106 protein-coding genes and 2 pseudogenes (1 of these 108 only partly in view) are annotated in these 113996 nt (G+C 69.2%); 59 read left to right on the top strand and 49 right to left on the bottom strand.

From position 1 onward, the window contains the following. Nucleotides 1-312, top strand: the 3' portion of a protein-coding gene (locus EV648_RS29845) for an NTP transferase domain-containing protein (protein WP_132298452.1). The gene continues 246 nt to the left of window position 1, outside the view; the window shows 312 of its 558 coding nt (coding positions 247-558); its start codon lies off the left edge, out of view; its stop codon occupies nt 310-312. A gap of 114 nt (nt 313-426) precedes the next feature. Here the strand turns inward: EV648_RS29845 and EV648_RS29840 are convergent, their stop codons facing one another. The 4 genes from EV648_RS29840 to EV648_RS29825 form a co-directional block, all read right to left on the bottom strand. After that, the gene (locus EV648_RS29840; protein WP_132298451.1) at nt 427-2070 is read right to left on the bottom strand and encodes a DNA repair helicase XPB; all 1644 of its coding nucleotides are present in this window, start codon (nt 2068-2070) and stop codon (nt 427-429) included. A 159-nt stretch (nt 2071-2229) separates the two neighbouring features. Then, nucleotides 2230-4518 (bottom strand): helicase C-terminal domain-containing protein, encoded by a 2289-nt coding sequence (locus EV648_RS29835; protein WP_132298450.1) that lies wholly within the window; start codon nt 4516-4518, stop codon nt 2230-2232. A gap of 109 nt (nt 4519-4627) precedes the next feature. Further along, nucleotides 4628-5173 (bottom strand): AAA family ATPase, encoded by a 546-nt coding sequence (locus EV648_RS29830; RefSeq protein WP_132298449.1) that lies wholly within the window; start codon nt 5171-5173, stop codon nt 4628-4630. A 16-nt stretch (nt 5174-5189) separates the two neighbouring features. After that, a complete protein-coding gene (locus EV648_RS29825) occupies nt 5190-5990 on the bottom strand; it encodes a GNAT family N-acetyltransferase (protein WP_132298448.1) in 801 nt (266 codons plus the stop codon). A 114-nt stretch (nt 5991-6104) separates the two neighbouring features. On the opposite strand from EV648_RS29825, the gene EV648_RS29820 reads away from it, so the two are divergent. Continuing rightward, complete coding sequence (locus EV648_RS29820) at nt 6105-6887, top strand: alpha/beta fold hydrolase (protein ID WP_132298447.1); 783 nt, start codon at nt 6105-6107, stop codon at nt 6885-6887. 55 nt (nt 6888-6942) lie between these two features. On the opposite strand, the gene EV648_RS29815 is transcribed toward EV648_RS29820, so the two are convergent. From EV648_RS29815 to EV648_RS29795, 5 genes are all read right to left on the bottom strand, one after another. Beyond that, on the bottom strand, nt 6943-7323 hold the full coding sequence (locus EV648_RS29815; RefSeq protein WP_132298446.1) for a DUF427 domain-containing protein: 381 nt from the start codon (nt 7321-7323) through the stop codon (nt 6943-6945). Nucleotides 7324-7436: 113 nt separating this feature from the next. Then, nucleotides 7437-8228: a metallophosphoesterase gene (locus EV648_RS29810; protein WP_132298445.1), complete on the bottom strand. Its 792-nt coding sequence runs from the start codon at nt 8226-8228 to the stop codon at nt 7437-7439. 7 nt (nt 8229-8235) lie between these two features. After that, the gene (locus EV648_RS29805) at nt 8236-9471 is read right to left on the bottom strand and encodes an Nramp family divalent metal transporter (protein WP_132298444.1); all 1236 of its coding nucleotides are present in this window, start codon (nt 9469-9471) and stop codon (nt 8236-8238) included. 58 nt (nt 9472-9529) lie between these two features. After that, a complete protein-coding gene (locus EV648_RS29800) occupies nt 9530-10291 on the bottom strand; it encodes a hypothetical protein (protein WP_132298443.1) in 762 nt (253 codons plus the stop codon). Between the two features lie 172 nt (nt 10292-10463). Continuing rightward, complete coding sequence (locus EV648_RS29795; RefSeq protein ID WP_132298442.1) at nt 10464-11087, bottom strand: SIMPL domain-containing protein; 624 nt, start codon at nt 11085-11087, stop codon at nt 10464-10466. A gap of 160 nt (nt 11088-11247) precedes the next feature. On the opposite strand from EV648_RS29795, the gene EV648_RS29790 reads away from it, so the two are divergent. After that, nucleotides 11248-12189, top strand: coding sequence for a DUF6454 family protein (locus EV648_RS29790; RefSeq protein WP_132298441.1), 942 nt, complete (start codon nt 11248-11250; stop codon nt 12187-12189). On the opposite strand, the gene EV648_RS29785 is transcribed toward EV648_RS29790, so the two are convergent. After that, nucleotides 12182-13621 carry a restriction endonuclease gene (locus EV648_RS29785; protein ID WP_132298440.1) on the bottom strand — a complete coding sequence of 480 codons (1440 nt, stop codon included), beginning with the start codon at nt 13619-13621 and terminating at the stop codon, nt 12182-12184. The two genes, EV648_RS29790 and EV648_RS29785, sit on opposite strands and share 8 nt — an antisense overlap. 217 nt (nt 13622-13838) lie before the next feature. On the opposite strand from EV648_RS29785, the gene EV648_RS29780 reads away from it, so the two are divergent. Continuing rightward, nucleotides 13839-15461 (top strand): AMP-binding protein, encoded by a 1623-nt coding sequence (locus EV648_RS29780; protein ID WP_132298439.1) that lies wholly within the window; start codon nt 13839-13841, stop codon nt 15459-15461. On the opposite strand, the gene EV648_RS42770 is transcribed toward EV648_RS29780, so the two are convergent. The 3 genes from EV648_RS42770 to EV648_RS29760 all read right to left on the bottom strand — a co-directional run bounded on the left by EV648_RS42770 (nt 15454) and on the right by EV648_RS29760 (nt 17756). Continuing rightward, a complete protein-coding gene (locus EV648_RS42770; RefSeq protein WP_158294105.1) occupies nt 15454-15792 on the bottom strand; it encodes an MmcQ/YjbR family DNA-binding protein in 339 nt (112 codons plus the stop codon). The genes EV648_RS29780 and EV648_RS42770 overlap by 8 nt on opposite strands. 396 nt (nt 15793-16188) lie before the next feature. Further along, complete coding sequence (locus EV648_RS29765) at nt 16189-17148, bottom strand: R2-like ligand-binding oxidase (RefSeq protein ID WP_132298437.1); 960 nt, start codon at nt 17146-17148, stop codon at nt 16189-16191. Nucleotides 17149-17177: 29 nt separating this feature from the next. Continuing rightward, nucleotides 17178-17756 carry a TetR/AcrR family transcriptional regulator gene (locus tag EV648_RS29760; RefSeq protein WP_132298436.1) on the bottom strand — a complete coding sequence of 193 codons (579 nt, stop codon included), beginning with the start codon at nt 17754-17756 and terminating at the stop codon, nt 17178-17180. 121 nt (nt 17757-17877) lie between these two features. Between EV648_RS29760 and larE the strand changes: the two genes are divergently transcribed. Then, on the top strand, nt 17878-19347 hold the full coding sequence (larE, locus tag EV648_RS29755) for an ATP-dependent sacrificial sulfur transferase LarE (RefSeq protein ID WP_132298435.1): 1470 nt from the start codon (nt 17878-17880) through the stop codon (nt 19345-19347). A gap of 226 nt (nt 19348-19573) precedes the next feature. Beyond that, entirely contained in the window at nt 19574-19957 is a 384-nt protein-coding gene (locus tag EV648_RS29750) for a cold-shock protein (protein WP_132190825.1), read from the top strand. 79 nt (nt 19958-20036) lie between these two features. Here the strand turns inward: EV648_RS29750 and EV648_RS29745 are convergent, their stop codons facing one another. Continuing rightward, on the bottom strand, nt 20037-20777 hold the full coding sequence (locus tag EV648_RS29745) for a TetR/AcrR family transcriptional regulator (protein WP_132298434.1): 741 nt from the start codon (nt 20775-20777) through the stop codon (nt 20037-20039). A 123-nt stretch (nt 20778-20900) separates the two neighbouring features. Between EV648_RS29745 and EV648_RS29740 the strand changes: the two genes are divergently transcribed. Further along, nucleotides 20901-22511 (top strand): MFS transporter, encoded by a 1611-nt coding sequence (locus tag EV648_RS29740; RefSeq protein WP_132298433.1) that lies wholly within the window; start codon nt 20901-20903, stop codon nt 22509-22511. A gap of 34 nt (nt 22512-22545) precedes the next feature. On the opposite strand, the gene EV648_RS29735 is transcribed toward EV648_RS29740, so the two are convergent. Then, nucleotides 22546-24507, bottom strand: coding sequence for an MFS transporter (locus tag EV648_RS29735; RefSeq protein WP_132298432.1), 1962 nt, complete (start codon nt 24505-24507; stop codon nt 22546-22548). A gap of 97 nt (nt 24508-24604) precedes the next feature. Here EV648_RS29735 and EV648_RS29730 point away from each other — a divergent pair. Then, nucleotides 24605-25379: pseudogene (locus tag EV648_RS29730) on the top strand (DUF3027 domain-containing protein); the annotation flags it as partial. A gap of 190 nt (nt 25380-25569) precedes the next feature. On the opposite strand, the gene EV648_RS29725 reads toward EV648_RS29730, so the two are convergent. Next, the gene (locus EV648_RS29725) at nt 25570-25887 is read right to left on the bottom strand and encodes a DUF2530 domain-containing protein (protein WP_132298430.1); all 318 of its coding nucleotides are present in this window, start codon (nt 25885-25887) and stop codon (nt 25570-25572) included. A 112-nt stretch (nt 25888-25999) separates the two neighbouring features. Here EV648_RS29725 and EV648_RS29720 point away from each other — a divergent pair, with 112 nt between their 5' ends. Next, nucleotides 26000-27472, top strand: a complete 1473-nt coding sequence (locus EV648_RS29720) for an NCS2 family permease (RefSeq protein WP_132298429.1) — start codon at nt 26000-26002, stop codon at nt 27470-27472. A 224-nt stretch (nt 27473-27696) separates the two neighbouring features. Next, nucleotides 27697-29760: a prolyl oligopeptidase family serine peptidase gene (locus EV648_RS29715; protein ID WP_132298428.1), complete on the top strand. Its 2064-nt coding sequence runs from the start codon at nt 27697-27699 to the stop codon at nt 29758-29760. A 24-nt stretch (nt 29761-29784) separates the two neighbouring features. On the opposite strand, the gene EV648_RS29710 is transcribed toward EV648_RS29715, so the two are convergent. The 3 genes and pseudogenes from EV648_RS29710 to EV648_RS42765 all read right to left on the bottom strand — a co-directional run bounded on the left by EV648_RS29710 (nt 29785) and on the right by EV648_RS42765 (nt 32240). Next, nucleotides 29785-30882: a hypothetical protein gene (locus EV648_RS29710; protein ID WP_132298427.1), complete on the bottom strand. Its 1098-nt coding sequence runs from the start codon at nt 30880-30882 to the stop codon at nt 29785-29787. A 178-nt stretch (nt 30883-31060) separates the two neighbouring features. Further along, nucleotides 31061-31120, bottom strand: a pseudogene (locus EV648_RS45340) (hypothetical protein); the annotation flags it as partial. A 670-nt stretch (nt 31121-31790) separates the two neighbouring features. Further along, on the bottom strand, nt 31791-32240 hold the full coding sequence (locus EV648_RS42765; RefSeq protein ID WP_158294104.1) for a MarR family winged helix-turn-helix transcriptional regulator: 450 nt from the start codon (nt 32238-32240) through the stop codon (nt 31791-31793). A gap of 67 nt (nt 32241-32307) precedes the next feature. On the opposite strand from EV648_RS42765, the gene EV648_RS42760 reads away from it, so the two are divergent. Then, nucleotides 32308-32745: a MarR family winged helix-turn-helix transcriptional regulator gene (locus EV648_RS42760; protein WP_158294103.1), complete on the top strand. Its 438-nt coding sequence runs from the start codon at nt 32308-32310 to the stop codon at nt 32743-32745. 52 nt (nt 32746-32797) lie between these two features. Here EV648_RS42760 and EV648_RS29690 read toward each other — a convergent pair whose 3' ends face one another. After that, nucleotides 32798-33400, bottom strand: a complete 603-nt coding sequence (locus tag EV648_RS29690; protein WP_199234892.1) for a GIY-YIG nuclease family protein — start codon at nt 33398-33400, stop codon at nt 32798-32800. A 267-nt stretch (nt 33401-33667) separates the two neighbouring features. Between EV648_RS29690 and EV648_RS29685 the strand changes: the two genes are divergently transcribed. The 4 genes from EV648_RS29685 (at nt 33668) to EV648_RS29670 (ending at nt 37938) form a co-directional block, all read left to right on the top strand. Beyond that, nucleotides 33668-34270, top strand: a complete 603-nt coding sequence (locus EV648_RS29685; RefSeq protein ID WP_132298424.1) for a glyoxalase superfamily protein — start codon at nt 33668-33670, stop codon at nt 34268-34270. Nucleotides 34271-34431: 161 nt separating this feature from the next. Further along, complete coding sequence (locus EV648_RS29680) at nt 34432-34881, top strand: MarR family winged helix-turn-helix transcriptional regulator (RefSeq protein WP_132190838.1); 450 nt, start codon at nt 34432-34434, stop codon at nt 34879-34881. Then, a complete protein-coding gene (locus tag EV648_RS29675; protein ID WP_132298423.1) occupies nt 34878-36179 on the top strand; it encodes an MFS transporter in 1302 nt (433 codons plus the stop codon). Before EV648_RS29680 ends, EV648_RS29675 begins: the two co-directional genes overlap by 4 nt. A gap of 361 nt (nt 36180-36540) precedes the next feature. After that, complete coding sequence (locus EV648_RS29670) at nt 36541-37938, top strand: mycothione reductase (protein ID WP_132298422.1); 1398 nt, start codon at nt 36541-36543, stop codon at nt 37936-37938. Nucleotides 37939-37968: 30 nt separating this feature from the next. Here EV648_RS29670 and EV648_RS29665 read toward each other — a convergent pair whose 3' ends face one another. Together EV648_RS29665 and EV648_RS29660 are read right to left on the bottom strand one after the other, a co-directional pair. Beyond that, nucleotides 37969-39453, bottom strand: a complete 1485-nt coding sequence (locus EV648_RS29665) for an LLM class flavin-dependent oxidoreductase (protein WP_241995704.1) — start codon at nt 39451-39453, stop codon at nt 37969-37971. A gap of 3 nt (nt 39454-39456) precedes the next feature. Further along, entirely contained in the window at nt 39457-39690 is a 234-nt protein-coding gene (locus EV648_RS29660) for a hypothetical protein (protein WP_132298421.1), read from the bottom strand. Between the two features lie 388 nt (nt 39691-40078). Between EV648_RS29660 and thpR the strand changes: the two genes are divergently transcribed. From thpR to efeB, 4 genes are read left to right on the top strand one after another with little or no spacing between them, the layout of a single operon-like run. Further along, nucleotides 40079-40642: an RNA 2',3'-cyclic phosphodiesterase gene (thpR, locus tag EV648_RS29655; RefSeq protein WP_132298420.1), complete on the top strand. Its 564-nt coding sequence runs from the start codon at nt 40079-40081 to the stop codon at nt 40640-40642. A 42-nt stretch (nt 40643-40684) separates the two neighbouring features. Further along, complete coding sequence (efeU, locus tag EV648_RS29650; protein WP_132298419.1) at nt 40685-41536, top strand: iron uptake transporter permease EfeU; 852 nt, start codon at nt 40685-40687, stop codon at nt 41534-41536. Nucleotides 41537-41569: 33 nt separating this feature from the next. After that, entirely contained in the window at nt 41570-42712 is a 1143-nt protein-coding gene (efeO, locus tag EV648_RS29645) for an iron uptake system protein EfeO (protein ID WP_132298418.1), read from the top strand. Further along, complete coding sequence (gene efeB, locus EV648_RS29640) at nt 42709-43974, top strand: iron uptake transporter deferrochelatase/peroxidase subunit (protein WP_132298417.1); 1266 nt, start codon at nt 42709-42711, stop codon at nt 43972-43974. The genes efeO and efeB overlap by 4 nt, the downstream gene beginning before the upstream one ends. 12 nt (nt 43975-43986) lie before the next feature. Here the strand turns inward: efeB and trpC are convergent, their stop codons facing one another. The 5 genes from trpC to EV648_RS29615 all read right to left on the bottom strand — a co-directional run bounded on the left by trpC (nt 43987) and on the right by EV648_RS29615 (nt 49455). Beyond that, nucleotides 43987-44763 carry an indole-3-glycerol phosphate synthase TrpC gene (gene trpC, locus EV648_RS29635; RefSeq protein ID WP_132298416.1) on the bottom strand — a complete coding sequence of 259 codons (777 nt, stop codon included), beginning with the start codon at nt 44761-44763 and terminating at the stop codon, nt 43987-43989. Between the two features lie 142 nt (nt 44764-44905). Then, nucleotides 44906-45745, bottom strand: a complete 840-nt coding sequence (locus EV648_RS29630) for a carbohydrate ABC transporter permease (RefSeq protein ID WP_132298415.1) — start codon at nt 45743-45745, stop codon at nt 44906-44908. Continuing rightward, nucleotides 45738-46724: a carbohydrate ABC transporter permease gene (locus EV648_RS29625; RefSeq protein WP_132298414.1), complete on the bottom strand. Its 987-nt coding sequence runs from the start codon at nt 46722-46724 to the stop codon at nt 45738-45740. Before EV648_RS29625 ends, EV648_RS29630 begins: the two co-directional genes overlap by 8 nt. An 83-nt stretch (nt 46725-46807) precedes the next feature. After that, nucleotides 46808-48127, bottom strand: a complete 1320-nt coding sequence (locus tag EV648_RS29620; protein ID WP_132298413.1) for an ABC transporter substrate-binding protein — start codon at nt 48125-48127, stop codon at nt 46808-46810. A 233-nt stretch (nt 48128-48360) separates the two neighbouring features. Then, nucleotides 48361-49455: a LacI family DNA-binding transcriptional regulator gene (locus tag EV648_RS29615; RefSeq protein ID WP_132298412.1), complete on the bottom strand. Its 1095-nt coding sequence runs from the start codon at nt 49453-49455 to the stop codon at nt 48361-48363. A 97-nt stretch (nt 49456-49552) separates the two neighbouring features. Here EV648_RS29615 and EV648_RS29610 point away from each other — a divergent pair, with 97 nt between their 5' ends. Together EV648_RS29610 and EV648_RS29605 are read left to right on the top strand one after the other, a co-directional pair. Then, on the top strand, nt 49553-51358 hold the full coding sequence (locus EV648_RS29610; RefSeq protein ID WP_132298411.1) for an acyltransferase: 1806 nt from the start codon (nt 49553-49555) through the stop codon (nt 51356-51358). A gap of 189 nt (nt 51359-51547) precedes the next feature. Continuing rightward, the gene (locus EV648_RS29605) at nt 51548-52663 is read left to right on the top strand and encodes a hypothetical protein (RefSeq protein WP_241995703.1); all 1116 of its coding nucleotides are present in this window, start codon (nt 51548-51550) and stop codon (nt 52661-52663) included. Here EV648_RS29605 and EV648_RS29600 read toward each other — a convergent pair. Continuing rightward, nucleotides 52584-53942 (bottom strand): MFS transporter, encoded by a 1359-nt coding sequence (locus tag EV648_RS29600; protein WP_132298410.1) that lies wholly within the window; start codon nt 53940-53942, stop codon nt 52584-52586. The two genes, EV648_RS29605 and EV648_RS29600, sit on opposite strands and share 80 nt — an antisense overlap. Further along, nucleotides 53939-54562, bottom strand: a complete 624-nt coding sequence (locus EV648_RS29595; protein ID WP_158294102.1) for a helix-turn-helix transcriptional regulator — start codon at nt 54560-54562, stop codon at nt 53939-53941. Before EV648_RS29595 ends, EV648_RS29600 begins: the two co-directional genes overlap by 4 nt. Nucleotides 54563-54767: 205 nt before the next feature. Between EV648_RS29595 and EV648_RS29590 the strand changes: the two genes are divergently transcribed. The 3 genes from EV648_RS29590 to EV648_RS29580 all read left to right on the top strand — a co-directional run bounded on the left by EV648_RS29590 (nt 54768) and on the right by EV648_RS29580 (nt 57603). After that, on the top strand, nt 54768-55133 hold the full coding sequence (locus EV648_RS29590) for a hypothetical protein (RefSeq protein WP_132298408.1): 366 nt from the start codon (nt 54768-54770) through the stop codon (nt 55131-55133). A 107-nt stretch (nt 55134-55240) separates the two neighbouring features. Next, entirely contained in the window at nt 55241-56491 is a 1251-nt protein-coding gene (locus EV648_RS29585; RefSeq protein ID WP_132298407.1) for an SAM-dependent methyltransferase, read from the top strand. A 2-nt stretch (nt 56492-56493) separates the two neighbouring features. After that, nucleotides 56494-57603, top strand: a complete 1110-nt coding sequence (locus EV648_RS29580; RefSeq protein WP_241995702.1) for an esterase-like activity of phytase family protein — start codon at nt 56494-56496, stop codon at nt 57601-57603. Between the two features lie 73 nt (nt 57604-57676). On the opposite strand, the gene serC is transcribed toward EV648_RS29580, so the two are convergent. Then, the gene (gene serC / locus EV648_RS29575; protein WP_370452754.1) at nt 57677-58804 is read right to left on the bottom strand and encodes a phosphoserine transaminase; all 1128 of its coding nucleotides are present in this window, start codon (nt 58802-58804) and stop codon (nt 57677-57679) included. 102 nt (nt 58805-58906) lie between these two features. Then, nucleotides 58907-59740 carry a phytanoyl-CoA dioxygenase family protein gene (locus EV648_RS29570; RefSeq protein ID WP_132298405.1) on the bottom strand — a complete coding sequence of 278 codons (834 nt, stop codon included), beginning with the start codon at nt 59738-59740 and terminating at the stop codon, nt 58907-58909. A 122-nt stretch (nt 59741-59862) separates the two neighbouring features. On the opposite strand from EV648_RS29570, the gene EV648_RS29565 reads away from it, so the two are divergent. Further along, complete coding sequence (locus tag EV648_RS29565) at nt 59863-60642, top strand: AraC family transcriptional regulator (protein ID WP_132298404.1); 780 nt, start codon at nt 59863-59865, stop codon at nt 60640-60642. Nucleotides 60643-60648: 6 nt separating this feature from the next. Here EV648_RS29565 and EV648_RS29560 read toward each other — a convergent pair whose 3' ends face one another. Next, nucleotides 60649-61323: a DUF2293 domain-containing protein gene (locus tag EV648_RS29560; RefSeq protein ID WP_132298403.1), complete on the bottom strand. Its 675-nt coding sequence runs from the start codon at nt 61321-61323 to the stop codon at nt 60649-60651. A gap of 67 nt (nt 61324-61390) precedes the next feature. After that, nucleotides 61391-62503: a citrate synthase 2 gene (locus EV648_RS29555; protein WP_132298402.1), complete on the bottom strand. Its 1113-nt coding sequence runs from the start codon at nt 62501-62503 to the stop codon at nt 61391-61393. 224 nt (nt 62504-62727) lie between these two features. Between EV648_RS29555 and EV648_RS29550 the strand changes: the two genes are divergently transcribed. Together EV648_RS29550 and pdxH are read left to right on the top strand one after the other, a co-directional pair. Then, complete coding sequence (locus tag EV648_RS29550; protein ID WP_132298401.1) at nt 62728-64698, top strand: hypothetical protein; 1971 nt, start codon at nt 62728-62730, stop codon at nt 64696-64698. A 44-nt stretch (nt 64699-64742) separates the two neighbouring features. Next, nucleotides 64743-65366, top strand: a complete 624-nt coding sequence (gene pdxH, locus EV648_RS29545) for a pyridoxamine 5'-phosphate oxidase (protein WP_132298600.1) — start codon at nt 64743-64745, stop codon at nt 65364-65366. Here the strand turns inward: pdxH and EV648_RS29540 are convergent. After that, nucleotides 65363-67537: an MMPL family transporter gene (locus EV648_RS29540; RefSeq protein WP_132298400.1), complete on the bottom strand. Its 2175-nt coding sequence runs from the start codon at nt 67535-67537 to the stop codon at nt 65363-65365. The two genes, pdxH and EV648_RS29540, sit on opposite strands and share 4 nt — an antisense overlap. Before the next feature lie 148 nt (nt 67538-67685). Here EV648_RS29540 and EV648_RS29535 point away from each other — a divergent pair, with 148 nt between their 5' ends. The 5 genes from EV648_RS29535 (at nt 67686) to EV648_RS29515 (ending at nt 71456) form a co-directional block, all read left to right on the top strand. Next, nucleotides 67686-68411: a TetR/AcrR family transcriptional regulator gene (locus EV648_RS29535; RefSeq protein WP_241995701.1), complete on the top strand. Its 726-nt coding sequence runs from the start codon at nt 67686-67688 to the stop codon at nt 68409-68411. Nucleotides 68412-68723: 312 nt separating this feature from the next. Next, entirely contained in the window at nt 68724-69017 is a 294-nt protein-coding gene (locus EV648_RS29530; protein WP_132298398.1) for a hypothetical protein, read from the top strand. A 66-nt stretch (nt 69018-69083) separates the two neighbouring features. Continuing rightward, on the top strand, nt 69084-69710 hold the full coding sequence (locus EV648_RS29525) for a CGNR zinc finger domain-containing protein (protein WP_132298397.1): 627 nt from the start codon (nt 69084-69086) through the stop codon (nt 69708-69710). A gap of 119 nt (nt 69711-69829) precedes the next feature. After that, nucleotides 69830-70444: an RNA polymerase sigma factor gene (locus tag EV648_RS29520; RefSeq protein WP_199234891.1), complete on the top strand. Its 615-nt coding sequence runs from the start codon at nt 69830-69832 to the stop codon at nt 70442-70444. After that, nucleotides 70437-71456 carry a CU044_5270 family protein gene (locus EV648_RS29515; RefSeq protein ID WP_132298396.1) on the top strand — a complete coding sequence of 340 codons (1020 nt, stop codon included), beginning with the start codon at nt 70437-70439 and terminating at the stop codon, nt 71454-71456. Before EV648_RS29520 ends, EV648_RS29515 begins: the two co-directional genes overlap by 8 nt. A gap of 1 nt (nt 71457) precedes the next feature. Here EV648_RS29515 and EV648_RS29510 read toward each other — a convergent pair whose 3' ends face one another. Further along, complete coding sequence (locus EV648_RS29510; protein WP_132298395.1) at nt 71458-72699, bottom strand: MFS transporter; 1242 nt, start codon at nt 72697-72699, stop codon at nt 71458-71460. Beyond that, entirely contained in the window at nt 72696-73982 is a 1287-nt protein-coding gene (locus EV648_RS29505) for an ATP-grasp domain-containing protein (protein ID WP_132298394.1), read from the bottom strand. The genes EV648_RS29510 and EV648_RS29505 overlap by 4 nt, the downstream gene beginning before the upstream one ends. A 461-nt stretch (nt 73983-74443) precedes the next feature. Here EV648_RS29505 and EV648_RS29500 point away from each other — a divergent pair, with 461 nt between their 5' ends. Then, nucleotides 74444-75250 (top strand): hypothetical protein, encoded by an 807-nt coding sequence (locus EV648_RS29500; protein ID WP_241995700.1) that lies wholly within the window; start codon nt 74444-74446, stop codon nt 75248-75250. Nucleotides 75251-75295: 45 nt separating this feature from the next. Here EV648_RS29500 and EV648_RS29495 read toward each other — a convergent pair whose 3' ends face one another. After that, entirely contained in the window at nt 75296-76066 is a 771-nt protein-coding gene (locus EV648_RS29495) for a hypothetical protein (RefSeq protein WP_132298392.1), read from the bottom strand. A 225-nt stretch (nt 76067-76291) separates the two neighbouring features. On the opposite strand from EV648_RS29495, the gene EV648_RS29490 reads away from it, so the two are divergent. From EV648_RS29490 to EV648_RS29470, 5 genes are all read left to right on the top strand, one after another. After that, a complete protein-coding gene (locus EV648_RS29490) occupies nt 76292-76918 on the top strand; it encodes a TetR family transcriptional regulator (RefSeq protein ID WP_132298391.1) in 627 nt (208 codons plus the stop codon). A gap of 109 nt (nt 76919-77027) precedes the next feature. Then, nucleotides 77028-77981 carry an ROK family protein gene (locus EV648_RS29485; protein ID WP_241995699.1) on the top strand — a complete coding sequence of 318 codons (954 nt, stop codon included), beginning with the start codon at nt 77028-77030 and terminating at the stop codon, nt 77979-77981. After that, nucleotides 77978-79108: an N-acetylglucosamine-6-phosphate deacetylase gene (gene nagA, locus EV648_RS29480; RefSeq protein ID WP_132298390.1), complete on the top strand. Its 1131-nt coding sequence runs from the start codon at nt 77978-77980 to the stop codon at nt 79106-79108. The genes EV648_RS29485 and nagA overlap by 4 nt, the downstream gene beginning before the upstream one ends. After that, nucleotides 79096-80016 carry a 1-phosphofructokinase family hexose kinase gene (locus EV648_RS29475; protein ID WP_132298389.1) on the top strand — a complete coding sequence of 307 codons (921 nt, stop codon included), beginning with the start codon at nt 79096-79098 and terminating at the stop codon, nt 80014-80016. Before nagA ends, EV648_RS29475 begins: the two co-directional genes overlap by 13 nt. Before the next feature lie 19 nt (nt 80017-80035). Continuing rightward, the gene (locus tag EV648_RS29470) at nt 80036-80872 is read left to right on the top strand and encodes a class II fructose-bisphosphate aldolase (RefSeq protein WP_132298388.1); all 837 of its coding nucleotides are present in this window, start codon (nt 80036-80038) and stop codon (nt 80870-80872) included. Between the two features lie 7 nt (nt 80873-80879). Here the strand turns inward: EV648_RS29470 and EV648_RS29465 are convergent, their stop codons facing one another. From EV648_RS29465 to EV648_RS29450, 4 genes are all read right to left on the bottom strand, one after another. Then, on the bottom strand, nt 80880-81932 hold the full coding sequence (locus EV648_RS29465) for an ABC transporter permease subunit (protein ID WP_132298387.1): 1053 nt from the start codon (nt 81930-81932) through the stop codon (nt 80880-80882). Beyond that, the gene (locus EV648_RS29460; RefSeq protein WP_132298386.1) at nt 81929-82819 is read right to left on the bottom strand and encodes an ABC transporter ATP-binding protein; all 891 of its coding nucleotides are present in this window, start codon (nt 82817-82819) and stop codon (nt 81929-81931) included. The genes EV648_RS29465 and EV648_RS29460 overlap by 4 nt, the downstream gene beginning before the upstream one ends. Further along, nucleotides 82816-83208 carry a GntR family transcriptional regulator gene (locus tag EV648_RS29455; protein ID WP_199234890.1) on the bottom strand — a complete coding sequence of 131 codons (393 nt, stop codon included), beginning with the start codon at nt 83206-83208 and terminating at the stop codon, nt 82816-82818. The genes EV648_RS29460 and EV648_RS29455 overlap by 4 nt, the downstream gene beginning before the upstream one ends. A gap of 136 nt (nt 83209-83344) precedes the next feature. Beyond that, the gene (locus EV648_RS29450) at nt 83345-84658 is read right to left on the bottom strand and encodes a deoxyribodipyrimidine photo-lyase (protein ID WP_132298384.1); all 1314 of its coding nucleotides are present in this window, start codon (nt 84656-84658) and stop codon (nt 83345-83347) included. Between the two features lie 103 nt (nt 84659-84761). Here EV648_RS29450 and EV648_RS29445 point away from each other — a divergent pair, with 103 nt between their 5' ends. From EV648_RS29445 to EV648_RS29420, 6 genes are all read left to right on the top strand, one after another. After that, the gene (locus tag EV648_RS29445) at nt 84762-85466 is read left to right on the top strand and encodes a metal-dependent transcriptional regulator (RefSeq protein WP_241995698.1); all 705 of its coding nucleotides are present in this window, start codon (nt 84762-84764) and stop codon (nt 85464-85466) included. 105 nt (nt 85467-85571) lie between these two features. Next, nucleotides 85572-86345, top strand: coding sequence for a class I SAM-dependent methyltransferase (locus EV648_RS29440; RefSeq protein WP_132298383.1), 774 nt, complete (start codon nt 85572-85574; stop codon nt 86343-86345). Nucleotides 86346-86366: 21 nt separating this feature from the next. Continuing rightward, the gene (pabB, locus tag EV648_RS29435; protein ID WP_132298382.1) at nt 86367-87737 is read left to right on the top strand and encodes an aminodeoxychorismate synthase component I; all 1371 of its coding nucleotides are present in this window, start codon (nt 86367-86369) and stop codon (nt 87735-87737) included. Further along, nucleotides 87734-88429 carry an aminotransferase class IV gene (locus EV648_RS29430; protein WP_132298381.1) on the top strand — a complete coding sequence of 232 codons (696 nt, stop codon included), beginning with the start codon at nt 87734-87736 and terminating at the stop codon, nt 88427-88429. The genes pabB and EV648_RS29430 overlap by 4 nt, the downstream gene beginning before the upstream one ends. 82 nt (nt 88430-88511) lie before the next feature. Next, nucleotides 88512-89426, top strand: a complete 915-nt coding sequence (locus EV648_RS29425) for an SPFH domain-containing protein (protein ID WP_132298380.1) — start codon at nt 88512-88514, stop codon at nt 89424-89426. 9 nt (nt 89427-89435) lie between these two features. After that, on the top strand, nt 89436-89648 hold the full coding sequence (locus EV648_RS29420; RefSeq protein ID WP_132298379.1) for a hypothetical protein: 213 nt from the start codon (nt 89436-89438) through the stop codon (nt 89646-89648). A gap of 36 nt (nt 89649-89684) precedes the next feature. Here the strand turns inward: EV648_RS29420 and EV648_RS29415 are convergent, their stop codons facing one another. Beyond that, nucleotides 89685-90083, bottom strand: coding sequence for a VOC family protein (locus tag EV648_RS29415; RefSeq protein WP_132298378.1), 399 nt, complete (start codon nt 90081-90083; stop codon nt 89685-89687). Nucleotides 90084-90293: 210 nt separating this feature from the next. Here EV648_RS29415 and EV648_RS29410 point away from each other — a divergent pair, with 210 nt between their 5' ends. The 5 genes from EV648_RS29410 (at nt 90294) to EV648_RS29390 (ending at nt 94084) form a co-directional block, all read left to right on the top strand. After that, complete coding sequence (locus tag EV648_RS29410) at nt 90294-90707, top strand: GntR family transcriptional regulator (protein ID WP_132298377.1); 414 nt, start codon at nt 90294-90296, stop codon at nt 90705-90707. Then, complete coding sequence (locus EV648_RS29405) at nt 90704-91615, top strand: ATP-binding cassette domain-containing protein (RefSeq protein ID WP_132298376.1); 912 nt, start codon at nt 90704-90706, stop codon at nt 91613-91615. Before EV648_RS29410 ends, EV648_RS29405 begins: the two co-directional genes overlap by 4 nt. Further along, nucleotides 91612-92367: a hypothetical protein gene (locus EV648_RS29400; protein ID WP_132298375.1), complete on the top strand. Its 756-nt coding sequence runs from the start codon at nt 91612-91614 to the stop codon at nt 92365-92367. The genes EV648_RS29405 and EV648_RS29400 overlap by 4 nt, the downstream gene beginning before the upstream one ends. Nucleotides 92368-92438: 71 nt before the next feature. After that, complete coding sequence (locus EV648_RS29395; RefSeq protein WP_132298374.1) at nt 92439-93365, top strand: ABC transporter ATP-binding protein; 927 nt, start codon at nt 92439-92441, stop codon at nt 93363-93365. After that, nucleotides 93362-94084: an ABC transporter permease gene (locus tag EV648_RS29390; RefSeq protein ID WP_132298373.1), complete on the top strand. Its 723-nt coding sequence runs from the start codon at nt 93362-93364 to the stop codon at nt 94082-94084. Before EV648_RS29395 ends, EV648_RS29390 begins: the two co-directional genes overlap by 4 nt. Before the next feature lie 499 nt (nt 94085-94583). On the opposite strand, the gene EV648_RS29385 is transcribed toward EV648_RS29390, so the two are convergent. From EV648_RS29385 to EV648_RS29370, 4 genes are all read right to left on the bottom strand, one after another. After that, entirely contained in the window at nt 94584-97256 is a 2673-nt protein-coding gene (locus EV648_RS29385; RefSeq protein WP_241995697.1) for a glycogen debranching protein, read from the bottom strand. A 43-nt stretch (nt 97257-97299) separates the two neighbouring features. After that, the gene (locus EV648_RS29380; RefSeq protein ID WP_132298372.1) at nt 97300-98334 is read right to left on the bottom strand and encodes a LacI family DNA-binding transcriptional regulator; all 1035 of its coding nucleotides are present in this window, start codon (nt 98332-98334) and stop codon (nt 97300-97302) included. Between the two features lie 107 nt (nt 98335-98441). Next, on the bottom strand, nt 98442-99224 hold the full coding sequence (locus EV648_RS29375) for an LLM class flavin-dependent oxidoreductase (protein WP_241995696.1): 783 nt from the start codon (nt 99222-99224) through the stop codon (nt 98442-98444). Nucleotides 99225-99353: 129 nt separating this feature from the next. Next, on the bottom strand, nt 99354-100094 hold the full coding sequence (locus EV648_RS29370; protein WP_132298370.1) for an SDR family oxidoreductase: 741 nt from the start codon (nt 100092-100094) through the stop codon (nt 99354-99356). A gap of 173 nt (nt 100095-100267) precedes the next feature. Between EV648_RS29370 and EV648_RS29365 the strand changes: the two genes are divergently transcribed. The 4 genes from EV648_RS29365 to EV648_RS29350 are packed head-to-tail and all read left to right on the top strand — an operon-like array spanning nt 100268 to nt 103505. Then, nucleotides 100268-101779, top strand: coding sequence for an AlkA N-terminal domain-containing protein (locus EV648_RS29365; RefSeq protein ID WP_370452752.1), 1512 nt, complete (start codon nt 100268-100270; stop codon nt 101777-101779). A gap of 1 nt (nt 101780) precedes the next feature. Continuing rightward, the gene (locus EV648_RS29360; RefSeq protein WP_132298369.1) at nt 101781-102332 is read left to right on the top strand and encodes a GNAT family N-acetyltransferase; all 552 of its coding nucleotides are present in this window, start codon (nt 101781-101783) and stop codon (nt 102330-102332) included. Beyond that, complete coding sequence (locus tag EV648_RS29355; protein ID WP_132298368.1) at nt 102329-102814, top strand: methylated-DNA--[protein]-cysteine S-methyltransferase; 486 nt, start codon at nt 102329-102331, stop codon at nt 102812-102814. Before EV648_RS29360 ends, EV648_RS29355 begins: the two co-directional genes overlap by 4 nt. A gap of 25 nt (nt 102815-102839) precedes the next feature. Next, the gene (locus EV648_RS29350; RefSeq protein ID WP_241995694.1) at nt 102840-103505 is read left to right on the top strand and encodes a YdeI family protein; all 666 of its coding nucleotides are present in this window, start codon (nt 102840-102842) and stop codon (nt 103503-103505) included. On the opposite strand, the gene EV648_RS29345 is transcribed toward EV648_RS29350, so the two are convergent. Together EV648_RS29345 and EV648_RS29340 are read right to left on the bottom strand one after the other, a co-directional pair. Continuing rightward, nucleotides 103489-104679, bottom strand: coding sequence for a cation:proton antiporter (locus EV648_RS29345; protein ID WP_132298367.1), 1191 nt, complete (start codon nt 104677-104679; stop codon nt 103489-103491). The genes EV648_RS29350 and EV648_RS29345 overlap by 17 nt on opposite strands. 1 nt (nt 104680) lies before the next feature. Next, a complete protein-coding gene (locus tag EV648_RS29340) occupies nt 104681-105166 on the bottom strand; it encodes a cation:proton antiporter regulatory subunit (protein WP_132298366.1) in 486 nt (161 codons plus the stop codon). Between the two features lie 123 nt (nt 105167-105289). Between EV648_RS29340 and EV648_RS29335 the strand changes: the two genes are divergently transcribed. The 5 genes from EV648_RS29335 to EV648_RS29315 all read left to right on the top strand — a co-directional run bounded on the left by EV648_RS29335 (nt 105290) and on the right by EV648_RS29315 (nt 111854). Then, nucleotides 105290-105868, top strand: coding sequence for a PadR family transcriptional regulator (locus EV648_RS29335; protein WP_132298365.1), 579 nt, complete (start codon nt 105290-105292; stop codon nt 105866-105868). Next, a complete protein-coding gene (locus EV648_RS29330; RefSeq protein WP_132298364.1) occupies nt 105865-107886 on the top strand; it encodes an NADPH-dependent 2,4-dienoyl-CoA reductase in 2022 nt (673 codons plus the stop codon). The genes EV648_RS29335 and EV648_RS29330 overlap by 4 nt, the downstream gene beginning before the upstream one ends. A gap of 68 nt (nt 107887-107954) precedes the next feature. Continuing rightward, on the top strand, nt 107955-108776 hold the full coding sequence (locus EV648_RS29325) for an ABC transporter ATP-binding protein (RefSeq protein ID WP_132298363.1): 822 nt from the start codon (nt 107955-107957) through the stop codon (nt 108774-108776). A gap of 7 nt (nt 108777-108783) precedes the next feature. Further along, complete coding sequence (locus EV648_RS29320; RefSeq protein WP_132298362.1) at nt 108784-109758, top strand: ABC transporter substrate-binding protein; 975 nt, start codon at nt 108784-108786, stop codon at nt 109756-109758. After that, the gene (locus EV648_RS29315; protein WP_132298361.1) at nt 109755-111854 is read left to right on the top strand and encodes an iron ABC transporter permease; all 2100 of its coding nucleotides are present in this window, start codon (nt 109755-109757) and stop codon (nt 111852-111854) included. The genes EV648_RS29320 and EV648_RS29315 overlap by 4 nt, the downstream gene beginning before the upstream one ends. Before the next feature lie 42 nt (nt 111855-111896). On the opposite strand, the gene EV648_RS29310 is transcribed toward EV648_RS29315, so the two are convergent. Further along, nucleotides 111897-112484, bottom strand: coding sequence for an HhH-GPD-type base excision DNA repair protein (locus EV648_RS29310; protein ID WP_132298360.1), 588 nt, complete (start codon nt 112482-112484; stop codon nt 111897-111899). 201 nt (nt 112485-112685) lie between these two features. Here EV648_RS29310 and EV648_RS29305 point away from each other — a divergent pair, with 201 nt between their 5' ends. Next, nucleotides 112686-113996, top strand: coding sequence for a threonine/serine exporter ThrE family protein (locus tag EV648_RS29305; RefSeq protein WP_132298359.1), 1311 nt, complete (start codon nt 112686-112688; stop codon nt 113994-113996).

Genomic DNA, 113996 nt, shown 5'->3' with positions numbered 1-113996 from the left:
CTGTGTGCGGGGCTGGACTGGGCCGCGACGACGGAGGCGGACGCCGCGCTCGTGCACCTGGTGGACATGCCGGACGTCGGACCGGACGTCGTACGGCGGGTCGTCGTGGCAGGCGGTCCCGGCGACGCGGCACTGGCACGAGCGGGATACCGGGGCAGGGCCGGGCACCCGGTGCTGATGGGGCGGGTGCACTGGGAGCAGGCGAAGGCGGCCGCCACGGGGGATCGCGGCGCCGGCTCCTACCTGAAGCGAGCCGGCTGCCCGCTGATCCCCTGCGAAGATCTTGCCTCAGGCAACGATCAGGACACCTGAGCGAACCTGCCACCGTCCGGCCCTGACGACGAGCCGGACCGCCAGCCCTGAGACCCCCCAAATCTCCCGGACTTTGCCTGCAGCCGATCCCTCAGGTGTGGGGAGGCCGGGTGGTCAGCTGGTGAAGAGGTTTTCGGCGTCGACGATGGTGTAGGCGTAGCCCTGTTCGGCGAGGAAGCGCTGGCGGTGGGCGGCGAACTCGGCGTCGACGGTGTCGCGGGCGACGATCGAGTAGAACCGGGCGGTGCGGCCGTCACCCTTGGGGCGCAGTACGCGGCCCAGACGCTGGGCCTCCTCCTGGCGGGAGCCGAAGGTGCCGGACACCTGGACGGCGACGGACGCCTCGGGCAGGTCGATGGAGAAGTTCGCGACCTTGCTGACGACGAGCATGTTGATCTCGCCGGTGCGGAACGCCTGGAACAGCCGCTGCCGCTCCTTGACCGTCGTCTCGCCCTTGATCACCGGGCACCCGAGCCGCTCACCGAGTTCGTCGAGCTGGTCGATGTACTGCCCGATCACCAGCATCGGCTCGCCCTTGTGGTGGTCGGCGATCTGCCGTACCAGCCTCGACTTGGCCGGGGTCGACGCGGCCAGCCGGTACCGGTCCTCGGGCTCGGCCGTCGCGTAGACGAACCGCTCGGTCTGCTCCAGGTCGACCCGGACCTCGATGCAGTCCGCCGGCGCGATCCAGCCCTGCGCCTCGATGTCCTTCCACGGCGCGTCGTACCGCTTCGGCCCGATCAGCGAGAACACGTCGCCCTCGCGCCCGTCCTCGCGGACCAGCGTCGCGGTCAGCCCGATCCGCCGCCGGGTCTGCAGATCCGCCGTCATCCGGAAGATCGGCGCCGGCAGCAGGTGCACCTCGTCGTACACGATCAGGCCCCAGTCGCGCGCGTCCAGCAGTTCGAGGTGCGTGTAGACGCCCTTCCGCCGCGTCGTCATCACCTGGTACGTCGCGATCGTGACCGGGCGGATCTCCTTGCGCGCGCCGGAGTATTCGCCGATCTCGTCCTCGGTCAGCGTGGTCCGCTTGAGCAGTTCGTCCTTCCACTGCCGCGCGGACACCGTGTTCGTCACCAGGATCAGCGTGGTCGCCGACGCCTGCGCCATCGCGGCCGCCCCGACGATCGTCTTGCCCGCGCCACACGGCAGCACCACGACACCGGAGCCGCCGTGCCAGAACGCGTCCGTGGCCTGCTGCTGGTACGGCCGGAGGTCCCAGCCGTCCTTGACCAGGTCGATCTGGTGCGCCTCGCCGTCGACGTACCCCGCGAGGTCCTCGGCCGGCCAGCCGATCTTCAGCAGCGTCTGCTTCAGGTGGCCACGCTCGGACGGGTGCACCAGCACGGTGTCGTCGTCGATCCGCGCCCCGATCATCGGCTTCACCTTGGCCGACCGGAGCACCTCCTCGAGCACCGGCCGGTCGGTCGTGACGAGCACCAGACCGTGCTGCGGGTGTTTCTCGAGCCTGAGTCGCCCGTAGCGGTCCAGCGTCTCCGCGATGTCGACCAGCAGCGAGTGCGGCACCGGGTACCGGCTGTAGCGGAGCAGTACGTCGATGACCTGCTCGGCGTCATGCCCAGCTGCCCGGGCGTTCCACAGCCCCAGCGGCGTCAGCCGGTACGTGTGCACGTGCTCCGGCGCCCGCTCCAACTCCGCGAACGGCGCGATGGCCTTCCGGCAGTCGGTGGCGTCCGGGTGAGCGGTCTCCAGCAGCAACGTCTTGTCGGACTGAACAATCAACGGACCGTCGGTCACCGCGAGATCTCCCGTCAGCAGCTACAGGCGAAGATCTCCGCCCGACCCTCCATTGTGCCCGCTCCCGCCAAACCACCGGTCTCCCGCCAGCTGTTGGCGCGCGGGGGCCGGCTGGTCGTCCCGACGGGACGTGCGCCGGAGGACCTCAGCGGGTTGGGATTACTTGTCGACTGGGCGGGCGGCGGCGATTCGGTGGAGGGCGTAGGTGCGGGGTTGGTCGGCGGCTTCGTCGTAGGCGGTCAGCCAGCCGTCGGCTACGCGGACGGGTTCGACGATGCGTTCGGCGGAGTTGCCGTTGTGGTCGACGTAGGAGATCCAGGTGCGGGTGTGTCCCTCGGCGGCTTCGCTGAGGATGCTGATGGTTTCGGCTGGGGCGGTAGTGTCGCCGGAGGTGTGTTCGGCCGGGCGTTCGGCGGCTACGCGATCGCCGGCGCGGACGCGTTCGATCACGGCCTGCACCTGGTCTTCGGTCAGCTCTACCGTGTTGTCGGCGAAGTCCCGGCTGGTACGGCGACGCGGTGGTTCGCCGCGGCGGTTGCCCGCGGTCGTCACGTGGACGACCCCGTCGAAGGTCTCCCCGAGCGGCGCCAGCCCGGCCTCGCGCAGCCGGCTCAGGACCTGGTCGGGCGGTGACGGCGACACCACCACGGTCGGCGCGAGTCGCCGGAAGCGGATGCCCGGCAGGTTCGTGCTCAGCAACCCGGTCAGCACGTTCTCGTCGTCACACCGCAGGTACGTCGACGCCGCCCCGATCCGCAGTACTCCGTGCCGGCGCGCGACGTCGTCGATCAGGTAGGTCAACGGCTGCGGGACCGGAGTACGCGAGTGCTCGGCCAGCCACTTGTGCAGCTGGTCGCTGGTCCGCCCGAGGTCGAAGGCACGGCGCACCGAACCCTCGCTGAAGCGGAACACCCCACCTCCACCGTGCGACTCCACGTCAGCCATCGCAGCCAGCTCATCCTGTACTGCGCGGACGAGCGGCCCGGGTGCCACCGCGGTCAGGTCGGCCTGCAGCAGCACCTCCGACACGGGCTCGGGGACCAGCGGCTGGATCGCGGCGGCTAGGTCGTCCGTGCTCGGCTCGTCCTTCAGGAGCACGTGCGCGTGGGACGCCAGAGCCCCGAGCCCGGTGAGGCCGAGCAGGGCGGCCTCAGTGATGGTCCACTCGACCAGATCGTCCCGGAACTGGCCGCCGCGGCGCGGGCGGTGCCACGCGACCCAGGTGACGACGGACTCGCTCGCGGGCGCGGTGCCCGGGTCTGCCTCGGACAGGGCGCGCAGGGTGAGCTGCCGGATCTCCGGAGCGAGCAGTCGCTCCAGATCCGGAGCCAGCGCGTTCACCAGTCGTTCGCGGGCAGCGGCAGTCGCGCCACCGCTGTCACGTCGACCGATCAGCCCGATCGCCCGCAGCCCGGTGAACCACGCGTTGACCAGTGCGGCCCACCGATGAGCGGTGTCCAGCTCCAGCCAGTCGTCATACGAACCAGTGGGCAGCCACAGCTCGGTCGTCCCTACCTCGACAGCCGCAACCAGCCCAGCGGAGTACGCGATCTCCAGTACGGCGGCGGCCGCCGGCTCGTCGGCGCCGATCTTCGTGGCGAGGCTGCGGAGCTCCCGTACGCCGATGCCACCAGTACGCAGTACCGGCGGTGGATCCGTCCCCAGCTGCTCCAGTGCGCGGTCAACCTGGCGCACGAGGTCCAGCGCGGCGCCGGCGGCGGCACGGTCGGCAATGGACGCCGACACCTGCTTGCCATCGAGCGGAGGCGGTGTCGGCCGAGTGGACGCCAGTACCCGCCCACCGCGAAGGTGCAGCCCGATCTGCCGCGGCAGGACGACAGTGCTCGGATCCTTCGGTACTACGAGCCCGCGCGCGAGCAGTTTCTCCACCGGCGTACGAGCGGAGGCGATCGTCACCGGACGCTCGGCCTTCTCGACAGAGCCGGTCGGCGGTCCCCAGGTGAGCTTGGCGAGAACCTCGCGAGCCTCCGGCCCGACGTCCTCGATCAGCTGGTCCAGGTCACCGAAGTGCCGGGTGGTGATCGGGCCGAGCCCGGCCGGTGTCGGCCCGAGCAGTTCGTGCACGGCCCGGATCGGGCGGAGGTCGTCCTCGTTGCCCCAGACCAGGGCAAGCGCCAGCAACTCGGCGATCCGAGGCTTGACCACCTCGACGGGCTGGTCGACACCTTTGGCCAGTGCGGCGAGGTCTACGGGTTCGGGTAGTGCGGACAGGGCTTCCAGCAGGTCGACGCCGAATTCGTCGAGCCTGTTGATGGCCCGGGCCGCGGAAGCGTTGGTGGTCGCACGGGCCGCCAGTTGGCCGGTGTCGGCCGGGATCGGTGTTGCCAGGTCTGGCCGGTGCCGGAGCAACTGGCCGAGGGCAGCGTCGTCCCAGCTGCGCAGTGCCTCGGCGAGGGTGCGTGGGCGGGTCCGCTCGGAATTGCTCATCCCTCCAACGGTACGGCCCCCGCCCCAGTGCACACGACCGGCCGCCGAACTCTTGTCCCTGCAATGCGCTTTCCGGAGCGGCGGCCCGGGCCGTGGGACAGAGGAGCAGCTAGTCGGTGAGCTCCCGGGTGTCGCCCGGCTTCCAGCCCAGGTCGGCCAGGATCCGCTCGACCGTCTGCTCCAGCGTGCTGTACCGGTCGATGACTTCCTCGCCGATGCCGGACAGCACGTCGAGTTCCTGGTACCACGACCGCATTTCCTCGCTGCCGACGACGTTGGCCAGTTCGCGGGTGGAGTGCCGGGCCAGCGTCTCCTCGAAGGGGATGTCGAAGTAGTAGTGCCGGGTCAGCCCCCGGTGGTCGACGGTCAGGGTACGCAGCATCTCGCCGTAGCGGCCCGCGTCCAGGATCCCCTCCACGATCACGTCGTACCCGTGGTCGAGGGCGTAGCGGGCGCTCGCATCGATCAGACCGATGTTCGGCGAGCCCGGCCGATCCCTTTCCCACAAGAGGATCCGGCGGATCTGGTCCTGCTCGACCCAGGCCGTACGACGGCCGAGGCGTTCCCGCAGCAGCCGGGCGGTACTGCTCTTGCCAGAACCCGAGTTCCCCCGCAGGACGATGAGCTTCGACTCCGGAGTTCCACTGGCAGCCACCCGCAGGAGAATAGGCCTATTCGGGGGCAGGTTCGGCGGCGCCGACCGAGCCGATCCGGTGGAAGCCGACCCGCTCGTAGACGGCGGCAACGGCGTCGCTGTCGGCGGACAGCAGAACCAGGTCGATCCCGCTCGCGAAGGCATGCTCGGCCAGACAACTCGTCACCGCGGCAGCCAGTCCCTGCCTTCGCATCGCCGGCAACGTGGCCACTCCGACGATCTCGGTGGCGTCGCCGACCGGCTGGTGGCTCCCGCTCGCGAGCATCCCCCGGTGGTCGGAGGCGCCGGCGGTGATGGAGACCCCCGCCTGAGCCCGTTCGAGCAACGCGGCCGCGGTCTCGTCGGGGATCTCGGCGAGATTGGCATCACGGGCCTCCGTGCCCCCGTCGCCGATCGCGGTACCGGGAGTGCCGAAGCCCACCGAGGCGACGGCGCGGGCCTCCCGCAGTACGGACTCGACGGCGGGCAGGATCGCGCACTCGACAGCGGCGGTGACCAGCTTGAAGTCCGCCCGGTCGAGCACCAGCAAGGGGTGCTCGCGCACCTCGAGCCCGGCGCCCGCGGCGGCCGGACCGAGGGAGGGGCAGGTGTCGACGACCCACTCGAGGCTGAACGGCAGCCCGAGTTCGTCGTTGCGGGCCCGCACCTTCTCGATGTCGCCGGGCTGGATCGTGGCGCCCGAGCCGGGGATCGGGCGGGCGTAGTACGGCCAGATCGTGGTCGAGCGGAAGAGGGTGAACGGTCCCACCTGCTGCCCGGTCGCCCCCGACAACGGGGCCGCGTGCAGGTAGTCGTCGACTCTGGAAAGGATGCTCATCACTGGCAGTGAAGCAGCCGCCGTCGCACCCGACAACCGAATATGTCGAGATCCGGCGAGCGGCGCCGACGTCGTCTGTGCAGGGGCGCGCGCCTCTGCGGGAGGAGGACGGACATGCTGACAGTGAGGTCTGCGGACGGGACACCGATCGCGTACGAGCGGTCGGGCAGCGGTGAGCCGGTGATCCTGGTCGGGGGAGCGCTCTGCGTCCGCGCGTCGACGGCGCCGCTGGGCGAGGCACTGGCACCCAACTTCACGGTCGTCTCGTACGACCGCCGCGGCCGGGGCGACAGCGGGGACAGAGACTCGTACGCCGTCGCTCGCGAGGTCGAGGATCTCGGCGCGCTGATCACGGCACTAGGCGGTACTGCGGCCGTGTACGGGCACTCGTCGGGCGCGGCGCTGGTGGTCGCGGCTGCGGCGAGTGGGCTGCCGATCACCAAGGTGGTCCTGCACGAGCCGCCGTACGGGGAGGACGACGAGGAGTCGAGGCGGGAGTCGGACGAGGCCGGCGCGACGGTGATCCGGCTGCTGGCGGAGAACCGGCGGGTAGAGGCGGTCGAGGCGTTCCTGACGATGGCCGGGATGCCGGCCGAGGACGCCTCGGGAATGGCGGGTGCGCCCGGGATGGCCGAGGTCGCCCACACGCTTGCCTACGACTTCGCGGTGATGGACAACGGGGCACCTGGCGGGGTGGTGCCGCTCGAGCTGCTCGGCAAGGTGACGCAGCCCGGTCTGGCCATCTGCGGATCCGTCAGCCCGCCCTTCATGACCGAGGCGGCCCGGAAGGTCGCGAAGGCGCTGCCTGGCGGTCGGCTGGTCGAGCTGGAAGGCCATCACCACGTGGTGCCGCCGGAGGTTCTCGCACCTGTGCTGGTGGAGTTCCTTGAGGCCTGAAACACGCGAAGCGGGCTGCACATCCCCCGCGCAGATGTGCAGCCCGATCAGGAGTTCAGTCGGCGAGGATCTCGATCGAGTCCACCCGGTCCGGGTAGAACGCGACGTGGTCCCGGATGTCGGCGACCGCGTCGTACGGGCTCTCGTAGGTCCAGACCGCGTTCACGGTCTTCTCGCCGCCCGGGATGACGCTGTAGTAGGACGCCTCGCCCTTGTACGGGCAGTAGCTTTCGTGGGCCGTGCGCTCGAGGGCCGTCATGTCGACGTCCTTGCGCGGGATGTACTGCACGGCCGGATAGCTGGCCTCCTGCAGCGACAGCGCGTCCCGGCTGTCCGCGATGACCTGGCCCGCGACCTTCACGACCACCCGGTCCGGGTTCTTCTCCACCGTGATCGGGTGGTCCGGACCCGGAATCTTGACCGGCTTGTCAGACATATCTCAGCTCCCAAGACGTGCGAGATCGACTCTTCACATCTCAACAACCGCGTCCGCCGGCAGCGCATTCCGGCCCGGCGGAAATCAGACCGGCGGAACTCAGCTCCCCGGTATCAGATCGGCAGCAGCTTCACGACGAGACAGGGGCCGCCGTCGAACGTGCCGCCGTCGATGCCCAGCGCCAGCCCGTCGGAGTACAGCAGCGGACCGGTCAGGTACGCCGGGTCGATGCCGAGCTGGTCCGCCACGATGCTGTGGCCGTGCACGATCCGCCGGCCGCCGAGGCGTTCCAGCAGCTCGGCCGCGATCACCGGGCCGGCCTCGCCGCGGAATGCGTACCGCGACGTCATCCGGCGCCACATCTCCCACCAGACGACGATGCTGTCGCTGTGCAGGTCGGACCGGGCGGCCTGGTTGATCTCCTCGATCGAGTCACCCCACTCGAGGTACTCCTCGGTGTCGGAGTGCATCAGCAGGTGGTCCGCGTCGAGCCCGAGCATCGGCCGGTCGATCAGCCAGGCGACGTCCTCTTCGGTGAGCAGTTCCTGGTCGCGGTCCTGGCCGCCGTTCAGCGCCCAGCTGCGTTCGAAGCTGCGGGAGGTGATCCCCTCGTGCGGCACGAAGGTGTCGCCGAACTTGCGCATCCCGAGCGCCAGGATCTCGTGGTTGCCCAGCAGCACGTGGACCTCGCCGGTGCCGTCGGCCGCCTGTTCGGCCAGCCGGCGCACCATCCGCAGTACTCCGATGCCGTCCGGGCCGCGGTCGAAGAAGTCGCCGAGGAACCATAGCCGGGCGTCCTCGCCGGACCAGTTGCCCTCGGCGTCGATCAGACCGGCCTCCTGCAGTGCCGCGGTCAGCTTCTCCGGATGACCGTGGACGTCACTGACCGCGTACGTCGCGGTCACGCGGGGGTCACCCGCGCAGCGTCAGTACGATCAGTACGACGTTGAGGGCCGTGACGGCGGTCGCTACCAGGCATGCGGTGAGAGTAGTCGGCCACTGGTTGACAAGGGCGCCCATGACACGCTTGGACGCCGTCAGCCGCACCAACGGCCACAAGACGCAGGGGATGCCGAAGCTCAGCACCACCTGCGAGACGACCAGCGCCCGGCTCGGGTCGATCCCGATCGCGAGGATCACCAGCGCGGGCAGCAGCGTGATCAGCCGGCGCACGGCGAGCGGGATGTGCCGCTTCCAGAAGCCTTCGAGGATCACCGAACCGGCGTACGTGCCGACCGAGGACGAGGCGAAGCCGGACGCCAGCAACGCGAGCGCGAACAGTAGAGCTGCCAGACCGCCGAGGCGGTCCCCGATCGCGGTGTGGGCGGCGTCGAGGGAGTCGGCGCCGGTGCCCTTGAGGGCGGCCGCGGCCAGCACGACCATCGAGAGGTTGACCGCGCCGGCCAGCGCCATCGCGACCGCCACGTCCATCCGGGTGGCGCGCAGTATCCGCTGCTTTCCTGAGGTGGAGCGGATGGACTTCCAGTGCCGGTCGGTGACCAGGGCACCGTGCAACCAGATGGCGTGCGGCATCACGGTCGCGCCGAGCATGCCGGCGGCAAGCACCAGCGACTCGGTGCCGTCCAGGCGCGGGACGAGACCGCTGACGATCCCGGAGCCGGACGGGTGCGACTGGACGGTGGAGACGACGAACCCGACCAGGACGACCGCGAGCAACCCGATGATGGCCGCCTCGAACGGGCGTTGACCGCGCTTCGACTGGTAGATCAGCAGGGCGAACGAGACCGCCCCGGTGATCACCCCGCCGAGCAGCAGCGGGATCCCGAACAGCAGGTTGAGGGCGATCGCGCCGCCGACCACCTCGGCCAGGTCGGTCGCGACGGCGACCAACTCGGCCTGCGCCCACAGCCCGGTCGAGGTGGAGCGACTGAAGTGGTCGCGGCACAGCTGCGGCAGCGTCCTACCGGTGGCGATGCTCGCCTTGGCGGCCAGGTATTGCACCAGCACTGCCATCAGGTTCGCGCCGACGACGACCCAGCAGAGCAGATAGCCGTACGTCGCCCCGGCCGCGATGTTGGTGGCGAAGTTGCCGGGGTCGACGTACGCGACGGCCGCCACGAAGGCAGGGCCGAGCAGCAGCAGACCCGAACGGTTCAGCTGACGACGCAACGGTGCCGGCGCATACATGGGAAGAGTGTGTACCAGGTGACGGACAGTTCAGCCTTCTGTCTGAAAATGAGACGACTCAGGTACCCGTCTTGGTGGTGCCCAGAACCTTGGTGGCCTTCGCGGCGGCGTCGATGGTCGGCTCCTCGATGTCGGCCGAGCTGTCGAAGGCCATGCTGAGTACCACGTCACCGAGACCGGCGAACACGAAGGTGATCTCGAAGCCCTCCAGCGGACCGCTCGTCGCGGCGAACCGCGCCGCCACCGGGCTGGTGCCCGCCTTGGGCGGAGCGACCTCGGTGACCGAGACCGGGGACGTCCCCGCGCCGGGGATGGTGATGGAGGCCTTGCGGCAGGACTCGATCGCCTTCCGGGTGGTGGCGAGCAGAGTCGCCGTGGCCGCCGGGGTGCCCATCGCGTCCAGCGACTCCTGGACGTACGGCCCTTCCTGGCCGCCGGAGAAGACCCGCATGGCCTCGGCCTTCGAGCCCGGCGCGGTCTTGGCGTTGAAGAGTCGGACCACGCTCGCGCACTTCGGGTCCTTGGACGTCAGCTTGGTGCCGTCGTCCTCCTCGTTCGGTTCGATCTGGAAGCCGGGCGGCAGATCGGCGAGGGCCAGCAGCGCCTTGGTCAGCTCGGCCGCGGTGCGCGGCTTGGCAACCGGAGCAGACGGGGTGCTCGCCGGCGTCGAAGGAGCCGGTGTCGAGCTGGGCGGCGGGGTCGACGAGGTGCTGGTGCTCGGAGCCGGCGAACCGGCGTCGTCCGAGTCGCCCGAGCAGGCGACGAGCACCAGCGCGAGCCCTGCGGCAAGAGCAGTAGAGAAGAGAGAACGCTTGTTCACCACGGGATGACCTCCTGGTCGGACAAAGGGGGTCGGTCGCCTACCAGACGGCCCCCGCTCACCCCGGCCATAGCGTAGAGGTGGGAAGGGGCAGCACCACCAGAGGCCCGCACGGACGGTGACCGAGGTCTCAGCCCTGGCTCTTGTCGCGCATACCTTCCAGCGTTGGGGTTCAGGCCCAGGACCAGCGGATTTCGAGGGAGATCTCGATGGTCTGCTCGCCGGGGGTCACTGATAGTTCGGGGGCGAAGCCGTCGCCGGCTTTGGCGGACTGGAGCATCATCTCGCGGATCGGCGCGTGGCCGTAGGTCTCGGAGACGGCGGCGATGGAGCCGATCGACTGGCCCGCCAGCGTGGCGAGCTGGTCCGCCTTCCTCCGGGCCTGCGCGAACGCGAGCTCGCGCGCCCGGTCCATCAGCGCCCGCTTGTCCTCCACGTCGAACTGCAGGTGGTCCAGCCCAAGGTTGTTGCCCGCGGCATCCACCGCCGCGTTCAGCAGCCGGCCGAACCCGGTCAGGTCCTTGGTCGTCACGATCATCGAGTGCGACGCGCGATAGCCCGCGACGGACATCGAGTCGGCGTACTGCGGATACACGTTCACCGAGCTGGTGTAGATGTCGGCCGCCGCGACACCTTGGGCGCGGAGCGCGGCGTTCACGGCGTCGGTCCGCTCGGCCACCTGCGCGACCGCGGCGGCCACGTCGGCGGCATCGTGCCCGACGCTGAGGTTGAGGCGGAGGACATCGGCCGGCGCGGTGGCCTGACCGGTCCCGGTGACGGTGATCCCAGAGTCCATGCCCGCCAGTCTGACAGCCGGCCACCTCTCACGCCGTACTTCGCCGCCCAGCGCGCCCCGAACCCTTCACCCAGTCACCGTTTCCTGGTCAGCTTGCGGAGGGCCTGGCGTCGTCTGGCCGGCGCAGGCTGATTGATCACCAGACCCAGGGAGAGTTTCGATGCGTAGCAAGACGTTGCTGGCGACCGTGATGGCGGGAGCGCTGCTGACCGGTCTGACCGTGGCCGGCGCCGACGCCACCGGCCGCGACGACCGAGTGGCCCAGGCTTTCGGAGCCACCACCCGCAGTACCGCGTGGTCGCAGGTGGCGCGGATCCCGTTGCGGTTCCCGACCTACCACCCGCAGGGGTTCGCGTTGGTGGGGGACCTGATCTTCCTGTCCAGCGTGGAGGTGCTCGAGGCGCCGGTGCCCTACCCGAAGCCGGTCGACGGGTACGACCGCAGTCCGGGCAGGGGAATCGGCCACCTCTTCGTGATGGACCGGCAGGGCAACCTGAAGAAGGACATCCTCGTCGGCGAGGGGACGGCGTACCACCCGGGTGGCATCGACTACGACGGGGAGAACGTGTGGGTCCCGGCCGCGGAGTACCGGCCGAACTCGCGGGCCATCGTCTACAAGGTGAACCCGAAGACCTACCAGGTCACCGAGCAGTTCCGGGTGAACGACCACGTCGGCGGGGTGGTCCGCGACCGGCGTACCGGGCTGGTGCACGGCGTCAGCTGGGGGTCGCGCACGCTGTTCGAGTGGACGGCTTCCGGCAAGCAGCTGGCGGCTGAGGCCAACCAGAGCCACCTGCTCGACTACCAGGACTGCGACTACGTCAGCCGGAGCAAGCAGCTGTGCGGTGGAGTCACCGGCCTGCCGACGGCGACCGGGGGCAGTTACGAGCTCGGCGGCCTGGCGCTGCTCGACCTGAAGGACCACAACCGGATCCTGCACGAGATCCCGTTCCCTGCCTTCTCCACAGCCGGGCACTCGGTCACCCGCAACCCGGTGGCGATGGAGGTCGACGGCAAGAAGCTGCGGCTCTTCACCGCTCCGGACGACGGCGAGGGAGCCACCGGCACCGAGCTGCTGATCTACGAGTCGCCGATCAGCTAGCGCGGGGCACTATCCGGGCAGGGATGGCGTGCTGGTGGCAGAGGGCCAGCAGGCCGGTGCCGTCGATCAGCTGCAACGGTTTGCCGTTGGCGAACTGGTAGCTGGACGGGCCAAAGCCGCTGGTGGTGACCAGGATGCCCTTGGTCGCCCCGGCGTCGAGCACGGTACCGAAGAGGTCCCGCACCGCGGAGGGTGGCACGGTGCGGGTGTAGAGCTTCGCCTGGACGACGAACTTGCCGCCCGTGATGGGCCTCGGGTCATAGGCCACGCAATCGATTCCACCGTCGTTGCCACGACGGAACACGCGGGTCTCGAGGCCCATCCGCGTCAGCAGGTTGTGCACCAGGTGCTCGAACTCGTCCGGGGTGAGCTCCAGCAGGTTGGGACGGAGGTCGATCTCGCTGAGTACGTCGACCGGCTCGATGGTGCGGGGATCCGCCAGGTCGAAGTCCAGCAGAGGTTCGACCGGCTGCAGCTCCTCCGGGTGCCGGGAGACCTCCGCGGCGAAGTAGTGCCGGACGCACGCGACCGGGTCGAGCTGGTCGAGCACCAGCGACTGGTACTGCTCGCGGGTCGCCCGCAGCGTGATGAGGCACGGCCGCACCGCGCGCCCGGTCGCCAGGTCCACCGACTCCACCATGCCGTTGAAGACCACCGTCTCGACCACGCCGTACCGGTCGTTGCCGAAGACCAGGTGCAAGGCCCGCAGCGCGAGCTGGGCCACGAGTTGCTGGTAGAGCAGCCGGATCTCCTTGTCCGGCCGCGGTACCGGGACCACCGAGTCCCTTTCCTTGTCATACCGGTACGCCGCTTCGGCCGGTACGACGCTCAGGTCCGGCAGGTCCCACTCCAGCGCCAGCAGGGTGGACTCCGGGACATACCCGGCCCTTCGACGGCGCGGGAAGTCGAGCGGCTCGGCGGCCCGATCGAGCGCCTTTTGGAAGTACCGGCTCACTGCTCGCCGGTCGCGGGACTCCACGGCGCGCTGGTACTCGTCGATCCGCGCGTGCTGCTCAGCGGCGGCGTCGTCGAGCCGGCGTTGCCGCTCCGCCTGGTCCCGGATGCCCCGGGCGACCCGGGTGCGGCGGGTCTCCTCGGTGGCCCGGTGCCGTTCGATCGCCTCGGCGAACCTGTCCTCGGCTTCCGTCAGCCGCCGGGCATACCGCCGTTCTCCGCCGAACCAGCGCACGACCGGCCTTGGACGAGGTGGCGCGAAGGCCGCCCACACCGGCCCCGGTCGCGGTACCAGATCCGCCTCCGGCACAGCCGGCGGCGCCCGGCGAGGTACGCGCTTCAACGCCTGCAGATCGGTGCTGCGCAGCTGGGTGGCGAGAGCGGCGGCCAGCATGCAGTGCCCGGACACGCTCGTCAACCGCAGCGGATCGCTGCGCCGCCTCCGCGGTGCGGCCAGGCGGACACTCGCTGCGGGCATGCCGTTCGGTCGACCAACCCATGCCTCACACCCCTCCCTACAAGCGTAACCACTCCACCACGCTCCGCGACCGCGCCACACCAGAGTTAGTCATGACATTGCTTGCCGTCCACACCAAGTTTCCCCGAACTCGAAGACTTGTTCGGATCCGATCATCCGGCCGGCGACGCGCGGAGCCCTCTTGTCGGGGTCGGCGGCGGGGGGTCACGATGGCGGGATGAGGCTGCCTTCTTATGCGTCCGGGGTTTCCGAGGTGCCGTTGTTGGGGGAGACGATCGGGGAGAACCTCAGACGGACGGTCGCGCAGTACGGGGACCGGGAGGCGCTGGTCGAGGTCGTGAGCGGGCGGCGGTGGACGTACGCCGAGTTCGGGGACGCGGTGGACACCTTCGCGCGCGGGTTGATGGCGCGCGGGATCGCCAAGGGGGACCGGGTCGGGATCTGGGCGCCGAACTGCGCCGAGTGGACGATCAGTCAGTACGCGGCCGCCGCGATCGGCGCGATCCTGGTGAACATCAACCCGGCCTACCGAACCCACGAGCTGGCCTACGCGCTGAACCAGTCGGGCGTGAAGGTGCTGATCTCCGCCACCGAGTTCAAGACGAGCGACTACCGCAAGATGGTCGACGAGGTCCGGCCGGACTGTGCCGCGCTCGAGGACGTCGTCTACATCGGTACGCCGGACTGGGACGCGGTGGTCGCCGCGGCGTCAGCCGTCAGCCAGGAGCAACTGGACGAGCGAGCGGGGCAGCTGAGCTTCGACGACGCGATCAACATCCAGTACACGTCCGGGACCACCGGGTTCCCGAAGGGCGCGACGCTCTCGCACCACAACATCCTGAACAACGGCTACTTCGTCACCGAGACGATCGGGTTCGGCCCGGACGACCGGCTCTGCATCCCGGTGCCCTTCTACCACTGCTTCGGCATGGTGATGGGGAACCTCGGCTGTACAACGCACGGCTCGTGCATGGTGATCCCGGCGCCGGCGTTCGACCCCGCGGCCACCTTGAAGGCGGTCCAGGACGAGCGCTGCACCGGGCTGTACGGAGTACCGACGATGTTCATCGCGGAGCTCGGCCTGCCCGACTTCGCGTCGTACGACCTGACGTCGCTCAGGACCGGCGTGATGGCCGGGTCGCCGTGTCCGATCGAGGTGATGAAGCGGTGCGTGGCGGACATGCACATGGCCGAGGTGGCGATCTGCTACGGCATGACCGAGACCTCGCCGGTGTCCACGCAGACCCGCCGCGACGACGACCTGGACCGCCGTACGTCGACCGTCGGCCGGGTGATGCCGCACGTCGAGGTGAAGCTGGTCGACCCGGCCACCGGGCTGGTCGTGCCGCGCGGTGAGACCGGCGAGCTGTGCACCCGCGGGTACTCGGTGATGCTCGGCTACTGGGACGAGCCGGAGAAGACCGCCGAGGCGATCGACCAGGCCCGCTGGATGCACACCGGGGACCTGGCGGTGATGCGCGAGGACGGCTATGTGAACATCGTCGGCCGGATCAAGGACATGGTGATCCGCGGCGGCGAGAACGTGTACCCGCGCGAGATCGAGGAGTTCCTCTACACCCATCCGGACATCGCCGACGTCCAGGTGATCGGCGTACCGGACGACAAGTACGGCGAGGAACTCTGCGCCTGGATCAAGCTCAAGGACGGCGCCGAACCCCTCGACGCCGCCGGCCTCAAGACCTTTGCCGCCGGCAAGCTCGCTCACTACAAGATCCCCCGCTACGTCCTCCTCGTCGACGACTTCCCGATGACGGTCACCGGCAAGATCCGCAAGGTGGAGATGCGCGAGAAGTCCCTGGACCTCCTCGGCCTCAGCTGACTTCGGGATGCGCCTTGACCAGGCGCTTGGGGGCTCGGGCGCGCCAGGAGTCGGTGATGATCTCGCGGACCTCGTCGGTGTCCAGTTGGTCGAGCCAGGCGAAAACGGCCGCGGGGAAGGCCTTCCAGAGCGAATAGGCCTCGGGGTTGCTCGCCGCCAGACCCGCTCGGTCTACGGCCCAGAACTGCAGGAGTTCCCGGCCTTCGTCCCAACGGAGCCGGGCGAACTGCCTACCGGCGACGTCGTACGCCGGCGAGCCCTCGTGCGCCTCACCGGGAGCAGCCTCCGGAAGGCTCAGCGCGATCCTGCCAACGTCATCCCAACTGGCCATCCGCAGAGTCCCTTCGCCGTCCCGGTCACTGTAGTGAGCGACCAGGAGGCGCTGCTTGATCGTTTTCGTGGCTAACCCGGCACCTTGTGCACCAGCTGAGCAGATCCCGGCGGCCCGGGCGCTCACCCGGTGCACAAGGTGGGACCTCGGACACCAAACCGGGACCTCGGACACGAAACAGCCTGTCCCCCAGTCCCCACAAGGTGTCCCAGGTCCCCACAACCGCGCCCACCACCGTCCAGCCATTCGCCCACGTCTGCGTCTCGGCCGCGGTAGCCGCCGAACTTCCGCAGACTGGGGGATCAAGGCAACGGTCATCCCGAACGGCGTCGACTCGTCCCGCTTCGCCGCCGCTCAGGCAGACCTCGAGCTCTACGACTTCTGGTGCTGACTGCGTTATCGGACCGCGGCCAGAGCCGCGGAGTCCTCGTCGCCGAAGACGTCCTCGAGTTTTTCGGGGGAGTAGTCGAGGTCGATGCCGGCCACGTCGGCGCCGACGGCGGATTCGATCGCACCGAGGCGGCGGGTGGCGCGGTCGCCGGCGTACGTCATCAGGGCGGTTGGGTCGATCTCCGGCGGGATCTCGGGCATGGTGTCCAGGGCCCACTGGATCTGGGTGAGGGCGTGCGGGAGCAGTTGCTCCATCGTGTCGGTGACGACCTTCCAGTTGGACTCGTCGGCGGCGATGTGGCGGCGGCAGGTGAAGGTGCCCCAGGCCATGTGGCGGCGTTCGTCGTCGCCGATCCGGCGGATGAGTTCCTGCATGCCGGGCAGTACGCCGCGGCCGGTGCAGAGCAGGTTCCACGCGTGGTAGCCGGTGAGGGCCAGGGTGCCTTCCACCACGTGGTTGTAGGTCACGGAGGCTCGTACTTGGTTCGCCGGGGACGGGTCGTCGGCGAGGGACTTCAGTGCGACGGGAAGAGCCTCGTAGAAGATCGCCCGGTAGCCGGGGTTGTTCTCGATGTACTGATGCAGATCCGCGGTGACGCCGATCGCGTCCAGCCACATCCGGAAGACCGCGGTGTGCTTGGCCTCCTCGAAGCAGAACTGGGTCAGGTACAGCTCGTCCCCGAACCGTCCCTCGCCGGCCATCGCCTGCAGGAAGGGCTGGATGTCCTCGGTGACCGCCTCCTCGCCGGCGATGAACTGCGCGCACAGCATCAACGCGGCCTCGCGCTCGTTGTCGGTGAAGGCCTGCCAGTCGCGGGCGTCCTGGCTGAAGTCGATGTCGCGCGGGTTCCAGAACTTGCGGTTGCCCTTGTCGAACAGCCGCAGCGGCAGCGCGTCCCAGTTGAGACCGCCGGCCCGCAGCGAGCTGAAACCCTGCCGGTGAAGAGGATTGGTCGTCGTCGTCATGCCTACCTCCGAGAACTCAGACTGTTTCTTCAGCTGTTGCTGAGAAAGGGACCCAGCACCCGTGCGACCTGCTCCGCGACGACGGCCGGAGCCGCGCCGGGGTTGACGATGTGACTCAGTACGACGCGCAGCGCGATGTCCACGCAGGTGGTCGCGTCGTCGGCCGGGACGTCCGGCCAGTGTTCGCGCACGTGCGCGTCGAGCCGTTGGTGGCTCAGCTCCAGCACCTGCTGCCCCCGTGTGGTCAGCAGCTGACTGGCCTGGTCGGATCCCGGCTGGCCGAGTGCGGCCTTGATCAGCGGGTTGTCGGACGCAAGATTCAGGGCCCGCTCGATGGCGGCCCGGAGACCCTCGATGGGGTCGGCGTGCTCGGCCAGCGCGGCGTTCACGTCGACCAGGAAGCGCTCGGTCTCGCGCGCGGCGACCGCCTGCAGCACACCCCACTTGTCGCCGAACTCGTTGTAGACGGTCTGCCGGGACACCCCGGTCCGCCGCCCGACCTCGGCCATCCGGAGCCCGTCGTACCCGCCGGCCACGATCGCGTCGTAGGCGGCATCGAGCAGTTCCTCCCGCAACCTGCGCTTGGTCCGATCGGCAAACGAGTCCATGCGGCTAAGGCTTTACATTTCTTTCCCAGATGTCAAGTGCACAGACAGAAGGATCGAAGATGTCAATCGCTGGCTGAGCGCGCTGGAAGTTGCCGGAGCAGGAAGAAGTAGGGTTGGGGACGTGTCAACCGCCGAGATCCAGCCGCCTTCCATGACCACCGACGTGCCGGAGCTTGTTGTCGGATTCGACCTCGATATGACGCTGATCGACTCGCGGCCGGGCATCGGGGCCGTCTGGGATCTGCTCGCGGCCGAGACCGGCGTACCGATCGACACCGACCTGGTGGTGAGCCGGCTCGGGCCGCCGCTGACCTGGGAGATGGCGAACTGGTTCCCCGAGGATCAGGTCGACGCGATGGTCGCGCGGTACCGCGAGCACTACCCGTCGCACGCGATCACCGGCAGTCTGCCGCTGCCTGGAGTGGCCGAGTCACTGGCCGCGATCCGGGCGCTGCGCGGACGCACGGTGGTGGTGTCGGCGAAGTACGCGCCGAGCGTGAAGCTGCACCTGGACCACCTCGGGCTGGACGTGGACGAGCCGATCGGCGATCTGCACGGCGCCGAGAAGGGCATCGCGCTGCGGGAGCACAAGGCGACCATCTATGTCGGCGACCACACTGCTGACATCGACGGCGCCCGCGCTGCCGGTGCCGTCGCGGTGAGCGTTGCCACCGGGCCGTTCACCGCGGACGAGCTGCGCGCCTACGGTGCGGACGTCGTACTGAACGACCTGACCGAGTTCCCCGCCTGGCTGGACGAGTATGTGCTCGAGCAGCGGCTGGAGGCGTTGATGGAGCGGCTGTCGGGCTACCAGAGCATGGTGGTCGCGTTCAGCGGTGGCGCGGACTCCGCATTCCTGCTGGCAGCGGCCGCGCGGGCGATCGGCCCGGCCAACGTGGTCGCGGCGACCGCCGTCAGCCCGAGCCTGCCGGTGGCCGAGCTGGAGCCCGCCGCACGGTTCGCCGACAGCGTCGGCGTTCGGCACGTCACCCCGCACACGCACGAGATGGATCGCGAGGGGTACCAGGCCAACGCGGGCGACCGGTGCTACTTCTGCAAGGCCGAACTGGTGGAGACGCTGCAGCCGATCGCCGACGAGTTCGGCATCGACGCGATCGCCACCGGGACGAACGCGGACGACGCGATCGCCGGGTTCCGGCCGGGCATCCGGGCCGCCTTCGAGCGTGGTGCGATCACCCCGCTCCGGGACGCTCGGCTGACCAAGGCGCAGATCCGCGAGGCCTCCCGCAGCTGGGGGCTGGAGACGTCCGACAAGCCGGCCGCCGCCTGCCTGTCCAGCCGGATCGCGTACGGCATCCGGATCACGCCGAACCTGCTGGTCCGGGTCGACCGCGCCGAGCAAGCTGTCCGTGACCACCTCACTCCGTACGGCGTACAGAACGTCCGGGTGCGGGACCTCGGCGAGTCGGCGAGCATCGAGATCGACGCCGGCCTACTCGGCACGGTCGACACCTCGGCACTGGTCGAGTTGGTCCGGGCCGAGGGGTTCGCCACGGCCGCCGTCGACCCCCGCGGCTTCCGCTCCGGCTCGATGAACGAGCGCCTCCCCGATCCCGAGCGCTACCGCTGAGCAGAGCCACTCGTCCAGGCGTCCGCTGGTGTGCCCGACGTACCGTGGAGAGTGAGCCGGGGCTCGCCGAGGGATACGAGAATCAGGGGTGCGGAATCGTTGCCTCATCAGGTAGTTTCCGACAGGCGCAGCCACCCCGGGTTCACGTACGCTGGGTAGCCGGCCCCGGGCAGCCTGTCCGGTACCCCTCCGTCCTGTTCCGACGATTGACACCGAAGAGGTTCCCGTGCCTGTAGGCAAGGTCAAGTGGTATGACTCCGAGAAGGGGTTCGGCTTCCTCAGCAAGGAGGAGGGCGGGGACGTCTATGTCCGGGCGGAGGCCCTGCCGGCCGGAGTGACCAACCTCAAGCCGGGCCAGAAGGTCGAGTTCGGGGTCGTCGAGGGCCGCAAGGGTGAGCAGGCGCTGCAGGTCCGGCTGATCGACCCGCCGCCCTCGGTGGCGAAGGCGATGCGGCCGAAGCCCGAGGAGATGGCGCTCGTCATCGAGGACCTGATCAAGCTGCTCGACAACATCGGCGAGGGCTACCGCCGCGGCCGCCACCCCGACAGCAAGGCCGCCCGTGGGGTGGCCACCGTGCTCCGAGGCGTCGCGGACAAGCTCGACATCTGACCCGACCCTGTACTTCGCTGCGCCCTGCCGCACGTTCCTGAGGACGTGCGGCAGGGCGCAGCCGCAGTACGGGCTGTGGTCAGGCGGTGCGGCGGGTGATCAGGGCCTGGATGCCGTCCAGAACCGTGTTCAGGCCGAAGGAGAAGTCGTCGGCGTCGTAGTCGACGTCGAAGTCCGAGGTCGGCCGGGCCGCCAGGTTGCCCGCGATGGCAGGGAAGCGCTCTGGGTCGGCCAGCAGCCTGAGCCGCCGGGCGTAGGTCAGGTTGGCCTCGCCGGCGTCCTCGGCCTTGGTTGCCATGTCCATGGTCAGCGCTCCGACCCCGCGGACGTAGATGTTCACCAGCAGCATCGCGGACAGGCTGTCCTGCGGGGTCAGGGGTGTGTCCTCGAACGCGCGCAGCCCGTTCTCCATCCACTCCAGCTGCAACGGTGACAGCGGCGGCTCGAACACGGGCACCTTGAGCGCCCAGGGGTGCCGCCGGATGGCGTCTCGGAACGTCATCGCCCAGGTGGTGATCCGCGCCCGCCAGTCCGCCCCGGGGTCCACCGGAGCCGGAGGCCCGAAGGCCTCCTCCAGCATCACGACGTACAGGTCGTCCTTGGAGTCGACGTACCGGTAGAGGGACATCGTGGTGCGGCCCAGCTCGGCCGCCACCTTGCTCATCGAGACCGCCCCGAGGCCGCCGGCGTCCGCGAGCCTGATCGCGGCGCGGGCGAGATCGCTGATGTGGAACGTCGGCTTCGGCCCCGGCCGCGCCGGTCCCTCGAGTCCCCACAACTGCTGCAGCACCCGCGGCAGGTCTTCCGCCGTCTCGCTCATCCCGTACTCCTCCCGATCCCGTGAACTCCCGGAATCTTATCTGTTTACATCATAGACAGATGCTTGCTATGGTCTGCGTATGGCGCACACAGTGTGCGACGTACACAGATCTATGGAGGGGTCATGAGCACTGCGGAGCTCGCCGGTCCGAAGGCCGGCCGGAAGGAATGGATCGCACTCGGCGTGCTCGCGCTGCCGCTGCTGCTGGTCTCGATGGACGTGTCGGTCTTGTACTTCGCGGTCCCGTTCATCAGCGCCGACCTCGGGGTGTCGGCGACCGAGCAGCTGTGGATCTTCGACATCTACGGCTTCGTGCTCGCGGGCCTGCTGATCACGATGGGCTCGCTGGGGGACCGGATCGGCCGGCGCCGGCTGCTGGTCTTCGGCGCGATCGCGTTCGGCCTCGCCTCGGTCGCGGCGGCGTACTCGCAGACTCCCGAGCAGTTGATCGCCGCTCGCGCGGTGCTCGGCATCGGTGGCGCGACCCTGATGCCGTCGACGCTGGCGCTGATCCGGAACATGTTCCACGACCCGGTCCAGCGCGGTAAGGCGATCGCGTTCTGGAGCGCGGTGATGATGGGCGGCATCTCGCTCGGCCCGGTGCTCAGCGGCGTCCTGCTGGAGCACTTCTGGTGGGGCTCGGTGTTCCTGATCAACACCCCGGCGATGCTCCTGCTGCTGGTCCTCGCGCCGGTGCTGCTGCCCGAGTTCAAGGCGACAGTGCGGGGACGCTTCGACCTGCTCAGTTCGTTCCTGTCTCTCGGTGCCGTGCTGCCGGCGATCTGGGGGATCAAGGAACTGGCCGCGCACGGTGTCGCCATGCTGCCGATCGTCAGCATCGTCGTCGGTCTCCTTGTCGGCCTGGCCTTCATCCAGCGGCAGCGCACCGCGGAGCACCCGATGATCGAGCTGCCGATGTTCCGCAACCGCGCCTTCAGCGGCGCCCTGGCCGCGAACACCATCGGCATGGTCGCGCTGGTCGGCAACGCGGTCTTCATGACGCAGTACCTGCAACTGGTCCTCGGGATGAGCCCGCTGAAGGCGGCCCTGTGGTCCTTGGTTCCGTCGGTCGTCGTGGGTGGCGCGGCACCGCTCGGTACTGCGCTGGCCCGGAAGGTCGACCGGGCGTACGTCCTGGGCGGCGGGTTCGTGGTCGCGGCGGCCGGGTTCGGCGTACTGACTCAGATGCAGGTCGAGTCGCGCCTCGTAGTACTGCTGGGTGGTGCGGGTCTGCTCGCCGCCGGGCTGGTGATGGTGATGGCGCTGGTGACCGAGGCCGTGGTCGGCTCGGTCGCACCGGAGCGGGCCGGCTCGGCGTCCGCGCTGATGGAGACCTGCAGCGAGTTCGGCGGAGCGCTGGGCATCGCGGTCCTGGGAAGCATCGGTACTGCGGCCTACCGGAGCGACCTGGACACGCACCTGCCGTCGGGCCTCCCCGCCGGCGCGGCCGCAGCCGCCCGCGAAGGTCTGGCCGGAGCCACCGCCACTGCCGCCCAACTCCCGGCCAACCTGGCCGACGCGCTGCTCACCACAGCCCGCCACTCCTTCAACCACAGCATGAACGTGGCCGCCCTGGTCGGCACCGTCCTCCTGGCCACCACCGCCGTCGCCGTGACCCTCGTCCTCCGCGGCACCTCGCACCCGACACCGGCCGTCGGCGAACCCACGGACCACGAGAGCGACGAGAGTGACGTCGCCGAGGGCAACAGGCTGGCCGCGGTGGAGGTGAACTGAGTCAGCCCTCAGTCAGCGCTGACTCAGGGCAGGGTCAGCGTGGGGGCCGGCGGGTCGAGCCGGCATCGGGGTCCGACCGGCGTCGCCGGAAGGGCCCCGACCTACGCTCGGAGGGCTCGTCGCTGGACGGCTGCTTGTTCTCGACTGTTTTGTCGGCGGCCCAGGGAGCCTCATCCTCGAGGGTCTCGTCTTCGTCCGGCTGACCGCTCCACCAGCGGCCGACCGCCTGTTCCTGCACTCCGCCGGTATCCCGGGGCTGCTGGTTGACGGTCGGGTCGGGGCGAGGCTTGGAGTCGTCGTCGTTCGGATTGAAGCGGAGCTCGACGGTGGGCTCGGTGTAGCGGGTGCGGGAGTCCGTTCGCGGGCGGTTGGCGCGGCGATCGGCGATCGACTCCGGGTCGCTGGTCAGGATCGTGCGAGTGGTGCCGGTCCGCGGCTCCGGCGGACCGCCCTTGCCCGTGGGCTTGCGGCCACCAGGACCACCTGAACCACCCGAGCCCGAGCCCTCAGGACCGCCCGAACCGCCAGGAGCACCGGAGCCCGGTCCGCCCGAACCGCCAGGGCCGCGCGAGGTGGGGGAGCCGGGACGGGGGCGGGGTGCGGGGATGGTGGGCTTGTAGCGGACGACCAGGACGACCACCAGGACGAGGATCGCGGCGAGGAAGCCGAAGCCGACGCGGGGCATCAGGGGGAGGAGGATGCCGCAGCCGCCGCCGAGCACCCAGGCCAGCTGCAGGACGGTCTCGGAGCGCGCGAACACCGACGTCCGGACCGACTCGGGCACGTCGCGCTGGATCATCGCGTCCAGCGACAGCTTGCCGAGGGAACTGCACAGCCCGGCGACCAGACCGAGCGTGATCAGCATCGGGAAGCCGTAGAACACCGCGACCCCGAGGGCCACCACCACGTCCGCGAGCAGCACGACCAGGACGACGGTCTCAGGTTTTCTTGCCCTGAGCAACGACCCGGCGATGGTCCCCAGGCTGTTGCCGATACCGGCGGCGGCGATCACCGCACCCGCGGCGACCACGCCGTCGATCCCGCTGATCGGCCGGTCCCGCAGCAGGAAGGCCAGATACATGGTGAGGAAGCCCGAGACGAACCGCAGTCCCAGGTTGCACCGGATCCCACGCGCCACCGCCGCGGTGATCGCCCGTCGCCGGGCTTCGCGTCCCGCAGTACCGGTCATCTCTTCGCCGGCAGGGGAGTCGACGCGGCTCGGCAGCCGGATCGCGAGGATCAGGCCGACCGTGTAGACGACCGCGGCCCAGCGCAGCGACCACTGCGGCCCGATCGCGGCGAAGGCAGCCGCGAGTCCGGCGCCGACGGTCGCGCCGGCCAGACCGGCCAGCGAGATCCGTGAGTTTGCCGTGACCAGGGTGACGTCCTTGGGCAGCAACCGCGGTACTGCGGAAGCGCGGGTGACCCCATAAGCCTTGGAGGCGACCAGACAGCCGAGCGCGGCCGGATACAACCAGGCAGAGCTCTCGTGGATCGACGCGGCAAGGCTCCAGACCAGGAAGCCGCGCAAGCCCAGCGTGGCCCCGATCGCCCAGCGACGCCCGTGCCGGAACCGGTCCAGGATCGGCCCGATCAGCGGCGCCATCAACGCGAACGGCGCCATCGTCAGGACCAGGAACAACGCGACCCGGTCACGAGCCTGCGAGCTCGGCACCGCGAAGAACACCGTCCCCGCGAGTGACACGGCGAAGGCGGTGTCGCCGGCCGCGTTCACCGCGCCCAGCTCGATCAACCGGGACAGACCTGATTCGCCCGCTCCCTGCGCGCCGGTGAGGCCGCGGATGCGACGCCCGGTCGCCTTGCCGAAGCGGCCGGTGACGTTCGCGGTCTTGCGCGACGCGGAGGCGAAGCCGGTGGCGCCGGTCTTGGACGCCTGGCCGACCTTCTTGCTCGCGCTGCCCAGCCGTTTGCTCGCCCTGCCCAGCCGCTCACCCGCCGTACTGCGCGGCTGCTCTGCGGGGTCCGGGCTTTCCATGTCACCATCCTGCCTTGCGGTGGGGACAGACCGCAGTGCGGACCGCGCGCGTTTCTCGTCACGGTGCCGTTCGGTTCGGAGCCGCGCCCGTGCGAGAATGACCGATTGTGACTCCCGTCAAGACTCCGGAACCGGTTCGCGCCAAGCCTGACGCCATCAGCGTCGCGGCGGTCGAGGCTGCCCGCGAGGCGGCGATCGAGGAAGCCGGCGCCGCCCAGGTCGGGGAACACCTCGGTCATCTGGTCGAGGGCGAGCGGCTCGTCACGCACTACTTCGCCTCGACCCACCCCGGTTACCGGGGCTGGCGCTGGGCCGTCACGGTGACCCGCGCCTCCCGCGCGAGGACCGTCACCGTCAACGAGGTCGTCATGCTGCCGGGCGACGAGGCGATCGTGGCGCCCGAGTGGGTGCCGTGGTCGGAGCGCGTCCAGCCGGGCGACCTGCGCCCGGGCGACCTGTTCCCCACGCTGCCGGACGACCCGCGGCTGGAGGCCGGATTCACCGACACCGGTGCGCCCGAGGATGTGCTCGAGGTCGTCGAGGAGCTCGGACTGGGTCGCGAGCGGGTGCTGTCACAGATCGGCCGGCAGGAAGCGGCCGACCTCTGGTACTCCGGTGAGTTCGGCCCGACGTCGCCGATCGCCCAGGCCGTTCCGTACAAGTGCTACACCTGCGGGTACTCGGTCCGCCTCGCGGACAGCCTCGGTCAGGCGTTCGCCGTCTGCACCAACGAGATGTCGCCCGGGTTCGGACGGAGCGTGTCGTTCGACTACGGCTGCGGAGCCCACTCGGACGTGGTGATCGACGCGCCGGACCACCCGTCGACCGAGCACGCCTTCGACACCACCGGGTACGACGAGCTCGCGATGGAGTCCACGCAGGCGGCCGACGACGAGGTACAGGAAGCCGACGCGGTCCAGGCGGAGGTCGAGGCGGCCGCCGAGCCCCCGTCGGACGACGAGGTGGAAGAAGTCGCCGCGGCCGTCGAGGAGTTGGCCTCCGGTGACAGCGACGCCGGGGACGCGGAGCAGGACGACGCGGAGCAGCGGACCGAGGGCTGAGTCAGTCCTCGGTGGGCGGGCGATGGCCCGCCTGAATGGCGGCCCAGCGGCGGCGGCAGTAGGCGAGGCCGATCCAGCCCAGCCCGAAGCCGGCCACGGTGACCCACAACCACCACTCGGTGCCGTTCTTCTTCAGGTCGTCGCGGAAGATCAGCAGGACCACGAACGCGATCGCCCAGGCGACGATGCCGGTGATCACCGACGGGATGCCGGACAGGTCGAGCGGCTTGACCTCGGCGTGCACCAGTTCGCCCCGGGCCAGCTGACTGGTCGGGTCGGTGCGCTTCTTCGAGGCCGGCGTCTCGTTCTGGTCTGCCACGCCTCCAGCTTAGTCCCCGCCGACGCCCAGCCGGGGGTCCGGTCAGAAGGCCGGCGACACTGGTTCGCGGAATCTCTCGCCACCCGGCGCCACGAACTGGCACCATTCCGACATGAGCTCGCCCCAAGCTGACACCGCCCGCTCCCGATCCAGCCTCGTCGACTCCTTCTTCAAGATCAGCGATCGTGGCTCGACCGTCGGCCGTGAGGTCCGCGGCGGCCTGGTCACCTTCTTCACGATGGCCTACATCGTGGTGCTGAACCCGCTGATCATCGGCACCGTCAAGGACGGCGCCGGCCAGTACATCGGCGGCGGCCTCGATCCCTCGGTGTCGATCGCCAAGGTCGCGGTCGGTACGGCGCTGGTCGCCGGGGTGGTCACCATCCTGATGGGGCTGGTGGCGAACTTCCCGCTGGCGCTGGCCGCCGGGCTCGGCCTGAACGCCTTCATCGCCTTCAGCGTCGCGGCCAAGATGACCTGGGCCGACGCGATGGGCCTGGTGGTGATCGAGGGCATCATCATCCTGATCCTGGTGCTGACCGGGTTCCGCAAGGCCGTCTTCGAGGCGGTGCCACGACAACTCAAGATCGCGATCAGCGTCGGCATCGGCCTGTTCATCGCGTTCATCGGGGTGGTCGACGCCGGCTTCGTCCGCCGGCCCGCGGCGCCGAGCGGACCGCCGGTGGAACTGGGGGTCGGCGGCAACCTGCGCGGCTGGCCGGTGCTCATCTTCGTGGTCGGCCTGGTCGTGATCATCACGCTCTACGCCCGCAAGGTGAAGGGCGCCATCCTGATCGGGATCCTGGCGGCCACCGTGCTGGCGATCGTGGTGGAGGCGATCTTCAAGATCGGCGCCCGGACCGCCGACAACCCGGCCGGCTGGGGCCTGAGCGTGCCGAAGGTGCCGGACGACTGGTTCTCCAAGCCGGACCTCGACCTGATCGGTGAGTTCAACCTGTTCGGCTCGTTCGAAGAGGTCGGCGTGATCGCTGCGGTGCTGCTGATCTTCACCCTGATGCTGGCCGACTTCTTCGACACGATGGGCACGATGACCGCGATCGGCGCGGAGGCCGGCCTGCTCGACAAGGACGGCACCCCGCCGAACACGCAGCGCATCCTGATCGTGGACAGCGTCGCGGCCGCCGCCGGTGGAGCCGCCTCGGTCTCCAGCAACACGTCGTACATCGAGTCCGCGTCCGGTGTCGGTGAAGGGGCGCGGACCGGGCTGGCGAGCGTCGTCACCGGGATCTGCTTCCTGCTCTCGATGGTGGTCGCGCCGTTGGTCACCCTGGTCCCGTACGAGGCGGCCACGCCGGCGCTGGTGCTGGTCGGGTTCCTGATGATGATGCAGGTCAAGGGCATCGACTTCGACGATTTCGAGATCGCGTTCCCGGCCTTCCTGACCATCATCCTGATGCCGTTCACCTATTCGATCTCGGCTGGGATCGGCGCCGGGTTCGTCTCCTACGTGCTGCTCAAGGTGGTCCTCGGCAAGGCCCGCGTGGTGCACCCGCTGATGTGGATCGTCTCCGCTCTCTTCGTCATCTACTTCGCGATCGGCCCGCTCGGCGACTGGCTCACCTGACGCTGTGTGACCGGCGGGGTGTTGGTTGGGTACCAAATCATCTCCGCTTGCCGTCCGGCTACCCACAGATCAGCGCCGGAGTTGGGATTGCTAGAATCACGGTCGTCCGGGCTCTCCGGCAGCCACGACCGATCCACTCTCTTGTCCGTCCAGAAGTGTCCGATCGCTGTCGTACTCTCACTTCCCTGATCACCGGTCCGGATAGGGAGCCCAGAGTCTCGGTTATGGATACGAACGAATTCCCTGCCCAGTCCGCACGGACCCGCCGCTTCACCCTCGGCCTGCCGCGCGATTTCACCTTGTCACCCGATGGAAACCGGGTGCTCTTCCTGCGCAGCCGCGGCGGCGAGGACCGCGGTAGTTGCCTCTGGCTCCAAGAAGCGGGTGAGGAGCGCCTGCTTGTCGCCCCCGAGCATCTCGGCGCCGACGGCCCGATCCCGGAGGCGGAGCGGATCCGCCAGGAACGCGCTCGCGAGAGCTCCGCCGGTGTGGTCGCCTACTCGGCCGATGCGGCGCTGAGCAAGGTTGCCTTCGCCGTCAACGGCCGCCTCTGGACCCTCGACCTTGCGCAGCCGGAGTCGCTCCGGCAGGTGGAGACCGCCGGGCCGGTGGTCGATCCGCGGCTGGACCCGACCGGCAGCCGCGTCGCCTATGTCACCGACGGGGCGGTGCACGTCCTGCGGCTTGCCGATGGCAACGAACTGCGACTGGCCGGGGACGAGGATCCCGAGGTCAACTGGGGTCTGGCCGAGCACGTCGCGTCGGAATCGATGGGTCGCTACCGCGGTCACTGGTGGTCGCCCGACGGCACCCGGCTGCTGGCCACAAGGGTCGACCTCACCCCGGTCCAGCGCTGGTGGATCGCGGACCCGGCGAACCCCGACCGGCCGCCGCGCCAGATCGCTTACCCGGCCGCGGGCACCCCGAACGCCCTGGTCACCCTGCACGCCTTCGACCTGGCCGGCGGATCCGTCGAGCTGACGTGGGACCACACGGCGTACGAGTATCTGGTCTCTGCGGCATGGGACGCTCACGGGCCGTTGCTCAGCGTGCAGTCGCGCGATCAGCGGACGCTGCGGGTCCTCGCGGCCGATCCGGACAACGGCGAGACCCGGCTGCTGCACGAGCAACTCGATCCCGCCTGGGTGGAGATCATCCCCGGGACACCGGCCCGCACCACCTCGGGCAGACTCGTCCACACCGCCGACGAGCCGGAGACCCGCCGACTCGTGATCGACGGCGAACCGGTGACGCCGGAAGGCCTGCAGATCCGTGCTGTGCTGGAGGTTTCCGGCGAGTCCGTCCTCTTCGAGGCGACGGACGAGCCGACCGAGCGCCACCTCTGGCTGTACGACGAGTCCGGGCTGCGCCAGTTGAGTGACGGTCCGGGTGCTCACACCGGCACCCGGGTCGACGGTGCGCTGGTGCTCTGGTCGAACACCGAGTCCGGCCGAGCGTTCGTCGTCCGCCGCGAAGGCCGTCCGGACGAGCTGATCACCTCGCACGCCGCGCAACCCTTGGTGACTCCGCGGATCACCTGGTTGAAGGCCGGGCCGCAGGAGTTCCGCACGGCCTTGCTCCTGCCGTCCTGGCACCGACCGGGCAACCCGCTGCCGGTGCTGATGGCGCCGTACGGCGGACCGGCGATGCAGATCGCGATGAAGGTGACCGGCGGCTGGTTCTGCACGGCGCAGTGGTACGCCGAGGCCGGGTTCGCCGTGGTCATCGCGGATGGCCGCGGTACGCCGGGGCGTGGACCCGCGTGGGAGAAGACGGTCCACCGGGACACCTTGACGGCTCCCCTCGAGGACCAGGTGGTGGCGTTGCACGCGGCCGCGGAGTACTGCCCTGACCTCGACCTGACCCGCGTCGGGATCACCGGCTGGAGCTACGGCGGCACCCTCGCCGCGACCGCGGTACTGCGGCGGCCGGACGTCTTTCACGCGGGGATCTGTGGCGCCGGGCCGAGCGATCAGCGGTTGTACGACACGCATTGGCGCGAGCGGTTCCTCGGCCATCCGGACGAGCACCCGGAGGACTACGACAGGTCGTCGCCGATCAATGACGCGGCGAAGCTCGAGCGGCCGTTGCTGCTGGTGCACGGCCTGGCCGACGACAACGTGGTGGCCGCCCACACCCTGAGGATGTCTGCGGCGCTGCTCGCGGCGGGACGTCCGCACCAGGTGCTCCCGCTGTCGGGTGCCACCCACAGACCTACCGAGCCTGCCGCGGTAGCAGGTCTGATGCGGTTCGAACTGCAGTTCCTGAAGGACTCGCTGAAGGTCTGACCTGCTGAGGCCCGCGCCCCTTGCTCAGGGGCGCGGGCTGTCCGCAGGCAGCAGGCGGGCGCGCAGGTCGAGGTACTCCTTGCGGGCGGTGAAGAGGTCCCGGAGTTCGGCGGTGACGTTGTCGAGGAACTCGGTCCGGTACGTCGCGTCCGTCATCAGCGAGATCGAGTAGTACAGGCCGGTGAAGTTCGCGATGCCGACGGCGACCTTGACCAGGGCGGCGCTGATCAGCAGCGGATGCCCGAGCAGATCGAACTCGTACGACCAGGCGCCCGGGCTGACACCCCACTGGTCGTAGATGTGCCGGCTGATCGCGAGCACGCCGAACCCGACGAAGAACAGGCCGACGCCCGTGCTGACCACGAGCACCTGCATCCACTGCCGGACCACCAGGCTGATGCTGAGGTTCAGTCGCTGGATCCGGCGCAGCGGGGGACCCGAGCCGGCGTCCTGCTCGATCCTGTCCAGCTCCTTCGGCAGCCGCAGCATCAGGAAGAGGTCGCTGAGCAGGGCGAAGGCGAGCGCGAAGAAGACGATGAAGGCGACCGGCATGCCGGCAAACACCTGCCACATCTCGGTGTTCACGAACAGCACCAGGGAGAACACCAGCAGCAGTGGCAGCGCGCGGACCAGGCTGGCCACCGAGCTCGCCAGTTCGGCGCCGAGCCGGTGCAGGCCCCAGAACGTCGTACCGATCAGGCCGTAGCCGACCACGGCGTAGATCAGGCCGACGAGCAGAAGGTTGCCGAGGGCCACTCCGAGGAACTGCCGCACCTGGCCCTCGGAGGCGAGCGGGAGCAGCGCCGGGAGCAGCACGAAGACGGCGAGCTCGGCGATGCCGAAGCGGGTCGGGAAGGACCAGAACGGCCGGCCGCGGAGCCGGTTGAGCACGCCGAAGCCGCCGATCAGGAACGCCAGACCGGCCAGGGCGGCGAGCAGGTTCTGCCAGAGCGGCCACTCGAGCGAGGTGGCGCCGAGCATCTCCAGGATGAAGACGAGCGCCAGCAGCGGGGTCGCCCGGCTGAAGATGTCGTGCGCCGGTGAGAAGTCCTCGATGAACAACGGCAGCCCCGCGCGCCGGAAGCGCTGCTCGTACCGGGCCAGCTCCGGTGGTGTCCCCATGCCAGCGAACCCTAGTCGCCGTCCAAGGGCATCGCCTGAGATCCAGGAGGATTCCGCGGCACCTGTCGACGCACGGCTGAGGAATCGACTGCGCGGTGGACAGCAGGTCGATGCGCCCGGCTCCGGACGACCGGAACGCGGCCTCCACCAGCAGCCGGGCGATCCCGCTCCGGCGGTGCTCGGCCGCGACCGCGAGGAAGGTCAGGTACCCATGGTGCCCGTCGGTGAGCAGGTGCACCGCACCCACGACCTTCCCGCGCCGTACCGCGATCGGGCCCAGCGCACCCGGCGCGGTGAACAGCCGCCGGACCGGTCGGTGTCCGAGAACGTCGGCCAGCCCTCCGCCCGCGCGAGCGCCGCCACCCCGTCGGCATGGTCCGGCTGGAACGGCACTACGTCGGTCTGGTCCATCCGGTCATCGTGCCGGAACCAGCGAGGTGCTGCCTCCAGATTTTTCCAGCGAAGGAACGTGAACAGCTCCCCGCGACCAGCGGGTGCCGGTGAACCGGCAGACACACCCCACGAGTATCCGGCCTGCACCGGCGCCAGGACGGGTCGTCCGGCCGGGAGCTATTGCAGACGAGTAGGGACATCTGTGCGGGCGACTTCGGACATCGACATCCCGGCCAGGCCTCGTCACCCCGCACGCAGGCTGCCGAAAAGCGTGTTGCAGAGTCGGAGTGTCCAACAACGCCGCACCGACCGTTTGCAGAACAGCCGCCGGCCCGTGTCGTCAACGACGACGCTGCGCCGGCGTCGGCCGTCGCCCTGACGTCCACCAACGAGTCGACCTCGACACTCGCCGCCTCGTCACCGATCAGAACAGCTGACCCCAAAGCGTCATCAGCCACCACATCTGCAACCCCATCGACTGCACGCGGCCGGGCCGGCCGTGTGCGCGAGCTTTCTCACGCCGGCGCATCCTCGAACGCGGCCGCGTCGATCGTCGCCTGGTCGGTCTCGGCGATTTGCTGCAGAAGGGCGCGGGCTGTCTCGACCCGGGTCGCGTCGAAGAGGCTGAATACCCGACCGGTCACCGTGCCGATCCGGTCAGCGATGGACGCGTAGCGCTCGGCTCCTGCGGGCGTGAGGCTCAGCTGCTCGTCGCCATCCTCGATGAGTCCGTCGGCGGCGAGGCGCGCGAGCAGCGCATCCACGCTCGGGTCGTCGTACCCGCTGGTGAAGAGCAGTTCCTTGACGGTCGTCGTCGGAGTACCGCCGCGCAGGCCGAGGGCGTTGAGCGTGAACCACGCGCCGGGCTCGAGGTCCTCCTCGGTGAGGATCCGGATCAGAGGACCGCGCAGGTTGCGCTCAGCGAGGGCCATCGCAGTACCGAACGGGAGTCTCGGTGCGTTCACCGTCCTTCTCCTTTCTACAATGGACAGTTACCTGTCCACCGTAATCGAAAGACAGGAGACTGTCTATATGCCTGAGCGTCCCCAACCACTCATCGGGTTGCTGCTGCGCCTGGCGAACCAGCGCTGGTCCACCGAGATGGACGCCGAGCTCGACAAGCTCGGCGTCCGCGACCTCACCGCGGCACATGCGCGAGTGATCCCGTTCGTGCCGCCCGAGGGCGTCACCGTCCAGGCGCTCGCCGCAAAGGCCAACGTGCGCAAGCAGACCATGGCCCACAGCGTCGATCAGCTAGTCGCTGCCGGCCTGGTCGAGCGCCGTCCAGATCCCAACGACCGGCGCGCGTCGCGCGTCGTACTCACCGAGGCCGGGCTCGCGATCCGACCGATATCGCGCAAGGCCGGAGGCACTGTCGAGCGCGCCTGGGCCGACCAGCTCGGCGAGGACCGACTGGAGGCGCTCCGGGCGGCACTGATCGAATTGGTCGGGTACGAATCAGGGATCTAGACGCGATCGAACAGTCGGTCGAGTCCCATCCGCGCTCGACGTGCCGGCGGTGCTAGCTAATGGGTAGTTCGCGTGCCCGTGCGCGTTGATTGGCGCGGGCAGCAGTGAGCTCGGCGCCGCTGTGTTTGTTCTGGTCGAGATTCAGCGGGAGTACCAGGTTGTGAATAAGTCGGCTTTCCAGTAGCCAGGGCGTTGCGGTGGCGGCGCGGCACTCATGCGCATGATGAGCCATCCAGTCGGACACCACCGCTTCATCGTGGCCGAAGGCCATCCGTTGCCCGCTGCCAACTCTGCGCAGCTGAATGCCCAGTTCTTCGCTGAGCAACGAGCCCAGCGTCAACCTCAAGGTCGACCCATACGCGTTGCCCCGGAAGTGGTACCGGATGCGCGACCGCAGGGGGCGGCTACCCGCGCGACCGTCTTTGGGCGGTGCCTTCGGCGAGATCCCGACGTACAGCAAGGCGCCAGCGGCGGTGATGTGGCAGCCCTGTGTCGGGACATGCGGCGGAGGCTGGTCGAAGTACCAGGCATAGACGCCAGAGATCGCGGGCACCGGGCACGGCCGCGTCAGCACGTCGTCGCAGGACAGCACCGCGGCCGGTGGACAACGATGGATCACCCAGAAGTGGCAGCACAGCCGGGCCTCGGCCGCCATACCCCGGTAACCCGTCACACCAGTCGTACGGCGTACGTCGATCCGGGTCGCCCGCGAGCAGCAGCCACCGGGACCAGTGCCTCCGGTCGTCGTTGACAGGGTCTGCCGGGGTTTCTAGCCTGATCGCACGGCTGATGCGGCCGGCCGCCTGCGCCCGGTGATCACGGGTTCGGTGAACGCATCGCTTCTCCTTCTGATCCGGTTCTCCGTGTGGCGGACGCATCAGCAACGCAGGCACTGGTCGGTGATGTCCGCCTGGAGGATCAGATGCGTACCTTCCGCGACGCCAAGACGATGGCGAAGACGCTGCGGGCCGAGTTGCTCGGGCGCAAGGAGACCGAGATCTCGCACAGCGAGGCGCTGGAGATCGTGTCCCGGCAGTTCGGGCACGACAACTGGAACGTGATGGCTGCCAAGACGGAGCAGTTGTCCGGAATCGACGGCGACGGTGGCAGCGGCGCCGGCGTCATCACCATCCCGGTGCTCCGGATCTTCGACGTCGAGCAGGCCAAGACCTTCTACGTCGACTTCCTCGGCTGCCGGCTCGACTTCGGCGGCCCGTCGGATGGCCAGGACGGCCCGTTCTACGGCCAGGTGACCCGCTCCGGCAGCACCTTCCACCTGACCGAGACTGGGTACGTCGCGTCGCCCGGCGCCACCATCGGGATCTGGACGGCCGGGCTGGACCGGTTGCACGACGAGCTGAACGAGAAGCGCACCAGGATGGACGTGTGGGGACCGGGCGTCTGGGTGCCCTGGCCCGAGGACGCCCCGTGGGCCCGGGTGATGACGATCAGCGACCCGTTCGGCAACAGCTTCCGCTTCATGGAACCCCACGACCTGAAGACCCAGCCGACCCCGCGCTGGTAACAACCGGTCCGTACCACCGCGCGCAGCCTCGCACCCCGGTCCACCCGGGGCGCGAGGCGGTTCGGGCGTGCCCGGGGGTGGGTGGAGTCACCGGTTGACTGCGTGCGGAATACGGCGGCAACTCATTTTCGTTAGCAAAGGTAATGAGTTAGGCTAAACACATGCCCGAAGTCGTAGCCCAGCAGGTGAAGAGTGACGTCGGGCTGGCCAGCGCCCTGAGATCGTCCACGCTGCGGCTGTCCCGGCAGATCCGCCGGCAGCGAGTGGACAGCCACGACCTCACCGCGAACCAGCTCGGCGTGCTCGGTGCACTCGGCAAGCACGACGCGATGACGATCGGCGAGCTGGCCACGCACGAGCAGGTCAAGCCGCCGTCGATGACGCGGATCGTGTCGAACATGGAGGAGGCGGGCCTGGTCGCCCGCCGCCCGCACGAGACCGACAAGCGCCAGATCGTGGTCGAGCTGACCGATGCCGCGCACCACCTGCTGCGCGCCAACCGGCGCCGCCGCGACGAGTGGCTGCAGACCAAGCTGAAGAAACTGACCCCCGAGGAGCGCGACATCCTGCGCAAGGCAGCACCTGTTCTCGAACGCCTGGCGGCCCCATGAGTCCGACCTTCCGCGCGTTCAAAGTCCGCAACTTCCGTCTCTACGCCACCGGCGCGATCATCTCGAACACCGGCACCTGGATGCAGCGGGTCGCCCAGGACTGGCTGGTCCTGGAGCTGACCCACTCCGGGACGGCGCTCGGCATCGTCACCGGCCTGCAGTTCCTGCCCGCCCTGCTGATCTCGCCGTACGCCGGCCTGATCGCCGACCGGTTCCCCAAGCGCCGGGTGCTGACCGTCACCCAGATGGCGATGGCAACCGTCGCCCTGGTCCTCGGCACCCTGGCCGTCACCGGACTGGTGCAGACGTGGCACGTCTACGCACTGGCCTTCGTGTTCGGCATCGGCACCGCCTTCGACGCGCCGACCCGGCAGTCGTTCGTGGTCGAGATGGTCGGCAAGGACGACCTGTCGAACGCGGTCGGCCTGAACTCGGCGTCCTTCAACGCGGCCCGGCTGATCGGCCCGGGGCTGGCCGGTTTGCTGATCGCCTGGATCGGGACCGGGCCGGTGATCATGATCAACGGCTTCAGCTACGCCGCGGTGATCCTGTCGCTGTACCTGATGCGCCCCGACGAGCTGCACACTCCGAAGATGGCCGGGCGCGAGAAGGGCATGATCCGCGACGGGATGCGCTACCTGTGGCGCCGGCCGGACCTGATGATGGTGCTCGTCGCGGTCTTCTTCGCCGGCACCTTCGGGCTGAACTTCCAGATGACGTCCGCGCTGATGGCGACCAGCGCGTTCCACAAGGGCGCGGGGGAGTACGGCATCCTCGGCTCGATCCTGGCGATCGGCTCGCTGGCGGGGGCGCTGCTCGCCGCCCGGCGGGTCCGGACCCGGGGCCGGCTGGTGATCGGGGCGGCGCTCGCCTTCGGCGCGATGGACATCGTCAGCGGTCTGATGCCGTCGTACCTGTCCTTCACAGCGGTGCTCCCGCTGGTCGGGTTCACCGCGCTGACCATGCTGACCGCGGCCAACGCGACCATGCAGCTCGGCATCGAGCCGACCATGCGTGGCCGGGTGATGGCGCTGTACATGACGGTTCTGATGGGCGGTACGCCGATCGGGTCGCCGTTCATCGGGTGGGTCGGCCAGGAGTTCGGCGCCCGGTGGTCGCTGATCGTCGGCGGCGGTCTCACCATGCTCGGCGTGACCGGTTCGGTGCTCTACTTCTCCCGTCGCCAGGGCCTCGCCATCCGCCCCCGCCTGCTGCCACGCCCCCGCCTGGAGATCCTTCCCCAGACCGAGCTCCTCGCCGACAAGGCAGCAGTGGACGTCGCCCCCCGGGTCGCCTGACCCCGCGTCCCCGCCACGGCGTGGCGACAAGGCCCAGGGGGCACGCCTGGTGCACAGGATGCGGCTCCGGGGCCACCGGCAGGCTGTCGCTGCCGGGTTGTTCGGCCACTGGCGCCTAACAAGCCGCCAGCCAGCGAACGACCCGCCAGCGGACCCCGATACGAGCCACGAGCGGCCGAACGACCCGCCAGTCGGCTAACAACCGGCCAGTGGTCGAACAACCCGCCGGTGCCAGCCCCTAAATCGGCACAACCACCACCTGCCAGGGCGAAATCCAGCCCCGGAAGGCACTTGTGTACCGACCGACAGTCCGTCAGGTGGGCCCGAGCCGCCTGATTGGCTTCGGCGGTCACAATGGGGTGTGACCCACTTTGACCTGGTAGTGGTCGGGACCGGCTCCGGCAACACGATCGTGACCAAGGAGTTCGCCGGCTGGAAGGTGGCGATCGTCGAGCGCGGCACCTTCGGCGGGACCTGCCTGAACGTCGGCTGCATCCCGACCAAGATGTTCGTGCACACCGCCGACCTGGCCGCCGTACCGTCCGGGAGTTCCCGGTTCGGGGTGGACGAGCAGCTGACCGGGGTGCACTGGCCGGAGATCCGCGACCGCATCTTCAACCGGATCGACCCGATCTCCGCGAGCGGAGCGGAGTACCGGCTGCACCACGCGAACAACGTGAACGTCACCCTCTACCACGGCACCGGGCGGTTCACCGCCGACGGCGAGCTGACCGTGACGTCGGCGGAGGGCGGGCAGACCGAGGTGCTGACCGCGAACAAGTTCGTGCTCGCCGCCGGGAGCCGGCCGATCGTGCCGTTCATCCCAGGGCTCGAGGAGGTCGGGTTCCACACCTCAGAGACCATCATGCGGATGGAGCAGCTGCCCCGCCGGCTCGGGATCATCGGCAGCGGGTTCGTCGCGGCCGAGCTGACGCACGTCTTCTCCTCGCTCGGCGTCGAGGTGACGGTGATCGGGCGCTCCGACCTGATGCTGCGGCACGAGGACCGGGAGCTCGCGGTCCGCTACACGGAGAACGCCCAGGAGCGGTACAACGTCCGGCTCGATCACGACACCGTCCGGGTGAAGGGGCGCGACGACGGGATCGCGCTGGAGATGCTCAGCCCGCAGGGGCCCGACGAGCTCGTGGTCGACGAGTTGCTGGTCGCGGTCGGGCGGACGCCGAACTCGGACGTGCTGAACCTCGGAGTCACCGGCGTCGAGCTGGAGGAGGACGGCCGGGTCATCGTTGACGAGTTCCAGGAGACGGCGGCCGACGGGATCTACGCGCTCGGCGACCTCTGTTCGCCGTACCAGCTCAAGCATGTCGCCAACCACGAGGCACGGGTGGTCAAGCACAACCTGCTGCACCCGGGGGACCGGATCGAGTCCGACCACCGGTACGTCCCGCACGCCGTCTTCGGCTCGCCGCAGGTGGCGTCCGTCGGGCTGACCGAGGAGGAGGCGATCGAGCAGGGCGTCCGGTACGTCGTCGGCCGCGAGGCGTACGCCGACATCGCCTACGGCTGGGCGATGGAGGACACCAGCGGCTTCGCCAAGATCCTCGCGGATCCCGACACCGGCCTGCTGCTCGGCTGCCACGTGATCGGCCCGCACGCGGCGACCGTGATCCAGCCCGTCATCCAGGCGATGAGCTTCGGCCTCGACGCGCACACGATGGCCCGCGGTCAGTACTGGATCCACCCGGCGATGCCCGAGCTGATCGAGAACGCCCTGCTGAACCTGAAGCTCAAGGGCTAGCGAGAATCCAGGGCCGGCGAAGGTCGACGGCTAGCGGAACGCGCTGATGACCTCGGCCATCGTGTCGATCGGGGTGAGGTCGTCGTCGAGGTCGGGGAGGCTCAGCATCACCTCGGCCGTGCCGGCTTCGGCCAGTTCGCGGAACCGCCCGATCTGGTCCGCGATCGTGCCGGCGTTGACGGTCGCGGCGTACCGGGCCGGGTCCTGGTTACGCGGTCGCAGCCGGTCGACCAGTTCGTTGACCTGCTGGTGGTCCTTACCGACGAGCGTGGTCGACAGGTGGGTGAGCCTCGGTGGTTGCTTGCCAGCTTCCGTGTGCGCCTTCAGGTACTCCGCTTTCTGCCGCACCTTGACCGCATCCCCGAAGACGTTCGCGGCGTCGGCGTACCGGGCCGCCAGCCGGAGGGTGCGGTCGCCGCTGCCGCCGAGCAGGATCGGCAGCGGGTCTTGCAGCGGGCGTGGGTAACAGGCCGTCTCCGGTACGTCGAGAACCTTGCCGCGCCAAGGTTTGTTGCCCGGGCCCCAGAGCACCGGGAGCAGTTGGAGCGCGTCTTCGAGCAGGGCGTAGCGATCGCTGACTGACGGGAAGTCCCAGCCGTACGCGTCGTGCTCGGCTTTGAACCAGGCGAGCCCGAGCCCGCAGACCGCACGGCCGCCGCTCAGTACGTCGAGGGTGGCCGCGATCTTCCCGAGGTGGGCGACGTTGCGGTAGGTGATCCCGGTGACGAGGGTGCCGAGCTTCACGCGCTCGGTGCAGGCCGCGAGATAGGCGAGCGTGGTCCAGCTCTCCAGGAAGTCCTCCCAGGCCCGCCCGACCTGCGGGATCTGCCGGAAGTGATCCATCACGTAGATCCCGTCGAACCCCGCCGCCTCGGCCCTGGTGGCGACCTGCCGGATCCACTCGCCCGTGGTCTTGCGTCCCGCTTTGTGGGTGTAACTGCTCAACTGCAGCCCGAACTGAAGTCTTGCCGGCGCTGCCTGCTGCCGCTGCACCGCCTGCTCTGCTTGGACGAACGCCTCCGGTACTACGCGAACCGCCCGCGGCGCGAGGATCTCGTCGTACCCATCCTCGGGCAGTTCGTTCTTCACCCGGGCCCAGGTCTTCAGCTGCGCGGTGAGCACGTCAGCCGGGATCCGCTTGGTCCGCTCGCGATTCCTGCGCCGGCACTCGGCAGCTGGAGTGTCGAAAGCCACCGCCACGCACGGAATCCCGTGCTCCCTTGCCAACGACAACCAATTGAGCCGCCGCTCCCGATCGAGTCCCAATGTGTCGATCACGGTGGTCAACCGCCGCCCGATCCGTTGCCCCACCACCTCTTCCAGCAAGGCGAACGCATCAGCACTGGCGGCCAGATCGTCCTCCCCGGCCCCCACCAACGCCCGCAGCCGATCACTCGACACCACCAACTCCGGCGCGAACGCCTCGCCCGCCCACGTCGACTTCCCCGCCGCTCCCGGCCCCACCAACACCACCACACACGGCGAAGGCAGATTCCGCCCACCAACATCACCCATACCTCAGTCTCCCCCGATCTCCAGCACATACCAGTCCCGCGGATCCTCGAACTGCAGCCACAGGCGGTTGTCCCGGCACACCCGGTGGCGCGCCCAGCCGGGAGGAGGCGAACCGTCGGGCATCACCAGCGGAACGGTCTCGACCGACTCGACCGCTCCGTCGGCGAGCTGCGCGAACGTCACGGAGTACCGGCCGCGCGGATCGTCGTACGAGCCGAAGGAAGGCCACAGTTCCACCAGCGACGGCGAGCCCGCACGCGCCCTTCACCGGCGTACTGCGGATAGTGCGGATGCCGTCGCGATCGATCTCCACCAGCGGGAAATCGGTGTAGGGGTAGGCCCAGGAGCGTCGGAGCCCGACGTTGAGCGCGATGCCTGAACCTGGGCGCCGCCACGTCGACCTCGGTCACCAGGCCCTTATCGACAAGAACCACCTTGGTCGGCCCTGCGTTGACCAAAGCAACCACCCGACCCCAGGCATCCACCGTCGAGGCAACAACCGCACCGGCCGGATACCGCAGCCGATCGCCGCAAGCCTCCAACCGCGCGACCCGACCCATCCGCCGATCATCACTTGCCCCGTCGCCGGCGTAAAGCAGGTTGCCGGGGGAATTAGGGTTGGTGGATGCGATTGTTTGTGGCGGTGGTGCCGCCGGTGGAGGTTGTGGAGCATCTGAGTGAGTTCGTGGAGCCGCGGCGGGCTCATCGCGATGACGACATCCGGTGGGCGGCGGACGAGAACTGGCACATCACGCTGGCGTTCCTGGGGGACGTTCCGGAGTACAAGACGGACGAGCTGGCCGAGCGGCTGGGGGTGGCGGCCAAGCGGCAGAAGCCGTTCGACCTGCAGTTGGCCGGGGCCGGAGCGTTCCCGTCGGTGGCGGACGCGCGGGTGGTGTGGACCGGGGTGCGGGACGAGAGCGAGGCGCTGCCGCATCTGGCGATGACGACGCGATCGGCTGCGAACAAGGCTGGGGTCACCGTGGACGGGCGGAAGTTCACCCCGCACCTCACGCTGGCCCGGACGCGGCAGCCGATCGACGTGGTGAAGTGGGTCCGGGTGCTGGACGAGTACCGCGGCCCGGCGTGGACTGCACAAAGTATCGAGTTGATCTCATCGCGTCTCGGCGAAGGCCCGAGCCATGGTGCGGCCTACGACACAGTGGGCGAATGGGAGTTCTTAGGTTAACCTTCGGAAGGTTAGCCGTACCTAACGTCCAGGAGTTCCGCCATGCTCGCCAACTACCTGATCGGTCTCCGAGAAGGCCTTGAGGCATCGCTGGTGGTCAGCATCCTCGCCACCTTCCTGGTCAAGTCGGGTCATCGTGACCGCCTCAAACTGGTCTGGATCGGTGTCGGCGCGGCCGTCGCGGTCGCGGTGTCCGGCTGGGCCCTGCTGCAGTTCATCACCTCGCTCACGGCCAAATCGTTCACCACTCAGGAGACGATCGGCGGGGTGATGTCGATCGTCGCGGTCGGCTTCGTCACCTGGATGATCTTCTGGATGCGCAAGGCCTCCCGCAGCATCGCGCGGGAGTTGCGCGACCGGATGGGCCAGGCGCTCGAGATCGGCACCCGCGCCGTGGTCCTGCTGGCCTTCCTCGCGGTCTTCCGCGAAGGCATCGAGACAGCGTTCATCGTGTATGCCTCGGCGGCGACGGCGACCACCGCGACCCCGTTCATCGGCGTGCTGCTCGGCCTGGCCACCTCGGTGGTGCTCGGCGTGCTGATCTACCGCGGCGCGGTCAGGATCAACCTCGCGGTCTTCTTCAAGTGGACCGGCGCGATCCTGATCCTGGTCGCCGCCGGCATCTTCGCCTACGGCTTCCACGATCTGCAGGAGGCGAACATCCTGCCCGGCCTGGACAACCTGGCCTTCGACATCTCGCACGTGATCCCGCCGGACAGCTGGTACGGCGTCCTGCTGAAGGGGATCTTCAACTTCAACCCGGCCCCGACCGTCATCGAGGCGGTCGCCTGGCTGGCGTACCTCGTGCCGGTGCTGGTGCTCTACTTCCGGCCGCTCAAGCCCACCACGCCGCCGTCCGCGGTAGCCGCCGAAGCCCGAACCGAAGCGGCCTGAACCACCCCCTCACCCGTCCAGGAGACACCTCGCATGATCACCATCACGGCCCGCCGGGCCACTGCCGCCGGCGCAGTACTGCTGCTGGCAGGTCTGACCGGTTGTGCCGACGAGGCGCCGGCCGCGGCACCCGGTGACACCACCGGCCCGGTCTCGGTCAAGGCGACCGACTCCGAGTGCTCGCTGAGCCGCACCGACGTCAAGTCCGGCACCAGCACCTTCTCCGTCGCCAACGGCGGCAGCAAGGTCACCGAGTTCTACGTGTACGCCGAGGGCGACCGGGTGATGGGCGAGGTCGAGAACATCGGGCCCGGCCTGAAGCGCGACCTGATCGTGGAACTGCCGACCGGCAAGTACCAGGCGGTCTGCAAGCCGGGCATGGTCGGCGACGGCATCCGCGGCGACCTGACCGTGACCGGTGACGCCGCCGCGCAGGTGGACGAGGACACCGCGCTGAAGAACGCCGCCGAGAGCTACCAGCGCTACGTGAACTCCCAGGCGGTCGCGCTGGAGCAGAAGACCACGGAGTTCGTCACCGCGGTCAAGGCCGGCGACGTCGCCAAGTCCAAGGAGCTGTTCCCGGTCTCGCGCACCTACTGGGAGCGGATCGAGCCGGTCGCGGAGTCGTTCGGCGACCTCGACCCGAAGATCGACGCGCGCATCAACGACGTCGAGCCCGGTACCGAGTGGACCGGTTACCACCGGATCGAGCAGGCCCTGTGGGAGAAGAACAGCACCGCGGGCATGGAGAAGTACGCCGACCAACTGCTGGTCGACGTGAAGACGGTGGTCGCCAAGGCCAAGGTCGTGAAGCTCAACCCGCTGCAGCTGGCCAACGGCGCAAAGGAACTGCTCGACGAGGTGGCGACCGGCAAGGTCACCGGTGAAGAGGACCGCTACTCGCACACCGACCTGTGGGACTTCCAGGCCAACGTGCAGGGTTCCCAGGCCGCGATCCAGGCGCTCCGCCCGGCCCTGCAGCAGCGGGACGCCGCGCTCGTCACCACGCTGGACACCAATTTCAAGGCAGTCTTCGCCGCGCTGGACAAGTACCGCGTCGGCGACGGCTTCAAGCCCTACACCGCCACGGAGGCCGAGAAGAAGCAACTCGGAGCCGTGGTGGACGCGCTGGCCGAGCCGGTCAGCAAGGTCGCCGGAGTGATCGCGAAGAAATGACCGAACGCAAAGGAATCTCCCGTCGCGGCCTGCTGGGCGCGGCGGGCGCGGCCGTGGCCACCGGCGTCGCGGGATACGGCGCGCACTCCGCGCTCGCCGGCGAGGAGTCGCAGGCGGCCGACAACACCGGACCGGTCGAGTTCCACGGCAAGCACCAGGCCGGCATCGTCACGCCTGCCCAGGACCGGCTGCACTTCGCCACCTTCGACGTCACCACGAACAAGCGGGACGCGGTCGTCTCCCTGCTGAAGGAGTGGACCGCCGCGGCCGCGCTGATGACCGCGGGCCGCGACATCGGCCAGTACGGCGCGGTGAACGGCCCGGCCGAGGCGCCTCCGGAGGACACCGGCGAGGCTGTCGGTCTGCCGCCGGCCCGGCTGACTCTCACGATCGGGTTCGGGCCGAGCTTCTTCATCGATGCCAAGGGCAACGACCGGTTCGGCATCAAGGCGAAGCGGCCGGCCGCGCTGGTCGACCTGCCGCACTTCATCGGCGACAACCTCGATCCCAACCGCAGCGGCGGTGACATCGCGATCCAGGCCTGTTCGGACGACCCGCAGGTCGCGGTGCACGCGATCCGCAACCTGGCCCGGATCGGCTTCGGCACCACCTCCGTGCGCTACTCCCAGCTCGGCTTCGGCCGGACGTCGTCCACCTCGCGGGCGCAGAGCACGCCGCGCAACCTGTTCGGCTTCAAGGACGGCACGAACAACCTCAAGCTGGAAGACACCGACAAGCTCGAGCAGCAGTTGTGGGTGCAGCCGGAGGACGGCCCGGACTGGATGGTCGGCGGCTCGTACCTGGTCTCCCGGCGGATCCGGATGACCATCGAGACCTGGGACCGTACGTCGCTGAGCGAGCAGGAGGCGATCGTCGGCCGCGGCAAGGGCACCGGCGCTCCGCTCGGCAAGGCGGACGAGTTCGACGCGATCGACTTCGAGGCGAAGAACTCCGAGGGCGAGCCCAAGGTCGCCAAGGAGGCGCACATCCGGCTGGCCCACCCACAGTTCAACAACGGCGCGGAACTGCTCCGCCGGGGCTACAACTTCGTCGACGGCTCGGACGGACTCGGCCGCCTCGACGCCGGGCTGTTCTTCCTCGCCTACCAGCGGGACCCGCGCAAGCAGTTCATCCCGATCCAGCAGCAACTGGCCCGCTCGGACGTGATGAACGAGTACATCCGCCACGTCGGCTCCGGCATCTTCGCCTGCCCAGGCGGCGTCCCGGCCGGCTCCTTCTGGGGCGAGAAGCTCTTCGCCTGACTAGGACACGCCCTAGGCCAAGCGGAACCTCCGGATCGAGTCCGTCGGGTCACCGGACCTGACCAGCGCCTCGCCGACCAGGACCACGTCGGCACCCCACTCGCGGTACTGCGTGACGTCCTCCGGCCCGCTGACCCCCGACTCGGCGACGCGAATCCGGTCGGTCGGGATCTGTGGCGCGAGCTTCCCGAAGACGGCCGGATCGACCTGCAGCGTCGTCAGGTCACGGGCGTTGATCCCCAGCACCTGAGCGCCGGTGCCTATCGCGCGCTCGAGCTCTTCCCCGGTGTGGGACTCGACCAGCGGCGTGAGGCCGAGCTCAGCGCACAGGCCGACCAGGTCGGTGAGCAGAGCGTCGTCGAGCGAGACGACCATCAGCAGGGCGAGATCGCCGCCGAACGCCCGGGTCTCCCACAGCTGGTACTCCTCGACGATGAAGTCCTTGCGCAGTACCGGCACCGGCACGCGCTCACGGACCGCCGCGAGATCCGCGAGCGATCCGCCGAACCGCCGCTGCTCGGTCAGCACGCTGATCGCCGCGGCCCCACCGTCGGCGTACTGCGCGGCGAGCCCGGCCGGGTCGGGGATGTTGGCCAGATCACCCTTGCTCGGACTCCGGCGTTTGACCTCGGCAATGATCGACACCTCGTCGGTGCGGAAGCCCGGCAACGGGTCCAGAGCCGGGGGCAGATCGGCGACCCGTGCTTTCAGCTCGGCCAGCGGAACCTGCCGCTGTCGCTCGGCCAGGTCCTCCCGGACGCCTTCCAGAATGCCGTCCAGCACGCTCACGTCATGTCCTCCCGTGGGTGGTCTCCACCTCCCACCGTACGACGGTGCTCCAGGCAACCGGTCCGGGAAGCCTGGCACAAACTCGTCGCGCCCCGCCCAGGCTGACCTGGACGGGGCGCGGACGGGCGGATCGGCGTACTGGCTACTTCACGGCGCCCGCGGTGACGCCGGCGACGAAGTGGCGCTGGGCCAGCAGGAAGCCGATGACGACGGGGACGCTGACCACCAGGGCGGCGGCCATGATCTGGTTCCAGTAGACGTTGGTCTGGGTGGAGTACTGCCTCAGGCCCACGGACAACGTCCGGTTGGCCTCCGTGGTCATCACCGAGGCGAACAGGACCTCACCCCAGGCCGTCATGAACGAGTAGATCGCCACCGCGATGACACCCGGGCGCGCGGCCGGGAGGACGACCCGCCACAGTGCGCCCATCGGCCCGCAGCCGTCGACCAGGGCGGCCTCGTCCAGCTCGCGCGGGATGCTGTCGAAGTACCCGGCCAGCATCCAGATCGAGAACGGCAGGCTGAAGGTCAGGTAGGTGATGATCAGCCCCAGCCGGGTTCCGACCAGTTGCACGCCGATGGAGTTGTTGATGTTCACGAAGATCAGGAACAGCGGCAGCAGGAACAGCACGCCCGGGAACATCTGCGTCGACAGCACCGTGGTGCTGAACACGGTCCGGCCGCGGAACCGGAACCGGGAGACCGCGAAGGCCGCCAGGATCGCGATCGCCACCGAGAAGACCGTCGCGACCACCGAGACGATGGTGCTGTTGACGAAGTAGCGGGCCAGCGGCACCGTCCGCCACATGTCCACGAACGGGTCCAGCGTGAGGTTCGACGGCCACCAGGTGAAGGCGCCCTGTACGTCGCTCAGCGGCTTCAGCGACGAGGTCGCCATCACGTAGAGCGGGACGAGCACGAACAGGCCGAGCACGGTCAGCACGACGGCCCGGTAGATCTTGAAGCCCTTGGTGTCACGCACGACGAGACCTCCGGCCGGTGATGAGCAGATAGGCGCCGGTGACGATCATCAGGAAGATCAGCAGCAGCACGGACATCGCGGCGCCGGACCCGAAGTTCCAGGTCAGGAAGGACGCGTTGTAGATGTGGAAGGTGATCAGGTCACCCGCGGGCGGCTGCGCCGTACCGAACAGCACGTACGGCGTGTTGAAGTCGCTGAAGGTCCACAGGAACAGCACCAGCACGAGCACGAGGTTGACCGGGCGCAGCGACGGCAGGGTGATGTTGCGCCACTGCCGGATCGAGCCGGCGCCGTCCACCGAGGCCGCCTCGTACACGTCCCGCGGGATGCTCTGCAGGCCGGCCATCAGGGTCAGGAAGGCGAACGGCCACAGCTTCCACACGGCGACGGTGATCAGGGAGACCAGCGCGTTGCCGCCGATCAGCCAGAACGGCCGGTCCGAGACCAGGCCGAGGTTGTCGACCAGCAGGTGGTTCACCGCGCCGGTGTCGCGCTGGAGCATGAAGTTCCAGGTCAGGATGCCGGCGTACGCGGGCAGCGCGTAGGGGACCAGGAAGAGCGTCCGGACCAGGCTGCGTCCCTTGAACGGCGGCTGCAGCGCGACGGCCGCGGCCATCCCGAGACACCAGGCCAGCGCGAGCGTGATCAGCGAGAACGCGACGGTGACGCCGAACGACTTGAGCAGGCCCTCGCCGACGGCGTTGTCGAAGTCGAGGGCGACCCGGTAGTTGTCGAAGCCTGCCCACGGGGCGGCGGACCAGTTCGCGATGAAGAACTTGGTCAGTTTCACGAAGCTCATCCAGATCCCGACGAGCATCGGGATGATGTGGATCAGCAGTTCCAGCAGTACCGCGGGGGCGAGCAGCAGATACGGCAGTTTCCGGCTCAGCCCGGGCCGATGGTCCGGCCCTCGCTTCTTCTTCGTCGCCCGTGGCTCGGGCACCGCTGCGGCGGGGGCCTTTTCTGTGGCGACGGACATCCGGTCGCCTCCTGTCTTGTGGATCGCTGGGTAGACGGCTACGAGGGTGGCCCGGGCTTGGCGCCCGGGCCACCGTTCGCATGTCAGCTACTCGCCGCCACCTGATCCTCAGCGGTCTTCAGCGCCGTCTTCACGTCGTCGGCGGTGACCGTGCCGCCGGTCGCGATCTTGGCGAACAGGCCGTTCATCGCCTTGCCGACGGTGCTCTCGAACTGGTCCTCGGCCGGCACCAGCGGCAGCGGCTTGGACTTGGTGTTGTAGACGTCGGCGAAGGTCGCCGCCTCGGCCGCGTCGGTGGTGAACACCGGCTTGGCGTCCTTCAGCACGGGCAGCGAGGAGAACGGCTTGCCCAGCGTGGTCTGGGTGGTCGCGTCCGTCATGTACTTGACGAACTTCAGCGCCGCGTCCTTGTTCTTGGTGTTCTTGAAGATCGACAGGTTGATACCGGCCACGTGGCTGGCCACCTGCTCGCCACCCGACGGCGCGGGGAACGGCACGACGCCGTACTCGCCGGCCTTCATGCCGTTGGCAACGATCGAGGAGTCGGCGTTGTTCTGGTTGATCACCATCGCGACCTTCTTGGTGGCGAAGTCGTTCACCGACTTGGTGCCGTTGTCGTACTGCGCGTTCGACGGGTTGGCGACCTTGTCCTTCTGCATCAGGTCGAGGTACCGCAGGACGCCCTGCACGTTGCCGTCACCGGTGAAGGTCGGCTTGCCGTCGGCGTCGAACCAGTCGGCCTTGTTCTGCGCGGCGTTGATGAACGCGAAGTGCACGTTCTCGGTGTAGCTGCCGGCCGCCAGCGCCATGCCCCACTGCTTCTTCGCGGGGTTGGTCAGCTTCTGCGCGGCGGTGACCATCTCTTCCCAGGTCTTCGGCGGCTGCAGGCCGGCCGCGGCGAACATCGCCTTGTTGTAGTACAGGCCGTAGGCCAGACCGTAGAGCGGGACGGACGTCGGGTCGGTGCCCTCCTTGCCGCCGGTCGCCAGAGCCGTCGGCACGAACTTGTCCTTGCCCCCGATCGCGTTCATCGCGTCACCGTCGAACGGCAGGAACGCGTCGGTCGCCTGAAGCGACGCGGCCCAGGTGTTGCCGATATTGACCACGTCCGGCGCCTGGCCGGAGGTGATCGCGGTCTGGATGCGGGTCTGCAGGTCGTTCCAGCCGATCACTTCCAGGTTGACCTTGACGCCGGTCTCCTGGGTGAACTTCTCCAGCACCGGGGTCAGGACCTGCTTGTCGTTGTCCAGGCTGGTGCCCTGGTTGCTGGCCCAGTAGGTCAGCGTCGCGTCTCCTCCACCACCGCCGTTTGAGCTGTCGCCGGAGTCGCTGCCGCCACACGCGGCCAGGCTGACTCCCAGGGCGGACACCGCTACTGCGGCTACAAGCGAACGCAGTCTCACGTCGGACTCCCTCGTCCTGTCGAGCCTCCGGCAGGGAGCGGAGGCGGATCGGGCCCATAGTGGCCTAACCGGTTAAGTATGGGAACCCGAACCGGTTCAGTTGGGTCTGGTTCGTTACTGCTCCGTGACCTCGTACGCCACCGAATGCAGGTTATCCGCGCATTGCGGACTGGCCCGCGCACGTTCGCGCACGGTTGTTTTGCGACTCCATGTCAGGACGTGCTGACGCAGGGTCAGCCCGTACTGCGGTGCGCGGCGGCCGAGGAGTCCCGGACCCGCAGTACGCCGGGGGGTGTCTCCCAGTGCAGCCCGGCCTCGCCCGCGGCGATCCGGAACAGCAGGTCCGCCGCCATCCGGCCGCGCTCCATCGTCTGCTGGTCGACCGCCGTGATGCCCGGGTTGGCCAGCTCGCACAGGGGTGAGTCGTCCCAGGCCACGATGGTCAGCTCACCCGGCACCGCCGTGCCCAGCTCCATCGCCACCCGCACCGCGGCGACCGCCATCAGGTCGTTGCCGAGGACGAGCGCCGTCGGCCGGTTCTTCCCGCTGAGCACCCGGCGGGTCATCTCCGCGCCGTCCTCGTACCGGTAGCTGCCCTCGTAGTGCGTCACCCTGATCCCGCGCTGCCGGCCGCGTTCGGCGAACAGCTGGACCCGGAGTTGCTCGTGCACGAAGGTGAACGGCCCGCTGACGTGCGCGACCTCCTGGTGGCCGAGCTCGGCCAAGTGGTCCAGCAGCAGGGTCACGGTCTGCTCGGGCGAACTGATCAGCCGGCCGACGCCGTCGTCCGGCGCATTCGAGCTCACTACGACGCACGGGACGCCCAGCTCCTTGAGGGCCGGGATGCGGGGGTCGTCGTTGTGCTCGTCGAACAGGATGAACCCGTCCACCCGGCCCTGCCGGCTCCACCGCCGCAGTACGTCCAGGTCCTCGCCGTGCTCGCCGGTCAGCCGGAGCAGCAGCGACGAGTCGACCTCGTTCAGGTACTGCTCGATGCCCACCAGGGTGCGCATGTAGAACGCCTCGGTGGAGATCAGCGCGGGGTCGCGGGCGATCACGATGCCGATCGTCCGGGTCCGGCTCGCGGACAGCGCGACGGCCGCCGAGTTCGGGTGGAAGCCGAGCTCCTCGGCCAGCTGGAGGACGCGTTGCCGGGTCTCCTCGCTGACCCCGGACCGGCCGTTCAGTGCGTACGAGACGGAGGCCTTCGAGATGTCGAGACGGCGCGCGAGATCGCTGATCGTGACTCGCTGCGTCCGGCGCGCACCAGTGCTCGCCGGAACGTCGGACACGGTCTCGCCGCCGTCCAAGGATCCGGGTGTCGTCATCTGTCGCTCCCACCCCGCATGGGCCGAACGTTAGCAGCGCGATTCCGCGACAGGCCGCCACGTGCGCCCGGCCCCGAGTCTTGGATAGCGTTATCCAATGAGCTCACCAGACCCGGACGACGCCGTACGCCGACTCGATTTCCTGCCGTGGGAGTACAACCGGCGCGGCACCGCCGCCGACCGCGAGCGGCAGGCCGAGCGGCACCGGCAACTGGCGGCGAGCGGCAAGGTCGACCTCGCCGCGGACGTGTACGTCGCGGAGACGGCGGCGGTGTTCTGCGACGAGCTCCGGATGGGGGAGCGGTCGTACATCGCCGCCCACGCCTACGTCACCGGCGAGATCAGCCTGGGGTCCGACTCGACGATCAACCCGTTCTCGGTGGTGCGTGGCCGGATCGCCATCGGCGACGGGGTCCGGATCGGCGCGCACACCTCGATGCTGGCGTTCAACCACGGCACGGAGGTGACCGAGGAGCCGATGTTCCGCCAGCCGCACACCTCGCGCGGGATCACCGTCGGCGACGACGTCTGGATCGGCTCGAACGTGCTGGTGCTGGACGGCGTCACGATCGGGGCCCACAGCATCGTCGGCGCGGGCGCGGTGGTCACCAAGGACGTCGCCGAGTGGTCCGTCGTGGCCGGCAACCCGGCCCGCAAGCTTCGCGACCGCCGCGGCCCCCGCCCGACCGCCGACTCCGCCGCGACCCCCTTGCCGGATGCCGCCCAGGTGGCCGTTACGGTCGCCGACCCGCCGGAGAGCGCCGCCAGCGAAGCCGTCCCGGTCGAGGACCGCGCCGCCGGCGCGGCCGTCCAAGGCCGCGATCTGCAGGAGCGGGCAGCCGCGTTTGCCTCCAGGGCTCGTGAGCAGGTCGATGAGCTGCTGCGGCGGTGCTGGGACGGGGAGCGGTTCGTCGACCGGCCGGGGCTCGAGCAGGAGCCCGCGATCCGCCCGTGGTGCGACGCGATCGAGATCGCCGACCTGCTGCTCCGCCGCGCCCCAGAGGGCCAGACCCGCGATGACCTGGTACGCCGTCTCCGCGCGCGCCAGTATCCGCGGACCGGGTTGGTGGCCCCTGGCGACCTGTCCGACCGGGGCCTGGAGCAACCGTTCGACGCGACCGGCCTGTCGGTCCTGGAAGGTCCGGCCAGCTACCACGTCCTCTGTGCCGGCTACGCCCTGCAGGTGCTCGGTAGTTGCTTCGAGCATCCGATTCTCCTCGACCTGCCGCCGGCCGAGCTCGAGCGCCGGCTGGACGGATTGCCGTGGGCAAGCAACGCCTGGGGCGCCGGTTCCGGAATAGATGCCCTCGGCACCGCAGTGGCGCGAAACCTCAACGATCACAGGGATACCGGCTCCGGCCCGCTCTTCACCCTGATGGGCTGGCTGACGGCCAGGGTCGATCCGGCGAGCGGCATGTGGGGTCAGCCGGATCCTGACCAAGGCTGGCTCCAGGTGGTCAACGGGTTCTACCGGCTGACCCGTGGAACCTACGCGCAGTTCGGCCTCCCGCTGCCCTACCCGGAGGCAGCTGTGCGGACGCTGCTGGCCCATGCGGAGGACCGCCGGGTGTTCAGCGGTAACGGGTTCAACGCCTGCAACGTGCTCGATGTGATTCACCCTCTCTGGCTCGCGGGGAAGCAGACGGACTTCGGCCGGGCCGAGGGCCGTCGCTGGGCCGAGGCGCGGCTCGCGGAGATCCTCGGCCGTTGGGTGGACGGCGCCGGCTTCGCGTTCGCCCCCGACGGTGACGACCGGGCGATCCCCGGGCTGCAGGGGACGGAGATGTGGCTGGCGATCATCTGGCTGCTGACCGACTACCTCGGCTTCTCCGACGTTCTCGCCTACCGCCCCCGCGGAGTCCACCGCCCCGAGCCCCTGGTCGCCCTCCCCGGCCTCAGCTGAACCGTCCGGGTGCCGGGGTCTAGCCGCCCCGGGCGGAAGGGGGTCCACTAGCCTGGGCCAGTGGACCCCCGGACCCGACGGCTCGTCACCTCGCTCGTACTAGCGGCTCTCGTCGCCATCGTCGTGATCGCCGCCATCGTGCGCTGATCAGCTCCCGGTCGACCGCATCGAGCGCTAACGTTGCGCGTCATGGACACCTCGGGCACGCGGTCGCCGTACCTGCTGCGGGCCGGCCTGGTGCGCAACGTGCGCGTCGGCGAGCACCTGACCACGTTCGTGGTGTCGGGCGTCTCGACGGTCCTGATCACCCGGCTGATCCTCGGGTTGAGCGGCTACCCGCAGATCGGCGGCAAGGGTCTGCACATCGCGCACGTGCTGCCCGGCGGCCTGCTGATGCTGCTGTCGATCTACCTGCTGCTCGCGTACGTCGGGCCCGTGGTGCGGCCGGCCGCGGCACTGGTGGGTGGTGTCGGGTTCGGGTTGTTCATCGACGAGGTCGGCAAGTTCGTCACCTCGGACAACAACTACTTCTATCAACCCACCGCGGCGATCGTGTACGTCGTGTTCGTGCTGATCGTGCTCGGCTCCCGGTACGTCACCAACCGGCGGCCGATCGACCAGCGGGAGATTCTCTCGAACGTGGTCGACATCGCGGTCGAGGGTGTCGCCGGCGGGTTGTCCCGGCGTCGCCTGGCGGCAGCCTCGGAGCAACTCCGGCTGGTCGGGCCGGACGTGCTGGCGCGGATGGAGACCCGGGGCCTGCTGGCTGCCTGTCCTGCGGACGAGGTGGAACTGGCCGCTCCGGTCGATTCCGCCTGGCGTGCCGTGGAGCGTGGGTTCGACCGGCTCGCCACCCATCCGCTGGCGCCGCGCATCGCCGTCGGAGTACTGGTGGTGCAGGCGATCGGGGCTCCCTTGATCGCGGCCGGTATCCGGCTGGACGAGGGGCCCCTGCTGAACGACATCCCTGTGCTCGGAGTGGCCGCGGGGAGCTTGTTGTCGGCCACCTTTACCTTGCGGGGTTGGCTGCGACTGCGACGCGGCGACCGTCCTCGGGCTGTGCGGCTGTTCGAGTTGGCCGTACTGGTGTCGCTGCTGGTCACGCAGGTCTTCCAGTTCGCGGGGACGCAGTTCGCGGCCGTCGGCGGGATGACGCTGGACCTGGTGTTGCTCGGGTTGCTGGGGGCCGAGCGCGAGCGCCTGCGTCGCGAGGCGATTCCGGTGACTACGAAGCCGAAGATGTGGGGACTGCCACCAGATCCTGACGGTCCGCCTTTTCCTGAGGACCCGGGAGCTCCTGCTTAGGGGCTGTGCTCCCGCGGCCACCCCAGTTCTCGGACCGGCCCATCAGGATGGGGGAGAGGGTGGCGACGAAGTACAGAATGCCCGCGATCACCAGGGCAGGGGCGAGTCCGATGCCTGCGACAGTCGCGCCCGCCAGCACGCCGCCCAGCGGGATACCGGCCCAGCCGAGTGCGCCGGCGAGCGAGTCGACCCGGCCGAGCATGTGCCGGGGGATCCGCTCGATGAAGAGCGCGCCGAGGATCGGGTTGATGAAGCCGGCGCCGACACCGCTGGTCGCGAAGGCCAGCAGGATCACCCACAGCGGCAGGTCCAGGGCGAGCACGATGAACCGGGGCGCGCCGCAGACCAGGAAGCTGAGCGTGAACGCGAGCCGCCGCGGGATCCGCTCACCGATCGAGGCCGCCAGCAGGGCGAACAAGGTCGCCGTGACCGAGAACACCGTGAGCACCAACGTGGTCTGCGCCGGCCCGTGGCCGTGCTCGTGCACCCAGAGCGGCAGTAGTACGGCGAAGCTGGCCGCATCGAGCAGGTTCGTCACCGAGATCATCAGCACCAGCGGTCGGAGCAGCTTGTCCCGGGACAGGAAGCGCCAGCCCGTCCGCAACTGCTGCAGGTAGGTGCCCTGATCCTCTTGGTCGGCCTGCGCCGCGGCGACCGCAGTACTGCGACGCGGTACCCACCAGGCGATCAGCACGGCGCAGATGGCGAACGAGGCGGCATCGATCCAGAGCGCGTTCGCCGCGCCGACCAGCGAGATCAGCCCTCCGGCCAGCAGGAAGGCGATGAAGCCGGCAAAGCGTTCCGTGGTGCTCTCCAGGCCGGTCACACGTTCCAGTGGCGCATTGGCGGCGTCGGCGATGTCCGGGATCAGCGTGCCCTTGGCGGCGTCGCCCGGTCCGCGCAGAGCGCCGGCGATGGCCACCAGGACGAGCAGCGTGCTGAAGGGTAACGCGCCGAGCAGGTGCAGCAGGGGGATCAATCCGACGACGACTGCACTGCAGATGTCGGCCCCTACGCTGACAAGCCGTCCGCCGAGGCGATCGATCAACGGGCCGCCGAATGCCTTGGAGATCACCAGCGGCAACGTCTCGGCCGCCGCGACCAGGCCCATCTTCACCGGGGATCCGGTGGAGACGAGCACGAACCAGGGGATCGCGATCGCGCTCACCCGGGTGCCGCAGATCGACACCACGTTCGCCACCAGGAACGCGACCAGCGGCACCCGGTACGGCGTACCGGTGGTCGCTGTGGTCTGTGCCGCTGAGCTGTTCAGGCTCATCGGGTCTCCCGGGGGTAGGCCTGGATCTGGACGGAGACCTGCTCGGCGCCATCGGGCAACGGCTGGGTCAGGTCGGTGCTGTACTTCTCCAGCACCGCCTTGATCTCGGTCATCATCGCCGTCATCTCGTCGGGCCTCAGCTGGAACAGGTAGTCCGAGATCAGGCTCGCGTCGCGCCATTCCGGCGTCATGGTCTGCAGGTTGTCGATGGCGCGGAACATGTTCTCCGCGTACATCTGTCCGATCCCGTGCAGGAACCCGAGCGCGAGCTCCGGCTCCTCCGCCAGCAACTCGCTCTTGTCGAAGTCCGTGCCCTGGTGGGCCGACTTCCACCAGCGGTCACGAGCGTTGCCGCGACTGTCGTCCTCGACGACCAGCCCGGCCTCGGCGAGCTGCCGTAGGTGGTAGCTGGTCGCGCCCGTGTTCACTGCCAACCGGTCGGCCAAGGTGGTGGCTGTCGCGGGGCCGTAGAGCCGGAGCAGGCCGAGGATCCGGTTCCGCATCGGATGAGCCAACGCGCGCAACAACTGTGCGTCCAGGCGCACCGACTTGTTCGGACCTTCCGACGTGCTCGGCGCCGGGCTCGGGTCTGCCGGCTTCGGCTGCTCCTCATCGCTCATGAAAGCGAGACTACAACTGCAAAATCCGTTTGCAAAGACTCTTTGCAAACGGATTTTGCAATCCATGGGAGAGTCGCGGGGTTATCCACAGCGCCCGAACTCAGCCCGGGAACCGGCGGCGAACTCGGCATCTTGTGTGTTGAGAAGGGATCAGGACGCGGTCGCAGTGGCCGTGGCGGCCCGTCAACGAAGAGGAGACAGACACATGGTCCGGGTGATGCTCGAGGACGCCGACTACTGCGACGTCCCGGCCGATCTGATGACGTTCGACGAAGGCGTCGTCGTCTTCTGGCGCGAGGGCGAGGAGGTGGGTCGCCACCGCCAGACCCGCATCCGCTCCCTGGAACTGCTGTCCAACCGCTCCTTCGGCCGTCGCATCGAGGAAGCTCGCAAGACCCACCCCAACGCCTACCGCGCCTGGACCGCCGACCAGGAGGAGCTCCTCACCCGCATGTTCAACGAGAGCGCCACAAAGGACGAACTGGTAGCCGCCCTGGGACGCCAGCCAGGTGGCATCGAGACGCGCCTCAGGGCCCTCAACCTCCTGGCCGACGACGAGAAACTCCAGTGAGCCGGCGCCGACCAGATCCTCCGTCGTTGGCGGTGGAGGGTGGTGACTGTGAGTGGGAGAGCGAGACCGTTTTGTGATGCGGTGTCGCGGTCGGCGACAATGGCGCGATGCAGGCAGAGCAGGACCTTGAGGAGCAGACAACCCCAGTGGACGACGAGTCCGGGGCGTGGTCTGCGATTCGCGCCGCTCTGCTCGAGCCGGGCTCACTGGTCCGGGCGATCGGTTCAGGGCGCCGCCGAGGCGCGGAAGCCCCGCAGTACCAGCGAGTCGAGCTCCGCTACGTCGACCTCAAGGGCACCCGCCACCTCCAACTGACCGAGTACGACGACCGCCAGGCCCACATCCGCAACGTCGCTGTCGGGGACGCGGCCGAGCAGGTGGTGGACGAGTTGCTGCGGGTGCCGTACGGGAACTGGCATGTGGAGACGACTCAGGAGACTCTGCGGCTGCGGTTCACGAAGAAGGGGAAGGTGCTGCTGAGCCGGGAGGCGGCTCAGCGGGAGCAGCGGACCGGGCATGACAGGGTCAAGCAGCGCGCGCTGGATCCGGCGGCTCCGTTCCTGATCGAGTTGGGGATCAGTGACCACAACGGGCGGGTGAAGCCGTCCCGACAGTCGAAGTACAAGCAGATCGACGAGTTCTGCAAGTTGCTGGCGCCGGCGTTGGAGGAGGCACTGGCGGCTGGCCGGATTCCGTCCGGACGGCCGTTGCAGGTGGTCGATCTCGGCTGCGGGAACGCCTACCTGACGCTGGCGGCGTACCACCTGCTGACGGCGTTGGGGCACGACATCCGGATGACGGGAATCGATCGCACCCCGGCAGCGCGCGAGCGGAACAGCAAGCGGGTGGCGGCGCTCGGTTGGCAGGACCACCTGCGGTTCGTCGACGCGACCATCGAGGACGCCCAGCTCGACACCCCGCCGGACGTGGTTCTGGCGCTGCACGCGTGCGACACGGCGACCGACGACGCACTGGCCCGGGCGGTCGGCTGGGAGGCGCCGCTGATCCTCGCGGCACCTTGCTGCCACCATGACATCCAGAAACAGCTCAAGAGCGTCGAACCACCGCCGCCTTACGCGCTTCTCACCAGGTATGGCATCGTTCGGGAGCGATTCGCCGACGTGCTCACGGATTCGTTGAGGGCAGCGGTGCTCCGTCAAGTCGGTTACCGGGTAGAGGTGGTGCAGTTCGTGGACAGTGAGCACACGCCGCGCAACCTCCTGCTCCGAGCCGCCCGGACCGGCGCGAAGGCCGGACCCGAGGTGCGCGCGGAGTACGAGGCGCTCGTCGGCGAGTGGCAGGTCAAGCCACGGCTGGCGGCGCTGGTCCTCGACCCCGACCGCGAGGCGGTGTTCTGACCTTGCTCCGCAAAGCCCTGGCCGTGACCGCGGTCACCCTCCTCAGCCTGGCCGGCGCCACCCTCCCCGTCGCCTCGGCTTCCGCCGACTCCGCAGTGACCCAGACGCGGCCGCAGGCGGACCCGACGCCGGCGCCGAAGAAGCTGTTCACGATCGATGACGAGCGGGTGGACGAGTCGTCGGGGCTGGCGAAGAGCGCGAAGTACGACGGCATCTGGTGGACGGTGAACGACTCCGGTGACAGCGCCCGGGTGTTCGGCATCGACCGGACCGGCGAGGTCAAGGCGGAGTTGCGGTTGAACGCGGACGTCAAGGACGTCGAGGCGATCGCGGTCGACACCGACGGCACGATCTACATCGCGGACATCGGCGACAACAAGGCCACCCGCGACATGATCGAGGTCTACACGATCCCGGAGCCGGCGTCCTTGGAGGACCAGGCCAGCGTCAAGTTCCACCGGTACGACTTCGAGTACCCCGACGGCGCGCACGACGCCGAGACACTGCTGATCGAACCCTCCACGAAGCGGCTGTACTTCGTCACGAAGTCCTCGAGCAAGGCTGCCTTCTATGCGGCGCCGGAGAGTGCGTCACGCGAGGGAACGAACGAGCTGACCAAGGTGGCAGCCGCACCGCCCGGAGTCACCGACGGAACGTTCATGCCGGACGGCAAGAGCGTCGTCCTACGGACCTACCTGGAAGTCCTGAACGTGGCGTGGGCCAAGACCCCGACCGTCGTGGCCAAGGCCACGGTGCTCGCCAAACAGAGCGAGTCGATCGCAGTAGGCCCAGCCGGCACGGACATCATCGTCGGCAGCGAGGGCCCGAACTCAGCCGTTTACCAGGTCCAGGTCCCGGTAAAGAAGGCCGGTGCATCGTCCCCGGCCACCACCCCAACCCCCAAAGCAAACGCCGCCGGCAACAGCGCCGAGCCGAAAAAGAACCACAACCTCCGCTGGATAGTCATCGGCGCCGCCCTCCTCGCGATCATCATCACCTTCGTCACGTTCCCCGCAGGCCGCCGCGAACGCCTCGACCGAATGGCCGAAAACGCCCGCCTGACCGGCCAAACCCCACCCAACCCCCACGGCCGCCGCCGCTCCAACGCCTAACCCCGCCCCACCGCCAGGGCAGCGGCAACAGCCGCCGGCCTTCCGGGGCGGCGGCTGTTGGGTTGGGGGGTGGTTAGCGGAGGGCGTCGACGGTGAAGTCGATCGCTTGGGTGAGCTTGTCGACGTCGTCGGGGTCGACCGCGGGGAACATGGCGACGCGGAGTTGGTTGCGGCCGAGTTTGCGGTAGGGCTCGGTGTCGACGATGCCGTTGGCGCGGAGCTCCTTGGCGACCGCGGCCGCGTCGATGGAGTCGTCCAGGTCGATGGTGCCGATGACGAGTGACCGGGCGTCGGCGTCTTCGACGTACGGGGTCGCGTAGTCGGACTTCTCGGCCCAGTTGTAGAGCCGGCTGCTGGAGTCGGTGGTGCGCGCGACGCTCCAGTCCAGGCCGCCCTGGCTGTTGATCCAGTCGGTCTGCTCCGCCATCAGGAACAGCGTGGCCAGCGACGGCGTGTTGTATGTCTGGTGCTTGCTGGAGTTGTCGATCGCGGTGGCCAGATCCAGGAACGCCGGGATCCAGCGGCCGGAGGCGGTGATCTCCTCGACCCGGGCCAGTGCGGCCGGCGACATCAGGGCGATCCACAGCCCGCCGTCGGAGGCGAAGCACTTCTGCGGCGCGAAGTAGTAGACGTCGACCTCGTTGAGGTCGACCGGCAGACCGCCGGCACCCGAGGTGGCGTCGATCGCGACCAGCGCGCCCTCGTCGGCACCCTCGACCCGCTTGACCGGCGCCATCACACCGGTGGAGGTCTCGTTGTGCGGCCAGGCGTACAGGTCCACACCCGCCTCGGCGACCGCGACCGGGCGAGTACCCGGGTCGGACTTGATCACGCTCGGCTCACCGAGGTGCGGGGCGAGCTGGGAGGCCTTGGCGAACTTCGAGGAGAACTCGCCGAAGCTCAGGTGCTGGCTCTTCTCCCGGATCAGCCCGAAGGTCGCGATGTCCCAGAACGCGGTCGAGCCGCCGTTGCCGAGCACGACCTGGTAGCCGTCGGGCAGCTGGAACAGGTCGGAGACACCCTGCTGGACCCGGGCCACCAGGTTCTTCACCGGGGCCTGGCGGTGCGAGGTGCCGAGCAGCTTCGCGCCCTCGGTCGCCAGGGCCGCCACGGCCTCGGGGCGCACCTTGGAGGGACCGGCGCCGAAACGGCCGTCGGCGGGCTTGAACTCTGCGGGGATGATGATGTCGCTGGTCACCAGCGGTTCCCTTCGTCGTCTGGCTGAAATCCTTGCCGACGACGCTGTCAGCACCATCCAGTGTTCCATATCCCCTCAGGCCCCCGCCGACGGGTCTCAGCTGGGCTACTCGTGCTTGCGGGTGATCGTCTCCTGGCCGGTCATCACTGCGACCGGACCATTCTCGGTGGTCACCCACTCGCCGCACGCGCCGCCGCCCTCGGCCACACCGAGTTCCAGCACGCTGCCGTCCATCCGGATCACCGGGTGGTAGTACTCCGCGACCTGCTCGGCCTCGCCCTCGATGTAGTGGCCGATCAGCGCTCGCCGGAACCGGTCGGACGTCACGTTCGGCGCACTGCCGTGCACGAGCGCTCCGTGGAAGAACAGGACGTCTCCCGGCTCCATCTCCACCGGTACTGCGGCGTCGGGCTCCGGCAGCGGCACCGTCACGTCGGTGAAGCTGACCTTGGTGTCGGCCTTCTCCGTGCACAGGATCGGCCAGCGGTGGCTGCCGGGCACGACCTCGAGGCAGCCGTTCTCCCGGTCCACCTTGTCGAGCGCCATCCAGGCCGCCACGCAGGTCCCCGGCTCGGCCTTCAGGTAGAAGTTGTCCTGGTGCAGCGCTTGGCCCCGCGAGCCCGGCGGCTTGAAGTAGATCATCGTCTGGACCGCGTACGGCGACCTGCCGAGCAAGGTGGTCATCACCTCGTCCAGGCGGTCGTCGATCATCCACTGCAGGGACAGCTCGTCCCACCGGTGCATCTGCGCCATTCGCGGGTACCGGCGCAGCGGATCCCGGCTGTCGGCCTGTACGCCGACCACGTCGCCCGGGTAGGAACTCCGCCGACGGAGGACCATGTAGTGCTCCCGGAGCCGCTCGACCTCTCCCGCCGCGAACAGGCCACGGACCAGCGTGTACCCCGAGGTGTCGAACTCCTGCTTGAACGAAACGCTCACCGATGTCTCCCTGGTCGGCCCGGCATGATCCGGCGACAATGCATACTCAGAACCCTGACAAGGAAATTCTCCGATCCGGGCCCTCGTAGAGCCACTGATGATCGACGCAAGGACTTGAGCTTTTGACGCATCGACCGGTGCTGGCTGATCCGCTGGACCTGCACCTGCTCTCGCCGCCCACCTTCTGGCGGTGCGAGCCGAGCTGGTCCTGGGTGTCGCGGCCGCTCCCGGATCACCTGCTGTGGTGCGTCCTCGACGGCATTGGCCGCCTGGAGCTCAACGGCAACACCCGGGAGCTGGGCCCGGGCACCTGCGCCGTCTTCGCTCCCGGTGACAGCCCCACCGCCCGCCACGATCCACGTCGCCGCCTGCTGGTCTTCGGCATGCACTTCAACGTCACCCCGGCGGACGTAGTACCGGAGCAGCGGTGGGCTGAGCTGGCGGACCGAGTACTGCTCGGCGCACTCGCCCAGCGCTCCGATACGGCGTACAGGCGGGGCGACCCGCTCGGGATGCGGCAGGCCGCGCTCTGCCTCGAACAGCTGCTCTGCTTGATCTGGGAGGCGGCGCACAGCTCACCGCAGAGTGCGACGGACACGGCCGTGCTGGAGGTCGCACAGGTGATCCGGCAGGACCCCGGCCGCGACTGGAGTGTCGCGGAGATGGCTGCGCGGGCCGCACTGTCCAGAGCCCAGTTCACCCGCCGGTTCGTCGCCCGGAACGGCATGGCGCCCGCGCAGTACCTGATCCAGGCCAGGATCGACAGAGCTCACCAGCTCCTGACCGAGACCGGCATGACCGTCACCCAGGTCGCCGCCGCCCTCGGCTACACCGACGTCCCGTACTTCAGCCGCCAGTACAAACAACGCACCGGCCGCCCACCCAGCGAGAGCCGCCGCTGACGCCCTCTACCCACGCCAAAGGTCGAGTACTTCGTCCACCTTGGCGCGGATCTGGTCGCGTGCTTCGGGTCGCGGGACGCCCGCCATCAGCAGGTCGTCGTACCGCGTGTCCTGATGCCGGACGGAGGCGACGACAGCGAGCGTGACTGCGTTCTCCTCCAGCGCCCGGCCGGCAGCTGACCGGCCGACGCGCCCACTGCTGCGCGTCCCGGCATGCTGGGCGATCGCCTCGGCGCGGTCGGCAGGGCAGTGGGGGAACAGCCGAGTGATCTCCTCAGCCATTCGCTGCTGGAAGTCGACATCCTCGACCTCTCGCTTCTCGCGCGCCCGTTCCCGCTGCCGCGCGCGGACGTCCTCGTCGGCCAGACACTGCAATTCGGCGAGCTCGAGCGCGGGCTGCTCAACCAGCACGCCTTGGCGCTCGTACCGTTTGCGAGCCCGGCTCCAGCGGATCACGACAGCCGACAACGTGCTCGCCTTACGCGCCCGCCGAGTCAGGGCGGTGTTGCCCGATGGCAGGAAGACCAGGTGGTCCAGGTCAACGCACTCGAGGCAGTGCGGAGCATCATCCTCGAGCCGCATGAAGTCGGCCTCGGTAGTGCCGCAGTCCGCACAGGTGAACGCCTTCACCGGCGAGATCACCAGCAGGTCCTCGGATTTCTGCTTCGCGTCAGGACTCACCCAGAAACCTTACGTCCGAATGACCCTGGGTCAGGACCCTCACTTCCTCGGACGTAGGGGGGAGACGTCAGGCCCACGAGGGGTTCCAGCCTTCGATGGAGTCGGCGGGGCGGGTGGTCGGGCCGGAGTAGATGGCGGACGGGCGGATCAGGCGGCCGGTGCGCTTCTGCTCGAGCACGTGGGCGCTCCAGCCCGCAGTACGGGCGCAGGTGAACATCGAGGTGAACATCGGCGGCGGGACCTCGGCGAAGTCGAGCACGATCGCGGCCCAGAACTCGACGTTCGTCTCCAGCACCCGGTCCGGCCGGCGCTCGCGCAGCTCGGCCAGCGCGGCCTTCTCCAGCGCCTCGGCAACCTCGTACCGCGGGGCGTCCAGCTCGCGGGCCGTACGGCGAAGGACGCGGGCGCGCGGGTCCTCCGCGCGGTACACGCGGTGCCCGAATCCCATCAGGCGCTCGCCACCGTCCAGCAGTCCCTTAACGAAGGCCCGGGCGTCACCGCTCTTCTCGACGCCCTCGATCATCGTCAGCACGCGGGCCGGCGCACCACCGTGCAGCGGCCCGGACATCGCGCCGACCGCACCGGACAGCGCGGCGGCCACGTCGGCGCCGGTGGAGGCGATCACCCGGGCGGTGAAGGTGGAGGCGTTCATGCCGTGCTCGGCCGCGGACGTCCAGTACGCGTCGACCGCCTTGACGTGCTTGGGGTCGGGCTCGCCGCGCCAGCGGATCATGAACCGCTCGGTGATCGTGGTCGCCTTGTCCACCTCGCGCTGCGGCACCATTGGTTGCCCGATGCCACGAGCCGCCTGGGCGACGTACGACAGCGCCATCACCGCGGCGCGGGACAGGTCGTCACGGGCCTGGACGTCGTCGATGTCGTAGAGCGGCCGCAACCCCCAGGCCGGGGCGAGCATCGCCAGCGCGGACTGCACGTCGACCCGGACATCACCAGTGTGTACGGGCAGCGGGAACGGCTCGGCCGGCGGCAGGCCGGGCGTGAAGGCTCCGTCGACGAGCAGACCCCAGACGTTCTCGAACGGCACCCGGCCGACCAGATCCTCGATGTCGACGCCGCGGTAGCGCAGCGCCGAACCTTCCTTGTCCGGCTCAGCGATCTGGGTGTCGAACGCGACCACACCCTCGAGACCGTGCTGAACCTCGGTTTTCGGATCTGACATACGTCTGCGACTCCCTTGTCCGGACCTTAGGCGCTCAGGCAGCATAGTTCTCCGCCTTGCCGCGCGGACAGATCTGTGACCGGTTCGGCGTTTACGCTCGATCCCATGCCCGCCAAGCCGAAATACCCGGGACAGCAGTAGCCGGGACAGCAATATCCAGGGCAGACCTTCCCCGGGCGGTAGTTCATCGCAACTTTCCTTCGTCCCGCCGCATCTGGGTGGGCATGGAGACACTTGTTGCCTATGCCTTCGACGGTTTCGTAGGCGCCGAGCGGGCAGCCGCTGGCGTCAGACGCGTGGAAGCGCACTACGGGCAGCTCTGGGGAGAGTCAGCACGACGCGACGGCTGCGACGCGGCCACGGTGGGCGTGCACACCTGGAGCCGGCGTGACCCCGATTGCTTCTGGCCTGCCTGGCGCGACGACGACAACCTCTGCGTAGCCAGCCTGCACGCACCCCTCGGCTACGAGAGCATCATCGGAGAGCTGGCGCCGCAGCGTGCACCTACTGCGCTTGCGCGAGCAGTGATCGCTGCCCCCGCTCGCATGCTCGACCTTGCGCCACCGTTCGTCCTGACAGCGCTGGATCCCGCGGAAGAGCGGCTGGAGCTGTTCACCGACTCGATCGGCGTGGGCCGGCTCTTCCAACTCCGGGTGGCCGACGGCTGGGTGTGGAGCAACCGGCCGGCCGCGGCCTGCCTGTTCGCCGATGTACCGGCGGAGGCCGCCGCCAGGGGGTGGCGGTTCGCAGCGGGCTGTGGCTGGTTCATGGACGACACCACGCCCTACAACAGGGTTCTCGCAGTTCCGGGAGCCACCCACATCGTGATGGAGGGACGCCGGGCTCGGCGGACTGTCACTCGCACTGATGCCACCAGCATCTGGTCCGGCCCTACCGGCGACGAACTGTCGCCCCGGGTGGTCGAGGAGACCGCGGATGCCTTGCGGGGAGTGGCGCGCTCGGTCGCACGACTGTGGCCCGGTACTCCGACGGTGGACCTCAGCGGCGGCCGGGACTCACGTGTGGTCGCAGCGGCCTTCCTGTCCGCGGGTGTCGACCTGCGCCTCAACAGCTATGACGCAGTACCTGGTGAAGTACAGGTGGCGGAGCAACTGGTGGCTGCTCTGCCCTACGAGGTGGAACATGTCGTCAGCGGCGGGACGCGGCAGCCCGCAGTACCGGCTGCTCCTGCGAAGCCGGCCGCTCCTGCGCCGGAGTTGGTGGAGCGGATCAAGCGCTGGCACCGGTACGGCGAAGGGCTGCGTTCGGCCAGCTACTTGTTCCACGCGCCGCCGCGTGATCTTGCCGGGGTCAGTCATCTGGCGATCGGCGGTGCGGGCGGCGAGATCGCGCACGGGCACTTCTATCCGGGTGACGTGCTCACGCTCGACGCGCGGCCGCTCGAGAGCAAGGTGCGCGGGTTCGCCGACAAGCTGCAGGCCCGGCTCGTCCCGGCGGCAGGTCCCGCTGACCAGGTCCGTGAGGCGGTCAGCGGACAGATCGAGCAGGTGTTCCGCGAGGCCATCCAGGGCGGCTTCGAGGACGCGAAGATGCTCGACTACTTCTACGTGGTGGAGCGGTTGCGTCGCTGGGGCACAGTCGGTGAACGCACTGGGGTGGTCTCGCCACTGCTGGTTCCTGCCTTCGTCCGCGGTGCGTTCGCGCTGACTCCGCCGCAGCGGATGGAGAACGCGCTGCACTGCGCGCTGGTTCGCGAACTGGTACCGCAATGGGCCGACATCCCTTTCTTCAAACCGGTTCCGGCTGCTGCGCCGACGACTCCGAAGCGGGCACCCGCACGAGTGAAGCGGGTTGCCGACGCCGCGGATCGCGACGCGATCGGGGCGCTGCTCACTCAGTCCCACCCGTTGGCCGACGACTTCGACGCCGAGACGATGGGCACCTTGTGGGCCGCGTCGGTCCAGGGCAGCAGTACGGCGGCGGAGGAAGTGGCGCTCCGGCAGTTCCTCTGGCGAGCGGTCTTCGAGGAGCACCTCACCGAGGTCAACCAGCACATCACGGCACCCGCCCCTGCACCCACCACCCAGACCATGACCGTGCCGCCAGCCCGCGTGAACCCGTTCAGGCAACGCCTGCGGCGGCAGGCCGTGGTACGGAAGCTGGCGCGGGGACAGGTCTGGCGCCTCTTCCGGGGCAGTCGATTCGGTCGCTCCTGGGGTGGTAGGCGCCGCTGAAAGCGGACGGACCTCGTAGGCTCGCTGTCGTGGATCTAGGAGAGATGCGGCAGACCTACGGCCTCGGTGAACTGCTCGAGAGCCAGGTGGACGCCGACCCGATCGCGCAGTTCGGCCTGTGGCTGGCGCAGGCCACCGAGGCCGGGCTGCCCGAGCCGAACGCGCTGGTGCTTGCCACTGCGGACCCGGACGGGAAGCCCTCGGCCCGGACCGTCCTGCTGAAGGGACTCGACGAGCGCGGCTTCGTCTTCTTCACCAACCAGCAGTCCCGCAAGGCCGACGACCTCGCCGCGAACCCGTACTGCGCACTCGTCTTCCCCTGGCACGCGATGGAGCGTCAGGTCCGCGTCGAGGGCAGCGTGAGCAAGGTCCCTGCCGACGAGGTCGACGCGTACTTCGCATCCCGTCCGCGGGGTTCGCAGCTCGGCGCCTGGGCGTCCCAGCAGAGCCAGCCGGTGGAGTCCCGGGAGGAGCTCGACCTGCAGTACGCGTCGTACGAGCGGCAGTGGCCGGAGGGTACCGAGATCTCGGCGCCGTACTTCTGGGGTGGGTACCGGGTCCGGCCCGAGGTGTTCGAGTTCTGGCAGGGCCGCACCGGCCGCCTCCACGACCGCCTCGCCTACTACCGCGCGGACGACGGGTGGCGGCTGGTGCGACTCCAGCCCTAGACCCGCGTGAGCTCGGGCTCCGGCTGCTGCTCCTGGACCGGCCCGGTCTCCCGGAAGCCGTGGCGCTGCCACCACCGCGCGAGCGGCGCGGGCGCCCACCAGTTGGCGCGACCGAGCAACCGCATCGTCGCCGGGACCAACAGCGCCCGGACGACGGTGGCGTCGATGGTGATCGCGATCACCAGGCCGATGCCGATCATCTTCACGAACACGATGCCCGAGGTGGCGAACGCGCCCACCACGATGATCAGCAGTAGCGCCGCGCTGGTGATGATGCCGCCGGTGCGTTGCAGGCCGAGCGCGACGGCCCGGGTGTTGTCGCCGGTCCGGTCGTACTCCTCGCGGATCCGGCTGAGCAGGAAGACCTCGTAGTCCATCGACAACCCGAACAGGACGGCGAACAGCAGCACCGGGTTGGTCGCGTCGAGGAAGCCGGCCGGAGTGAAGTCGAGCAGGCCGGACAGGTTGCCGTCCTGGAAGATCCACACCATCGCGCCGAACGACGCCGACAGCGACAGCACGTTCATCAGCAGCGCCTTGGCCGGCAGCACGATGGAGCCGAAGGCAACGAACAGCAGGGCGAACGTCACCAGCACGATGAACCCGGCCATCCACGGCACTCGCTGACCGAGCACATGCAGCAGATCCACCAACGCCGCCGTGTCGCCACCCGCCTCGACCGACGTACCGGCCGGAGGAGTCACAGCCCGAACGCCATTGACTACCTCGCGAGCCGGCAACTCCTGCGAGGTGTAGTGCGTGTGCACGACCACCGAGGCCACGCCGTCTTCGTAACCGCCCAGCCACACACTTTCGACGCCGGGCACCCGCTCCAGCTCAGCGATGTAGGGCGCGAGCGCGGCCGCGGGATCCGCCGCGGACAACCGAGCAGCCACCAGTACGTCGGAACCGCCCGCGCCGGCGAAGTCGCTCTGCAAGGTCTCGGTGACCGTACGGCTGTCGGCGCCGGCTGGTAGCGCCCGGTGGTCCACTCCGCCCAGTTGCGCCTGCAGGAAGGGAATTCCGAGCACGAGCAGCAGCGGGACCAGCACCACGACGTACCGGATCGGACGCTTCATCACGCTGTGCGCGAGCTTGTACCAAGCCCCGTGTTCGGTCGAACCGAGGCCGCCGCCACGCTTGAGGAAGGGCAGCCTGAGGTTGTTCACCCGATGCCCCAGTACCGCGAGCAGTGCGGGCAACGCCGTCAGCGCCGCGATCATGGCGACCAGCACCGCCGCGGCCCCGCCGTACGCCATCGAGCGCAGGAACATCACCGGGAACAGCACCAGGCTGGCGATCGCGACGCCCACGGTGACGCCGGAGAAGGCGACCGTACGGCCGGCCGTGCTCATCGTCACCGTCAGGGCCGTCTCGACATCATTGCCGAGGGCAAGTTGTTCGCGGAACCGGGTGACGATGAACAACGCGTAGTCGATCGCCAGGCCGAGCCCGATCATCGTCACGATGTTGATCGAGAACACCGACACGTCGGTGAACGTGGTCAGCGCCCGCAGTACGACGAAAGCGCCGAGGATCGCCAGACCGCCGACGAACAGGGGCAGACTCGCCGCGACCAGACCACCGAAGACCACCACGAGCAGCACCAGCACGATCGGCAGCGAGATGGTCTCCGCCTGCACGATGTCGTGCTCGGTCTGCGTGTTCACCTCGTCGAACACCGCCACCTCGCCGCCCACCTTGACGTCGAGCCCGGCCGGCGCCTGGCGGACCTGGTCGGCGATCTTGTGGAAGGTGGCCAGCCGCTCCTCGGGATCAGCCCCGGCCAGCGTCAGTACGGCGTACGTCGAGTGCTGGTCCTTCGACACGAAAGCGGGGGAGCGGGTGCTCCAGAAGGTCGTGGTGCGCAGTACCTCGTCGGTCGGCAGGCCGGACAGGTGGCTCTCGACGGTCTGCCGGAAGGCGGGGTCGGCCAAGGTCCGCGAGTCGCTGCGGTAGAGCACGATCACGTCGGTGCCGGTCCGCCCGACGGTCTGCTCGATCGTGCGGACGGCGCGGTACGCCTCGGTGTCGGGCGCCTCGAAGCCGCCGTTCGCCAGCGAGCCGAAGACGCCGGTGCCCCAGGCGATCGCGGCGACCACGAAAACGCCCGTCAGAGCGAGAACCAGGTGGCGGCGCCGGTAGTTGAACCGGCCGAGTGTCTCGAACACGTAGTCTCCCCAAGGGCGTACATTGAACAGTGGTCGCTTTGGTGAACACCGTTAACAGTTAACGGTGTAAACTCTAAACGGCCCTAGGCTCTGCCTGTCAAGTGGCTTTGGTGCGGATCACGGACGACCGGTCCGAGGGAAGGTGCGAGTGGACCTCAGTACGACGGGGACCCGGCGGGACCGGCAGCGGGCCGCGACGGTCGCCGAGATCAAGGCGGCGGCGCGCAAGCTCCTGGTCGAGGGCGGCGCGTCCGCGGTCGGCCTGCGCGCGGTCGCCCGCGAGCTCGGCCTCAGCGCCCCCGCGCTGTACCGGTACTTCGCCAGCCACGAGGACCTGATCTCCGCCGTCATCGCCGACCTGTACGACGAGCTCACCGCGGTACTGGTGGCTCTGCGGGACGAGGACGCGGAGGCCGATCTGGGTACTCGGCTGTTCCTGGTCGCCGGGGGACTGCGGGACTGGGCGCTGGCGCATCCGGCCGAGTTCGGGCTGCTCTTCGGCGCTCCGGTGCCGAATCCGCTGGCCGACGGGCACGAGCTGACCCCGAACCACCAGGCGGCGATGCGATTCGGCGCCGTCTTCAAGGACCTGGTCGCGCAGGTGTGGCACCAGCAGCCGTTCCCGAGCCCGTCCGACGAGTCGCTCGGGCCGGAACTGGTCGCGCAGTTGCAGCAGAAGTCGGAGTACTTCGACGGGATGCCGGCCGGCGCGGTCTACCTGGCGCTGAACTACTGGACCCGGCTCTACGGCCTGATCTGCATGGAGGTCTTCGGCCAGCTGCATTGGGCGCTCGAGGACGCCGGCGCCTACTTCCAGGCGCAGCTCTACGAGATCGGCGAGGCGCTGGGCCTGGACTGCCCGCTGCCGGAGTGAGCCGGTCGCTCAGGAGAGCGGGCAAAAAAAAGAGACCCGCGGGCGCTTCCGGAGACACGGCCGGGTGGCCGAACTCTGGGTCAGGCGGACTTTCCTGACTACCCGCGGGCCCGGTGGCTGGCGTCGGAATGACTAGCCACTTGCCCACTGAATAAGTGGTTGGCGGTTAGCCCGCCGCCACCTCACGAGTCCGATAGCACATCATGCTTTGGACCACCTCCCTTCACGTGTACTCAAAACTTACGTCGGGGCCGGGCCACGTTCAACCGGTTTTCGCCGACAGATGAACGCCGCCCGTGATCCCATGGAGGCATGGTGCTCAGGCTCGGACTTCCCGTCATCGTGCTGCTGGTAGGAACCGCCTGGTTCGCGTGGTCGTGGTACCGCCGGGCGGTCGTCGCGGAGCAGGCCGTGGCCGACCTGAACAGCGAGACGAAGGCGCTGCTGCGGGAGGTCCGGTCGCTCGAGAAGGCGGTCGCGGCTGCCGAGCAGGGGCTCCGTACGCTCAGCTCGCATCCGTCGGTACCGCGTGACGTCGCGGTCACCGCCGACCTGACTCTCGCCGACATCCGGCGACTCACCGAAGGCAAGGAGCTCGACCGCTGATGGCAAGGCTGGGGATCCCGCAGAATGGGAACGTGAGCACCCCGACCCAGACGCCCCGCTGATCCCGTGTCCGCGCTGCCGTCACACCTCGAGTTGGTGCAGGGCGTCGTGCTGCCCAAACCGGTCGGCGCGGACCCGGCGCTGGACTTCCTGAACACCCGCTCCGACTTCGCCGGACGAGGACCCGCACGGAGCGAGTGGCTCACGTCGTACGAGGCGTTCGTGATCTGGAACGGGTACGTCGGTCTGCTCTCCGACGCCAGCGTCTTCCGGCTGATCGAGCAGGCCGCGGTCAAGCCGAAGGACGCGGCACATCGTTTCGACGCGACCCTGGAATTCCGCGCCGACCTGTACGACGTACTGACGGACGCCGGCGCGGGTGGTTCGTTCGACGCAGTAGCGCGCGCGGTGGAACGAGCCACCGCGCGCCGCCGCCTCACCGCAGTACCGGCTGTCGGCCTAGGTTTTGGGGCTGGTTGGGATCTGCCAGAGGACCTGGGGTTGCCTTTGGACCAACTGGCTCTCCTCGCCGCGGACCTGCTCACCGGCGCCTCCCGCGACCACGTCCACCTCTGCCCGGGCGACGCCTGCGGCTGGCTCTTCCTGGACCCCCGAGGCCGCCGCCGCTGGTGCTCCATGTCCACCTGCGGCAACCGCTCCAAAGTCCGAGCCCACGCCGCCCGCACCCGCTAACACCTGGTACTCCGCCCCACGCGCCTCCTGCGTCACGTCGTACCGTCTAGTCTGCGGTCTCGGGTGCGCCGGTCTGGAGTCGGCGTGAACGTCTGGGGAGCGTTCGGGCAATCAGGGGTATGACCGTGACCGATACGACCGAGTCCGTGGCCGGCGACCGGCCACCGCCCGAACCGATGGGGGACCGGCCCCAGCTGACCGGACCAGCGGTGGCCGACGAGTTCGCGCGGCTGTTCGACCAGCACGCCGCGCCGATGCACCGTTACCTGGCCCGCAGGGTCGGTGCCGAGCAGGCCCACGACCTGGTCAGCGAGACGTTCCTGACCGCGTTCCGGCAGCGTGACACCTACGACCCGGCGACGGCCGCCGCGAAGGCCTGGCTCTACGGGATCGCGACCAACCTCGCCCGGCGATACGTCCGTCAGGAGGTTCGCGGGCTGCGGGCCACCGTCCGGGCCGGCCGCCGCGAACCCGACGACCTGGCCGCGCACGACGGCCGCGTCGCCGAGCGGGTGGATGCCCAGACGCTCGCCCGCCGGATCGCCCCTGCGATCGCGGACCTGTCCGAGGGCGATCGCGACGTACTGCTGCTGACGTCGTGGGCGGGTCTGTCCACCGTCGAGGTGGCTGACGCACTCGGGATCCCGGTCGGGACCGTGCGCTCCCGCCTGCACCGCGTCCGCCGCCAGCTCCGCATCCTGACCACGCCCGAGGAGGGGTACGACCATGACTGATCTTCGATCCAGCGATGACCTGGACCGCGCACTCTCCGCACTCCACGCCGACGCCGAGACCGATTCGGCGCGCATCCAGCAGACCAGGGCCGCATTCCTCGACGCCGTGGGGCAGACGCCCGTCAAGAAGCGCGGCTCGCGGCGCCGGTGGGTGATCGCGGCCGCGGCAGCGTTGGCACTCGTGGCCGGCGGATCGCTCTACACGACGACGCTGGCCGGCGGCTCGGCGGAGGCCAAGGTCGAGCTGGACGATGCCGCGCAGCGGATCGCAGCGACCCCAGATCCGGTCGTGGCGCCGGGCAAGTACCGCTACCTGGTCTGGCACGTCTGGAACACGAACTACACGGAGACTCCCGGCGGAGGTCTGAGGGTCCTGGAAGAGACGGTGATCGAGGTCTGGGTGCCGGCGAACATCCGCGGTACGTGGTACCGGCGCGACACCGACACCGGGCGCCACCAGTGGATCAAGGGTTCCAACGAGGAAGCCCGCAAGGCCGGCATCAGCTTCGGCCGGTCGACCACGACGTCATCGGCCCGGTGCGGCGCCTTCGACGGGGGCGGGCCGTGCGCCAAGAACGGCAGCTGGCAGGACCCGTCGCTCGACTGGATCGCAGGACTGCCCAAGGACCCGAAGGCGCTGTTCGAGCAGCTGAAGAAGGACGGCACGATCCAGGGCAACGACCGCGGAGAAACCGAGCTGCTCGTCAAGGCCCAGGACGCCCTCCGGACCGGCATGCTCCCCGCCGACGTCCGGGCCACCCTGTACCGCGCCCTCGGCAACCTGGAGAACCTGAAGATCTCCGACAAGGCAGCCAACCTCGACGGCCAGATCGGCATCGCCTACAGCAGCGACGACGGCTCCTCTCGCGAGGAAATCGTCATCGACCCCAAAACCGGCGCCTACATCGGCTCCCGCGAGGTCGCCACCTCCGGCCGCAACCGAGGCCACGTCCTCTCCTACAGCTCCTTCACGACCTCCATCGCACCCGCCCCCTGGAAAACCCCCCGCTGACTCACACCGATGGGCCCGGCACCAGCCGGGCCCATCGGCGTGGCAGGCAGAGCTGGGCGGCCATGAGCCCGGACGCGGCGACCAGGGACCACAGTGCCCATGGGCCGATCGCGTACACGGCGCCGCCGATGAGCGGTCCGGCGCCCGTACCGATCGTGTACGCGGCGCCGTACAACCCCTGGTAGCGCCCGGCCATCCGCGGCGGAGTCAGACTTCCCAGGTAGGCCATGGCGACGGAGCTGGACATCATCTCGCCGAGCGTCCAGATCAGCACCGTCGCCGACAGCAGGACCATGCCGTTCATGAACCCGGTCAGCGCGAGACCGGCACCGATGAGCAGGTTGCCGATGGCAAGTACGTACTCCGGCCGGTACCGCGAGACTGCGCCGGTGGTGGGCAGTTCCAGCACCAACACCACCAGACCGTTGAGTCCGATGAGGAGACCGAAGTCGCGTGCGCCCAGACCCACGTCGCTGACGTGCAGGGGCAGGCCGACGGTGGACTGGATGTAGACGAACTCGCCGACCACGGTCATCAGCAGGAATCGCACCAGAGCGCGGTCGGCGAGCGCCTGCCGGTACCCCACTGCCCGGTCCGCCTGCGTGTCCGCGTCGTCCTGGTCGGACCGCGGCTGGGGCGCATCCCGCAGCAGCACCGCCACGACCACGCCGAACAGCAGGCACGCGGCGGCGTTGCCCAGGAAGAGCGCCACATAGGAGGTGCTGGCCAGCACACCGCCGATGACGCCGCCCAGGGCAGCGCCGATGTTCATCGCGAACCGGAACACCGCGAAGGCGGCGAGCCGTTGCTGGTTGGTCGTCACGGAGTCGAGCAGCACCGCGGCCGCGGCCGGCCGGTAGATCTGCGACGTCACGCCGATGAGACCGACCACCGCGACGAGGATCGGGAGCCCTCCGAGGGACGGCACGATCGCCGTCAGCGCGGCGGTGGGCACAGCGGACGCCACGATGGTCCATCGCCGGCCGATCTTGTCGGCGAGGTAGCCACCGACGGCGTTGCCGAGCACGTTGCCCAGACCGGACACGCCCAGCACCAACCCCGCGGCACCGGCGGAATAGCCGCGCCCGATCAGGTAGAGCACGATGAACACGGGCAGGAAGTTGCCGACCCGGTTGACCAGGATGCCGAGACTGACGATCCACACCCGGCCGGGCAGGCTGCGCAGCGCGTCGCGGAATCGCGGCTCGTCGACGCCCGACCGGTCCGGCATAGCGGTGCTCACGCGACGGGCTCCGTGCGCACGTGGATCGCCGCGGCCAGCCGCCTGCCGTGGGCGATCGCTTCGGTGGCCGTGGCGCCACGGGCGATGACGTGACCGACCTTGTCCTCGTTCCAGGTCAGTGGTGGTACGTCGTCGCCCGGCTCCACGTCCAGTTGAAGGTCGACGAACGCCGGGTCCGCGCGTACGGCGTCGACGCCGGTCACCTCCACGACCCGTCCGGGCTCCGGCGTGAGGAACCGGACGGCCGCTCCGCCCTGAGGCTCGGGCGACGTGGTCAGCGGTTCCACCAGGCCGAACCCGGCGCCCAGCGCGTAGCGCTCCATGTCGACGCCGTAGGCGATCTCGGCCAGTTCGTTGATCCGGTCACCGCCGATGCGGTTGTGCGACTCGACGATCCGCGGGCCGCGCGAGGTCAGCTTGACCTCGGTGTGCCCGGGCCCGTTGCGCAGCCCCACCGCGTCGAGGAAGTCCGTCACCAACCGCGTGACCTCGCGCAGCGTCTCGGCCGAGCAGCCGCTGGGCTGCGAATGTCCGATCTCGACGAAACCGGGGCCGCCGGTCTCCTTGTCGGTCACCGCGACGACCACATGCCGACCGTCGAAGGTCAGGGTCTCCACGCTGATCTCCGGGCCGTCCAGGAACTCCTCCATGAGGAACTCGTCGAAGGATTCGGCATCGGACAGGTCGCCGATCGCCCAATGCCCGTCGTCGAGGGATCGGTACCGTTCGGCGACGACCTCGACGTCGCCTCGGTCGCGGACGCGGAAGACCCCCAGGCTGCCCGATTCGCGGATCGGCTTGACGATGATCGGGAGCCCGTGCGCCTGAACGAACTCCCGAACGTCCCGCGCGGAACGGCCGACCGCGGAGGCCACCGGGCTGATGCCCCTCGCGGCCAGATGCCGGCGCATCCGCCACTTGTCCAGCAGCAGTTCCACGGTGGCGACGGACTCGCCGCCGAGGCCGAGCGCCTCGTTGATCCGCGCCGTCGGCAGCAGCCCGAGCTCGGACAGCGACACGGCCACCTGGAACGGGTACGCCTCGTGCAACGCCCGGACCAGCGGCAGGAGCCGGTCGATGTCGCCGTAGTCGAGCAGCAGCGCCTGATCGACGTACGGCCAGTGGCCGTGGTCATACGCGTCCGGGAACTGGGCGTGAACCACGTCCAGGCCGAGCTCCCGGGCCTTGCGCACATGCTTGAGCTTGCCGCCGACCACCAGAATGCGAGGCCGTCCGGTGGCGACCGCCGGGACCTCTGCCTTGACCGAGTCGGTCGTGAACATCTGGTGCTCCTCGTGTCTGCCGGCTCCCTGCCGAGACCCCGAATCTGCTCGTCTGAGGTGGACCCGCACATCGGAATTCCTCCCTATCCCTGGCTCTGAAGGGGTCCTAGGGAGTCAGCGGATCGGTCCCGGCGGGCGATGCGGATCGTTGCCACGAGCCCCATTCATTTCGGGGAGTAGTCACCGTCACGGACTCCCCGCCCACAGACTGCTGCAACTTCGGTCAGGGTCGGTGCATCTAGCTGAGTAGACCGGTTGCTGGGGCTTGGAGTCCGCAACGTCGTGCAGCTCGGTCTAGGAGAGGTTGCGACGTGAACGGAAGGCGAAGGACCGTCAGGCGTAGTACGGGAGTTGTCAGTGCGGCGGCGTTTGTCACCGCCGGCTTGATGCCCGGAGCCGCGGATGCTGTGCCTACCGTCAACACCACCGCAGAAGCTGCCTGCAAGGTCTCTCCTGGTGCCGTGACAGCTGGAGGCGACCACCGGGGCTTCACGATCACCGCGACGAAACCCATCGCGGCCACCGAGCACCAACGGCACCCCGATATCTACCCCGACGGGCTCGCTCGGCTGAGCGGCTACATGGTCGTCGATCCCACTGTGCAACAGGGTTATGGCGAGCGCGTCTACGGCTGGGTGGTGCTGGGCTCGTCGATGTACGGGAGCAGCTACTTCACCGACGGCAACGGCAAACTGGCCCCCGACACGGTCGAGCGCTGGTTGGTGGGTGGCGGTTGGGGGAACTTCGTTGCCTTCGAGACGAGCACCTGGATCCGGCCGGACCACACGGTGCGGACCAATCAGTACGGGCTTCGCAGTGACGGTGTGCTGTTCCGCTGGTCGGACATCGACCTGCGCGGGTGGACCGCGAAGGCGTCGTACCCGGGCTTCTCAGCGGTGAAGGCGATGGCCCTGATCAGTCAGACGGCCACCTATGACACGTTCCTCGCGACCACCAAGGGCGGGGCGCTGTACACCGTCCGCATCCCGATCAGCTCGCCGATGAAGCCTGTGGTGAAGGTCGTCCGCCGCTCCACCTGGCAGGCGCTCGACTCCTTGGTGATCGAGCGGTGTGGGCCGACCGGCACGCTGCTGCTCGGCATCGACAAGGACACCAAGGCGGGCTACCTGTACGCCGTCGGTCACGCCAAGGGGACTGCCACCGTGATCCAGAGCCTCGGCAAGGTCCCGACCACCTTGGACGACCCGATCTACTTCAGGCGAGGCGGCGAGCCCGATGACGGCCCGGTCTATCTGTTCGGCGAATAGCTGGACGCCTGGCCCGGCACCATCGGTCGCGCGGTGCCGGGCGGTTCAGCTGAAGAGCGCGGGGTCGACCAGGATCCAGGTGTGTTGGGCTCGGGCCAGGACTCGGCCGTCGGAGTCGTACAGGGTGCTGGCGGTGAGGGTTTTGCGGCCGTCTTCACTGAGGATCCGGCCCATCACCACGCACGCCTCGCCCGCGGGTGGTCTGGCGTCGATGCAGGCGCTCATCTGGCCCAGCACCGACGGGCGCCCCTCGAGGTCGATCGCCCAGCCGCCCGGGCAGTCCAGTGCCGCCCAGAGGAACACCGGGTCGACCAGTCCGTCCTCGGCGGCCAGGTCGGTCGACGGATGCCACGTGCACGCCGTGCGCCCGTCACCGAGCGGACCGGGCCGCAGCCGCAACCCCTCCGCGTTCTCGGGGCCGCAGACGAAGCATCCCGGGAAGGGATGGTTCGCGAGCCCCTTGTACTGCGCTTCCGCCGCGCGCGCCTCGTCCGGTCCGACCGGGTCGACCGTGGCGTGGTCCAAGGTGTCCGCGGCGACGGCGATCGCTTCGGCAACCACCCCCGAGGCGGCCGACGACTCAGTCGAAGCGATCGGCGACTCGACGCCGGCCAGCTGGGCGGAGTCCGAGGAGACCAGCAGGTCGAGGTCGACCTCCATCGGCGGCGGCACCATGAGGCGCACCCGGGGGACCGTTCCGTCGGCGGCGACCGCCGCCAGCGCGGTACCGACCTGGCCCGCGACGTACCCCCCGTTGCCTGACTGGGCGGGCCCCCTGAAGCGCGGTGCGATCCGCAGTACCTCTCGCGTGGTCATGGCCAACGACCCTAGCCTCCGCCGCCGATGTGGCCTCTTCCGGGCCGGAAAGACGCTGATGACCTGCGGAACGCCGGGATTCCCGTGTTTTCTCAGCTTCTTTGCAGATTTACAGCTCCCAACACTCTCATTCAAACGTCCGTTTGAACTATGCTGACTGCAGGCTACGGCGCGTAAGCAGGTGGGGTGCCTGAGCGAGCGGTGGCTGGGGGGAAGGAGAACTCTGTGGAAACACCCGTGGAATCAACCCGGGAAAGGCTGCTCAACATCGCCGAGCAGAGATTCGGCGAGGGTGGTTACGAAGGAACGTCGCTGCGGGCGATCACGGTCGCGGCCGCCGCGAACATCGCGGCGGTGAACTACCACTTCGGTTCGAAGGAGGCCCTGCTCCGGGCGGCGGTGGCGCGCGCGATGGCGCCGGTCAACACCGAGCGCCGGCGGCGACTGGACCAATTGGAGGCGAAGGGGCAGCCGACCGCCGAGCAACTGATCCGGGCCTTCATCGAGCCGGGTCTCGACCTCGTACTGCGCCGCGGTGAGCGCGGGCCGGTGGCCGCGAGGTTCATCGGCCGGGTCGCGTTCGACCCGAGCCAGCGGATCCGCGAGTTGTATGCGGCGGAGTCGGATCCGGTCGAGGCGCGGTACCTCACGGCGCTGCAGGCGGCGTTGCCGAGAGCGGCGCCGGAGTCGGTGGCGTTCGGGTACGTGAACATGCTGGGGTTGCTCGCCCTGCACCAGTCGCAGGCGCTGACCCGGGCGCCCGGCACCGAGGACGTGGAGGATCCGGGCAAACTGGCGGAGAACCTGATCGCCTTCCTGGTGGCCGCTTTCGACCGTGGGTTGCGCGCCTGAACACCGCCTTGCGCGCAGTGGTCCAGGGGGCACACTGGTCTTGTGGGAGCTGTCCGGAAAATGCTCACGGATGTTCGAACTGCCGGGTAACGCTGCATAATGGCGCTCTGTGGACCCCTGTGAAGTCGTGGTTGCCGTCGATCTCGGTGGAACCCGGATGAAGTGCGGCCTGGTCGCCGCCGACGGTGCCGTGTTGCACCGGGAGACCAGGCCGACACCCCGGGAGGCCGGGGGCCGCGCCGTGCTCGACGCGCTGCTCGAAACCGTCGTCGAACTGGGCCAGAAGGCCGCCGCCGACGGACACCGCGTGCGCGCGGTCGGCGTCGTCGTACCTGGCATCATCGACGCCGCGACCGGGACCGTCGGCGCGGAGAATCTGGCCTGGGTCGGTACGCCGGTCCTCGCCGAACTGAAGGAGTCCCTCGGCGAGGATCAGCAGGTGGTCCTCGCCCACGACGTACGCGCGGGTGGTTACGCGGAGCTGCGCCAGGGGGCCTTGAACGGCACCACGAACTCCCTCTTCCTCCCGCTCGGCACCGGCATCGCCGCGGCCATGGTGGTCGACGGCTCGCTGGTCAGCGGCGACGGGTACGCGGGGGAGCTCGGGCACACCCGCTTCGTCCACGGCGACACCGCCGAGCTCTGCGCCTGCGGCCAATGGGGCTGCCTCGAGACCGTGGCCTCCGCCGCCGCCCTGGCCCGACGGTACGGCGCACGCACAGGTCGCACGGTGGACGGCGCCCGCGAGGTGCTCGAACTGCTGGCGCAAGGTGACCCGGACGCGGCCGCCGTCTGGAGTGACGCGTTGGAGGCCCTGGTCGACGCGCTGGTCCTCTACACCACGTTGGTCGCGCCCACCCGCATCGCGATCGGCGGTGGGCTCGTCGGGGCCGGTGAGACCCTGCTGGCGCCGCTGCGTGAAGGTGTTGCTGCGCGGCTGACGTTTCAGCGCCGGCCGGAGATCGTGGCCGCGGTACTGGGCGAGGAGGCCGGGTGCCTCGGCGCGGCGCTGATGGCCTGGGATCGCGTGACTGCTGACGAGAGCGGAGAACAGACGGTATGACGACGTATCGGATGGCGCGGCTGGTCACGCCGGACGACGTGCTGGAGAACGCGTGGCTCCAGGTCTCGGACGGCGACATCCTCGCGTACGGCCGGCGGTCCGAGGGGATGCCGGCCGACGGACTGCGGCCGGAGGACCTCGGCGAGGTCACCGTGGTGCCCGGGTTCGTCGACATCCACACCCACGGCGGCGGCGGTGCGACGTACTCGACGACCGATCCGGAGGAGGCGCGCAAGGTCGCGGCCTTCCACGCCAAGCACGGCACCACCACGACGATGGCCAGCCTGGTCACCAGCCCGCTGGACGACCTCGTCTCGCAGACCGCCTGTCTGGCCGACCTGATCACCGACGGTGTGATCGCCGGGGTGCACCTGGAAGGGCCGTTCCTGTCCGAGGCGCGCTGCGGTGCGCACGAGCCGACGCTGCTGCGCGACCCGGTCGAGGGTGACGTGGCGAAGGTGCTCAGCGACGCCGTGAAGATGGTGACGATCGCGCCCGAACTGCCGAGCGGCCTGGACGCGATCCGCCAGGTGGTCGACGCAGGCGTGGTCGCGGCGCTCGGGCACACGGACGCGACGTACGACCAGATGATCGCCGGGGCGGACGCCGGCGCGACGGTGGCGACGCACCTGTTCAACGGGATGCGGCCGTTCCACCACCGCGACCCGGGCCCGGTCGGCGCCGCGCTGAACGACCCGCGGCTGCTGCTCGAGGTGATCAACGACGGCATGCACCTGGACCCGCAGGTGGTGCGGGTCGCGCTGGCCGCCGCCGGGGTCAACCGGATCGCGCTGATCACCGACGCGATGGTGGCCACCGGCATGCCCAACGGGAGGTACATGCTCGGCAGTCTGGAAGTGGACGTCACCGACGGGCTCGCGACGCTGGCCCACGGCAGCCACTCGATCGCCGGCAGCACGTTGACGATGGACGTCGCCTACGCCAACGCGGTCAAGGCGGGTGTCTCGCTGGTGGACGCGTCGCGGATGGCGTCGACCACGCCGGCCGAGACCTTCGGCTGGTACAACGTCGGCGGGATCGAGACCGGCAAGCGGGCCGACCTGGTCGTGCTGGACGAGGAGTACGCCGTCCGCAAGGTGATGCGGGCCGGCTCGTGGCTGGACTGATCGCGACCGTCACGCTGAACCTGGCGCTGGACGTCACGTACGGCGTCGACGAACTGGTGGTCGGTGGGAGTCACCGGGTCACCGACATCCGGCAGCGCGCGGGCGGCAAAGGCGTGAACGTCGCGCGGGTCGCGACCACCCTCGGGCACCAGGTGCTGGCGCTCGGATTCGTCGGCGGGGTGACCGGCGAGATCGTCGCGGAGGAGTTGTTCGACGCCGGCCTCACCGCTCTGCTGACGCCGATCGCGGCGGAGACCCGGCGAACCGTTGCCATCGTCAGCGGCGCGGACGGTGACGCCACCATCTTCAACGAGCTCGGCCCCGTCGTTTCCGCCGACGAATGGCGGGCCTTCCACGATCGGATGCCCTGGGCAAGGCTCGGTGTGCTTGCCTGCTCCGGCAGTCTGCCTCCTGGTCTGCCGGCCGATGCCTATGCGGAGCTGGCCGTTCGAGCCCGTCATCACGACGTGTTGTCCGTGATCGACGCCGGCGGCGATGCACTGGCGGCGGCTGCCAAGGCTGGTGCGGTGGTCCGCTCCAACGCCGCCGAACTCCGCGATGCCCTCGGCGATGTGGATGTCGAGGAAGGCGCACGGCAACTGGTCGAGCTGGGAGCCGCCGCTGCCGTCATCACCAACGGCGCTCGCGGGATGGTTGCCGCCAGCAAGCATGGTGCCTGGTGCGCGTTGCCGGTCGAGCAGGTCGCCGGCAACCCGACGGGCGCCGGAGACGCCTGTACTGCGGTAGTCGCCGCGGCTGTCGCAGAATCGCCCGAGCCGGACTGGGCCGTAGTACTGAAGTCGGCTGTGGCGGCGTCGGCCGCGGCCGTGCTGACACCGGTTGCCGGGGACATCGATCTCGCGGCGTACCGGCGCTGGCAGCCGCAGGTCGAAGTGCAGAGTCTCTAGTGAATTGAGGGAGTTCGTCATGCCGTTGGTATCCGGAGCCGAGGTCGTGCTGGGTGCGGCCAAGGACGGCCGTGGGGTCGGCGCGTTCAACGTGATCCAGCTGGAGCACGCGACCGCGCTGATCGCCGGTGCCGAACACGCCGGCGCGCCCGTCATCCTGCAGATCAGCGAGAACGCGGTGAGGTACCACGGCGCGCTCAAGCCGATCGGCGTCGCCACCCTGGCCGCCGCCTCGGCCGCGGTCGTCCCGGTCGTCGTGCACCTGGACCACGCGATGGACCGCGACCTGGTGACGGAGGCGGTGTCGCTCGGCTTCACCTCGGTGATGTACGACGCGTCGAAGCTGGACTACGAGGACAACGTCCGGGCGACCAGCGAGGTGACGGCGTTCTGCCACGAGCACGGGGTGTTCGTCGAGGCGGAGATCGGCGAGGTCGGTGGCAAGGACGGCGTCCACGCGCCCGGCGCTCGCACCCGTCCGGACGAGGCCCTCGCCTTCGCCGAGGCGACCGGCGTGGACGCGCTCGCCGTCGCGGTCGGTACCTCGCACGCCATGACGGAGCGGACGGCCGAGCTCGACTTCGAGCTGATCACCGCGCTGCGCTCCGCAGTACCGGTTCCCCTTGTCCTGCACGGTTCTTCGGGAGTCGCGGACGCGGACCTGACCCGCGCGGTCGAGGCCGGGATGACGAAGGTCAACATCGCCACCCACCTCAACAACGTCTTCACCGCCACCGTCCGCGAGGTGCTGGCCGACCATCCCAGCCTGGTGGACACCCGCAAGTACCTCGGCCCCGCCCGTACTGCGGTCGCGGCCGAGGTAGCTCGCCTGTTGACGGTGCTGAAAGCCGTCTAGCCGGGTACTAGGTCAGGTCGCGGCGGATCCGCCAGAAGCAGAAGCCACTCAGTGCGAGGGCCAGCACGAAGAACAGCCCGGCCTCCCGCCATTGCAGCCCCCAGAACCGGTCGGCAGGCTGGTAGCTGATCTGTTGCCGGTAGCCCTCGTCTGCCAGCCGCTGGAAGCAGGTGGACAGCGGGGGTCGTGACTGCGCCTCGGTAGCCGACGCGTTGGGCGGAGGCGGGCCGCACTCGGCGACCCAGTTCGGCAGGGTCTTCTGCACCTGACCGGCCGCGTTGACCGTGGTCTCGGACAGCTTCCAGTTGCCTTCGCCCGGCAGTTTCGCCTCGATCCGCATGACTACCGGATCCTCCTCAGGACCGGACAGCTGGAGCCCCCGCATGTTGTCCGTCGTCACGATCACGTTGGTCTTCACCGGCGTGATCAGGTGCGGCCGGAGCAGCACCGGCGAGAGGATCTGGATCGCGATCACGGCGGCCAGCGTGACGGCGATCGCGACGACGCTGCGCCGGATCACCAGCCCGAGCGCGACGCCCAGGGCGAACGCGAAGGCGGCATAGCCGATCGGCACGACGCCGCGGGCTCCGAAGACCGGCGGGAGCAGCCGTGGCACGTTGAACACACCGGCCGCCTGCCCGGCGTCGATCGCGTCATCGATCGGGTCGGACCACCAGGTGACCGCGAGGCTGAGCAGCCCGGTCAAGGCGATCGCGGACAGCCCGGTGAAGGCGAGCTTGGTGACGAGCCAGCGGGTCCGGCTGATGCTCTGGTTCCAGACCAGCCGATGGGTGCCCGCCTCCAGTTCGCGCGCGATCAACGGCGCGCCCCAGAAGGCGCCGATCACCGGCGGAGCGGCGTACACGAGGGCCTGGCCGGCCATGTACAGGTACTGGTTGATCCGGGCGAACTGGATCTGCTTCAGGAAGTCGTTCGGGTAGGTCTTGTAGTCGTCGAGCAGGCCGGGGCCGGTGACCGCCAGCAGGATGGCGAGCGCGGCGACCGCGCCGGCGACCACCAGCGCCTGTAGGCGGAACTGCCGCCAGGTGAGCCAGATCATCGCTGTACCTCCAGCACGGGCCGGTCGTTCTGCTTGGTCTGGCTGGAGCGGCCCATGTAGGCCAGCACCAGGTCTTCGAGGGTGAGCTGGGTGACCGTCCAGGCCGGGTCGAGGATCGGCTCGTCGGTGCGGATCAGCAAGGTGGACTGGCGATCGGTGTGGCTGACGGAGATCACGTGCTGGTTGTGCGGCAGTGACTTCTCGTCGCGGCGCGGACCGACCAACCGGTAGTGCGTGGCCAGCAGGGTCTCGATGTCACCGCTGACCTGGACGCGCGAATCGACCAGCACGACCAGGTAGTCGCAGGACCGCTCGACGTCGGAGACGAGGTGCGAGGACAGGACGACGCTGAGCTCCTGCTCGGCGACCGCCTCCATCAGGTCCTGCAGGAACTCCCTGCGGGCCAGCGGATCCAGGGCGGCGACCGGCTCGTCGAGGATCAGCAGCTCGGGACGTTTGGCGATGCCCAGAGTGAGGGCGAGCTGGGCGCGCTGGCCGCCGGAGAGCCGGCCGGCGCGCTGCTTGGGGTCGAGCCCGAGGCGCTGGATCCGGCCGTTGGCGAGCGTCTCGTCCCAGCCGGGATTGAGGTGGGCGCCGAGCTTGAGGTGGTCCGCGATGCTCAGCCGTGCGTAGGTGGGAGTGTCCTGGGCGACGAAGCCGATCCGGGCGAGCTGGCTGGTGCCCGCGGCGGAGCTCAGTACCTCGATCGAGCCGGTGGTCGGCGTGAGCATGCCGACGGCCAGGTTGAGCAGGGTGCTCTTACCGGCGCCGTTCGGGCCGACCAGCCCGACCACGCGGCCGGCCGGGAGGTCCAGCGTGCAGTCCGTCAGCGCCCAGCGGCGGCCGTATCTCTTGCCCAGTCCCTGGGCCTGCAAGGCGGCGGTCATGCTATGTCCTCCTGAGCGGCGGTCCGAAAGGTTGTCATGAACAACGCCTCGATGCTCTCGTCGTCGAGGCCGGCCTTGCGCGCCTTCGTCAGCCAGCGCTGCAGGTCCTGCCGCAGCGGTCCGTGCGCGGCCAGGCTGTGGTCGGTCAGCGTCCGCGTCACGAACGTCCCGACCCCGGGCCGTGCCGACACCAGCCCTTCGTGCTCCAGCTCCCGGTACGCCTTCAGCACCGTGTTCGGGTTGATCGCCAGCTGCCCGACCACGTCCTTCACCGTCGGCAGCTGGTCCCCCTGTCGCAACAACCCCAGCCGCAACGCGTTCCGCACCTGCTGAACGATCTGCTGATAAGGCGAAACCCCCGACCGCCCATCCAGATGGAACTCGATCATCCTCAACCCCATTCATCTAGTTAACTAGCACAATACGCCCATGGGGAAGCGTCCGGTCAAGAGCCGGATCGGTTGGGTGTGTGAGTGACCGCTGAAACAACTGCCCCCTGGAGTTGGGGACGTCCGGGCGCGGGGGTTAGCGGATTGCTGTGTAGCGGCGGAGGGATTCTGTGCGGGCTTCCGCGTGGTCGACGATCGGGGCGGGGTAGTCGGTGGGGGAGGGGGACTTCCATGGTTCGTGGGCGGTCCGGGCGGGGAGGCCGGCGAGTTCGGGGATCCAGCGGTGGATGTAGGTGGCGTCGGGGTCGAACTTCCTGCCCTGGGTGGTGGGGTTGAAGATGCGGAAGTACGGCGAGGCGTCGGCGCCGCAGCCGGCGACCCATTGCCAGTTCAGGGAGTTCGAGGCGAGATCGCCGTCGAGCAGGTTCCGCATGAACCAGCGGGCGCCGTGCTTCCAGTGCACATGAAGGTCCTTGACCAGGAAGGACGCGACCACCATCCGCACCCGGTTGTGCATGAACCCGGTCCGGGCCAGTTGCCGCATCCCCGCATCCACGATCGGAAACCCGGTCATTCCCTTGCACCAGGCATCGAACCCGTCACCCGGTTCGTCGTACTCCATCTTCTCGAACTCCGGCCGCAACGGCTTCCACGCCGCCTCCGGATACCGCGCCAGCAGATCCGCGCAGAACTCCCGCCACGCGAGTTCCCGCCGATACGCCTCGGCCCCGGCGCTTCGCTTGCGCGCCAGCTCCGCCAGCATCGTCCGCGGATGCACCTCGCCGTACTTCAACGGCACCGACATCCGTGAGGTGGAGTCCAGGTCCGGCCGGTCCCGCTCGTCGTCGTACGCCGCGACGCGGTCGAGGTACTCCGCCCAGTGCTTCCGCGCAGCCTCCTCGCCGGCACCCTCGACAGACCTCGTCGACGGCAGCGCGTCCCCGCGTCGGCCGATCCACTCGACCCGCGGCGGCGCATCCACCGGCTGCCGCCAGCCGTGCTCGAGCCACGCGCGGAAGTACGGCGTGAACACCTGGTACGACGACCCCTGCTGGTTCAGCACCCGCCCGGGCGCCACGGCGTACGGCGATCCCGTGGTGACGAGTGGACACCCCAGCGCGGCTTCGACCGCCTCGTCGCGGCGTTGTCCGTACGGCGCGTAGTCGGCGGCGGCGTGCACGCTGACCGCGCCGACCTCCGCCGCCAGTTCAGCGACAACCTCGGCCGGGTCGCCACGCCGTACGACGAGTTTGCCGCCCATCGAATCCGACAGCGCCTTCACCGAGGAGATCAGGTGCTCCCGGCGGGGAGCGCCCGCCTTGTCCCACAACGCGGGGTCGAGCACGAACAGCCCGGCCACCTCTCCGCCGCCGGCCGCCACCGCGTCCAGGAGAGCCGGATTGTCCGCCAGCCGGAGGTCGCGCCGGAACCACATCACCGCGGGAGCCATCACCCCATCCTGCTGGATGCACAACTTTGCCCCCGGGCGACGACCGAGGCTGACCTGGACAGGGATTGGGTGAGGCTTGCCTACATAGGTGAGAATGGTTGTCGTGAGCGAGCTGATCGATACCACCGAGATGTACCTGCGGACCGTCTACGAGCTGGAAGAAGAAGGCATCCTGCCGCTGCGCGCGCGGATCGCCGAACGGCTCCACCAATCCGGCCCGACGGTCAGTCAGACGGTGGCCCGGATGGAGCGCGACGGGCTCGTCACGGTCGAGGGCGACCGGCATCTGGAGCTCACCCAGGTCGGCCGGATGCAGGCGGTCCGGGTGATGCGCAAGCACCGGCTGGCCGAGCGGCTGCTGGTCGACGTGATCGGGCTGGAGTGGGAGGACGTGCACACGGAGGCCTGCCGCTGGGAGCACGTGATGAGCGACGCGGTCGAGCTGCGGCTGCTGAAGATCCTCGACAACCCCACCGAGTCGCCGTACGGCAACCCGATCCCGGGCCTGGAGGAGTTGCAGAAGGATAGCCAGGCGACCGCGATCGGCGAGTTCCGACTGGGCGTCGAGCCGCTCGACAAGGTGCTCGACAGCGCGACCGGGGAGAGTGTCCGGGTGCTGGTCCGGCGGATCGCCGAGCCCGTGCAGACCGACGACGACGCGATGTCCGTACTGCGGCGCGCGGGCGCGCTGCCGGGCCGCGAGGTGGACTCGACGCTGGACGCCGAGGGCGTGCTGATGGGCAGCCGCGAGGCCGGTGGCGTGATCAGCGACGAGACGGCCGGCCACATCTTCGTGAGCCTGGTCTGAGGATCTCGGTCTGAAGCAGGTTCTGGTTGAAGAGTCCATTAAGAACGGCCACCAAGAGCGCTCGATGCGGTACTGACAGTGGTCAGGCAGTAACGTCTGTCCGCGATGCCTGAGAACGAGATCGACTGGCCGGGATATCTGCGGGAGTTCCACTCCGCAGCCCCGGGCAGCACTGAAGCCCTGCTGTCACGAGCTGTGGCCGGGGACCACACGCCCTACCGCTGGCTCGTCCGAGCCGTGTCCGGAGAGGCCCGGCGGGTCCTGGACCTGGCCTGCGGCAACGGGCCGGTGGCCCGCGAGTTGTACGGCCGGTGCGTGGTCGGCGTGGACAACAACGCCGCCCAGCTGGCCGGCGCGCCCGGCCCCAAGGTGCAGGCCGACGCGCTGCACCTGCCGTTCGCGAACGAGGCGTTCGACGTCGTCACCTGCTCGCTGGGGCTGGCGGTGCTGCAGCCGCTGCCCGACATCCTCGCCGAGGCAGCCCGGGTACTGCGCCGCGGCGGTGTGCTGGCGGCCACCGTGCCGGCGGTCCGGCCGTTGCGTCGTGGCGACATCCGCACCCTCACCAGCCTGACCACCCGGCTTCGGTCCACACCCCAGTTCCCGGCGGGTGGCGAGATCAAGGACCTCAAGGTTCAGCTCCGCGCGGCCGGTTTCCACGTGATGGAGAGTCAGCGCGAGCGCTACGCCTACTCGGTGCGCTCGATCGAGGACGCCCGCCGGCTGGTCGGCGCGCTCTACCTCCCCGGCACCTCCGACACTCGCCGTGAGGCCGCGGCCGCCTGGCTGGCCGAACGCGCCGAGGCCCGCGACGGTCTCGACGTGGCCATCCCGATCCGCCGGATCACCGCCATGCGGACCAAGGTCGCGCTCGCCTGATGAGTCTGTACCGTTCGTGCTGTGCCCGCTCTGACCTGGTCCGTCCGTTCGGTCGACCACGCGCTGGACGGCGAGGGGACCTACCGCTTCCTGCTCGCTGACGAGCCCGCTGCGTTCTGGCTGGACGGCAGCCTCACCGACCGTGGTGTCCGCCGCGTCTCCGTCCTCGGTACGACGACCGGCGCCGACGCGGAGGTCGTCGTGCGGGATGTGGCTGACGGTGATGTCTTCGCCGAGCTGCAGGAACTCCTCGGCGCCCGGCGGGACCAGCTGGGCGCAGTACCGGCTGAGCTGCGGGAGGTCTTCAGCGGTGGCTATGTCGGGTATTTCGGGTATGAGCTGAAGGCGTTGACCGGCGGAGCCGCGGCGTACGAGGCGTCGACTCCGGATGCCCTGTGGATCTGGGCGAACCGCTTCGTCGTCATCGATCACGACGAGGACCGATCGCTGCTCGTCGCGATCCACTCGCCGGGTGATGCAGCCGCGGCGCGGTGGCTGGATCAGGCGGAGGCCTCCACCAGCCGCTGGGTGATGAGCGGGCCGGCCGACCCCGAGATCGCGATGCTGGAGCTGGAGCTATATCTCGAGCAGGATCGCGCCACCTACCTGGCCGGGATCGCCGCCTGCATGGCGGCGTTGGAGGCCGGCGAGACGTACGAGGCGTGCCTGACGAATCGGGTCCGGTTGCCCGCCGTCGCCGACCCCTTCGAGTTCTACCTCTGGCAGCGGGCGCACAACCCGGCGCCGTACTCGGCCTTCCTGCGGTACGGCGACCTCGCCGTGGCCAGTTCGTCACCGGAGCGGTTCCTGACGGTGGATGCCGACGGCTGGGCGGAGTGCCGCCCGATCAAGGGGACCGCGCCGCGCTCGGCGGACCCGGCGCAGGACCAACTGGTCGCCAAGGCGCTGGCCGAGGACGAGAAGACGCGCGCCGAGAACCTGATGATCGTGGACCTGATCCGCAACGACCTCGGCCGGGTCAGCGAACCCGGCACGGTCCAGGTGCCGCACCTGATGGCCGTCGAGAGCTACCAGACCATGCACCAGCTGGTCACGACGGTCCGCGGGAAGCTCCGGGCGGAAGCCGACGCGGTGGACGCGGTCCGGGCGTGCTTCCCGCCGGGGTCGATGACAGGGGCACCGAAGATCCGCACGATGGAACTGCTCGACGAGCTCGAGTGGAGCGCCCGCGGCGTCTACTCGGGCGCTCTCGGCTACCTGACCGTGGACGGCCGGGCGGACCTGAGCGTGGTGATCCGGACCGCGGTGATGACCCCGGACGAAACCGTGGTCGGGGCCGGGGGAGCGATCGTGCTCGACTCGGACCCGGCCGCGGAGTACGACGAGATGGTGCTCAAGGCAACGGCTACGATCAAGGGTGGGGCGACGTGAACGCGTTACAGGTGGCGGATTCCTTCCTGATTGCCGACGGCAAGGTTCGGGGGATCGAGCTGCACCGGCAACGCTTCACGGACTCCTGTACCGCGCTCGGCGTCGAGGCGGGCGCGTTCTTCGACGAGCAGGTCCGGCGGTTGCCGGCCTTCGGGCGGTGGTTCCCGCGGTTCGAGCTGAAGGCGACCGGTGAGCTCGCCGTCCAGCTGCGGCCGGCGCCTCCGCAGGGCGATCGCATCCGGGTGTCGGTCCGCCGTGATCCGCGCACCAATCCCCGGGTGAAAGGCCCCGATCTGGAGGTGCTGGCGGAACTCAGGGCGGAGGCGGCCGCGCAGGACCGCGCGGACGAGATCGTCCTGGTCGATCGGGATGGCATCGCCCTGGAAGGTGGCTCCTCGGCCCTGGTCTGGTGGGAGGCCGGCGTCTTCTGCATCCCGCCGTCCACCTTGCCGATCCTCCCGTCCGTCACCGCGCAACTCCTCCGGCGGCTCGCGGTCGACCGCGGTGTCGAGGTCGCCGAGCGCGCCCGCATGGCCGCCGAACTGGCTGATGCCGACGAGGTCTGGTTGGTGAACTCCCTGCACGGCATCCGCCCCGTCCACGCCTGGCACACCGACCCCATCGACCCCCTCCCGCTGTCCGTCGCGCCGGAGTGGCAGCAGTCCCTGATCGCTCTGGCACGCCAGGTCTGAAGGGTCCGGGGCCTGATGGAAAACTGATATCACTATGCTACCTTCGAGATAGACAGTGAGAACCAGTGGAAGAGGGGCTCGGATGAGCACGGATGGTGAAGTGATGGTGGAGATGCCGAAGCCGAAGGTGGTCGAGCGGCCGGCGGGGGAGTTGAACGGCTGGCCGATGGTGGCCCTGTCGTTCGTGCTGGTGGTCGGCGGGATCGCCTTGTTCGTCTGGGGGCTCGACGGTGAGCGGGTGGCGATCATCCTGCTCGGCGTGCTGGCCTTCGGGCTCGGCTCGATCGTGGCCGCGGGACTGACGCCGGTGTCACCCGGGCAGGCGCGGGTGCTGCAGATCCTGGGCCGCTACGCCGGCACGATCCGGACCGACGGACTGCGCTGGGTGAATCCGCTTGCCGCCCGCAGGGAGATCTCCACCCGGATCCGCAACCACGAGACGACGGTTGCCAAGGTCAACGATTCCGACGGCAACCCGATCGAGATCGCCGCGGTGGTGGTCTGGCAGGTCGAGGACACCGCGCAGGCGAGGTTCGAGGTGGACGACTTCGTCGCGTTCGTCGCGATCCAGACCGAGACCGCGGTCCGGCACATCGCGAACAGCTACCCGTACGACGTGCACGACGAGTCGGGTGGGATGTCCTTGCGGGACAGCACGGACGAGATCACCGAGAAGCTGTCGACCGAGATCGGCGCCCGGGTGCAGGCCGCCGGAGTGCGGGTGATCGAGTCGCGCATCACGCACCTGGCCTACGCGCCGGAGATCGCCCAGGCGATGTTGCGCCGGCAGCAGGCGGGTGCGGTCGTCGCGGCCCGGCAGCGGATCGTCGAAGGTGCGGTCGGCATGGTCGAGCTCGCCCTGGCCCGGCTGTCCGAGCGCGACGTGGTGGAACTGGACGAGGAGCGCAAGGCGACCATGGTCAGCAACCTGCTGGTGGTGCTGTGCGGTGACCGCGATGCCCAGCCGGTGGTCAACGCCGGGACGCTCTACCAGTAGGCCGCGGCCGTGGCGACCGAACGCAAGAAGATCCTGCTCCGGCTGGATCCCGTGGTGCACGACGCGCTCGCGCGCTGGGCGAACGACGACCTGCGCAGCACCAACGCCCAGATCGAGTTCCTGCTCCGCCGGGCCCTGGCCGACGCCGGCCGGCTGCCGAGCGAGGTCGGCCGGATGCGCCGCCAGGGCCGCCCGTCCAAAGAGGAATCCACCTCGGACTGATCGGCGCCGGCGGTCGTGATCAGCAGGGCTGAGGCTCTACTCGCCCAGTTCGGTGAAGAGTGTCAACTGGAGGCCCGCGGGGGCCTCCAGTCTGGCGTTGAGGGAGTTCCACGGCGTCACGGTGGGCTCGGCGATCACGGTCGCTCCTGCCGCCGCGAGTCGCGCCGTGGTCGCCGCCGAATCGTCCACCTCGAACGCGACCCGGTACTTGCCGGCCACCCGGCTGCCCACCTCGACCCGGTCGATGAACGCGGCCTGGTTCGGATCGGCGATCTCGAGCGTCGCCCGGCCGGCGTCGAGGATCGTGACCCGGCCGCCCTCGGTCTCGTACGCCTCCCGCTCGTGCAGGCCGAGCACATCGCGATAGAAGGCGACCGCCTCCTCGTAGTCCGGCGCCGTCACCACCAGCCGCAATTCACGCACTGACTCAGCCACGGTCCGCTCCCTTGCTCGGTATGGGGTTGTCACACCCACAGCACGCTAGCGGCCTTGCGGCCGCCGAACGAGGCCGCTGGAAATCGGGCTTGACCGCCGGGGACCTCTGGGTGCTACGGTTCGTTGGTCAAGTAATGAACCTACGAACCAACTAACCTCAGCACGGAACCGCATCACCGCCCAGCAGGAATCGAGCCAGGAGGGACCACGGTGTTCGACGATCGCAGCCCGATCTACCTCCAGATCGCGGAGCAGATCAAGAACGACATCGTCACGGGTGCCCTCGCCGAGGACGAGCAGGTCATGTCGACGAACCAGTACGCGACTTTCTACCGGATCAACCCCGCCACCGCGGCCAAGGGCTTCGCCCAGCTGGTCGACGAGGGCGTGCTCTACAAGAAGCGCGGCATCGGCATGTTCGTCAGCCCGAACGCCCGGGAGCTGCTCCGGACCGGACGGCGCGACTCGTTCTTCGCCGAGGTGGTGGACCCGATGATCCGCGAGGCCCGGGCGATCGGCGTCCCGCTGCGAGAGGTCGTGCACCACATCGAGAAGTCGGCCGCCGAAGAACCGGCCGGAACCAAGGAAGCGATCGCCGGACAGGCAGAGGGAGGTGCGTCATGACCGGGCTGGGAGTGCGAACCGAGAACCTGACGGTCCGGTTCAGCGGCGTACCGGCGCTGGACGGGCTGGACCTACGGCTCGCACCGGACAAGATCCACGGCCTGCTCGGGCGCAACGGCTCCGGCAAGAGCACGTTCGCCGCGACGCTGGCCGGCTTCCGCAAGGCTGACGACGGCCGGGTGCTGCTCGACGGCGGCGACCTGGGTGACGCGAGGGAACCGTACGAGGACGCGATCGTCACGAGCCGGGTCTGCCTGATCCGGGAGTCTGGTGACCTGGTCGGCAGCGCCCAGGTCAAGCAGGTGCTCGGGCTCGCCGCGGCGCTCCGGCCGTACTGGAGCGAGGACCTGGCCGGCGAGCTGCTGGACAAGTTCGAAGTACCGACCGGCAAGCGGGTGCAGAAGCTGTCCCGCGGCAAGAAGTCCGCGCTCGGGGCCGTGGTGGGACTGGCCAGCCGGGCACCGCTGACGATCTTCGACGAGACCTATCTGGGTATGGACGTGCCGACCCGGAACCTCTTCTACGACGCGTTGCTCGCCGACTATGCGGAGGTGCCGCGCACGATCGTGCTCTCCACCCACCTGGTCAGCGAGGTCAGCGCGCTGCTGGAGGAGGTCATCATCCTCGACGAGGGCAGGCTGGTGACCCAGGCGCCGGTCGACTCGTTGCGCGGCCGCGGTGCCTCGATCGCCGGACCCGCCGCGCTGGTGGACGAGCTGACCGCGGACCTCGCCGTACTCGCCGAGCAGCGGCTCGGCGGGACGAAGTCGACCACCGTGCTCGGCGACCTCGACGACACCCTGCTCACCAAGGCCCGTTCGGCCGGCCTCGAGATCGGTCCGGTCGGCCTGCAGGAACTGTTCGTCCATCTGACCGGCTCGAAGTCTGCGAAGGAGAGCAACCGATGAGCGCCGCCGCGACCCTTCCGGGCACCGTGACAGCAGGACTGCGGCTGCGCCGGGTGCTGCAGACCTTCATCGTCGGAGTGCGGCCGATCATCGTCGGCTACTGGCTCGTGATGCTGGCGACGTTCCTGCTCGGCGGCCTGGTGGTGCAGTTCCTCGGCAACGGGATCGACCACAGCATGTGGGACTACGGCACCCAGTCACCGAAGTACTTCTCGGCGGCGATCGGCATCACCGTCACGCCGGCGCTGTTCGCACTGATGGTCTCGCACGGGATCACCCGGCGGATGTTCGCCGTTGCCGCCGGCATCTTCCTGGTCGGCGCGGCGGTCTCCACCGCGCTGATCTGGGTGCTCGCCTACCAGGTGGAGCACGTGATCTACGACTGGGCCGGGCTGACCCAGACGCTCGCCAACCCACATCTGTTCACCAGCACGTCGCAGGTCGGGCTCATCTTCACCGAGTTCTTCCTGCTCGTGCTCGCGCACGAAGCCGCCGGCTGGATGATCGGCATCGGCTTCTACCGGTTCGGTTTCTGGAAGGGTCTCGCGCTGCTGCCGCTCGGCGTGCTGCCGGCTGCCGCCGCGGAGTTCCTGCTCGTCGCCCAGTGGATCGCCGAGGCGCTCCGCAACACCGGCTACCACCGTCCGCCGCTGGCCATCGGGGTCCCGGGAGTGCTCGCGGTGAGCGCCCTCGGCCTCTACTTCGGCTACCTGATGCTCCGTTCGATGGGACTCAAACCCGCCAAGGGCTGAGCCTCCACCTCCAAACCACACCCCGCAGTACCTAGGGAGGCTCTGCCATGCCCGAAAACATGCCCGAAAACATGCCCGAAAACGACCTCGTCGTCGTCACCGACCTGCGCAAGACGTACGGCGCGACCGTCGCCGTCGAGGATGTCTCGCTGACCGTCCACCCGGGCGAGATCTTCGGCATCCTCGGCCCGAACGGCGCCGGCAAGACCACCACCGTCGAGTCGATAGCCGGTCTCCGTACTCCGGACGGCGGCACGGTCCGGGTTGACGGCCTGGACCCGCGCAAGCACCGCACCGAGATCACCTCGCTGATCGGCGTCCAGTTGCAGGCGAGTGAACTGCCGGACCGGCTCAAGGCCTGGGAGGCGCTCGAGCTGTACGCGTCGTTCTACCCGTCACCGGCCGATCCCGCCGACCTGCTCGAGCGGCTCGGACTCACCAAGGTGCGCAACACCGCGTTCGCCAAGCTGTCCGGTGGTCAGAAGCAGCGGCTGTCGATCGCCCTGGCGCTGATCGGCAACCCGAAGATCGCCATCCTCGACGAGCTCACCACCGGGCTCGACCCGCAGGCACGCCGCGACACCTGGGAACTGGTCAAGCAGATCCGGGACTCCGGCGTCACGATCATCCTGGTCACGCACTTCATGGAGGAGGCCGAGTACCTCTGCGACCGGATCGCCATCATCGACGCCGGCCGGGTGGTCGCGCTGGACACTCCGGCCGGCCTGGTCGAGGCGGCGCGGTCGGAGCAGCGGATCACCTTCCGCGTCCCCGGTGAGCTGGACGACGCGATCCTGAAGGCGCTGCCGGCGGTCAACTCCGTCCAGCGTGAGGGCGACCGGATGGTTGTCACCGGCAACGACGACCTACTGGTCGCCGTCGTCACCGAACTGTCCGGCCGCGGTCTCGCGCCGGTCGGCCTGCACACCGAACAGACCACCCTCGACGACGCGTTCCTCGCGTTGGCGGGCCGCAACTTCGAAGGAGCGGAGCGATGAGCCAGACCCTGACCCTGACCCGGATCGAGAGCAAGCTGTTCCTGCGTGAGTGGGCCGGGCTGTTCTTCGTGTTCGTCCTGCCGCTCGGTCTGCTGACGATCTTCTCGCTGCTCGGCAACGACGGGTCCGACGGCGTCCCGGTGAGCTTCCTGCCGACGATGGCGATCGGTATCGGCGTCGGCATCCTCGGGATGGCGACCCTGCCGATGCTGCTCGCGGGCTACCGCGAGAAGGGAGTGCTGCGGCGGATGTCCACCACGCCGGTCCGTCCGGTCAAGCTTTTGATTGCGCAACTGCTGCTCCACCTGGCCGCCGCCGTGGTGGTGATCGCGCTGATCCTGGGCGTCGGCACGCTGGTCTTCGACGCGCACCTGCCGAGCTCGCCGCTGCCGTTCGCCCTCGCGGCCCTGCTCTACTGCGTCGCGCAGTTGTCGATCGGAGTACTGATCGCCGGGCTGGTGTCGACCGCCAAGGGCGCGAGCATCGTCGGCAACATCCTGTTCTTCCCGAGCATGTTCTTCGCCGGCGTCTGGACGCCCGGTGATCTGATGCCCGAGTCGATCCGCTGGCTGCGCGACATCACCCCGATGGGTGCCGGCATGACCAGCATGCAGGACGCGTGGGCGGGTAGCCGGCCAGGTCTCACCCACCTCGTCGCGATGCTCGTCGTGACGGTCGGCTGCATCGGGCTGGCGGCAAGATTCTTCCGCTGGGAGTGAGGCCGAGTAGTGCACATATGAGCGGTGTTATACACAGGGGGTGTGCATAACCTCGGCTCTTTCTGTGGATGGTCGCGCACTCACTGTGGATGACACGCTGAAGCTCGCGAATTGCCGGAACCTGTTGGTGAGAAAGGCTTGTGCGCGCTCGGCAGCAGAGGTAGAAATGTCGACACGCCGCTCTCTCGGGGGCGGCGGGTCGGACGGAAAACCGAGGACCCTAGCGGTGGGGATCCCCACCGAGGTAGACCGGTGACGGGGTCTGCCGGCCCTTCGGATCCGGTTCGGGAAGCTGGAGACGTCACCTTCCTTCAGCTGTGTGGACCCCTCCGACTCATACTCGGAGGGGTCCACGGTGCTTTCCGGATTGCCGGCTTTTCTGATTTTCCAAGGTTTTCCAGGACTTTCCGGCGAAGTCCGCCCAGACGGCAACGACCGGTGCACAGGAGCCCTGTGCACCGGTCGATCGTTTGATCACTGACTCAGCGGGACGACAGCCTCACCGCAGCGTGATCCGCAGCGACGACGTCTTGCCATGCGCCGCCACCTGCACCTCCGTCCCGCGAGCCGTCGTCACCAGCTTGTACTGCGTGGCGCGGCCGTCGAGTGATACCGCGCGGACCTTCGCGCCGGCCGGCAACACGGCGCCGATCGTGACGGTTGCTCCGAGCCCCTTGATCCGCACATCGGTCCGGATCTCCTTGTTTGCAAGGCGTGCGGTGACATCGACCGAGCCGCGACCGAGCCGGATATTGCTGCCGGCCACCTTCTGCTGACCACCCGGGACCTGCGGCACGATCGCCACCCGGCCGTGCCCGAGGTCCGGGCTGACGCCCAGTTGCTGGTGCACGACCGGCCACAGCACGCCGTACGTTCCCCAGGCCTGGAGTGCCATCGAGCGGTCGGTGAACGCCCGGCCGATGTTCGCCGGCGAGTCGGGCGACGGGGCGATCTCCGGCATCGCGCCGGGGGTCTCCCAGACGTCCGGGTCGAGCTGGATCCGGGCGTTGCCGGTGGTGTACACCTGCTGCTGGTTCTCGCCCAGCCGACCGAAGTTGCCCTCAGCAACGGCCATGATCGAGGTGTTCAGCGAGAAGATCGCGCGCTCGCTCTTGACTCCGGAGACGACTGTGTCGCAGGACGCGCCGGGGTTGCCACCCGGGTCGGCGGTCGGGCCGGTGCCGGTATGGAAGAGCCCGAATTCGCCTGTGTAGCAAGGCTTCTCGCGCTGGTCCAGCGCGATCGCCGCGTGCTCCGGCGAGGCCAGCGGAGAGGTCGGCTTGCCGGGTCGCACCAGCTCGGCCTCCATCGGCGTGACGCCGGTCCAGTGCCGCTGGAAGATCGGCGTGTTGTCGTTGGCGGGGTTCGCCGGATCGTCGATCGAGTCGGCGTACCCGAAGGCCTGGTCCATCCACCACTGCGTCTCGAACCGCTTCTCGAGGTCGTCGGCCTTGGTCGTCGCCCACTGCTGGATCGTCTGGTCGTGACGTGACGCGGCCAGGTCGGCCAGGTCCCGCAGACCGCGGGCGAGGTACACGGTGCTGTCGAGCTTCTCGACGCCCATGCCGCTGCGCTCGACGTTCGCGAGTCCCTCGAGCCAGCCGTCGTTGTCCTTGTCGAGCTCGCGGTAGACGTACTGCAGGTTGCGCACGCTGAAGTCGTACAGCTCGTCGCGGAACCGGTTGTCGCCGGTCCACCGCCACAGCAGTGCCACGATGCTCGGGAACTTGACCGTCTCGTCGGTGTTGCCCGCGCTGGTGTTCGACCCGAAGTACACGTCGCCGGTCGGGGTCACCTCGTGGGCCACCTTGCCGCTGCGGTTGTTGAGCAGGTCGCTGACGTCGCGGAGCGCCCGCAGATGCTGCTTCGCTGTGTCGAACTGCCCGGCCGCGACCGCGGCGTACGAGGTGTACTCGCCGTCGGTGGCGAACAGCCACGGGTAGTCCGGGAAGCCGGCGCCGAACCAGCGGGCTACGTCGACCGTGCCGACGGGTGCCGGGTACGACTTGCCCTCGTTGACGTCGCGGATCTGCAGGTTGCGCGCCTCCTGCACGGAGTCCGCGAGGTTCTGCTTGCTCCACTCGACGCTCTGCTGCAGCAGCCGGTCACCAGGCAGGTCCACCGAGGTCATCGCGTCGATCGCCGCCCGGTCGCGGCTCTTTGCCTTCAGCAACTTCTCCGGGTTGCCGATGGCTTTCTTGTACTCGCGCTGCGCCGCCGCCGGGCTGTCGTCCGATCCGGCGACCGCGAACCACACGGTGGTCGGCTTGCCCGGCTTGACGTCGACCGAATAGGTCAGCCGCCCGCCGGTGCCCTTGCCGAAGACGGAGTCGTCGCAGTGCGCGGGCGGAGTACCGTCGGCCGGGCAGACGACCGCCGGGTCCTGCGGGCCGCGGTGGTTGGCGCCGAGCGCGTGACCCGTCGGACGCAGGGACGACCCGACGAGTGCGGTGTAGTCGTGCGGCGCGGCGTTCGTGATCGGCGGCGTGTCCTGCTCACGGAACTGCAGCGTCCCGTCGGCGTACGAGCCGGTGTCGGGCAGGTTCATCTCACCCGCGTTCGGCGCCGTCCAGCCCCACGGGTAGGACGCCATCAGTTCGGAGTGCGCGTCGACGTCGAGCTTGACCGTCTTGGCCGTGCTGGACTTCAGGGTCAAGCCGACGAGGGTGGCCCGGACACCGTCGGGGACGAAGTCCGTGCGAGCGACACTCACGTTGCCGCCGTAGTCGATTCGCTGGTAGCCGTGCCCGCTGGTGTACTTGGCCGCGGCGACGTCCTGGCCGAGCCAGGCGCCGTCCAGGCCGAACCAGATGCCGTCGAGCAGTTTCAGCGGCTGGGTCCAGAACCCACCCATCTCGCCGCGGATGTGCCAGCCGGTGGCGGGGTAGAGACCGGTCTCGTCGCCCATCGCGTAGGCCCGGTCGCCGACCACCAACGACCTGCGATCGGCCAGCCGTGTCGTCTCCGACAACTCACTACCGCCGGACTGCGATCCGGCCTGTACTGCGCTCGCCTGTGCGGCGTCTCTTACTGTGCCTGGTGTTGCGGCGGCAGGTGGACCGGCGGTGGCCGGGAGTCCGGCGCTGGTGAGAGCGAGCACCGTTGCCGCGGCGAGGAGACCGGCGGGTCCGGCGGAGCGCCTGATAGTTCGTCCGACAGGGCGGGGTGTCATGGCGGGATACCTCCTTCTGGCGGTGCGGGGCGCACCACCTGTGTCAGCCTGGGCCTGAGCTGCCCCTGATCAGTAGTTCGGGTTCTAGGAGTCGTTCGGTGGACGGCCGCGCGTCGCCGTTGCCGGTGGCGTCGGTGGCGGGCCCGGTCAGGATGTCGATGAGTTCGGTGGCGATCTGGTCCATCGGCTGGCGGACGCTGGTCAGCGCGGGGGAGACCACCGAGGCCAGCGGGGAGTCGTCGAACCCGGTGATGCCGAGGTCGATGCCGGCTCGCAGGCCGCGTCGGTTCAGCTCACGGAGCGCGCCCAGCGCGAGAATGTCGCTGATGGCAACAATCGCGTCGACCGGCTGGTCCGCGTCGAGCAGTTCGGCGGTCGCCCGCGCGCCGGCGTCGATGGTGTCCTCGGGACAACGCACCGCCAGCTTGGCGTCGTGCGGCAGGCCGAGCTCGCGGCACGCGGTGCGCCAGCCGCTCAGCCGGTCCTCGGCCAGGCCCGAGCTCTTCGGCCAGCTGAGGAATCCGATCCGCCGCCGGCCGGTCTCGTGCAGGTGCCGGACCGCCGCGGCGCAACCGGCCGCGCCGTCCACGTCGACCCACGGACCCGGCTGGGTGCTCTCCTTCCACACCCGCCCGAACGAGACGAACGGGATCTGCTGCTCCTTCAGCCAGCCGTGCCGCGGATCGTGGGTCTCCGTCTGCGAGAGCACGAATCCGTCGACGAGTCGCCGCGCGTGCAGGTCGTCGTACACGGGCATGCCGTCGACGCCGGTGGGGGCGGTGAAGAGGAGGATGTGCCGGCCGCTGGTCTCGGCCGCGGTGCAAAGGGCGTGCAGGAACTGGTCCATCACCAGGTGCGCCTGACCGTCCGGCCAGCTGGGCACGCAGTACCCGATCAGCTCGACCGCGCTGGTCCGCAGGCTCCGGGCGTTACGATTGGGCCGGTAGTTGAGCAGTTCGATCGACCGGGTGACCCGCTGCAGGGTGTCCGGGCGCAGCCGGTGCGGGGCGTTCAGGGCGTTCGAGACAGTCTGGACGGAGACCTCTGCATGCGCGGCGACCTGCTTCAGCGTTGCCATACCGACCTCCTCAACCCGGGTCACCCCAGCCGGTTTGAACGTTAAAACGCTCTCGCAGTCTCACCTCACCACCCCGTCCGTGTCAACGGTCTGGGTGGCTTGGAAAGTCAGGGCAGGCGAGGTGGTCCGGCCCGGAGGATCGCCTCGGCGTCGGCGACCGGACCGGGCGGGATCCAGCGGCCCCACCACGTCGCGCCGGCTTCGGCGAAGGCGATCGGATCGCCTCCGCTGACCTTGACGTCGAAGTGCGTCCGGTCGTTGGTCCAGTGTTCGGCCAGCAGGTCGTGGACATCCTGGGGCGTTGTCTGCTGTGGTGCATCGGTGCTGCCCTTGTAGGCGCAGGACCCGTCCCAGCGCAGGATCCGGCGACGCACCGCGGGCACCAGGAAGTTGCCGCCGACCCAGATCGGGATCCGCGGCTGCTGCACCGGCCGGGCCGTCAACTGCACCCCGTCGAGGGCGTAGTGCTTGCCGTTGAAGGTGACGGGGGCACCCGTCCACAGGGAGGTGATGATCTCCAGCGACTCGTCCAGCATCTCGGCGAGCACGCGGGGCTGCGTCGGCCCGCCGACGCCGGCCAGGAAGGGATCACCCGGGTCGCCGATCCCGACGCCGAGGATGAAGCGACCACCCGACAGGTGATCCAGCGCGACCGCCTCGGCCGCCAGCTTCCAGGGTCTCCGCCTCGGCACCGGCGTCACCGTCGTACCGAGTCTGATCCTGGTCGTCGCGCAGGCCATCGCGGCGAGGCAGATCCAGGGGTCGTAGGTGGGCAACGCGGTCTCGCCCTGGTAGACGAGATAGTCCTCCAGGAAGACGGCGTCCCAACCGGAGTCCTCGGCCAGCCGGGCGAGCTGGGCCAGACCGCGTGGATCGCGGCCTGGCCCCACTGCTCCGAATGTGACCGAGTAACGCACAACCCCAAGCTACTCAGCCGCGCCGACAAATTCCTCCGCAATCGTCAGCTTGCTCAGCAGCCGGCAGATTGCTCGGCGGCCGTCAGACTTCTCGAGCTGCCGTCACGCCGCATGGCCGCCGTCGACCGTGAGTTCGGTGCCGGTGACGTAACCGCCGCCCGGACCGGCCAGGTAGACGACCGCCGCGGCCACGTCGTCGACGGTGCCGAAGCGGTCGAGTGCGAGGAAGGCCCGCTGCGCGGCCGCCATCGGACCGTCGGCCGGATTCATGGACGTGTCCGTCGGACCCGGCTGGACGACGTTCGAGGTGATCCGGCGGCTGCCCAGGTCGCGGGCGAGGCCCTTGTTCAGGCCGACCAGGGCGGACTTGCTCATCGCGTACAGCGTCATGCCCGGGCCGGCGTTGCGCTCCGCGATGCAACTGCCGAGGTGGATCATCCGGCCACCGTCGGACAACCGCGCCGCGGCGGCCTGCGCGGCGACGTACACGCCGCGGACGTTGACCGCGAGCACGCGGTCCAGATCCTCGAGGGCGACGTCGGTGATCAGCCCCATCGCCCCGACGCCCGCGTTGTTGACGAAGATGTCGAGCCCACCGAGTACGTCGACCGCGCGGGTGACCGTGGCGGTCACGGCGGCGGCGTCGGCGGCATCTGCCTCGAGCGCGAACCCGCGGCGTCCGAGCGCCTCGATCTGCTTGACCACGGCCGCTGCTTCGTCCGGGGAACTGTTGTAGGTGAGGGCCACGTCGGCGCCACGGTCGGCGAGGGCGATCGCGGTCGCGGCGCCGATCCCGCGGCTCCCGCCGGTGACGAGGGCCAGCTTGCCGGTGAGTTCAGTCATCGTCTTGAGTGTCACTTTCTCGTTGTGTCGCAGTCTTGTTGTGCTGCAGGGATTCGGGTTCCTCCAGTCCAGCGGCCGGGCGGACCGGAAGCTGGCGGAAATGCGACCCCGGATCCTCCCGTCGCATTTCCGCTGCCGGGTCGCCCACCTCGATGGCGTAAAACCGCTAGAAAGTGTCGGCGCGGCCGGGGATGCTGGGCGACGTGTATGAATGCGTCGAGCGTTGCGTCCGTGCGGTCCAGTCGAAGGACGCCCGGTTCGACGGCTGGTTCTTCACCGCGGTCCTGACCACCCGGATCTACTGCCGGCCGAGCTGCCCGGTGGTGCCGCCCAAGGTCGAGAACATGCGCTTCTACCCGAGCGCGGCCGCCGCTCAGCAGGCCGGGTTCCGAGCCTGCAAGCGCTGCCGGCCGGACGCGAGCCCCGGATCACCGGAGTGGAACGACCGCGCCGACCTGGTCGCCCGCGCGATGCGGTTGATCGGCGACGGCGTGGTCGACCGCGACGGCGTACCGGGGCTGGCGACCCAGCTGGGGTACAGCGTTCGCCAGGTGCAGCGGCAGCTCCAGGCGGAGTTGGGCGCGGGTCCGCTCGCCCTGGCGCGGGCTCAGCGGGCCCAGACGGCTCGGCTGCTGATCGAGACGAGTTCGCTGCAGATGGCCGACGTCGCCTTCGCAGCCGGGTTCTCGAGCGTGCGGACCTTCAACGAGACCGTGCAGGAGGTGTTCGCACTGTCGCCGACCGAGCTGCGCAGCCGGGTCAAGCGCGGCACCCGGTCGACCGCTGCCGGCACGATCTCCCTGCGGTTGCCGTTCCGTGCGCCGCTGACTCCGGACAACCTGTTCGGCCACCTCATCGCGACCGGTGTGCCCGGGGTCGAGGAGTGGCGCGGCGGGGCGTATCGCCGCACCCTGCGACTGCCGCACGGGCACGGCGTGGTCGCGCTCAGCCCGATGCCCGACCACATCGCCTGTCAGTTGTCGTTGACGGACCAGCGCGACCTCTCGATCGCGATCAGCCGGTGCCGCCGGATGCTCGACCTCGACGCGGACCCGATCGCCGTCGACGACCTGCTCCGGACCGATCCGGTGCTCGCACCGCTGGTCCAGAAGGCGCCGGGCCGCCGGGTTCCGAGGACCGTGGACGGCGCCGAGTTCGCAGTACGGGCTGTGCTCGGGCAGCAGGTGTCGACGGCTGCGGCGCGGACGCACGCGAGCCGGTTGGTGCAGGCGTACGGCGATCCGATCGAGGACGCGGGTGGCGGGTTGACCCATCTGTTCCCGCGGATGGATGCCCTCGCCGCGCTCGACCCGGAGACGCTCGCGTTTCCGAAGTCCCGGCGGACGACGCTGACCACGTTGATCGCGACGCTCGCGGCGGGCGAGATCGACCTCGGCGCGGGCAGCGACTGGGACAAGGCGCGCGAGCAGCTCGCGGCCCTGCCCGGGATCGGTCCCTGGACCGTCGAGTCGATCGCGATGCGGGCGCTCGGTGACCCGGACGCCTTCGTGGCCAGCGATCTGGGCGTCCGGTACGCGGCCCGCGATCTCGGGTTGCCCGAGGCACCGAAAGCGCTGATCGCGCATGCCCGGGCCTGGCGTCCCTGGCGTGCTTATGCGGTGCAGTATCTCTGGGCGACCGGAGACCACGCCATCAACAAGATCCCCGAGACCTCCGCGGAGTGAGATGACCGAGCTGAAGACCGACCGCCTGCTGCTGCGTCAGTGGCAGGACAGCGACTACGAGCCGTTCGCGGCGATGAACGCGGACCCGGCCGTGATGGAACACTTCCCGGCGCCGATGACCCGGGAGGCCAGCGACGGGCTGATCGACCGGATCAAGCTGTCCATCGAAGAGCGTGGGTTCGGGCTGTGGGCGCTGGAGGTGCTCGACACCGGCCGGTTCATCGGCTTCACCGGGCTGTCGGTGCCGAGCTTCGAGGCGCACTTCATGCCGGCGGTCGAGATCGGCTGGCGTCTGTCGAAGGATGCCTGGGGCAACGGATATGCGAGCGAGGCGGCCCGCGCGTCACTGTCCTACGGCTTCGGTCCGGCCGGGCTGGAGGAGATCGTCTCCTTCACGGCGACCACCAACAAGCCGTCCCAGCGGGTGATGGAGCGCATCGGCATGACGCACGACGAGGTGGGCGAATTCGACCACCCGAAGCTGGAGCCCGGCCACCGGCTGGAGCGGCATGTGCTCTACCGCATCACCCGGGCGCAGTGGGAACGACGATGACATACGCCGTGATCGACAGCCCGCTCGGCAAACTCACTCTGGTCGCGACGGACCAGGGCGAGCTCGCCGGGCTCTACATGGAGGAGCACCGCCACCGCCCGCCGCTCGAGACGTTCGGCGTGCGAGACGACTCGGTGCTGCCCGAGGTCGTGCAGCAGTTGAAGGAGTACTTCGCCGGCGAGCGCACCACCTTCGACGTCCCACTCGCCCTGACCGGTACGCCGTTCCAGCAGGGGGTGTGGACCGCCCTGCAGGACATCCCGTACGGCGACACCACGACGTACGGGGAGTTCGCGGCCTCCCTCGGTCTGGTGCCAGGGGCCTCCCGGGCGGTGGGGCTCGCGAACGGCAAGAACCCGGTCAGCATCATCGTCCCGTGCCACCGGGTGGTCGGCTCGACCGGCAGCCTCACGGGGTACGGCGGCGGCCTCGACCGCAAGCAGCGGCTGCTCGACCACGAGCGCGCCGACGTGCTCTTCTGAAGTTCCTGATGAAAGTGCTCAATCGGTGAGCACTTATCGGGCGCATGCTGTCTTTCAGAACGAGCGGATCGACGGAAGGCAGCGCGAGATGAGCACCCTGGTCAAGACCCCGCAGGTCGTCACCGACGCCGAGGCGTTCCACCCGGCGAGCGTCGAGGAGTGGCGCGAGTGGCTGGCGGTGAACGGGCGGACCCAGCGGTCGGTCTGGCTGGTCGTCCACCGCAAGGGCAGCGCCGAGGGCATCGATCTCGCCGAGGCGGTCGAGCACGCGCTGTGCTTCGGGTGGATCGACAGCAAGACGGTCCGGCGCGACGGGCAGAGCACGTACCAGACCTTCACCCCGCGCAACCCGCGCAGCACCTGGAGCCAGGTCAACCGGGACCGGGTCGAGCGGCTGCTCGCCGAGGGCCTGATGGCGGAGCCGGGTCAGGAACTGATCGACCTGGCACGGCGGACCGGCACCTGGGACTGCCTCGCCGAGGCGCAGAACGGCGTGATCCCCGCCGATCTGCAGGCCGAGTTCGACCGGTGCGAGGCGGCGGCCAAGCACTTCCAGGCGTTCCCGCCCTCGTCGAAGCGGCTCATCCTCGAGTGGATCGCGCTCGCGAAGCGCCCCGAGACCCGGCAGCGCCGGATCGACCAGACCGTGACCCTTGCCGCCTTGAACCGGCGCGCTAACCACCCACGCTGATCGACGCGGAGGTTGACTTGCTGCGCAGACCGGTGAGCTTCTTGGCGATCGGTTCGGTGAAGCGGGCGGCGAGCGGGCCGAGGATGACCAGGATCAGCACGTACGCCGTCGCCAGGGGGCCGAGGCGTGGTTCCACCCCGACCGCGAGGCCGGCGATCACGATCGAGAACTCGCCGCGCGCCACCAGCGTTCCACCCGCGCGCCAACGGCCCGCCTTACCCACGCCGGCGCGGCGGGCGGCGTACCAGCCGGTGCCGACCTTGGTCAGGGCGGTCAGGACGGCGAGGGCGAGCGCGATGCCGAGCACGGGCGGGATCTGCGCGGGATCGGTGCTGAGCCCGAAGAACACGAAGAACACCGCGGCGAACAGGTCACGCAGCGGGCTGAGCAGGTTCCGGGCGCCGTGCGCGACCTCACCGGACAGGGCGATGCCGACCAGGAACGCGCCGACCGCGGCGGAGACCTGCAGTTCCTGCGCGATGCCAGCGACCAGCAGCGTCATGCCCAGTACGACAAGCAGCAACATCTCCGGGCTGTCCGAGGAGACGGCGCGGCTGATCAACCGCCCGTAGCGCAGGGCGACGAACAGCACGATGCTCACGGTGCCCAGTGCGACCAGCACGGTGATGCTGCCGCCGGCCAGTCCGGCACCCGCCAGCAACGTGGTCAGGATCGGCAGGTAGATCGCCATCGACAGGTCCTCGAGCACCAGGATGCCGAGGATCACCGGCGTCTCCCGGTTACCCAGCCGGCCGAGGTCGCCGAGCACCTTCGCGATCACGCCGGACGACGAGATCCAGGTGACGCCGGCCAGCGCCACGGCCGCGACCGGTCCCCAGCCGAGCAGCAGCGCGGCGATCGCGCCGGGCAACGCGTTCAGCAGGAAGTCGACCACCCCGGACACGTACTGCGTCTTCAGCGTGCCGACCAGATCGGCGGCGGTGTACTCCAGTCCCAGCAGCAAGAGCAGCAGGATGACGCCGATCTCGGCGCCGGTGGCAACGAACTCCTCCGAGGCGGCCAACGGCAGCAGGCCGCCGTGCCCGAAGGCCAGGCCGGCCAGCAGGTAGAGCGGGATCGGGGAGAAGCCGAACCGCCAGGCGATCCGGCCGAGGATGCCGAGGGCAAGCAGAACCGCGCCGAGCTCGACGAGCAGGGCCGTGGTGTCGTGCATCTCAGCCTCCCGTGATGAGATCTGCCGCGGCGTCCACGCCCTCGCGCGTGCCGACCACCACGAGGGTGTCGCCGATCGCGAACCGGAAGTCCGGCGCCGGCGACGGCACCGCGCCGGAGCGGCGCAATACCGCGACGATCGACGCGCCGGTCCGGCTGCGGACCTGGGTGTCGCCGAGCGTGCGGCCGGAGTACGGCGATCTGCCGGTGACCGGGATCTGCTCGGTGACCAGGTCGATCTCGATGTCGCTGTGCACCGGGTCGATCGGTGCCGGGGTCAGCAGTTGCCCCAGGGCGGACGCCTCCGCCGGGGTCAGCGGGACCGAGGCGCGGCAGTTGTCGTCGTCATCGGGGTCGTGGAAACCGAGGAACCGCCGCCCGTCGGTGTGCGCCACCACCGAGACGTGCTTGCCGCCGTCGGTGGTCAGGTCGTACCGGACGCCGATGCCCGGCAGCGTGGTCCTGGTCGGGTGAGCCTGCTGGTCCATGGTTCGTCCGTTCCCGCGATAGATGGCGTCTGCAACATTCTTCCCTACCTCGCAAACGTCTTCAGTGTGACGCTGCTTGCAATCAGGTGCAGTGCAACTCGTTGCATAGGTAGCCTCGGCGTCATGGCCCTCGAGCACGCGATCCTCGTCTCGCTCACCGAACGGACCGGCTCCGGTTACGAGCTTGCCCGGCGGTTCGACCGGTCGATCGGGTACTTCTGGCCTGCGACCCACCAGCAGATCTACCGGGTACTGCGCCGGATGGACGACGCCGGCTGGGTCACCCACACCGAGGTGGCGCAGGACGGCAGGCCGGACAAGAAGGTCTACGAGGTCTCCGACGCCGGCCGCGACGAGTTGGTCCGCTGGCTCGCCGAGCCGGTCGAGCCCGCCGTGCTCCGCGACGGCCTGGGCGTGAAGCTCCGCGGCGCCTCCCTCGGCGACACCGACGCCGTACTCCGTGAGGTGGAGCGGCACCGCGGCGAGCACTCGGTCCGGCTCGAGGTCTACCGCGGCATAGAGCGCCGCGACTTCGCCAAGCCGAGCAAGCTCGCCGGCCGGGAACTCCACCAGTACCTCGTCCTGCGCGGCGGTATCCGCGCGGAGGAGTCCTTCGTGGCCTGGTGCGACGAGGTCCTCCAAGCTCTGTCCCCATCGACCAAGCCCTCCTCGAAGGCATCGCGATCGGAGCGCACCCGATGACGGGGTACCCGCACCTGCTGGCACCGCTGGACCTCGGCCACGTCACCCTCCGGAACCGGGTGATCATGGGCTCGATGCACACCGGGCTCGAGGACCGGGCGAAGGACCTGCCGAAGCTCGCCGCGTACTTCGCCGAGCGGGCCCGCGGTGGGGTCGGCCTGATCGTCACCGGCGGCTACGCCCCGAACCGGACCGGCTGGCTGACGCCCTTCGGCTCCCGGCTGACCAGCCGCCGGCAGGCGCGCAAGCACCGGGTCGTCACCGACGCCGTGCACGCGGAAGGCGGTTTGATCGCGCTGCAGATCCTGCACGCCGGGCGGTACGCGTACCACCCGTTCAGCGTCTCGGCGTCCGCACTGAAGGCGCCGATCAACCCGTTCAAGCCACGCGCGCTGTCAGACCGTGGCGTCCGCCGCCAGATCGACGCGTACGTCGAGTGCGCCGCGCTGGCTCGCGAGGGCGGCTACGACGGCGTCGAGGTGATGGGGTCCGAGGGGTACTTCATCAACCAGTTCCTGGCCGAGCGGACGAACAAGCGCAAGGATCGCTGGGGTGGCAGCGCGGAGAACCGGCGCCGCCTCGCGGTCGAGATCGTCCGGGGCATCCGGCAACGCGTCGGCCCGGACTTCCTGATCATCTACCGGCTCTCGATGGCGGACCTGGTCGAAGGCGGCCAGGACTGGGCCGAGGTCGTTGCGCTGGGCAAGGAGATCGAGCAGGCCGGCGCGTCGATCATCAACACCGGGATCGGCTGGCACGAGGCCCGGGTGCCGACCATCGTCACGTCGGTGCCGCGGGCGGCGTTCACCTCGATCACGGCCGCGTTCCGTCCGCAGGTGCGGATCCCGGTGGTCACCTCGAACCGGATCAACCTGCCGCAGGTCGGCGAGGAGGTGCTGGCCCGGGGTGATGCGGACCTGATCAGCATGGCCCGGCCGTTCCTGGCGGATCCCGACTGGGTGCTCAAGGCAACCACCGACCGGGCCGACGAGATCAACGTCTGCATCGCCTGCAACCAGGCGTGCCTGGATCACGTGTTTGCCAAGCGCAAGGCCAGCTGCATGGTGAATCCCCGGGCCGCCCGGGAGACGGAGCTCGTGCTGCTGCCGACCCGTCGTACGCGCAGGATCGCGGTTGTGGGCGCCGGGCCGACCGGACTCTCGGCGGCGGTCACCGCGGCCGAGCGGGGGCACCAGGTCGAGCTGTTCGAGGCGGACGACGAGATCGGCGGGCAGTTCGGCATCGCCCGGCGGATCCCCGGCAAGGAGGAGTTCGCCGAGACCATCCGGTACTACGGTCGCCGGCTCGAGCTCACCGGCGTCAAGGTGCACCTCGGCCGCCGCGCGAGCGTCGACGACTTGCGCGGTTTCGACGAGGTCGTGCTCGCCACCGGGGTGGTCCCGCGGATCCCGGCCATCCCCGGCATCGACCATGAGAAGGTCCTCTCGTACGTCGATGTCGTGCGCTTCGGGCGGCCCGTCGGGGCCCGGGTGGCGGTGGTCGGCGCCGGCGGGATCGGGGTCGACGTCAGCGAGTTCCTGACCACGGTTGACTCGCCGACCCTCGACCTGGCGGCCTGGAAGGCGGAGTGGGGTGTCACGGATCCGCGGCAAGCGGCGGGTGCGCTCACGAAACCGCGGCCCGAGCCGTCGCCACGTCAGGTCTTCCTGCTGCAGCGCAAGCCCGGCAAGATCGGCGCTGGTCTCGGCAAGACCACCGGCTGGGTGCATCGCGCGGCCCTGAAGAACAAGCAGGTCGAGCAGTTGCGCGGGGTGAACTACGAGCGCATCGACGACGAGGGCCTGCACCTCACCTTCGGTCCGAAGCGCGAGAAGCCCCGCACCCTCGCTGTCGACACCGTCGTCATCTGCGCCGGCCAAGAACCCGTCCGCGACCTCGTCGACGACCTCCGCGCCGCAGGCGTCTCCGTCCACCTGATCGGCGGCGCCGACCGAGCCGCCGAACTAGACGCCAAACGCGCTATCGACCAGGGCACCCGCCTCGCCGCAACGCTCTGAACCTGTCACCGTCCAGGTACTGATCGTGAAGCTGACAAGTTTGGTTAGGTGAGGCTAACCTTCAGCCCATGCGAGAGTCAGTGGGGCTGGCCGGCGTCGATCTACACCTCGGTTATCACGGTCATCAGGTGGTTGACGGCGCGTCTCTGCGCATCGAGGCCGCCAGTGTCACCGCGCTCGTCGGGCCGAACGGCAGTGGCAAGTCGACACTGCTGCGAGCCCTGGCCCGGCTGCACAAGCCGGAGTCCGGCGAGATCGCCTTCCCGGACGGGCAGTCCGCTCTCGACCTGTCCTCGAAGGACTTCGCCCGGCGCGTCACGCTGCTCTCGCAGTCCCGCCCGACGCCGAACGGTGTCAGCGTCCGCGACGTCGTCGGCTACGGCCGCCACCCGTACCGCGGTCGCTGGCGGAACGACGACCCGGACGGCAACCAGGCGATCAACCACGCGATGGATGTCACCGGCGTCACGGCGATGGCCGAACGCGCCGTCGACGAACTGTCCGGCGGCGAACTGCAACGTGTCTGGCTAGCCACCTGTCTGGCCCAGGACACCGGCGTGCTGCTGCTCGACGAGCCGACCACCTTCCTCGACCTGCGCTACCAGATCGAGATCCTCGACCTGATGCGCGACCTCGCCGACGACCACGAGGTCGCCGTCGGCGTGGTGCTGCACGACCTGAACCAGGCCGCCGCGGTGGCCGACCGGATCGCGCTGCTGGATCGCGGGCGGATCCGCGCCACCGGCACGCCCGCCGAGGTCCTCGAGGCCGACGCGCTGTCCGAGACCTACGGGATCCGGATCGAGGTCGGCACCGATCCCGCCACCGGCCTGCTGAGCACGCAGCCGATCGGCAAGCACACCCAACGACCCACCCTTCAAAACACCTGAGGTTCTGATGAGACGAGTCACCGCCCTGGCCGCCGCTGCTCTGGCGCTAGTGCTCACCGCCTGTGGAAGCAGCGAGAACGTCACACCCGAGGCGGACAGTTCGGCCGCCGGCCAGCCGGTGTCGGTCACCGACGCCAGGAGCAAGAAGATCGACCTGCGGGCTCCCGCCACCAAGGTGGTCGGGCTGGAGTGGGGTGTGGTCGAGAACCTGGTCACCCTCGGCGTGATGCCGGTGGGCGTCGCGGACACCAAGGGCTACACCACCTGGGTGACCGCGGCCAAGCTCGATCCGTCGGTCAAGGACGTCGGCACCCGCGGTGAGGCCAGCGTCGACGCGATCGTTGCCCTGAACCCCGATCTGGTGATCGTCACCACCGACGAGTCGGCCGGCACGATCGCCCAGCTCGAGAAGGCCGCGCCGGTGCTGGTGGTGCGCGGCGCGGACGCGGCGAACGCGATCCCGCAGATGAAGACGAACCTCGAGCTGATCGGCAGGGCGGTCGGCAAGTCCGACCAGGCCAAGGCCGCGCTCGCCGACTTCGACAAGGCCCTTGCCGACGGCAAGCAGAAGATCGCCGACGCCGGCCAGGCGGGTGGCGCGTTCACGATGGCCGACGGCTACAAGCAGGGCAGCACGATCTCGATCCGGATGTTCACCACCGGCTCGCTGCTCGGAGCCGTCGCGGGTGAGCTGGGGCTGAAGAACTCCTGGACCGGCGCCGGCGACAAGGACTACGGCCTGGCGCAGACCGACATCGAGGGCCTGACCAAGCTGCCGGACGGCGACTTCCTCTACATCGCCTCCACCACCGACGGCGGTGACGTGTTCGGCGGCGACCTGTCCAAGAACGCGATCTGGAAGAATCTGCCGTTCGTGAAGGCCGGCAACGTGCACCGGTTGGCGGACGGCATCTGGATGTTCGGCGGTCCGAAGTCGACCGAGCAGTTCATCGACGCCGCCGTGCAGGCAGTCACCTCTTGACCCAGCTGACCGCACCGCGGCCCGACGTTGCCTCGGTCCCGCTGGAGCCGGTACGCCGGATCCGCGTGGCCGGGGTGTTCGCCATCGCGCTGGTCGCGGTGGCCGTGCTCGCCGCGGTGCACCTGACCCAGGGCACGTCCTCGGTGAACGCCGGGGACCTGCTGCGGTTGATCGTCGGCCAGGGAACGGACAACTCGGCGAACGTGCTCGTCGCGTCGCGGTTGCCTCGGCTGCTGGCCGGCATGCTCGTCGGGCTCGCGCTCGGAGTCGCCGGCGCCGGACTCCAGTCGCTCGCGCGGAACCCGCTGGCCTCGCCCGACACGCTCGGCGTGAACGCTGGGGCGTATCTGGCCGTGGTCGTCGTCGCGGCCTTCGGGATCCCGCTGCCGGTGCTGCCTGCTGGTGGAGTCGCCTTCCTCGGCGGACTCGCGGCCGCAGTGCTGGTGTTGAGTCTGTCAGCGGGTGGGACGTCCGGGCCGACGCGGTTGATCCTGGCCGGGTCGGCGGTCGCGATGGCGCTCGCCGGGGTGACCACCTTGCTGTTGCTGCTGTACCGCGAGGAGACGATCGGCACCTTCGCGTGGGGGAGCGGCACGCTGGTCCAGACAGACCTGGACGCGGCCGGGCAGATGGCCCCGATCGTTGCCCTCGGCCTGATCGGATCGTTGCTTCTGGCTGACAAACTGGACATCCTTGCCCTGGGCGACGACACCGCCGCGGTGCTCGGTGTCCGGGTCCGCCGTACCCGGGTCTGGATCACGCTCGTCACCGTGTTGCTGTCGGCCGCGGCTGTCACCGTGGCGGGTCCGGTGGGATTCGTCGGGCTGGTCGCGCCGGTGCTCGTCCGGCTGATCGCGCCGCTGGTCCCCGGGCTGATGAGGCATCGGGTGCTGCTGCCGCTGTCGGGGTTGGCCGGCATCCTCGTGGTGCTTGCCGCCGACGTGATCCTGCGGGCGCTGCTGGGTGGTCAGGCCGGGGTGGAGATCCCGACCGGCATCATGACGATGCTCGTCGGCGCGATCGTGCTCGTCTGGCTGGCCCGCCGATACCGCGACTCCGGGCCTAGCCGCCAGGCCGCCGCCGGAGCGAGTTCGGGGCTGCGCAGCCTGCGGACCTTCTGGATCGTCATCGGCGTGCTCATCGTGGCGCTCGTCGGCGCGCTGGTGTTCGCGATGCTGGCCGGTGACGCGTTCCTGCGGACCGGCGACATCGTGAACTGGATCAACGGCCGCTCCGGCCGGGCGATCACCTACGTCCTCGACCAGCGCTTCCCACGGGTCCTGTCGGCCGTGCTGTGCGGCGCGGCGCTCGCGATCGCGGGTGCCACCGTGCAGGCCGTCTGCCGCAATCCGCTGGCGGAGCCGGGCATTCTCGGCATCACCGGCGGTGCAGGCGTCGGTGCGGTCATCACGCTCATGGTGGTGCCGGCCGCGAGTATCTGGCTGCTGTCCGGCGTCGCCGCGGCCGCCGCTTTGGCCGCCTTCGCGCTGGTCTACCTGGTCTCCTGGAGGGGTGGGCTCAGTTCGGACCGGCTGGTGCTGATCGGGGTCGGCGTCTCGTCGGCGACGACCGCGATCATCACCTTCGTCATCGTCTATACCGATCCGTGGAACATCAGCCTGGCGATGACGTGGCTGTCCGGCAGCACCTACGGCCGGACCCTGCCGCAGGTCATCCCCGTCGCCGCGGCGCTGCTGGTGCTGACGCCGGTCATCGTGCTGGCCCGGCGCGAGCTGGACCTGCTGTCCCTCGACGACGATGTGCCGCGCATCCTCGGAGTACGGCTCGAGCGGACCCGGTTGGTCGCGTTGGTCGGTTGCGCGTTGATGACGGCCGCGGCCGTGTCAGCCATCGGCGTGGTCGGTTTCGTCGGCCTGGTCGCACCGCACGCGGCACGGGCTTTGGTAGGCGGGCGGCATGCGCGCCTGCTCCCGGTCGCCGCGCTGCTCGGCGCGGTCCTCGTCAGCGTCGCCGACAGCCTGGGCCGGACCGTACTGGCCCCCGCCCAGATCCCCGCCGGCCTACTCACCGCCTTGATCGGCGCCCCGTACTTCGTCTACCTCCTCTGGCGCACCCGCACCCCCGCGCGCGCCTGAGCCGGCGGTACGCCGTACTGGATCAGTACTGCCGCCCGGAGATCAGCGGACGGCGTTGTCCTGCTTGTCGCGTTTGGCGGCCTTCTGGGCCTTCTTCCACTCGCGGACCTTGGCGAGGGACTCGGGGCCGTCGATGTCCGCGACCGAGCGCGGGATGTCGTCGCCGAACTTGCCCGCCGCCTCCCGCCAGCCCTGCGGGCGGACGCCCTGGGTCTTGGCCAGGATGGCGACGAAGATCTTCGACTTCTCCTCGCCGTACCCGGGCAGCGCGTGCAGCCGGCGGTACAGCTCGGCACCCGTGTCGACGCCCTTCCAGATGTTCGCCGCCTGGCCCTCGTACTCGTCGGCGAGCACCGTGCAGACCTGGTGGATCCGCTTGCCCATCGCGCCGGGGAACCGGTGGATCGACGGCTTCTCCGCGCAGACCGCGACGAACTCCTCGACGCCCATCGCGGCGATCCTGTTCGCGTCGAGCTGGCCGAGGCGTTCCTTGAGCTTGGCCGGACCAGCGAAGGCCCACTCCATCGGCACCTGCTGATCCAGCAGCATGCCGATCAGCAGGGCGGTGCCGTCCTCGTTCAGCAGACCGTCGGCGGCCTTGTCACCTGTGATGTAAAGCGTCCCGGGCATGCGCTCAGGCTACTGGGTGCCCGGGGCGGGGTGTGGTCAATCATCCGGAAAGCGCGGCGGTGCCGGGCTCGGGCCCGACCAATCACCCATGCCGGACGATGACGCAGGGGCCTGAGGCACCGACGATGGCCATCTGATCGGTGTCGTCCGTCTTGCGCCTGGCGCGCGGCGTGACTCTGGGTGTTGTGATCGGACAAGGACATGACGGAGCGACGCGAGGTCTATGAAACGCTCGATCTGGCGCTGCGGATCGGCGAGGTCCTCCTGTCGTCCGGGGCTGGGGCGGCCGATGTCACGGTCGCCATGCTGGCGGTGACCCAGGCCTGCGGGGTGCGCCACGTGACCGCGGACGTGACGTTCGTAGATCTGACCCTCCACCACCAACCCACCAGCGACGAGCCCGCCGCCATCCAGGTTCGCCGGGTGACCCGGCGCCCGGTCGACTACGCGGACCTGGTCGACGTCGACGAGACGGTGAACAGCCTCGTCGCCGGTGATATCACCCGACGCGAGGCTGGAGACCAGCTCGCCCGGATCGTGTCCACCGGTCACCACCGACGCCGCTGGGCGGTGACGGTCGGCTGGGGCGTGATGGGAACCGGTATCGCGCTCACCCTGGGCGGCAGCCCCATCGTGTGCCTGCTCGCCTTCCTGACGGCCTGTGCGATCGACGGGACCCAGTTGCTCTTGCCCCTGCACCGCATCCCGGCGTTCTACCAGCATGCGGCGGGGGGATTCGTGGCCACGCTAATAGCGGTCATCGCCTCGGCCACGGAACTCGCGGTGAACCCGTCCCGGGTCGTCACGACGGGGATCGTCATCCTCCTCGCGGGAGTCGGCATGATGGGTGCCACCCAGGACGCTCTGACCGGCTTCCCGGTCACGGCCAGCGCCAGGTTGATCGACGCCGTGCTGAACACGGCGGGCATCATCGCCGGGGTGGGTGCAGGACTCACCGTCGGCGACATGCTCGGAGTGGGCCTGATCAGCTTCGAGCCCGGTGCGGCCGGCCTGGCGGAGGTCGGGGTCACCGTCTTCGGCGCCGCACTGGCCGCTGCGGCCTTCGCGTTCGCGTCGTACGCACCGCGGCGCTCTCTGATAGCGGTGGCCCTGGTCGCGGCGCTCGGACAGGGGGTCCTGCTGACCATCGACAGCTCTGACGTCGGCCGGACCTGGGGTTCGGCGGTCGCCGCCATCACCATCGGCGCAGTCTGCTACCTCGTTGCAGGTCGATTCCGGGTCCCGGCGCTCGTCGTGGTTGTCCCCGCGATCGTGCCGCTCCTGCCAGGACTCGACATCTACCGGGGACTCGCCCTCTTCGCGGAGGGCAAGGACGGCGTCCTCGAGTTGGCCTCAGCGCTCGCCACCGCGCTCGCGCTCGCGGCCGGCGTGATCCTCGGTCAGTACCTCGCGCAGCCTGTCAAGCGTGAGGCGCGTCGACTGGAGACCCGGCTCGCGGGCCCACGGATGGTCGGTCCGTTCCGACGCCACGGCGACAAGGACACCCGGTGA

Origin of the sequence: Kribbella sp. VKM Ac-2568 (genome assembly GCF_004345365.1) — a bacterium.
Classification (GTDB): Bacteria; Actinomycetota; Actinomycetes; order Propionibacteriales; family Kribbellaceae; genus Kribbella; species Kribbella orskensis.
The sequence above is the reverse complement of the archived record's forward strand: the minus strand, read 5'-3'. Positions and strand labels throughout refer to the sequence as shown.

Excerpts from the sequence above, each read along its gene's own strand:
- EV648_RS29835 (WP_132298450.1), bottom strand. The coding sequence starts at position 4,518 with ATGAGCAATTCCGAGCGGACCCGCCCACGCACCCTCGCCGAGGCACTG.
- EV648_RS29825 (WP_132298448.1), bottom strand. The coding sequence starts at position 5,990 with ATGAGCATCCTTTCCAGAGTCGACGACTACCTGCACGCGGCCCCGTTG.
- EV648_RS29820 (WP_132298447.1), top strand. The coding sequence starts at position 6,105 with ATGCTGACAGTGAGGTCTGCGGACGGGACACCGATCGCGTACGAGCGG.
- EV648_RS29815 (WP_132298446.1), bottom strand. The coding sequence starts at position 7,323 with ATGTCTGACAAGCCGGTCAAGATTCCGGGTCCGGACCACCCGATCACG.
- EV648_RS29805 (WP_132298444.1), bottom strand. The coding sequence starts at position 9,471 with ATGTATGCGCCGGCACCGTTGCGTCGTCAGCTGAACCGTTCGGGTCTG.
- EV648_RS29795 (WP_132298442.1), bottom strand. The coding sequence starts at position 11,087 with ATGGACTCTGGGATCACCGTCACCGGGACCGGTCAGGCCACCGCGCCG.
- EV648_RS29790 (WP_132298441.1), top strand. The coding sequence starts at position 11,248 with ATGCGTAGCAAGACGTTGCTGGCGACCGTGATGGCGGGAGCGCTGCTG.
- EV648_RS29785 (WP_132298440.1), bottom strand. The coding sequence starts at position 13,621 with ATGCCCGCAGCGAGTGTCCGCCTGGCCGCACCGCGGAGGCGGCGCAGC.
- EV648_RS29780 (WP_132298439.1), top strand. The coding sequence starts at position 13,839 with ATGAGGCTGCCTTCTTATGCGTCCGGGGTTTCCGAGGTGCCGTTGTTG.
- EV648_RS42770 (WP_158294105.1), bottom strand. The coding sequence starts at position 15,792 with ATGGCCAGTTGGGATGACGTTGGCAGGATCGCGCTGAGCCTTCCGGAG.
- EV648_RS29765 (WP_132298437.1), bottom strand. The coding sequence starts at position 17,148 with ATGACGACGACGACCAATCCTCTTCACCGGCAGGGTTTCAGCTCGCTG.
- EV648_RS29760 (WP_132298436.1), bottom strand. The coding sequence starts at position 17,756 with ATGGACTCGTTTGCCGATCGGACCAAGCGCAGGTTGCGGGAGGAACTG.
- EV648_RS29745 (WP_132298434.1), bottom strand. The coding sequence starts at position 20,777 with ATGAGCGAGACGGCGGAAGACCTGCCGCGGGTGCTGCAGCAGTTGTGG.
- EV648_RS29740 (WP_132298433.1), top strand. The coding sequence starts at position 20,901 with ATGAGCACTGCGGAGCTCGCCGGTCCGAAGGCCGGCCGGAAGGAATGG.
- EV648_RS29735 (WP_132298432.1), bottom strand. The coding sequence starts at position 24,507 with ATGGAAAGCCCGGACCCCGCAGAGCAGCCGCGCAGTACGGCGGGTGAG.
- EV648_RS29720 (WP_132298429.1), top strand. The coding sequence starts at position 26,000 with ATGAGCTCGCCCCAAGCTGACACCGCCCGCTCCCGATCCAGCCTCGTC.
- EV648_RS29715 (WP_132298428.1), top strand. The coding sequence starts at position 27,697 with ATGGATACGAACGAATTCCCTGCCCAGTCCGCACGGACCCGCCGCTTC.
- EV648_RS29710 (WP_132298427.1), bottom strand. The coding sequence starts at position 30,882 with ATGGGGACACCACCGGAGCTGGCCCGGTACGAGCAGCGCTTCCGGCGC.
- EV648_RS42760 (WP_158294103.1), top strand. The coding sequence starts at position 32,308 with ATGCCTGAGCGTCCCCAACCACTCATCGGGTTGCTGCTGCGCCTGGCG.
- EV648_RS29690 (WP_199234892.1), bottom strand. The coding sequence starts at position 33,400 with ATGGCGGCCGAGGCCCGGCTGTGCTGCCACTTCTGGGTGATCCATCGT.
- EV648_RS29685 (WP_132298424.1), top strand. The coding sequence starts at position 33,668 with ATGCGTACCTTCCGCGACGCCAAGACGATGGCGAAGACGCTGCGGGCC.
- EV648_RS29680 (WP_132190838.1), top strand. The coding sequence starts at position 34,432 with ATGCCCGAAGTCGTAGCCCAGCAGGTGAAGAGTGACGTCGGGCTGGCC.
- EV648_RS29675 (WP_132298423.1), top strand. The coding sequence starts at position 34,878 with ATGAGTCCGACCTTCCGCGCGTTCAAAGTCCGCAACTTCCGTCTCTAC.
- EV648_RS29665 (WP_241995704.1), bottom strand. The coding sequence starts at position 39,453 with ATGGGTGATGTTGGTGGGCGGAATCTGCCTTCGCCGTGTGTGGTGGTG.
- thpR (WP_132298420.1), top strand. The coding sequence starts at position 40,079 with ATGCGATTGTTTGTGGCGGTGGTGCCGCCGGTGGAGGTTGTGGAGCAT.
- efeU (WP_132298419.1), top strand. The coding sequence starts at position 40,685 with ATGCTCGCCAACTACCTGATCGGTCTCCGAGAAGGCCTTGAGGCATCG.
- efeO (WP_132298418.1), top strand. The coding sequence starts at position 41,570 with ATGATCACCATCACGGCCCGCCGGGCCACTGCCGCCGGCGCAGTACTG.
- efeB (WP_132298417.1), top strand. The coding sequence starts at position 42,709 with ATGACCGAACGCAAAGGAATCTCCCGTCGCGGCCTGCTGGGCGCGGCG.
- EV648_RS29625 (WP_132298414.1), bottom strand. The coding sequence starts at position 46,724 with ATGTCCGTCGCCACAGAAAAGGCCCCCGCCGCAGCGGTGCCCGAGCCA.
- EV648_RS29615 (WP_132298412.1), bottom strand. The coding sequence starts at position 49,455 with ATGACGACACCCGGATCCTTGGACGGCGGCGAGACCGTGTCCGACGTT.
- EV648_RS29610 (WP_132298411.1), top strand. The coding sequence starts at position 49,553 with ATGAGCTCACCAGACCCGGACGACGCCGTACGCCGACTCGATTTCCTG.
- EV648_RS29605 (WP_241995703.1), top strand. The coding sequence starts at position 51,548 with ATGGACACCTCGGGCACGCGGTCGCCGTACCTGCTGCGGGCCGGCCTG.
- EV648_RS29600 (WP_132298410.1), bottom strand. The coding sequence starts at position 53,942 with ATGAGCCTGAACAGCTCAGCGGCACAGACCACAGCGACCACCGGTACG.
- EV648_RS29595 (WP_158294102.1), bottom strand. The coding sequence starts at position 54,562 with ATGAGCGATGAGGAGCAGCCGAAGCCGGCAGACCCGAGCCCGGCGCCG.
- EV648_RS29590 (WP_132298408.1), top strand. The coding sequence starts at position 54,768 with ATGGTCCGGGTGATGCTCGAGGACGCCGACTACTGCGACGTCCCGGCC.
- EV648_RS29585 (WP_132298407.1), top strand. The coding sequence starts at position 55,241 with ATGCAGGCAGAGCAGGACCTTGAGGAGCAGACAACCCCAGTGGACGAC.
- EV648_RS29555 (WP_132298402.1), bottom strand. The coding sequence starts at position 62,503 with ATGTCAGATCCGAAAACCGAGGTTCAGCACGGTCTCGAGGGTGTGGTC.
- EV648_RS29550 (WP_132298401.1), top strand. The coding sequence starts at position 62,728 with ATGGAGACACTTGTTGCCTATGCCTTCGACGGTTTCGTAGGCGCCGAG.
- pdxH (WP_132298600.1), top strand. The coding sequence starts at position 64,743 with ATGCGGCAGACCTACGGCCTCGGTGAACTGCTCGAGAGCCAGGTGGAC.
- EV648_RS29530 (WP_132298398.1), top strand. The coding sequence starts at position 68,724 with ATGGTGCTCAGGCTCGGACTTCCCGTCATCGTGCTGCTGGTAGGAACC.
- EV648_RS29520 (WP_199234891.1), top strand. The coding sequence starts at position 69,830 with ATGACCGTGACCGATACGACCGAGTCCGTGGCCGGCGACCGGCCACCG.
- EV648_RS29515 (WP_132298396.1), top strand. The coding sequence starts at position 70,437 with ATGACTGATCTTCGATCCAGCGATGACCTGGACCGCGCACTCTCCGCA.
- EV648_RS29505 (WP_132298394.1), bottom strand. The coding sequence starts at position 73,982 with ATGTTCACGACCGACTCGGTCAAGGCAGAGGTCCCGGCGGTCGCCACC.
- EV648_RS29495 (WP_132298392.1), bottom strand. The coding sequence starts at position 76,066 with ATGACCACGCGAGAGGTACTGCGGATCGCACCGCGCTTCAGGGGGCCC.
- nagA (WP_132298390.1), top strand. The coding sequence starts at position 77,978 with ATGACGACGTATCGGATGGCGCGGCTGGTCACGCCGGACGACGTGCTG.
- EV648_RS29470 (WP_132298388.1), top strand. The coding sequence starts at position 80,036 with ATGCCGTTGGTATCCGGAGCCGAGGTCGTGCTGGGTGCGGCCAAGGAC.
- EV648_RS29465 (WP_132298387.1), bottom strand. The coding sequence starts at position 81,932 with ATGATCTGGCTCACCTGGCGGCAGTTCCGCCTACAGGCGCTGGTGGTC.
- EV648_RS29460 (WP_132298386.1), bottom strand. The coding sequence starts at position 82,819 with ATGACCGCCGCCTTGCAGGCCCAGGGACTGGGCAAGAGATACGGCCGC.
- EV648_RS29455 (WP_199234890.1), bottom strand. The coding sequence starts at position 83,208 with ATGATCGAGTTCCATCTGGATGGGCGGTCGGGGGTTTCGCCTTATCAG.
- EV648_RS29450 (WP_132298384.1), bottom strand. The coding sequence starts at position 84,658 with ATGGCTCCCGCGGTGATGTGGTTCCGGCGCGACCTCCGGCTGGCGGAC.
- EV648_RS29440 (WP_132298383.1), top strand. The coding sequence starts at position 85,572 with ATGCCTGAGAACGAGATCGACTGGCCGGGATATCTGCGGGAGTTCCAC.
- EV648_RS29425 (WP_132298380.1), top strand. The coding sequence starts at position 88,512 with ATGAGCACGGATGGTGAAGTGATGGTGGAGATGCCGAAGCCGAAGGTG.
- EV648_RS29405 (WP_132298376.1), top strand. The coding sequence starts at position 90,704 with ATGACCGGGCTGGGAGTGCGAACCGAGAACCTGACGGTCCGGTTCAGC.
- EV648_RS29400 (WP_132298375.1), top strand. The coding sequence starts at position 91,612 with ATGAGCGCCGCCGCGACCCTTCCGGGCACCGTGACAGCAGGACTGCGG.
- EV648_RS29395 (WP_132298374.1), top strand. The coding sequence starts at position 92,439 with ATGCCCGAAAACGACCTCGTCGTCGTCACCGACCTGCGCAAGACGTAC.
- EV648_RS29390 (WP_132298373.1), top strand. The coding sequence starts at position 93,362 with ATGAGCCAGACCCTGACCCTGACCCGGATCGAGAGCAAGCTGTTCCTG.
- EV648_RS29385 (WP_241995697.1), bottom strand. The coding sequence starts at position 97,256 with ATGACACCCCGCCCTGTCGGACGAACTATCAGGCGCTCCGCCGGACCC.
- EV648_RS29380 (WP_132298372.1), bottom strand. The coding sequence starts at position 98,334 with ATGGCAACGCTGAAGCAGGTCGCCGCGCATGCAGAGGTCTCCGTCCAG.
- EV648_RS29370 (WP_132298370.1), bottom strand. The coding sequence starts at position 100,094 with ATGACTGAACTCACCGGCAAGCTGGCCCTCGTCACCGGCGGGAGCCGC.
- EV648_RS29360 (WP_132298369.1), top strand. The coding sequence starts at position 101,781 with ATGACCGAGCTGAAGACCGACCGCCTGCTGCTGCGTCAGTGGCAGGAC.
- EV648_RS29355 (WP_132298368.1), top strand. The coding sequence starts at position 102,329 with ATGACATACGCCGTGATCGACAGCCCGCTCGGCAAACTCACTCTGGTC.
- EV648_RS29345 (WP_132298367.1), bottom strand. The coding sequence starts at position 104,679 with ATGCACGACACCACGGCCCTGCTCGTCGAGCTCGGCGCGGTTCTGCTT.
- EV648_RS29340 (WP_132298366.1), bottom strand. The coding sequence starts at position 105,166 with ATGGACCAGCAGGCTCACCCGACCAGGACCACGCTGCCGGGCATCGGC.
- EV648_RS29335 (WP_132298365.1), top strand. The coding sequence starts at position 105,290 with ATGGCCCTCGAGCACGCGATCCTCGTCTCGCTCACCGAACGGACCGGC.
- EV648_RS29330 (WP_132298364.1), top strand. The coding sequence starts at position 105,865 with ATGACGGGGTACCCGCACCTGCTGGCACCGCTGGACCTCGGCCACGTC.
- EV648_RS29325 (WP_132298363.1), top strand. The coding sequence starts at position 107,955 with ATGCGAGAGTCAGTGGGGCTGGCCGGCGTCGATCTACACCTCGGTTAT.
- EV648_RS29320 (WP_132298362.1), top strand. The coding sequence starts at position 108,784 with ATGAGACGAGTCACCGCCCTGGCCGCCGCTGCTCTGGCGCTAGTGCTC.
- EV648_RS29310 (WP_132298360.1), bottom strand. The coding sequence starts at position 112,484 with ATGCCCGGGACGCTTTACATCACAGGTGACAAGGCCGCCGACGGTCTG.
- EV648_RS29305 (WP_132298359.1), top strand. The coding sequence starts at position 112,686 with ATGACGGAGCGACGCGAGGTCTATGAAACGCTCGATCTGGCGCTGCGG.